The 111,802-nt window shown below is 66.4% G+C and carries 119 protein-coding genes, 2 tRNA genes and 2 pseudogenes (2 of these 123 cut by a window edge); 61 read left to right on the top strand and 62 right to left on the bottom strand.

Annotated features, from left to right (window positions below; translation table 11 throughout):
- The 3 genes from EV645_RS20000 to EV645_RS19990 all read left to right on the top strand — a co-directional run.
- On the top strand, positions 1–353 hold the end of the coding sequence (locus EV645_RS20000) for an NAD-dependent formate dehydrogenase (RefSeq protein WP_130445378.1). It extends 808 nt beyond the left edge of the window; only the last 353 of its 1,161 coding nucleotides appear in the window; its start codon lies beyond the left edge, outside the window; it ends in the stop codon at positions 351–353.
- An 84-nt stretch (positions 354–437) separates the two neighbouring features.
- Positions 438–638 carry a hypothetical protein gene (locus EV645_RS19995; protein ID WP_130445377.1) on the top strand — a complete coding sequence of 67 codons (201 nt, stop codon included), beginning with the start codon at positions 438–440 and terminating at the stop codon, positions 636–638.
- 76 nt (positions 639–714) lie between these two features.
- Positions 715–1,470 (top strand): GntR family transcriptional regulator, encoded by a 756-nt coding sequence (locus EV645_RS19990; protein WP_130445376.1) that lies wholly within the window; start codon positions 715–717, stop codon positions 1,468–1,470.
- Positions 1,471–1,476: 6 nt separating this feature from the next.
- Here EV645_RS19990 and EV645_RS19985 read toward each other — a convergent pair whose 3' ends face one another.
- From EV645_RS19985 to EV645_RS19950, 8 genes are all read right to left on the bottom strand, one after another.
- Entirely contained in the window at positions 1,477–1,788 is a 312-nt protein-coding gene (locus tag EV645_RS19985; protein ID WP_130445375.1) for a DUF1048 domain-containing protein, read from the bottom strand.
- A 1-nt stretch (position 1,789) separates the two neighbouring features.
- Positions 1,790–2,146 (bottom strand): DUF1048 domain-containing protein, encoded by a 357-nt coding sequence (locus EV645_RS19980; protein WP_130445374.1) that lies wholly within the window; start codon positions 2,144–2,146, stop codon positions 1,790–1,792.
- Positions 2,143–2,469: a PadR family transcriptional regulator gene (locus EV645_RS19975; RefSeq protein ID WP_130445373.1), complete on the bottom strand. Its 327-nt coding sequence runs from the start codon at positions 2,467–2,469 to the stop codon at positions 2,143–2,145. Before EV645_RS19975 ends, EV645_RS19980 begins: the two co-directional genes overlap by 4 nt.
- Before the next feature lie 127 nt (positions 2,470–2,596).
- Positions 2,597–3,145, bottom strand: coding sequence for a hypothetical protein (locus EV645_RS19970; protein WP_130445372.1), 549 nt, complete (start codon positions 3,143–3,145; stop codon positions 2,597–2,599).
- A gap of 2 nt (positions 3,146–3,147) precedes the next feature.
- Positions 3,148–4,647: an Nramp family divalent metal transporter gene (locus EV645_RS19965; RefSeq protein WP_130445371.1), complete on the bottom strand. Its 1,500-nt coding sequence runs from the start codon at positions 4,645–4,647 to the stop codon at positions 3,148–3,150.
- 67 nt (positions 4,648–4,714) lie between these two features.
- Positions 4,715–6,856 (bottom strand): acetate--CoA ligase family protein, encoded by a 2,142-nt coding sequence (locus EV645_RS19960; protein WP_130445370.1) that lies wholly within the window; start codon positions 6,854–6,856, stop codon positions 4,715–4,717.
- Between the two features lie 82 nt (positions 6,857–6,938).
- Complete coding sequence (gene frc / locus EV645_RS19955; RefSeq protein WP_130445369.1) at positions 6,939–8,165, bottom strand: formyl-CoA transferase; 1,227 nt, start codon at positions 8,163–8,165, stop codon at positions 6,939–6,941.
- Between the two features lie 11 nt (positions 8,166–8,176).
- A complete protein-coding gene (locus EV645_RS19950; protein WP_130445368.1) occupies positions 8,177–9,886 on the bottom strand; it encodes a thiamine pyrophosphate-binding protein in 1,710 nt (569 codons plus the stop codon).
- 131 nt (positions 9,887–10,017) lie between these two features.
- On the opposite strand from EV645_RS19950, the gene EV645_RS19945 reads away from it, so the two are divergent.
- Complete coding sequence (locus tag EV645_RS19945) at positions 10,018–10,275, top strand: hypothetical protein (protein ID WP_130445367.1); 258 nt, start codon at positions 10,018–10,020, stop codon at positions 10,273–10,275.
- On the opposite strand, the gene EV645_RS19940 is transcribed toward EV645_RS19945, so the two are convergent.
- Positions 10,227–10,679: a hypothetical protein gene (locus tag EV645_RS19940; RefSeq protein ID WP_130445366.1), complete on the bottom strand. Its 453-nt coding sequence runs from the start codon at positions 10,677–10,679 to the stop codon at positions 10,227–10,229. The genes EV645_RS19945 and EV645_RS19940 overlap by 49 nt on opposite strands.
- 101 nt (positions 10,680–10,780) lie before the next feature.
- A complete protein-coding gene (locus tag EV645_RS19935; protein WP_242000523.1) occupies positions 10,781–12,145 on the bottom strand; it encodes an MFS transporter in 1,365 nt (454 codons plus the stop codon).
- Between the two features lie 174 nt (positions 12,146–12,319).
- Here EV645_RS19935 and sucC point away from each other — a divergent pair, with 174 nt between their 5' ends.
- Both sucC and sucD read left to right on the top strand, forming a co-directional pair.
- Complete coding sequence (gene sucC, locus EV645_RS19930) at positions 12,320–13,486, top strand: ADP-forming succinate--CoA ligase subunit beta (RefSeq protein WP_130445365.1); 1,167 nt, start codon at positions 12,320–12,322, stop codon at positions 13,484–13,486.
- 2 nt (positions 13,487–13,488) lie between these two features.
- Positions 13,489–14,376, top strand: coding sequence for a succinate--CoA ligase subunit alpha (gene sucD, locus EV645_RS19925; protein WP_130445364.1), 888 nt, complete (start codon positions 13,489–13,491; stop codon positions 14,374–14,376).
- A gap of 83 nt (positions 14,377–14,459) precedes the next feature.
- Here sucD and EV645_RS19920 read toward each other — a convergent pair whose 3' ends face one another.
- A complete protein-coding gene (locus tag EV645_RS19920; RefSeq protein ID WP_130445363.1) occupies positions 14,460–15,494 on the bottom strand; it encodes a LacI family DNA-binding transcriptional regulator in 1,035 nt (344 codons plus the stop codon).
- A gap of 138 nt (positions 15,495–15,632) precedes the next feature.
- Here EV645_RS19920 and EV645_RS19915 point away from each other — a divergent pair, with 138 nt between their 5' ends.
- The 4 genes from EV645_RS19915 to EV645_RS19900 are packed head-to-tail and all read left to right on the top strand — an operon-like array spanning position 15,633 to position 20,528.
- Positions 15,633–16,574: a carbohydrate ABC transporter permease gene (locus EV645_RS19915; RefSeq protein ID WP_242000522.1), complete on the top strand. Its 942-nt coding sequence runs from the start codon at positions 15,633–15,635 to the stop codon at positions 16,572–16,574.
- Positions 16,571–17,434 carry a carbohydrate ABC transporter permease gene (locus EV645_RS19910; protein ID WP_198681722.1) on the top strand — a complete coding sequence of 288 codons (864 nt, stop codon included), beginning with the start codon at positions 16,571–16,573 and terminating at the stop codon, positions 17,432–17,434. Before EV645_RS19915 ends, EV645_RS19910 begins: the two co-directional genes overlap by 4 nt.
- Before the next feature lie 11 nt (positions 17,435–17,445).
- The gene (locus tag EV645_RS19905; RefSeq protein WP_130445362.1) at positions 17,446–18,798 is read left to right on the top strand and encodes an ABC transporter substrate-binding protein; all 1,353 of its coding nucleotides are present in this window, start codon (positions 17,446–17,448) and stop codon (positions 18,796–18,798) included.
- A gap of 2 nt (positions 18,799–18,800) precedes the next feature.
- Complete coding sequence (locus EV645_RS19900; RefSeq protein ID WP_242000521.1) at positions 18,801–20,528, top strand: glycoside hydrolase family 35 protein; 1,728 nt, start codon at positions 18,801–18,803, stop codon at positions 20,526–20,528.
- A 165-nt stretch (positions 20,529–20,693) separates the two neighbouring features.
- Here the strand turns inward: EV645_RS19900 and EV645_RS19895 are convergent, their stop codons facing one another.
- Complete coding sequence (locus EV645_RS19895; protein ID WP_130445361.1) at positions 20,694–21,665, bottom strand: 2-dehydropantoate 2-reductase; 972 nt, start codon at positions 21,663–21,665, stop codon at positions 20,694–20,696.
- A 175-nt stretch (positions 21,666–21,840) separates the two neighbouring features.
- Between EV645_RS19895 and EV645_RS19890 the strand changes: the two genes are divergently transcribed.
- The 3 genes from EV645_RS19890 (at position 21,841) to EV645_RS19880 (ending at position 23,498) form a co-directional block, all read left to right on the top strand.
- A complete protein-coding gene (locus EV645_RS19890) occupies positions 21,841–22,392 on the top strand; it encodes a dihydrofolate reductase family protein (protein ID WP_130445360.1) in 552 nt (183 codons plus the stop codon).
- 27 nt (positions 22,393–22,419) lie between these two features.
- Positions 22,420–23,199: a P-loop NTPase family protein gene (locus EV645_RS19885; protein ID WP_130445489.1), complete on the top strand. Its 780-nt coding sequence runs from the start codon at positions 22,420–22,422 to the stop codon at positions 23,197–23,199.
- A 95-nt stretch (positions 23,200–23,294) separates the two neighbouring features.
- Positions 23,295–23,498, top strand: a complete 204-nt coding sequence (locus EV645_RS19880; RefSeq protein WP_130445359.1) for a cold-shock protein — start codon at positions 23,295–23,297, stop codon at positions 23,496–23,498.
- Positions 23,499–23,520: 22 nt separating this feature from the next.
- Here the strand turns inward: EV645_RS19880 and EV645_RS19875 are convergent, their stop codons facing one another.
- Positions 23,521–24,003 carry a GNAT family N-acetyltransferase gene (locus EV645_RS19875; RefSeq protein WP_130445358.1) on the bottom strand — a complete coding sequence of 161 codons (483 nt, stop codon included), beginning with the start codon at positions 24,001–24,003 and terminating at the stop codon, positions 23,521–23,523.
- Positions 24,004–24,080: 77 nt separating this feature from the next.
- Here EV645_RS19875 and EV645_RS19870 point away from each other — a divergent pair, with 77 nt between their 5' ends.
- The 5 genes from EV645_RS19870 (at position 24,081) to EV645_RS19850 (ending at position 27,465) form a co-directional block, all read left to right on the top strand.
- A complete protein-coding gene (locus tag EV645_RS19870; protein WP_130445357.1) occupies positions 24,081–24,986 on the top strand; it encodes a class I SAM-dependent methyltransferase in 906 nt (301 codons plus the stop codon).
- Positions 24,987–25,037: 51 nt separating this feature from the next.
- A complete protein-coding gene (gene orn / locus EV645_RS19865; RefSeq protein WP_130445356.1) occupies positions 25,038–25,658 on the top strand; it encodes an oligoribonuclease in 621 nt (206 codons plus the stop codon).
- Between the two features lie 68 nt (positions 25,659–25,726).
- Positions 25,727–25,799, top strand: a tRNA-His gene (locus tag EV645_RS19860).
- A 383-nt stretch (positions 25,800–26,182) separates the two neighbouring features.
- On the top strand, positions 26,183–26,671 hold the full coding sequence (locus EV645_RS19855; protein ID WP_130445355.1) for a SigE family RNA polymerase sigma factor: 489 nt from the start codon (positions 26,183–26,185) through the stop codon (positions 26,669–26,671).
- Between the two features lie 14 nt (positions 26,672–26,685).
- Positions 26,686–27,465, top strand: a complete 780-nt coding sequence (locus EV645_RS19850) for a hypothetical protein (RefSeq protein ID WP_130445354.1) — start codon at positions 26,686–26,688, stop codon at positions 27,463–27,465.
- Here the strand turns inward: EV645_RS19850 and EV645_RS19845 are convergent.
- From EV645_RS19845 to EV645_RS19835, 3 genes are read right to left on the bottom strand one after another with little or no spacing between them, the layout of a single operon-like run.
- A complete protein-coding gene (locus EV645_RS19845) occupies positions 27,452–28,327 on the bottom strand; it encodes a dihydrodipicolinate synthase family protein (protein ID WP_130445353.1) in 876 nt (291 codons plus the stop codon). The two genes, EV645_RS19850 and EV645_RS19845, sit on opposite strands and share 14 nt — an antisense overlap.
- Positions 28,324–30,144: an MGH1-like glycoside hydrolase domain-containing protein gene (locus EV645_RS19840; protein WP_130445352.1), complete on the bottom strand. Its 1,821-nt coding sequence runs from the start codon at positions 30,142–30,144 to the stop codon at positions 28,324–28,326. The genes EV645_RS19845 and EV645_RS19840 overlap by 4 nt, the downstream gene beginning before the upstream one ends.
- A 37-nt stretch (positions 30,145–30,181) precedes the next feature.
- The gene (locus EV645_RS19835; RefSeq protein ID WP_130445351.1) at positions 30,182–30,793 is read right to left on the bottom strand and encodes a MarC family protein; all 612 of its coding nucleotides are present in this window, start codon (positions 30,791–30,793) and stop codon (positions 30,182–30,184) included.
- A gap of 47 nt (positions 30,794–30,840) precedes the next feature.
- Between EV645_RS19835 and EV645_RS19830 the strand changes: the two genes are divergently transcribed.
- On the top strand, positions 30,841–31,191 hold the full coding sequence (locus tag EV645_RS19830; protein ID WP_130445350.1) for a thioesterase family protein: 351 nt from the start codon (positions 30,841–30,843) through the stop codon (positions 31,189–31,191).
- On the opposite strand, the gene EV645_RS19825 is transcribed toward EV645_RS19830, so the two are convergent.
- The 3 genes from EV645_RS19825 to EV645_RS19815 all read right to left on the bottom strand — a co-directional run bounded on the left by EV645_RS19825 (position 31,188) and on the right by EV645_RS19815 (position 34,660).
- Complete coding sequence (locus EV645_RS19825) at positions 31,188–32,174, bottom strand: cation diffusion facilitator family transporter (RefSeq protein ID WP_198681720.1); 987 nt, start codon at positions 32,172–32,174, stop codon at positions 31,188–31,190. The two genes, EV645_RS19830 and EV645_RS19825, sit on opposite strands and share 4 nt — an antisense overlap.
- Before the next feature lie 103 nt (positions 32,175–32,277).
- A complete protein-coding gene (locus EV645_RS19820; protein ID WP_130445349.1) occupies positions 32,278–32,958 on the bottom strand; it encodes a DUF429 domain-containing protein in 681 nt (226 codons plus the stop codon).
- Entirely contained in the window at positions 32,951–34,660 is a 1,710-nt protein-coding gene (locus EV645_RS19815; protein WP_130445348.1) for an aminotransferase class V-fold PLP-dependent enzyme, read from the bottom strand. The genes EV645_RS19820 and EV645_RS19815 overlap by 8 nt, the downstream gene beginning before the upstream one ends.
- Before the next feature lie 92 nt (positions 34,661–34,752).
- On the opposite strand from EV645_RS19815, the gene tenA reads away from it, so the two are divergent.
- The 3 genes from tenA (at position 34,753) to EV645_RS19800 (ending at position 37,094) form a co-directional block, all read left to right on the top strand.
- A complete protein-coding gene (tenA, locus tag EV645_RS19810; protein ID WP_130445347.1) occupies positions 34,753–35,415 on the top strand; it encodes a thiaminase II in 663 nt (220 codons plus the stop codon).
- Entirely contained in the window at positions 35,412–36,959 is a 1,548-nt protein-coding gene (locus EV645_RS19805) for a phytoene desaturase family protein (RefSeq protein WP_130445346.1), read from the top strand. The genes tenA and EV645_RS19805 overlap by 4 nt, the downstream gene beginning before the upstream one ends.
- Positions 36,960–37,018: 59 nt before the next feature.
- Positions 37,019–37,094, top strand: a tRNA-Lys gene (locus EV645_RS19800).
- A gap of 203 nt (positions 37,095–37,297) precedes the next feature.
- Here EV645_RS19800 and EV645_RS43385 read toward each other — a convergent pair.
- Both EV645_RS43385 and EV645_RS19785 read right to left on the bottom strand, forming a co-directional pair.
- A pseudogene (locus EV645_RS43385) lies at positions 37,298–38,455 on the bottom strand (site-specific integrase); the annotation flags it as partial.
- Position 38,456: 1 nt separating this feature from the next.
- Positions 38,457–39,089 carry a hypothetical protein gene (locus EV645_RS19785; protein ID WP_130445345.1) on the bottom strand — a complete coding sequence of 211 codons (633 nt, stop codon included), beginning with the start codon at positions 39,087–39,089 and terminating at the stop codon, positions 38,457–38,459.
- Positions 39,090–39,195: 106 nt separating this feature from the next.
- On the opposite strand from EV645_RS19785, the gene EV645_RS19780 reads away from it, so the two are divergent.
- The 8 genes from EV645_RS19780 (at position 39,196) to EV645_RS19745 (ending at position 43,574) form a co-directional block, all read left to right on the top strand.
- Positions 39,196–39,441, top strand: a complete 246-nt coding sequence (locus tag EV645_RS19780) for a helix-turn-helix transcriptional regulator (protein WP_130445344.1) — start codon at positions 39,196–39,198, stop codon at positions 39,439–39,441.
- On the top strand, positions 39,438–39,734 hold the full coding sequence (locus EV645_RS42290) for a hypothetical protein (protein ID WP_198681719.1): 297 nt from the start codon (positions 39,438–39,440) through the stop codon (positions 39,732–39,734). Before EV645_RS19780 ends, EV645_RS42290 begins: the two co-directional genes overlap by 4 nt.
- Before the next feature lie 37 nt (positions 39,735–39,771).
- The gene (locus EV645_RS19770; protein WP_130445343.1) at positions 39,772–40,032 is read left to right on the top strand and encodes a hypothetical protein; all 261 of its coding nucleotides are present in this window, start codon (positions 39,772–39,774) and stop codon (positions 40,030–40,032) included.
- 199 nt (positions 40,033–40,231) lie between these two features.
- Positions 40,232–41,293, top strand: coding sequence for an AAA family ATPase (locus EV645_RS19765; RefSeq protein ID WP_198681718.1), 1,062 nt, complete (start codon positions 40,232–40,234; stop codon positions 41,291–41,293).
- 562 nt (positions 41,294–41,855) lie between these two features.
- Positions 41,856–42,389 carry a hypothetical protein gene (locus EV645_RS19760; protein WP_130445342.1) on the top strand — a complete coding sequence of 178 codons (534 nt, stop codon included), beginning with the start codon at positions 41,856–41,858 and terminating at the stop codon, positions 42,387–42,389.
- Positions 42,386–42,730, top strand: coding sequence for a hypothetical protein (locus EV645_RS19755; protein ID WP_130445341.1), 345 nt, complete (start codon positions 42,386–42,388; stop codon positions 42,728–42,730). Before EV645_RS19760 ends, EV645_RS19755 begins: the two co-directional genes overlap by 4 nt.
- Entirely contained in the window at positions 42,727–43,089 is a 363-nt protein-coding gene (locus EV645_RS19750; protein WP_130445340.1) for a hypothetical protein, read from the top strand. Before EV645_RS19755 ends, EV645_RS19750 begins: the two co-directional genes overlap by 4 nt.
- Positions 43,086–43,574 (top strand): hypothetical protein, encoded by a 489-nt coding sequence (locus EV645_RS19745; RefSeq protein WP_130445339.1) that lies wholly within the window; start codon positions 43,086–43,088, stop codon positions 43,572–43,574. The genes EV645_RS19750 and EV645_RS19745 overlap by 4 nt, the downstream gene beginning before the upstream one ends.
- Before the next feature lie 16 nt (positions 43,575–43,590).
- Here the strand turns inward: EV645_RS19745 and EV645_RS19740 are convergent, their stop codons facing one another.
- A complete protein-coding gene (locus EV645_RS19740) occupies positions 43,591–44,025 on the bottom strand; it encodes a hypothetical protein (RefSeq protein ID WP_130445338.1) in 435 nt (144 codons plus the stop codon).
- 210 nt (positions 44,026–44,235) lie between these two features.
- Here EV645_RS19740 and EV645_RS19735 point away from each other — a divergent pair, with 210 nt between their 5' ends.
- The 5 genes from EV645_RS19735 (at position 44,236) to EV645_RS19715 (ending at position 49,752) form a co-directional block, all read left to right on the top strand.
- Positions 44,236–44,532 (top strand): helix-turn-helix domain-containing protein, encoded by a 297-nt coding sequence (locus EV645_RS19735; protein WP_130445337.1) that lies wholly within the window; start codon positions 44,236–44,238, stop codon positions 44,530–44,532.
- The gene (locus EV645_RS19730; RefSeq protein WP_130445336.1) at positions 44,529–44,984 is read left to right on the top strand and encodes a hypothetical protein; all 456 of its coding nucleotides are present in this window, start codon (positions 44,529–44,531) and stop codon (positions 44,982–44,984) included. Before EV645_RS19735 ends, EV645_RS19730 begins: the two co-directional genes overlap by 4 nt.
- Positions 44,981–45,730, top strand: coding sequence for a hypothetical protein (locus EV645_RS19725; protein WP_130445335.1), 750 nt, complete (start codon positions 44,981–44,983; stop codon positions 45,728–45,730). Before EV645_RS19730 ends, EV645_RS19725 begins: the two co-directional genes overlap by 4 nt.
- Positions 45,731–45,910: 180 nt before the next feature.
- The gene (locus EV645_RS19720; protein ID WP_130445334.1) at positions 45,911–49,456 is read left to right on the top strand and encodes a hypothetical protein; all 3,546 of its coding nucleotides are present in this window, start codon (positions 45,911–45,913) and stop codon (positions 49,454–49,456) included.
- Between the two features lie 2 nt (positions 49,457–49,458).
- Positions 49,459–49,752, top strand: coding sequence for a hypothetical protein (locus EV645_RS19715; RefSeq protein WP_130445333.1), 294 nt, complete (start codon positions 49,459–49,461; stop codon positions 49,750–49,752).
- A gap of 129 nt (positions 49,753–49,881) precedes the next feature.
- Here the strand turns inward: EV645_RS19715 and EV645_RS19710 are convergent, their stop codons facing one another.
- Positions 49,882–50,379: a hypothetical protein gene (locus tag EV645_RS19710; protein WP_130445332.1), complete on the bottom strand. Its 498-nt coding sequence runs from the start codon at positions 50,377–50,379 to the stop codon at positions 49,882–49,884.
- Between the two features lie 184 nt (positions 50,380–50,563).
- Here EV645_RS19710 and EV645_RS19705 point away from each other — a divergent pair, with 184 nt between their 5' ends.
- Positions 50,564–51,079: a phosphoribosylamine--glycine ligase gene (locus EV645_RS19705; protein WP_130445331.1), complete on the top strand. Its 516-nt coding sequence runs from the start codon at positions 50,564–50,566 to the stop codon at positions 51,077–51,079.
- A gap of 267 nt (positions 51,080–51,346) precedes the next feature.
- Positions 51,347–51,526: a helix-turn-helix domain-containing protein gene (locus EV645_RS19700; protein ID WP_130445330.1), complete on the top strand. Its 180-nt coding sequence runs from the start codon at positions 51,347–51,349 to the stop codon at positions 51,524–51,526.
- Here EV645_RS19700 and EV645_RS19695 read toward each other — a convergent pair.
- Positions 51,485–51,751 carry a hypothetical protein gene (locus EV645_RS19695; protein WP_130445329.1) on the bottom strand — a complete coding sequence of 89 codons (267 nt, stop codon included), beginning with the start codon at positions 51,749–51,751 and terminating at the stop codon, positions 51,485–51,487. The genes EV645_RS19700 and EV645_RS19695 overlap by 42 nt on opposite strands.
- Before the next feature lie 190 nt (positions 51,752–51,941).
- Here EV645_RS19695 and EV645_RS19690 point away from each other — a divergent pair, with 190 nt between their 5' ends.
- Entirely contained in the window at positions 51,942–52,196 is a 255-nt protein-coding gene (locus EV645_RS19690; protein WP_130445328.1) for a hypothetical protein, read from the top strand.
- Positions 52,197–52,513: 317 nt separating this feature from the next.
- Here the strand turns inward: EV645_RS19690 and EV645_RS19685 are convergent, their stop codons facing one another.
- From EV645_RS19685 to EV645_RS19670, 4 genes are all read right to left on the bottom strand, one after another.
- Positions 52,514–53,008: a hypothetical protein gene (locus EV645_RS19685; protein ID WP_130445327.1), complete on the bottom strand. Its 495-nt coding sequence runs from the start codon at positions 53,006–53,008 to the stop codon at positions 52,514–52,516.
- Positions 53,005–53,457, bottom strand: a complete 453-nt coding sequence (locus tag EV645_RS19680; RefSeq protein WP_130445326.1) for a hypothetical protein — start codon at positions 53,455–53,457, stop codon at positions 53,005–53,007. Before EV645_RS19680 ends, EV645_RS19685 begins: the two co-directional genes overlap by 4 nt.
- Positions 53,454–53,984, bottom strand: coding sequence for a hypothetical protein (locus EV645_RS19675; protein WP_130445325.1), 531 nt, complete (start codon positions 53,982–53,984; stop codon positions 53,454–53,456). The genes EV645_RS19680 and EV645_RS19675 overlap by 4 nt, the downstream gene beginning before the upstream one ends.
- Positions 53,985–54,247: 263 nt before the next feature.
- Positions 54,248–54,478: a hypothetical protein gene (locus tag EV645_RS19670; protein WP_130445324.1), complete on the bottom strand. Its 231-nt coding sequence runs from the start codon at positions 54,476–54,478 to the stop codon at positions 54,248–54,250.
- Positions 54,479–55,443: 965 nt separating this feature from the next.
- On the opposite strand from EV645_RS19670, the gene EV645_RS43190 reads away from it, so the two are divergent.
- Positions 55,444–55,926 carry a tyrosine-type recombinase/integrase gene (locus EV645_RS43190; protein ID WP_130445323.1) on the top strand — a complete coding sequence of 161 codons (483 nt, stop codon included), beginning with the start codon at positions 55,444–55,446 and terminating at the stop codon, positions 55,924–55,926.
- A gap of 90 nt (positions 55,927–56,016) precedes the next feature.
- Positions 56,017–56,202, top strand: coding sequence for a hypothetical protein (locus tag EV645_RS19660; RefSeq protein WP_130445322.1), 186 nt, complete (start codon positions 56,017–56,019; stop codon positions 56,200–56,202).
- 893 nt (positions 56,203–57,095) lie between these two features.
- Here the strand turns inward: EV645_RS19660 and EV645_RS19655 are convergent.
- The gene (locus tag EV645_RS19655) at positions 57,096–57,662 is read right to left on the bottom strand and encodes a suppressor of fused domain protein (protein ID WP_130445321.1); all 567 of its coding nucleotides are present in this window, start codon (positions 57,660–57,662) and stop codon (positions 57,096–57,098) included.
- Between the two features lie 47 nt (positions 57,663–57,709).
- Between EV645_RS19655 and EV645_RS19650 the strand changes: the two genes are divergently transcribed.
- Positions 57,710–57,961 (top strand): hypothetical protein, encoded by a 252-nt coding sequence (locus EV645_RS19650; RefSeq protein WP_130445320.1) that lies wholly within the window; start codon positions 57,710–57,712, stop codon positions 57,959–57,961.
- Positions 57,962–58,194: 233 nt separating this feature from the next.
- On the opposite strand, the gene EV645_RS19645 is transcribed toward EV645_RS19650, so the two are convergent.
- The 11 genes from EV645_RS19645 to EV645_RS43380 all read right to left on the bottom strand — a co-directional run bounded on the left by EV645_RS19645 (position 58,195) and on the right by EV645_RS43380 (position 75,757).
- Positions 58,195–58,470 (bottom strand): hypothetical protein, encoded by a 276-nt coding sequence (locus tag EV645_RS19645; protein ID WP_130445319.1) that lies wholly within the window; start codon positions 58,468–58,470, stop codon positions 58,195–58,197.
- A 2-nt stretch (positions 58,471–58,472) separates the two neighbouring features.
- On the bottom strand, positions 58,473–65,216 hold the full coding sequence (locus EV645_RS19640) for a polymorphic toxin-type HINT domain-containing protein (protein ID WP_130445318.1): 6,744 nt from the start codon (positions 65,214–65,216) through the stop codon (positions 58,473–58,475).
- Positions 65,217–65,230: 14 nt separating this feature from the next.
- The gene (locus tag EV645_RS19635; RefSeq protein WP_130445317.1) at positions 65,231–68,689 is read right to left on the bottom strand and encodes a LamG-like jellyroll fold domain-containing protein; all 3,459 of its coding nucleotides are present in this window, start codon (positions 68,687–68,689) and stop codon (positions 65,231–65,233) included.
- A gap of 1,166 nt (positions 68,690–69,855) precedes the next feature.
- Positions 69,856–70,203 (bottom strand): TraR/DksA family transcriptional regulator, encoded by a 348-nt coding sequence (locus EV645_RS19630; protein WP_130445316.1) that lies wholly within the window; start codon positions 70,201–70,203, stop codon positions 69,856–69,858.
- 251 nt (positions 70,204–70,454) lie between these two features.
- Positions 70,455–71,273, bottom strand: coding sequence for a YrhK family protein (locus EV645_RS19625; protein WP_130445315.1), 819 nt, complete (start codon positions 71,271–71,273; stop codon positions 70,455–70,457).
- Between the two features lie 9 nt (positions 71,274–71,282).
- Positions 71,283–72,662: a glutamate decarboxylase gene (gad, locus tag EV645_RS19620; protein ID WP_198681717.1), complete on the bottom strand. Its 1,380-nt coding sequence runs from the start codon at positions 72,660–72,662 to the stop codon at positions 71,283–71,285.
- A 135-nt stretch (positions 72,663–72,797) separates the two neighbouring features.
- Positions 72,798–73,265, bottom strand: a complete 468-nt coding sequence (locus EV645_RS19615; protein WP_130445313.1) for a hypothetical protein — start codon at positions 73,263–73,265, stop codon at positions 72,798–72,800.
- A 287-nt stretch (positions 73,266–73,552) separates the two neighbouring features.
- The gene (locus EV645_RS19610; RefSeq protein ID WP_130445312.1) at positions 73,553–74,101 is read right to left on the bottom strand and encodes a SigE family RNA polymerase sigma factor; all 549 of its coding nucleotides are present in this window, start codon (positions 74,099–74,101) and stop codon (positions 73,553–73,555) included.
- Positions 74,102–74,128: 27 nt separating this feature from the next.
- A complete protein-coding gene (locus EV645_RS19605; protein ID WP_130445311.1) occupies positions 74,129–74,788 on the bottom strand; it encodes a hypothetical protein in 660 nt (219 codons plus the stop codon).
- A 245-nt stretch (positions 74,789–75,033) separates the two neighbouring features.
- Positions 75,034–75,555, bottom strand: a complete 522-nt coding sequence (locus tag EV645_RS42285; RefSeq protein ID WP_198681716.1) for a cation:dicarboxylate symporter family transporter — start codon at positions 75,553–75,555, stop codon at positions 75,034–75,036.
- Positions 75,556–75,604: 49 nt separating this feature from the next.
- Positions 75,605–75,757 (bottom strand): hypothetical protein, encoded by a 153-nt coding sequence (locus EV645_RS43380; RefSeq protein WP_157997111.1) that lies wholly within the window; start codon positions 75,755–75,757, stop codon positions 75,605–75,607.
- Between EV645_RS43380 and EV645_RS43375 the strand changes: the two genes are divergently transcribed.
- Positions 75,686–76,021: an ATP-binding protein gene (locus EV645_RS43375; protein ID WP_422386633.1), complete on the top strand. Its 336-nt coding sequence runs from the start codon at positions 75,686–75,688 to the stop codon at positions 76,019–76,021. The genes EV645_RS43380 and EV645_RS43375 overlap by 72 nt on opposite strands.
- Here the strand turns inward: EV645_RS43375 and EV645_RS19585 are convergent.
- On the bottom strand, positions 75,915–76,793 hold the full coding sequence (locus EV645_RS19585; protein ID WP_130445310.1) for a helix-turn-helix transcriptional regulator: 879 nt from the start codon (positions 76,791–76,793) through the stop codon (positions 75,915–75,917). The genes EV645_RS43375 and EV645_RS19585 overlap by 107 nt on opposite strands.
- A gap of 134 nt (positions 76,794–76,927) precedes the next feature.
- Here EV645_RS19585 and EV645_RS19580 point away from each other — a divergent pair, with 134 nt between their 5' ends.
- Entirely contained in the window at positions 76,928–77,950 is a 1,023-nt protein-coding gene (locus tag EV645_RS19580; RefSeq protein ID WP_130445309.1) for a zinc-dependent alcohol dehydrogenase family protein, read from the top strand.
- A complete protein-coding gene (locus EV645_RS19575) occupies positions 77,947–79,158 on the top strand; it encodes a multidrug effflux MFS transporter (RefSeq protein WP_242000520.1) in 1,212 nt (403 codons plus the stop codon). The genes EV645_RS19580 and EV645_RS19575 overlap by 4 nt, the downstream gene beginning before the upstream one ends.
- Positions 79,159–79,177: 19 nt before the next feature.
- On the opposite strand, the gene EV645_RS19570 is transcribed toward EV645_RS19575, so the two are convergent.
- Positions 79,178–79,450, bottom strand: a complete 273-nt coding sequence (locus EV645_RS19570; protein ID WP_130445308.1) for a hypothetical protein — start codon at positions 79,448–79,450, stop codon at positions 79,178–79,180.
- 97 nt (positions 79,451–79,547) lie between these two features.
- Here EV645_RS19570 and EV645_RS19565 point away from each other — a divergent pair, with 97 nt between their 5' ends.
- From EV645_RS19565 to EV645_RS19555, 3 genes are all read left to right on the top strand, one after another.
- Positions 79,548–80,012 (top strand): Hsp20/alpha crystallin family protein, encoded by a 465-nt coding sequence (locus tag EV645_RS19565; RefSeq protein ID WP_338419147.1) that lies wholly within the window; start codon positions 79,548–79,550, stop codon positions 80,010–80,012.
- A 46-nt stretch (positions 80,013–80,058) separates the two neighbouring features.
- Positions 80,059–80,331 (top strand): hypothetical protein, encoded by a 273-nt coding sequence (locus EV645_RS19560; RefSeq protein WP_130445307.1) that lies wholly within the window; start codon positions 80,059–80,061, stop codon positions 80,329–80,331.
- A gap of 292 nt (positions 80,332–80,623) precedes the next feature.
- The gene (locus EV645_RS19555; RefSeq protein ID WP_130445306.1) at positions 80,624–80,848 is read left to right on the top strand and encodes a DUF2188 domain-containing protein; all 225 of its coding nucleotides are present in this window, start codon (positions 80,624–80,626) and stop codon (positions 80,846–80,848) included.
- Positions 80,849–80,954: 106 nt separating this feature from the next.
- Here the strand turns inward: EV645_RS19555 and EV645_RS19550 are convergent, their stop codons facing one another.
- The 5 genes from EV645_RS19550 to EV645_RS42275 all read right to left on the bottom strand — a co-directional run bounded on the left by EV645_RS19550 (position 80,955) and on the right by EV645_RS42275 (position 83,391).
- A complete protein-coding gene (locus EV645_RS19550; RefSeq protein WP_130445305.1) occupies positions 80,955–81,227 on the bottom strand; it encodes a GlsB/YeaQ/YmgE family stress response membrane protein in 273 nt (90 codons plus the stop codon).
- An 85-nt stretch (positions 81,228–81,312) separates the two neighbouring features.
- The gene (locus EV645_RS19545; RefSeq protein WP_130445304.1) at positions 81,313–81,996 is read right to left on the bottom strand and encodes a DUF6766 family protein; all 684 of its coding nucleotides are present in this window, start codon (positions 81,994–81,996) and stop codon (positions 81,313–81,315) included.
- 87 nt (positions 81,997–82,083) lie between these two features.
- Positions 82,084–82,452, bottom strand: coding sequence for a hypothetical protein (locus EV645_RS19540; RefSeq protein WP_130445303.1), 369 nt, complete (start codon positions 82,450–82,452; stop codon positions 82,084–82,086).
- Between the two features lie 174 nt (positions 82,453–82,626).
- Positions 82,627–83,079, bottom strand: a complete 453-nt coding sequence (locus EV645_RS42280; RefSeq protein WP_198681715.1) for an iron-containing redox enzyme family protein — start codon at positions 83,077–83,079, stop codon at positions 82,627–82,629.
- A 153-nt stretch (positions 83,080–83,232) separates the two neighbouring features.
- Positions 83,233–83,391 (bottom strand): hypothetical protein, encoded by a 159-nt coding sequence (locus EV645_RS42275; protein WP_198681714.1) that lies wholly within the window; start codon positions 83,389–83,391, stop codon positions 83,233–83,235.
- Positions 83,392–83,467: 76 nt separating this feature from the next.
- Between EV645_RS42275 and EV645_RS19530 the strand changes: the two genes are divergently transcribed.
- Positions 83,468–83,674, top strand: a complete 207-nt coding sequence (locus EV645_RS19530; protein ID WP_130445302.1) for a CDGSH iron-sulfur domain-containing protein — start codon at positions 83,468–83,470, stop codon at positions 83,672–83,674.
- Between the two features lie 9 nt (positions 83,675–83,683).
- On the opposite strand, the gene EV645_RS19525 is transcribed toward EV645_RS19530, so the two are convergent.
- Positions 83,684–84,793, bottom strand: a complete 1,110-nt coding sequence (locus EV645_RS19525) for a carboxylate-amine ligase (protein ID WP_130445301.1) — start codon at positions 84,791–84,793, stop codon at positions 83,684–83,686.
- A gap of 202 nt (positions 84,794–84,995) precedes the next feature.
- On the opposite strand from EV645_RS19525, the gene EV645_RS19520 reads away from it, so the two are divergent.
- The 3 genes and pseudogenes from EV645_RS19520 (at position 84,996) to EV645_RS19510 (ending at position 87,573) form a co-directional block, all read left to right on the top strand.
- Positions 84,996–86,498, top strand: coding sequence for an FAD-dependent oxidoreductase (locus tag EV645_RS19520; RefSeq protein ID WP_242000519.1), 1,503 nt, complete (start codon positions 84,996–84,998; stop codon positions 86,496–86,498).
- Positions 86,499–86,576: 78 nt separating this feature from the next.
- Positions 86,577–86,963, top strand: a pseudogene (locus EV645_RS19515) (flavodoxin family protein); the annotation flags it as partial.
- A 232-nt stretch (positions 86,964–87,195) separates the two neighbouring features.
- On the top strand, positions 87,196–87,573 hold the full coding sequence (locus tag EV645_RS19510) for a VOC family protein (protein WP_130445299.1): 378 nt from the start codon (positions 87,196–87,198) through the stop codon (positions 87,571–87,573).
- Here EV645_RS19510 and EV645_RS19505 read toward each other — a convergent pair.
- From EV645_RS19505 to EV645_RS19490, 4 genes are read right to left on the bottom strand one after another with little or no spacing between them, the layout of a single operon-like run.
- Positions 87,570–87,785, bottom strand: a complete 216-nt coding sequence (locus tag EV645_RS19505) for a hypothetical protein (protein WP_130445298.1) — start codon at positions 87,783–87,785, stop codon at positions 87,570–87,572. The two genes, EV645_RS19510 and EV645_RS19505, sit on opposite strands and share 4 nt — an antisense overlap.
- 22 nt (positions 87,786–87,807) lie before the next feature.
- On the bottom strand, positions 87,808–88,281 hold the full coding sequence (locus tag EV645_RS19500; RefSeq protein ID WP_242000518.1) for a CinA family protein: 474 nt from the start codon (positions 88,279–88,281) through the stop codon (positions 87,808–87,810).
- Entirely contained in the window at positions 88,278–88,760 is a 483-nt protein-coding gene (locus EV645_RS19495; protein WP_130445296.1) for a hypothetical protein, read from the bottom strand. The genes EV645_RS19500 and EV645_RS19495 overlap by 4 nt, the downstream gene beginning before the upstream one ends.
- 3 nt (positions 88,761–88,763) lie before the next feature.
- A complete protein-coding gene (locus EV645_RS19490) occupies positions 88,764–91,208 on the bottom strand; it encodes a molybdopterin oxidoreductase family protein (protein WP_130445295.1) in 2,445 nt (814 codons plus the stop codon).
- A gap of 337 nt (positions 91,209–91,545) precedes the next feature.
- Between EV645_RS19490 and EV645_RS19485 the strand changes: the two genes are divergently transcribed.
- On the top strand, positions 91,546–91,935 hold the full coding sequence (locus tag EV645_RS19485; RefSeq protein ID WP_157997110.1) for an SRPBCC domain-containing protein: 390 nt from the start codon (positions 91,546–91,548) through the stop codon (positions 91,933–91,935).
- Between the two features lie 80 nt (positions 91,936–92,015).
- Here the strand turns inward: EV645_RS19485 and EV645_RS19480 are convergent, their stop codons facing one another.
- The 3 genes from EV645_RS19480 to EV645_RS19475 form a co-directional block, all read right to left on the bottom strand.
- Positions 92,016–93,188, bottom strand: coding sequence for an alcohol dehydrogenase catalytic domain-containing protein (locus EV645_RS19480; RefSeq protein ID WP_130445293.1), 1,173 nt, complete (start codon positions 93,186–93,188; stop codon positions 92,016–92,018).
- A complete protein-coding gene (locus EV645_RS41905) occupies positions 93,185–93,343 on the bottom strand; it encodes a hypothetical protein (RefSeq protein ID WP_157997109.1) in 159 nt (52 codons plus the stop codon). The genes EV645_RS19480 and EV645_RS41905 overlap by 4 nt, the downstream gene beginning before the upstream one ends.
- A gap of 65 nt (positions 93,344–93,408) precedes the next feature.
- The gene (locus EV645_RS19475; protein ID WP_130445292.1) at positions 93,409–94,995 is read right to left on the bottom strand and encodes an alpha-amylase family protein; all 1,587 of its coding nucleotides are present in this window, start codon (positions 94,993–94,995) and stop codon (positions 93,409–93,411) included.
- A 95-nt stretch (positions 94,996–95,090) separates the two neighbouring features.
- On the opposite strand from EV645_RS19475, the gene EV645_RS19470 reads away from it, so the two are divergent.
- The 3 genes from EV645_RS19470 to EV645_RS19460 are packed head-to-tail and all read left to right on the top strand — an operon-like array spanning position 95,091 to position 96,873.
- Complete coding sequence (locus tag EV645_RS19470; RefSeq protein ID WP_130445291.1) at positions 95,091–95,969, top strand: SDR family oxidoreductase; 879 nt, start codon at positions 95,091–95,093, stop codon at positions 95,967–95,969.
- Positions 95,970–95,999: 30 nt separating this feature from the next.
- Positions 96,000–96,539: a DUF6328 family protein gene (locus EV645_RS19465; protein ID WP_198681713.1), complete on the top strand. Its 540-nt coding sequence runs from the start codon at positions 96,000–96,002 to the stop codon at positions 96,537–96,539.
- On the top strand, positions 96,520–96,873 hold the full coding sequence (locus EV645_RS19460; protein WP_130445290.1) for a hypothetical protein: 354 nt from the start codon (positions 96,520–96,522) through the stop codon (positions 96,871–96,873). Before EV645_RS19465 ends, EV645_RS19460 begins: the two co-directional genes overlap by 20 nt.
- 6 nt (positions 96,874–96,879) lie before the next feature.
- On the opposite strand, the gene EV645_RS19455 is transcribed toward EV645_RS19460, so the two are convergent.
- The gene (locus EV645_RS19455) at positions 96,880–97,275 is read right to left on the bottom strand and encodes an LLM class oxidoreductase (protein ID WP_198681712.1); all 396 of its coding nucleotides are present in this window, start codon (positions 97,273–97,275) and stop codon (positions 96,880–96,882) included.
- 226 nt (positions 97,276–97,501) lie between these two features.
- Positions 97,502–98,404: a helix-turn-helix transcriptional regulator gene (locus EV645_RS19450; protein ID WP_198681711.1), complete on the bottom strand. Its 903-nt coding sequence runs from the start codon at positions 98,402–98,404 to the stop codon at positions 97,502–97,504.
- A 100-nt stretch (positions 98,405–98,504) separates the two neighbouring features.
- Between EV645_RS19450 and EV645_RS19445 the strand changes: the two genes are divergently transcribed.
- The 3 genes from EV645_RS19445 to EV645_RS19435 all read left to right on the top strand — a co-directional run bounded on the left by EV645_RS19445 (position 98,505) and on the right by EV645_RS19435 (position 100,955).
- The gene (locus EV645_RS19445; protein WP_130445289.1) at positions 98,505–99,287 is read left to right on the top strand and encodes an SDR family NAD(P)-dependent oxidoreductase; all 783 of its coding nucleotides are present in this window, start codon (positions 98,505–98,507) and stop codon (positions 99,285–99,287) included.
- Between the two features lie 135 nt (positions 99,288–99,422).
- Complete coding sequence (locus tag EV645_RS19440) at positions 99,423–100,028, top strand: LysE family translocator (RefSeq protein ID WP_157997108.1); 606 nt, start codon at positions 99,423–99,425, stop codon at positions 100,026–100,028.
- Between the two features lie 51 nt (positions 100,029–100,079).
- A complete protein-coding gene (locus EV645_RS19435; protein ID WP_277877058.1) occupies positions 100,080–100,955 on the top strand; it encodes a UbiD family decarboxylase in 876 nt (291 codons plus the stop codon).
- A gap of 360 nt (positions 100,956–101,315) precedes the next feature.
- On the opposite strand, the gene EV645_RS19430 is transcribed toward EV645_RS19435, so the two are convergent.
- Positions 101,316–102,341: a sigma-70 family RNA polymerase sigma factor gene (locus EV645_RS19430; protein WP_242000517.1), complete on the bottom strand. Its 1,026-nt coding sequence runs from the start codon at positions 102,339–102,341 to the stop codon at positions 101,316–101,318.
- A gap of 136 nt (positions 102,342–102,477) precedes the next feature.
- Here EV645_RS19430 and EV645_RS19425 point away from each other — a divergent pair, with 136 nt between their 5' ends.
- Positions 102,478–103,086, top strand: coding sequence for a dihydrofolate reductase family protein (locus EV645_RS19425; protein WP_130445287.1), 609 nt, complete (start codon positions 102,478–102,480; stop codon positions 103,084–103,086).
- Positions 103,087–103,329: 243 nt separating this feature from the next.
- Here the strand turns inward: EV645_RS19425 and EV645_RS19420 are convergent, their stop codons facing one another.
- Entirely contained in the window at positions 103,330–103,983 is a 654-nt protein-coding gene (locus tag EV645_RS19420; RefSeq protein ID WP_130445286.1) for a Rid family hydrolase, read from the bottom strand.
- Positions 103,980–105,563 carry a flavin monoamine oxidase family protein gene (locus tag EV645_RS19415; protein WP_130445285.1) on the bottom strand — a complete coding sequence of 528 codons (1,584 nt, stop codon included), beginning with the start codon at positions 105,561–105,563 and terminating at the stop codon, positions 103,980–103,982. Before EV645_RS19415 ends, EV645_RS19420 begins: the two co-directional genes overlap by 4 nt.
- A 1,616-nt stretch (positions 105,564–107,179) precedes the next feature.
- On the opposite strand from EV645_RS19415, the gene EV645_RS19410 reads away from it, so the two are divergent.
- Positions 107,180–110,110, top strand: coding sequence for a hypothetical protein (locus EV645_RS19410; RefSeq protein WP_130445284.1), 2,931 nt, complete (start codon positions 107,180–107,182; stop codon positions 110,108–110,110).
- A gap of 250 nt (positions 110,111–110,360) precedes the next feature.
- Positions 110,361–111,047 carry a hypothetical protein gene (locus EV645_RS19405; protein ID WP_130445283.1) on the top strand — a complete coding sequence of 229 codons (687 nt, stop codon included), beginning with the start codon at positions 110,361–110,363 and terminating at the stop codon, positions 111,045–111,047.
- On the opposite strand, the gene EV645_RS19400 is transcribed toward EV645_RS19405, so the two are convergent.
- On the bottom strand, positions 110,958–111,698 hold the full coding sequence (locus EV645_RS19400) for a DUF4386 domain-containing protein (protein ID WP_130445282.1): 741 nt from the start codon (positions 111,696–111,698) through the stop codon (positions 110,958–110,960). The genes EV645_RS19405 and EV645_RS19400 overlap by 90 nt on opposite strands.
- Positions 111,699–111,754: 56 nt before the next feature.
- On the bottom strand, positions 111,755–111,802 hold the 3' end of the coding sequence (locus EV645_RS19395) for an alpha/beta fold hydrolase (RefSeq protein ID WP_130445281.1). It continues 1,311 nt past the right edge of the window; 48 of the gene's 1,359 nt are visible here — the last part of the coding sequence; its start codon lies off the right edge, out of view — the gene reads right to left on this strand; it ends in the stop codon at positions 111,755–111,757.

The following is a 111,802-nucleotide window of genomic DNA, read 5'->3' as shown; positions in this document are numbered from 1 at the left end:
TGCTCGGGACGATGAAGCGCGGGACATACCTGATCAACACCGCGCGGGCTCGCATCACCGACCCCGACGCCATCGTCCGGGCCCTGGAAAGCGGTCAGCTGGCCGGGTACGCCGGTGACGTCTGGTACCCGCAGCCCGCGCCGGCCGACCACCCGTGGCGGACGATGCCGCACCACGGCATGACGCCGCACATCTCCGGCTCATCGCTGTCCGCGCAGACCCGGTACGCCGCGGGTACCCGGGAGATCCTTGAGTCATGGCTTACCGGTACGCCGATCCGCGACGAGTACCTGATCGTCGACGGCGGGCAATTGGCCGGTGCCGGAGCGCATTCGTACTCGACCCGGGTGTAAGCCGGATCACGTGAGACGCGGGCATAACCGGTCAGTACACCTGGTTGAATGTATACAGAAGCCAGAATTCAAGGAAGGGTAGAAATGATCTTCACACGTAGGTTCGGCGCTCTGGCGGCTCGCCCGCAGTTCCCGGATGCTCCGGAGCTGCAGCAGGAGTTGTCCAACCCGCTCGACCTGGACGCAGAGCTCGCCAAGCTGACCGGCGAGGTGACCGGCCAGTCCACCGGCGACGTCACTGCCGCGCGCGACGACGACCGTCGGGCCGACGAGTCGGCCGCCTGAGCGGCGGCAATATGTCAGGGCATGGCACTTGGTAGACTGTCTACCAAGTGCCGTGCTGTATTCGGGAAGGGACCTCATGACGACGATCAGCGCAGGGCCAGGGGCAGGTGCGGAACCGGCCGGGGTGCGGCACGTCAAGCGGCCGACGCCGTTGCGGGAGTCGGTGTACGAGGCCCTGACCGAGATGATCATCGACGGCACCCTCGAGCGCGGCCGCCACCTGGTCGAGGTCGAGCTCGCCGGTCTGCTGGGCGTCTCCCGGCAACCGGTGCGAGAGGCGTTGCAGCGCCTGAACAACGAGGGCTGGGTGGACCTGCGCCCCGGTTTCGGCGCGATGGTGCACGTTCCCGCCGAGGACGAGGTCGACCAGTTGCTCGCGGCCCGCGCGGCCCTGGAGTCCGAGTCCGCCCGCCTCGCCGCCCGCCACGCGACGAAGGAAGACGTCGCTCGTCTGCGCGAGCTCTGCAAGGTCGGCACGGCGTACCAGGAGTCCGGCGATATCGACGGCACCGTCCGCACCAACGGCGAGCTCCACAGCCTCATCACCGAGATGTCCGGCAACCGCTTCTTGGTCGACTTCGCCGCCCAGGTGGACCGGCGGGTCCGCTGGTACTACACGCCGGTCGCCCCGGTCCGCGGTGCGGCCTCCTGGCGCGAACACAACCGTCTGGTGAAGGCCATCAGTGAAGGCGACGAAGACAAAGCCGCCCAGATCATGCGGGAACACACCGAACACACCCGCAAGGCCTACCACGACCTCCAGTCCGGCGCAGAGCCCGCGGAAACCCCCGAGCCGGAAGCTGCTCCCCGCCGCCGACGCCGCACCACCTGACGACGGTCACTTCTTCTTGGCGACAGATTCCTGGTAGATGTCGGCGTAGGTGCGGGAGTCCTTGATCAGGTCGTCGCAGAAGGCAGCGACATCCGGCCCGATCAGTTCGATGACTCCCTTACCGGCGGCGACGCCTTCCTCGAAGAAATCGACGATTCCGGAGAGCAGGTTTCCTTCGGTCAGGTCGGTCGGGCCGACCTTGAACAGGTACTTCTGGATCTCCTTGTAGACGATCTGGTAATTCGGCGGGAGCGCCTTGACTCGTGCCAGGTGGGCTCGCCACTGCTTCTTGCCTTCGATGATGTCTTGGATGCCCACGTCAGTCTCCTAGCCGGCCCAGTTTCCTTGCCACATTGCGGTTCAACTGCTCGCGCCAGCGGTCGCGATAGCTGCGAGCGCCTTCACCGCCGGCCAGCGCCGCACAGAAGCCGGCGATGTCATCACCCAGTACGTCGTCGATGCTCTGCCCATCGGCCGCCGTCTCTTCGAGCAAGCCCAGAGCTCCGTCGAGGATCGGCATCAGGTTGCGACCCGTGAAACCTGAGTACGGCGACAGGTGGGCCTTGATCTGCTCCCAGGCGGCCCGATAGTCGGCCGGCAACGCCGCGGCCCGGACCTCGAACGCCTTGTATTCCCTGGTGAGGTCGTTGCCGGTGATCGTGTCCCAGAAACTCATCTCCCACCCTCCTTGAGTTTGTCGATTCGCGATGAGAGGTACTCCCATTTCGCCCAGAACTTCCCGAGCTCCGCGCGCCCCGCGGCGTTCAGCGAATAGAACTTGCGCGGCGGCCCCATCCCGGACGGCCGTTTCGTCACTTGCACCAGCCCGTTCCGCTCCAGCCGCAACAAGATCGTGTAGACGGTCCCCTCGATGACATCGGCGAACCCGAGCTCGTTGAGCTGACGCGTGATGACGTACCCGTAGGTCTCCTCGCGGCCGATGATCTCGAGCACACAACCCTCCAGCGTGCCCTTCAACATCTCCGTCAGGTCGTCCATCCCGAGCCAGTCCTCTCAGTACTCCGTATCACCGAGTACCACTATACGGTATCACCGAGTACCGCACCACCAACGCAAACAGTCGCCCGCAACCCCCAAGAAGGGTTGCGGGCGACTGGCAGGGGAATCAGGCAGTGCGTTTGTTGCGGACCCGACCCCGCCCGGTGGCGGCCTTACGGGCCTCCAGTGCCGCGGCCAGGTGGACATACTGTTCGACCACCCGGCGCGCGTACTGGTTGCGGTCGAGGATGCGCGGCCACCAGTGGCGGCCGAGTTGTTCGTGCATCCAGAGGAAGCCGATCGCGAAGCCCATGCTGATCAAGGCACGGAAGGCGAGGAACTTCCACGGATCGGGCGGTACGCCGGGGGTGCCGGTCACCGCCCACTCCGTGACGATCGCGTGGACGAACAGGGAGAGCGGGAACCCGATCACCCAGTAGACCGCCGCCGGCGCGAACACCCCGGCGGGGACCTTGCCCAGGGCGAGCAGTACGGCGTACCCGGCGCCGAACAGCATCAGCGGTACGCCGAGTCCGAGCCCGGTGACCACCGCCCAGCCGGCGGGCTGGCCGACGAACGCTGCCAGCCCTCCGGCGATCAACCCCGCAGCGGCGCCGACCGACAGGGCCGGGACGCTGAACTCCGCCAACTGCTTCACGTCGGCTGTCTGAGTCATGGTCAGCCCACTGCCACGCCGAAGCGGAAGAGGCAGTAGAACAGCATGCCCAGGTAGAACACCGCGCCGAAGCCGATGATCACGTTCCGGACCGGACCCGGCCGGATCTTCTTCGGCAGCAGCATGTTGTTCGTGAGCAGCAGCACGATGCAGTACGCACCCATCGCGAACGTGGACAGGAACGCCAGCGTGTCCAGGATCCCGGCCGGACCGTCGGCCGGACCGAACAGCAGGATCAGGATCCCGAACAGGATCACGCCCCACAGGAACCCGGCGTACAGCCGCGACATGCTGAACCGCTTCGCACCGGGCACGAAGTAGTACGTCATGTCCGCCTGGCCGCGCGAGAACGAGTCGAACAGACCCAGCGTCGCGTTCAGGCCGATCAAGGCGATGAAGGCGAAGAACAACGTGCCCAGGATCGGCGAACCCGCGGCGGCGAACGCGTCGGACATCGCCTTCAGCGCCGCTTCCCGGTCACCGCCCTGGATCAGCTCGGCCACGTTCGGGTTCTCCCGCGCCGCCGCCATCGCGAGCACGGTGAACGAGATCGTGACCAGCATCGTGATCCCCCAGAAGAGCAGGATCGCGTCGAACGTGACCCACTTGCGCCAGCCCTTCCATTTGGCCATCTCGGCCGGATCCTCGGTGTCGAACATGAAGCCGCGCGACGGCATCGACTCGGCCTCCCCCGCGGTCCGCAGTCCGCGGATCTTCGGGATGTGCGCACCCATACCGGCGCCGCTGTCCCGCAGTTGCAGCGTGTACCACATCTGCTGCATCCCGGACGGCCCGGCGAAGGCACACGCGCCGACCACGACCGGGAACCAGGTCGAGTTCATCGCGTCGTGCGGGAAGTACCCGACGGCGAACATGCCGCCGAGCGTCTTCGCCACGTCGTCCCAGCTGCCGACGATCGCCGCGATCACCGACGTACCGACGACGAGCAGGCCGATCAGCAGACCGAGCAGCTTCTCGAGGAAGTTGTAGATCACCGACAGCATGCTGAACAGGACGCCGACGAGCACCAGAGCCACGCACGCGGAGACCTGCCAGGGTATGCCGGTGATCTCCTCGAACGCGCCCGCGCCGGCGGACAGGTGACCCGGCCACATGTAGATGAGGATCGCCGCCGCGTAGAAGAACCACATCAGCGGTTTGAAGATGCGGGCAGCGCCGAAGAAGATGCTCTCCCCCGTCGCCATCGCATACCGGGCCATCTCCAGCAGGATGAAGGCCTGCAGCGTGACACCGATCATGAACAACCAGCGGATGTCCGGCCCGAACACCAGGACGAGCCGGGGCCACATGTACGACTCGCCGATGCCCACTCCCAGCGCGACCAGGAACACGGTCGGGCCGAGGATGTGCATGGACGGTGGTGCGTCCGGAAGCTTCCGGATCGGCATCGGTTCGAGCCTGCCCGCTTTCCAGACCTTCTCGGTCACAGCTGCCGCGGCCGGCTCTTCGGGAACTTCTGAGGTCTTGCTCGTGACGTCCAAGGCGGACTCCTTACATCGACGCCAACTAGCGGATCAAACTCCTCCCCCGCGCGCGCATTTCCTCCAATCAGCCGAGCGGACCGGCGTTGCGGGCCCAGCGGTACTTGGCACCGAGGACCTGGACCGGCGTCTCGGTGGTGTACGGGTACGCGACCACACCGTGGTCGAACAGGTACTGACTCGCTTCCTCGACCTCGACGTCGCCGGACAGTGAGGCCACCACCGGCTTGTCGATGCCTTTGGCCCGGAACTCCTCGACCACCTCGGCGACCAGCTTCGCGAACACCATCGGCGGCGTCACGATCGTGTGCCAGTAGCCCAGGATCAGGGCGTGGATGCGCTCGTCGGACAGCCCGAGCGCGACCGCGTTCCGGTACGTCGACGGCGGCTCGCCGCCCGTGATGTCCACCGGGTTGCCGGCGGCACCGAACGGCGGGATGAACGTCCGGAACGCCGCGTCCAGATCGGCCGGGATGTCCATCAGCGTGAGCCCGTTGTCGACGCAGGCGTCCGACAGCAGTACGCCGGAACCGCCCGCGCCGGTGATGATGACGACGTTCTCGCCCTTCGGCGTCGGCAGCAGCGGGATACCGCGGGCGTACTGGAGCATCTCGTTCAGCCCCGGCGCCCGCACCACCCCGCTCTGCCGCAGGATGTCGTCGTACACCTTGTCGTCGCCGGCCAGGGCGCCGGTGTGCGAACTGGCCGCACGCGCGCCCATGGACGTGCGGCCGGCCTTCAGCACGACGACCGGCTTCTTCTTGGACACCCGGGCCGCCGTCTCGGCGAACGCCCGGCCGTCCTTCAAGTCCTCAAGATGCATGGCGATCAGGTTGGTGTTGTCATCGCTCTCGAAGAAGGTCAGGAGGTCATCCTCGTCGATGTCGGCCTTGTTGCCTACCCCAACGATCGCGGAAACCCCCATCCGGCTGGACCGGCTGAAGCCGAGGATCGCCATCCCGATCCCGCCCGATTGCGACGACAGGGCAACGGATCCGCGGACGTCGTACGGCGTACAGAAGGTGGCGCACAGACTCTCGGGCAGATAGTAATAGCCGTAGATGTTCGGCCCGAGGATTCGGACATTGTGTTCACGGGCGATCGCGACGACCTCGTCCTGGAGCTCCTGCTCGCCCGTCTCGGCGAACCCGGACGGGATCAGGATCGCGCCGGCGACACCCTTCTGCCCGCACTGCTCGAGCGCGCCGGCGACGAACTTGGCCGGTACGGCGAACACCGCGACATCCACGTCACCCGGTACGTCCAAGATGCTGGGGAAGGCCTTCCGCCCGAGAACCTCGCCGCCCTTGGGGTTGATCGGGTAGATGTCCCCGGCGTACCCGCCGTTGACCAGGTTCTTCATCACCGAGTTGCCGATCTTGCCGTCCTCGTTGGACGCACCGATCACAGCCACCGCACGCGGCCGCATGATCCGGGTCATCGCGGTCAGGATCTCCTCCTGGCTGAACCGCTCGACCGGCTTGCCGGCCTCGGCGTCCACGATGATCCGGAAGTCCACCGCGGTGGCGCCGTCCGGCCCGGCCAGCACCGGGTTCAGGTCCACCTCGGCGAACTGCGGGAAGTCCGTGACCAGATCCGACAACCGCTTGATCAGCTCCCCGACAGCCTCCTTGTCGACCGGCTGCGCACCGCGAACACCCTCGAGCATCTCGTGTGCGCCGATCCCGTCGACCATCGCCCGCGCTTCGCCCGACGTCAGCGGAGCAAGCCGGAAGGTCACGTCCTTCAGGACCTCGACCAGTACGCCGCCCAGCCCGAACGCGACCACCTTGCCGAACGTCGGATCGGTGACCGCGCCGACGATGACCTCCTGCACGTCACCGCCGGTGACCAGCATCTTCTGGACCTGTACGCCGGTGATCGCCGCGTCGGCCTGGTAGGCGCGAGCATTGGCGAGGATCTTGTCGAACGCATCCCGCGCGGCGTCCTCGCTGTCGACGCCGACCACCACGCCGCCGGCCTCGGTCTTGTGCAGGATGTCCGGCGAGACGATCTTCAGTACGACGGGGAACCCGATCTCGGCGGCGAGACCGGCGGCTCCCTCGGCAGTCGTGGCCAATCCCTCGCCCGGCGTCGGGATGCCGTACGCGTCGGCGACCTGCTTGGCCTCGGGTGCGCTCAGCGAGGTGCGGCCGTCCGCCAGAGCCTGGTCGAGGATGGTCCGGACTGCTGCCTTGTCATAGGTCATTGCGCTGAAGCTCCTTCTTCTGCTGACGTCCGAAGAATCGTGGGCTATGACCCTCAGTTCTTCGGACGTTAGGACGATGAGGTCAGATGACGCCGGCGGCTTTGAGTTCGGAGAGCTCGGCGGTGTCGATGCCGAGCGAGCCGTAGATTGCGGAGTTGTGCTCGCCCAGACCGGGTGAGGTCTGCACCTCGACCGGCGAGTCGGACAGCTTGATCGGGCAGCCGACGGTCTTGAACGTGCCGCGCTGCGGGTGCTCCACCTCGACCACCGCGCCCAGGTCGGCGAGCGTCTCGTCCGCGATCAGCTCGGAGGTGGACATGATCGGCCCGCACGGCACGTTCAGTGCGTTGAGCTTGTCCATCACCTCGAACTTCGTGTGCTGCTCGGTCCACTGCTCGATCAGCGCGAACATCTTGTCGAGCTTGTCCAGCCGCGCGGCCGGCGTCGACCAGTCGGGATCCTCGGCCAGCTCGGGCTTGCCGATCAGGTTGGCGATCGGGGCCCAGCCGGGCGGCTGGACGATCACGTAGATGTAGTCGTTCGGCCCGCCCGGCGCAGTCCGGACCGCCCAGCCGGGCTGCCCGCCGCCGGAAGCGTTCCCCGAGCGCGGCACCTCGTCGCCGAAGTTGTCGTTCGGGTACTCCTTCAGCGGTCCATGCGTCAGCCGCTGCTGGTCACGGAGCTTCACCCGCGTCAGGTTGAGCACGGCCTCCTGCATGGCCACGGTCACCCGCTGGCCCTTGCCGGAGTGGGTCCGCTGGAACAGAGCGGCGAGGATGCCGGCGACCAGGTGGATCCCGGTCCCCGAGTCACCGATCTGGGCACCGGTCGCGGTCGGCGGTCCGTCCTCGAACCCCGTCGTACTCATCGCGCCGCCCATCGCCTGGGCGACCACCTCGTACGCCTTGAAGTTCTCGTACCGGCCCGGGCCGAAGCCCTTGATCGACGCGAAGATCAGGCCGGGGTTCAGCTCCTGCAGGCGCTCCCAGGTGAAGCCCATCCGGTCGATCGCGCCCGGGGCGAAGTTCTCCACCAGGATGTCGGAGTTCTTCACCAGGTCGGAGAAGATCTCCTTGCCCCGGTCGGACTTCATGTTCAGCGTGATGCTGCGCTTGTTGCAGTTGAGCATCGTGAAGTAGAGGCTGTCGACGTCCGGGAGGTCGCGCAGCTGCTGGCGGGTGATGTCGCCGGTCGGTGCCTCGAGCTTGATCACGTCGGCGCCGAGCCAAGCGAGGATCTGGGTGCAGGACGGTCCGGACTGGACATGCGTCATGTCGAGTACACGGACACCCTCGAGGGCCTTGGTCATGACGGGTCCCCTTACTTGTACATGGTCTGGTTCATGGTTCCGGGCGCGTACGCGTCTGGGTCGACCCAGACGTTGATCAGCGACGGCAGCCCGGACTCGCGGGCGCGCTGCATGGCCGGCCCGATGTCCTTCGGGTCGCGGACCTCCTCGCCGTACCCGCCGAGCATCCGGGCGAACTCGTCGTACTTGACGTCGCCAAGGGTGTTGCCGATCCGGCCGCGGTCATGGCCGTACTTCGCTTCCTGGCCGTAGCGGATCTGGTTCATCGAGGAGTTGTTGCCGACGACACCGACGAACGGGAGGTTGAAGCGCACCAGCGTCTCGAAATCCCAACCGGTCAAGGAGAAGGCGCCGTCGCCGAACAGCGCGACGACCTCCTTGTCCGGTCGCGCGTACTTCGCCGCGAGCACGAACGGGATGCCGACGCCGAGCGTGCCGAGCGGTCCCGGGTCCATCCAGTGGCCGGGTGACTTGGGCTGGACGACGCCGCCGGAGAACGTCACGATGTCGCCGCCGTCGCCGATGTAGATCGAGTCTTCGGTGAGGAACTCGTTGATCTCGTGCGCCAGCCGCAGCGGGTGGATCGGGTTCGCGTCGGACAGCTGGCGCGGCAGCCGCTTCTGGTACGCCGCGTCCTCCTCGGCGCGCAGCTCCGCGAACCATCCCTTGCGATCGGTCTTGTGCAGCCGGCCCGATGCCGCCTGCGTGACCGCGGCGAGGATCGCACCGGGATCGCCGACCAGGCCGAGATCGATGTCGCGGTTCTTGCCGACCGTGCGGTAGTCCATGTCGATCTGGACGACGGTCGCGCTCTTCGGCAGGCGACGCCCGTACCCCATCCGGAAGTCGAACGGCGTACCGACGATCAGGATCAGGTCGGCGTTGTTGAACCCGTACCGACGGGACAGGTGGAAGTGGTGCGGGTCGCCGGGCGGCAGGGTTCCGCGGGCGGCGCCGTTCATGAAGGCCGGTACGTCGAGGGTCCGCACGAACTCGGTCGCCGCGTCGCTGCCGCGAGCGGTCCACACCTGAGTGCCGAGCAGTACGACGGGCTTCTCGGCCCGCACCAGCAGATCGGCCAGCGCTTCGATGCTCGCCGGGTCGCCGATGCTCTTGGTGGATGCGCGGTAGTGGCCGGCCTCGGGAACCGTCGCGGACTCGACCGGGACCGAGTTGTCCAGGATGTCGCGCGGGATCTCCAGGAAGGACGGGCCGGGCGCGCCGTTGTAGCACTCGCGGAACGCCATCGACACCATGTCGGCGGCGCGCGCGGTGTGCGGCACGGTCGCGGCGAACTTGGTGATCGGCGTCATCAGGTCGACGTGCGGCAGATCCTGCAGGGACCCCATCTTGTGCTGGTTGAGTGCGCCCTGGCCGCCGATCAGCAACATCGGGCTCTCGGCGCGGAACGCGTTCGCGACGCCGGTCACCGCGTCCGTCGTACCAGGGCCGGCGGTGACGACCGCGCACCCGGGTTTACCTGTCACCCGTGCGTATCCGTCCGCGGCGTGCGCGGCGACCTGCTCGTGCCGAACGTCGACCACCGCGATGCCTTCGTCCACGCAGCCGTCGTAGATATCGATGATGTGTCCGCCGCAGAGCGTGAAGATCACGTCGATCCCCTCGGCCTTCAGCGCCTTGGCGACCAGGTGACCACCTGAGATGGTCTCCGGCTCCTTCACTTCGGCGACGGGCTGGGTCTCCGACACTGTCTGCGCCATCTGCAGTCCTCTCCTCGGAAGGGGCCGAGCTTCGTTCGTCGGCTTGAATGTAGATTGCATACCGTATGGTGTAGTCGTAGTCTTATCCCACGCGATGGTGGTTGTCCAGAGTTCGCGTCGAGGAGGCTGAGATGATCATTTCCGAGGAACTCGAACGGACCCGCGCCGCACTCCTCACCCTGGAGAAATCCCTTATGGCGTTGAGGAATCGGATCGGCCCGCATCTCGACGTACTGCGGTTGCTGGACGATCTGGAGCGGTGCACAGCGGACCTACGCCGACTCGAGCAGCAGGTCCGCGCGCCACATCAAGGCGAGCTCGTGGCGATCCCTGACGGCGACTACGACCCGGAGTTCTGGGCCGACGCCGAGCACGAGGGGCTGGGCTGAGCCGCGAGGCACAGCTTCAGGAGGCTCTTGAGTCGCACGTCGTTCGCCGTCCTCGCGGCGACCGCCACCGCCTCGGCCGCATGTTCCGTCGCGACGAAGGTGCGGTAGAAGGCCTCGCTCCGATGGCCCAGAACCGGCAACCACCAGCGGGCCGACCCGGCGGGATGTTCCTCCGTACCGAGGAGGTGCAGCGCGGTCCGATGCGCAGCACCGAGACGCCTGCGCTCATCGCCGGCGAGTTCGCCGCCCGCCAGCGCGGTGGACACGCAGAGCGCCACCAGGCGGGCGGACGGTTCAAAGCCGGGAGAGGCAGTGTCGAGGAAGAGCGGAGCGAGCGGCAGCAGCTCCCGACGACCGGCGGAGCTGCTGTGGTCATGGACCGCGCGCGCCACTGCGCTCAGCACTGGGTGTACGCACGCAGGACGATCGGTCCAGGGCTCTCGCGCCAGGCGGGAGACAAGCTCCATCACGCAGGGATCCGACCGATGGACCACTCCGTATCCGTTCACTCGCCCGCCACCGGCGTACCGAGCTGCTGACGGACCGACAGCGCCGGCCTGCCTGGCTGTTTGAGCAGGCGCACGCTCAGTGCGGTCAGTAGGCCGAGCAGCCCGGCGCCAAGGAACAGCGGTCGGTAGCCGACGCTCGCAATCAGCGAGGCGGCGACACCGATGCCGATGAGGCCGCCGACGGCCTTGGCGGAGTACAGGATGGCCTGGTTCTGCAGGAGGCTGTTCTCGCCGAAGAACTCGAGGACGAGGTTGGCCATGATCGCGTAGAACGCACCACCGCCCAGCCCGGCGAACATCGCGCAGACCACGAAGGCCCAGCCACTGCCGGCAATCACCAGGCCGACATGCGCGAAGCCTTCGATCATCAGTACGGCGGCCAGCACTCGCCGGCGGCCGAACCTGTCGGACAAGTGTCCTGCTGATGAGCGTCCGAGACCGTTGACGGCGGCAAGCATTCCGGCGGCCGCACCTGCGATCGCGAGGCCGAAGTCAGACGTCACCGCGTAGCCGGCAACGAACGCGATACCGAGCAGCGACAACGCAGTACTGATTGCCAGCAGCAACCACATCAACGGCAGCGCGCCGGTCCTCATCGCCTCCGCCGGCCGATAGTGGCGGACGGCGGGCGCATTGTTCGGGATGCTGCGGTTCAGCTTCCGATCGACCGCCCACGCCTGCGCGTCGAGGTCTGCGGGCCACCAGTATCTCGGCGGATCCTTCAGCAGACCGCCCGCGACGAGCACGATCAGCAGCGTGACCAGCGCGGTCACATCGAAGACAACCCGTTGACTCGACTCGAAGATCGCCAGCAGCGCGATACTCGGTACGGCGCCGACGGCGAAGCCACCAGTGACGAAACCGATCGTCGCGGTACGCCGCTCCGGAAACCAGCGCGCCGACGTGGTGATGCAGGCGGAGTACACCAGACCTGCACCGATGCCGCCGACGAGCGCGTAGCCGAAGACGGCCGCGACATAGCTGTTCGCATGGGCGAAGGTCGCGAGACCGATGGCGGCCAACGCACCGCCGAAGACGACGAGCTGCGTCGGTGTGGCCCGGCGGACCCGCTGGATCCAGGCGGCGGGGATCGCGACCAGCGCCTGGCAGGCGACAAAGATCGCCAGCAGCCACAGGGTTTGCGTCGTACCCCAGCCGCGGTCGAAGCCTAGTGCGGCCGTGCCGAACGAGTATTGCAACGGGCTGATCGCGACCATGCAGGCCCAGGCCGCCCAGAGTTGCCAGCGTCTGGAGTGCCCGGTCAGCTCGCGGGCATCCTCGCCGATCCGGTACCGCCGGCCGTAGACATCACGTACATCGTGGGGCGCCACGTGATTCATCTCGCCTCCTGACAGTGTCATGCCGCGCTCCGCGCGGTCGTCATCGGACCTGGATTTCCATGACTACTGCATACCGTATGAAGTCTGTGGTACTCCCCCGGAACCGCAGCTGTCCAGACCTGGGGTGTTGCGACCTGGCTCTTGTGACCAGATTGCATACCGCATACAGTCGTCCGCACACACTGAGGAGGCGACGTGGACCTGATGGAGTACCAAGCCAAGGAACTCTTCGCCCGGCACGGCGTCCCCGTGACGCTCGGCCGGGTGATCGAGGATCCGGCCGAGGCGGCGGACGCGGCTACGGAGCTCGGCGGCCGGGTGGTGGTGAAGGCCCAGGTGAAGACCGGCGGCCGCGGCAAGGCCGGCGGCGTGAAACTCGCCGCGACGCCCGAGGAGGCGGTGGCCAAGGCGGGCGAGATCCTCGGGATGGACATCAAGGGGCACACCGTGCACCGCGTGCTGCTCGCCCCGGCCGCGGACATCGCCGACGAGTACTACTTCTCTTTCCTGGTCGACCGCGCCAGCCGCGAGTACCTGTGCATCGCGAGTACAGAGGGCGGCGTCGAGATCGAGGAGGTCGCGCACACCAACCCCGACGCGATCGCGAAGGTGTCGATCGATCCGGTGGTCGGGGTCGACGACGAGAAGGCGGCCGAGATCGTCGCAGCAGCCGGGTTCCCGATCGGCGCACAGGACGTCGTACGGAAGTTGTGGGACGTGTTCGTCGCGGAGGATGCGTCGCTGGTCGAGGTGAATCCGCTCGTGAAGCTGGCCGATGGTTCGCTCGAGGCGCTCGACGGCAAGGTGACGCTCGACGACAACGCGGCGTACCGGCACGCGGATCATGCCGCCTTCGCGGATCACGCCTCGGCCGATCCGTTGGAGGCCGCGGCTGTCGAGAAGGGCCTGAACTACGTCAAGCTCGACGGCTCGGTCGGCATCATCGGCAACGGCGCCGGACTCGTCATGTCCACGCTCGACGTGGTCGCGTACGCGGGTTCGCAGTACGGCGTGAAGCCGGCGAACTTTCTGGACATCGGCGGCGGCGCCTCGGCCGAGGTGATGGCGAACGGGTTGGGGATCATCCTGTCCGACCAGCAGGTCCGCAGCGTGTTCGTGAACGTGTTCGGCGGGATCACCGCCTGCGACGCGGTCTCGAACGGCATCGTGCAGGCGCTCGAGCTGCTCGGTGACCAGGCCGACAAGCCGCTGGTCGTGCGACTGGACGGCAACAACGTCGACGAGGGCCGCAAGATCCTTGCCAAGGCCAACCATCCGCTGGTGACCGTGGTCGACACGATGGACGGCGCGGCGGCGCGAGCAGCCGAGCTCGCCGGGCCGGGCGCAGAGAAGGGACAGTAGAGATGGCGATCTTCCTGACCGAGAAGAGCCGGGTCGTCGTACAGGGAATGACCGGGTCCGAGGGACAGAAGCACACCAGCCGGATGCTTGCTGCCGGCACCGACATCGTCGGCGGCGTGACACCCGGCAAGGGCGGCCTGTCGGTCGACTTCGCGAAGCGGTCGATCCCCGTGTACGGATCGTGCGCCGACGCGGTGAAGGCGACCGACGCGGATGTGTCGGTGGTCTTCGTGCCGCCGCGTTTCACCAAGGGCGCTGTGATCGAGGCGGTCGATGCCGGCGTACCGCTGGTCGTGGTGATCACCGAAGGCGTGCCGGTGCAGGACACGGCCGCGTTCTTCGCCCACGCGCAAGCCAACGGGACGCTGGTGATCGGCCCGAACTGTCCGGGGATCATCAGCCCGGGGCGCGCGAACGCCGGGATCATTCCCGCGGACATCGCGGGACCCGGACGGATCGGTCTGGTCAGCAAGTCCGGCACGCTGACGTACCAGATGATGTACGAGCTGCGGGACTTCGGGTTCTCGTCGGCGATCGGTATCGGCGGTGACCCGATCATCGGGACCACGCACATCGATGCGCTGAAGGCGTTCCAGGACGACCCGGACACCGACGCGATCGTGATGATCGGTGAGATCGGCGGCGACGCCGAGGAGCGGGCGGCTGCGTTCATCAAGGAGAACGTGACCAAGCCGGTCGTCGGCTACGTGGCCGGCTTCACCGCGCCGGAGGGCAAGACGATGGGCCACGCAGGCGCCATCGTGTCCGGCTCGTCCGGTACGGCGGCCGCAAAACAAGATGCACTTGAGGCTGCCGGCGTACGCGTCGGCAAGACCCCCACCGAGACCGCCAACCTGCTCCGCACCGTCCTCACCCCCGCCGCTCTCTGACCGTCTGAGGGGTCAACCCCCGAGGCGGTCGGTTGCGGAGGCAGATTCTGGTTCCGCAACCGACCCGCTCGGGGGTTGACCCCTCAGACGGACCGGGGTGGGGCGGTGCTGCGGCGGATGATGAGCTCGGTCGGGACGGCGACGGGCGCGTTGTGGTGCTCGCCGGAGTGAATCTCGGCGATCAGCGCGTCGACGCTCTGCCGGCCGACCTCGGTGAAGGTCTGACGGACGGTGGTGAGAGGCGGCCAGAAATGGGCCGCCTCTTCCATGTCGTCGAAGCCGACCACGCTGACGTCGTCCGGCACCGCAAGACCCCGCTCGTACAGCGCACGCAGTAGACCGAGAGCCATCTGGTCGTTGGCGACGAACACCGCCGTCACCTGATCGTCTTCCGCGAGCCGACAGCCGGCCTCGTACCCGGACGTCGCCGACCAATCGCCGTCGTACACCGGCGGCACCTCGCGCCCATGGTCGATCAGCGTCTGCTCCCACGAGCGCCGGCGCCGATCCGCGGCGAACGAGGTCGGCGGACCGCCGAGATGCCACACGGTCTTGTGCCCCAGGTCGAGCAGGTGCTCAGTCGCGAGCCGGGCACCCTGTCGCTGGTCGGTGTCGACGATCGGGTAGTCGTAGTGCGCGCTCGAGTCGACGACCACGACGGACAGTCCCTCCGGCAGCCGTACGCCGGCCGCGTCGAGTGTGTGCGCCTCGATCAGGATGATCACGCCGTCGACCGCCTGCTCCCCCAGTCGCCCGAACGCATTGGTCACCGCGCTCTGGGTCACGTCGAGCACGGGGACGAGGTTGATCGAGTACCCGCGGATCGTGGCCGCGATCGCGATCGCGTCGAGCGTGCGCGTCGTACCGAAGCTGTGGAGTTCGAAGACGATCACCCCGATGCTGCGGTACTCGCCGTTCCGCAGCGCGCGGGCCGCACTGTTCGGCCGGTAGCCGAGCTGGTTCATCGCGGCCCGGACCCGGTCGCGGGTCTCCGCGTCGACGTTGTGGCGATCGTTCGCAACCCTCGAGACGGTCTGCCCGGACACGCCGGCCAGCCGGGCGACGTCAGCCATCGACGGACCGCGCCGCCGCTTCCCCGGTGATACCTCCGCTGACATCCCCGCCTCCTCGGTCGTGTCCGCAGTGTAGACATGTTGACGTAAACACGTTACCGTCGCCGCGTCGATGTTGACGTCAACATGCGCGCGTCGCAGCGCGACCGGGGACGTCGTGAGGGCGAAAGGAGGTCGGCGGACATGGCGGAGTCCATGGCTCATCAGTCGGCCGAGCAAGTGCGGCCTGTGTCCGCGGCCGGCCGGAGACGGCGGCGAGCGTCCCAGGACGGCAAGGGATGGATCTTCGTCGGTCCGTTCCTGGCGGTCTTCGCGCTGACGTTCCTGGCCCCGATCGGGTACGCGATCTATCTCAGCCTGTACCGCAACCAGGCCTTCTTCGGCGGCAAGGTGTTCGTCGGGATCGACAACTACACCGAGGCGCTCCAGGACCCGAAGTTCTGGGAGGCGTTCGGCCGGGTCGCGGCGTTCCTGGTCGTGCAGGTGCCGATCATGCTGATCCTCGCCCTGCTCGCCGCGCTCGCGATCGACAGCGCCCGGCTGCACGCGTCCGGCTTCTTCCGGATCGTGATCTTCCTGCCGTACGCCGTACCGGGCGTCGTCGCGGTGCTGATGTGGGGCTATATCTACGGCGACAACTTCGGGCTGGCCGCGAACCTCAACGACCTGTTCGGCACGACCGCGATCCAGCCGCTCAGCGCGCACTGGATGCTGCCGTCGATCGCCAACATCGTCACCTGGGAGTTCGTCGGCTACAACATGCTGATCTTCTACTCGGCGCTGCGCACGGTCCCCGGTGAGCTGTACGAGGCGGCGGCGATCGACGGGGCCGGCACGTTCCGGACGATCCGCGCGGTCAAGCTGCCGGCGCTGCGCGGGGCGATCGTGATCGCGACGATCTTCTCGATCATCGGCAGCTTCCAGCTGTTCAACGAGCCGAACATCCTGCGCACGCTCGCGCCGAACGTGATCACGACGTACTACACGCCCAACATGTACGCCTACAACCTGTCCTTCGCCGGCCAGCAGTTCAACTACTCGGCCACGATCGCGATCGTGATGGGCGTTATCACCGCGATCATCGCGTACGTCGTCCAGCTCCGCGGATCCCGGGAGTCCTTGTGAGTACCCTGACCTCTCCCCTGCGTCCGAAGCGCTCGAAGCTGCTGACCGGCGCGATGGTGCTGTACCTGATCTACACGCTCGTCCCGCTGCTCTGGTTGTTGCTGAGCGCAACGAAGACGCAGGACGACCTGCTGTCGACGCCGGGCCTGTGGTTCGGCAAGAGCTTCGCGTTCTTCAGCAACATCAAGGACACGCTGACCTACAACGACGGCATCTTCCTGCGCTGGCTCGGCAACACTGTTCTTTACGTGGTCGTCGGTGCGGGTGGTGCGACACTGCTCGCCACGGCCGCCGGGTACGGGTTGGCGAAGTACAAGTTCGCCGGCCGTCGTGCGGTCTTCGCCGTGCTGCTCGGGGCGGTCGCAGTCCCCGGTACAGCGCTCGCCGTACCGACGTTCCTGATGTTCTCGAACCTCGGACTGACGAACACCGTGTGGGCGATCATCATCCCGTCGCTGGTCAGCCCGTTCGGGTTGTACCTGATGTGGGTGTACGCGACCGACGCCGTACCTCATGAGCTGCTCGAGGCGGCGCGGATCGACGGCGCCGGCGAGGTCCGGACGTTCTTCACCGTGGCGCTGCGATTGCTTGCCCCGGGCATCGTTACGACGCTGCTGTTCGCGGTGGTGTCGACCTGGAACAACTACTTCCTGCCGCTGATCATGCTCAGCAAACCCAACCTGTACCCGCTCACCGTCGGCCTCACCCAGTGGAGCAATCAGGCGACCGGCGTGGGTGCCCGCCCCATCTACAACCTGGTGATCACGGGGTCGTTGCTGACCATCGTGCCTCTGGTGATCGCCTTCCTTCTACTCCAGCGGTTCTGGCAGTCCGGCCTGTCCGCAGGCTCGGTCAAGTGAAAGGCAACAAGATGAAGGTACATCGGCGCGGCATCCGGCGGCTGGTGGTCGCCGGGGCCGCAGTCATCGCCCTCGCGGCCGTGGCGGCCTGCGGCGGCGGGTCGTCCAACGACAGCGCGAGCGGCGGCGCGACCACGGGTTCGTCCGACGCCGTCGACGCGGCGCTCAAGGCGGGCGGCGAGATCACGTACTGGAGCTGGACGCCGTCGGCGGAGGCCCAGGTCAAGGCGTTCATGGCGCAGTACCCGAACGTCAAGGTGAACTACGTCAACGCCGGGACCGGCAACGACCACTACACCAAGCTGCAGAACGCGATCAAGGCCGGCTCCGGTGCGCCGGACGTGGCCCAGATCGAGTACCAGGCGCTCCCCCAGTTCGCACTGCCCGGCTCGCTGGCCGACCTGAACCAGTACGGCTTCAGCCAGTACGAGTCGGCGTACACCGCCTCTACCTGGGCGGCCGTGCACGCGGGCAGCGGTCTGTACGGTCTGCCGCAGGACTCCGGCCCGATGGCGCTGTTCTACAACAAGGAGGTCTTCGACAAGTACGGCATCGCCGTACCGAAGACCTGGGACGAGTACGTCGCCGCCGCGAAGAAGCTGCACGCGGCGAACCCCAAGGCCTACATCACCAACGACTCCGGTGACGCGGGCTTCACCACCAGCATGATCTGGCAGGCGGGCGGCCAGCCGTTCAAGACCGACGGCAAGAACATCAGCATCAACCTGGCCGACGACGGCTCGAAGAAGTGGACCGGCACCTGGAACAACCTCGTCGAGGGCGGTCTGGTGTCGCAGATCCCGGGCTGGACCGACGAGTGGTTCAAGGCGCTCGGCGACGGCACGATCGCGACGCTGCCGACCGGTGCGTGGATGCCCGGTGTAATGGAGTCCTCGGTGAAGGCCGGCGCCGGCAAGTGGCGGGTCGCCCCGATGCCGACGTACGACGGCCAGCCGGCGACCGCGGAGAACGGCGGTAGCACCGAGTCCGTGCTCAAGCAGAGCAAGAACCCGGCGCTGGCGGCAGCGTTCGTGCGGTGGCTGAACCACGACGAGGGCGTGAAGCCGTTCCTGGCCAGCGGTGGCTTCCCGGCGACCACGGCCGACCTGAAGGACAGTGCGTTCGTGGACAAGGCGAGTGCGTACTTCGGCGGGCAGAAGATCAACCAGGTGCTGACCGCCGCGGCCGGCAACGTGGTGAAGGGCTGGAGCTACCTGCCGTACGAGCTGTACGCCAACAGCATCTACGGCGACACCGTGGGCAAGGCGTACCAGTCGAAGTCCGATCTGAACGCCGGACTGAAGTCCTGGCAGGACGCTCTGGTCACGTATGGCAACCAGCAGGGCTTCCAGGTCAACCCCTGATCATGTTCGAGATTGGTGACTCCGACTTTCTTCTCGACGGCCGGCCCTTCCGGATCCTGTCCGGTGCACTGCACTACTTCCGCGTGCACCCGGACAGCTGGGCCGACCGGATCGAGAAGGCCCGCCTGATGGGGCTCAACACCATCGAGACGTACGTGCCGTGGAACGCGCACAGCCCGCGGCCGGGCACCTTCGACACCTCCGGGATGCTCGACCTCGAGCGCTTCCTGCGGGAGGTGGCCGCCGCCGGCCTGTACGCGATCGTCCGCCCCGGCCCGTACATCTGCGCGGAGTGGGACAACGGCGGACTCCCTGCCTGGCTCTTCCGGGAGCCTGGCCTGGGGGTCCGCCGGTACGAGCCGCGGTTCATGGCCGCGGTGCAGGAGTACTTGAACGACGTACTGCGCATCGTGGAGCCGTTGCAGGTCTCCGCGGGCGGTCCGGTGCTGCTGGTGCAGGTGGAGAACGAGTACGGCGCCTTCGGCGACGACCCGACGTACCTGAAAGCAGTGGCCGAGATCATTCGCTCAGCGGGGATCACGGTGCCGCTGGTGACAGTGGACCAGCCTGTCGACGCGATGCTCGCGGCCGGCGGGCTGGACGGCGTACTGCGGACCGGGTCGTTCGGCTCGCGCGTTGCCGAACGGCTCGAGACGCTGCGGAGGCACCAACCGACCGGACCTTTGATGTGTATGGAGTTCTGGGACGGGTGGTTCGATCATTGGGGCGGACCACACCATACGACCAGCGTGGCCGAGGCAGCTGCCGAACTGGACGCACTGCTCGCTGCCGGCGCTTCGGTGAACATCTACATGCTGCACGGCGGTACGAACTTCGGACTGACCAGTGGGGCCAACGACAAGGGCGTCTACCGTCCGACCATCACGTCGTACGACTATGACGCTCCGCTGGACGAGGCTGGGCATCCGACGCTGAAGTACCACGCGTTTCGAGAAGTGATCTCCCGGTACGCGACCGTTCCCGACGATGTCCCGGCGTCGGGAGCGGCCGCACCGGAGACATCTGCGGCGCTGGGCTCACCACTCCGGTTGCTGGCTGATCCATGGGGCACGTGGAGCGAGCACGCCGAGCTGCCGACGCTGGATGAGCTGGACGCGCGGCTGGTGCTGTTCCGGACCGAGGTACCGGCCGAGGGCCCGGTGCTGCTGAGCATCGGTGAGGTGCGGGACCGCGCGTACGTGTTCCTGAACAGCGCTCCGGTCGGAGTGCTCGACCGGGAGCGGCACGACCGGGCGCTGATGCTCCCGCACGGCGGGCACCTGGAGATCTTGGTCGAGGACCAGGGCCGGGTGAACTACGGACAGCGGATCGGTGAGCCCAAGGGCTTGATCGGTCCGGTTCAGCTCGACGGGGTAGAGCTGACCGAGTGGTCCGCGTGCGTGATCGATCTCGATGCCGTCCCTGCCCTGTGGGACTCGGTGGGTCCAGTGGCTCCTGGTGTCGGCCCCACGGCCTGGCGGGCCTCGTTCGAGGTCGAGACGCCGGTGGATCACTTCCTCTCGACCGTTGCTTGGGGCAAGGGATTCGCCTGGGTCAACGGCTTCAACCTCGGCCGCTACTGGCGCCGCGGCCCACAGCAGACTTTGTACGTACCGGGTCCGCTGCTTCGACCCGGCCGCAACGAGCTCGTCGTACTCGAGCTCGACGTCATGGCCGATCCGGTGGCCCACTTCGTCGCCGGCCCGTTGCTCGGACCGCTGGAGCTCTAGCTGGAACAGGTGGGTCCGGCGTCGCTGTGGCCGGACCCACCCGGTCATGGGGCCTCCCGCCCTGGACTGAGGAGCGGAGGGAGCGCAGCGACCAGAGCGACGAGGGAAGGGCGGGAGTTACCGCCCCATGACCCGCCGCGCCGGAGGCGTGGCCGTTAGTACTGCTCAAACGCCGACCTTGCTGGCCAACAGGTCGGCGACGGCGTGTACGGCGCGCAGCGTGGGCGCCTTGATGCCGGTGAGGTCTGCCAGCTCGACGACCGCGGCGAGGATGACGTCCAGCTCGAGCGGCTTGTCCTTCTCGAGGTCCTGCAGCATCGACGTCTTGTGCTCACCGACGCGTTCGGCGCCGTCGAGGCGTTTGTCGACGGAGATCTCTGGGTGACAGCCGAGGGCGCCGGCGATCTCCAGCGATTCCTCCATCATCATCCGGACCATCTGCCGGGTGCCCTGATGCGTGGCGATCTCCACCATCGTCGCCCGCGCGAGCGCGCTGATCGGGTTGAACGCCGCGTTGCCGAGCAGCTTGATCCAGATGTCGTTGCGGATGTCCGCCTCGACCGGGCACTTCAGTCCGCCCGCGATCATCGCCGTACTGAACTCCTCACACCGCTGCGACGATCCGCCGGCAGGTTCACCGATCGAGAACCGGGTGCCTTCCAGATGCTGTACGACGCCTGGACCGGCCAGCTCGGTGGAGCAGTAGACGACGCAGCCGACCGCCCGATCGAGATCCAGGACCCGGGTGACGGAGCCACCGGGGTCGACCGATTCGATCCGGCGGCCTTCGTACGGTCCTTTCAGGCCGTGGAAGTACCACCACGGGATGCCGTTCTGCGCGGCCACGACGACCGTGCGGTCGTGCAGGAGCGGCTGGAGCAGCGGGCCGGCGCTCGCGTACGAGTTCGCCTTGAGCCCGAGAAAGACATAGTCGACCGGACCGATCTCGGCCGGATCGTCGGTGGCCGGTGTCCTCGCCTCGAAGTCACCGCGTGGACTGAGCACCTGTACGCCGTGCGAGCGGATCGCTTCCAGATGCGCGCCGCGGGCCACCAGGTGGACCTCGGTCCCGCCACGGTGCAGCGCCGCACCGACGTATGCACCGATCGCGCCGGCGCCGAGAACCGCAACTCTCATAGGGGTCCCTGCCTTCCGGGTTTTGTATACGGCATACAGTAGGCCGAGCGAGGAATGCGGTCAAGATCACATTCGGTGGCAAGCGCTCGCCAAAAAGTTCTGCCGGTAGCGATGAATCGGGGTCGGCCGGTCGGTAAGTACGGGTGTGAATCACTCGACAGAAGGAGCAGGGACCATGGGCCACGTCATCGTCACCGGATTCGTCAGCCTCGACGGCATCGTCACCGACCCCGACGGCTCCGGCGGCACGCCGGCCGGCGGCTGGGCCTTCCGGCACGGTCCGGAGACGCACAGCGGAGACAAGTTCCGGCTGGGTGAGCTGATGGACACCGGTGTGCTGCTGCTCGGCAAGAACACCTGGCAACTGTTCAGCGAACTCTGGCCAAACCGCACCGACGACTTCTCCACCCGGATGAACAAGATGGCCAAAGTCGTCGCATCGCACACGCTGACCGACGTGTCGGCCTTCCCCAACTCGACGCTGATGCAGGGCTCGCTGGCCGACTACGTGCGGTCCGAGCCGCGGACGATCGCGGTCACCGGCAGTGTGAGCGTGATCCGGGCTCTGCAGGCCGCGGACCTGGTCGACGAGTACCGCTTGATGACTCTGCCGTCGGTCGTCGGCAGCGGCGAGAGGATGTTCGGTCCGTCCGACCACCCCGTCCACCTGCGGCTCGAGTCGGTCGTGCCGGCCGGCGCTGCCTCACTGGCGACGTACGTGCGTTGACCCTGTGGTTGGCAGGATGGCCGGGTGATGGTGTGGATCGGTGGCGCGCCAGGCGCGGGGAAGTCGACGATTGCTCGGGAGTTGGCGCGGCGGGGTGACCTGCCGCTGCACCCGATCGATCTGTGGACCTACGCCCACCTGGACCGGATGCCGCCGATTCGGCCGCTCGCGGAGGACCTGGCCGAGGGTCCGGAGTACGCCGCCGATGCCTTCGTGCGGATCGCGCGGTTGCGGCTGGAGCTCGTCGCCGAGGATGTGCGGGAGCGTGAGCTGGGCGACGTTTCTGCGCTGGTCGAGGGTCCGCAGCTCTTCCCTTCGATGGCTGACGACGTCGCGGCGGCGGTCTGGTTGGTGCCGGACGCGGAGCAGACCCGGCGTGCGCGGGAGGAGCGGCTGGCCCGAGCGGACGATCCAGCTGGTCGGGCGCGGTTGGAGAGTCTGCTGGCGCGGGACGCAGTACTGGCGGACCGGGTACGGCGCGAGGCTGCGGCGCGCGGGCGCGCCGTCATTGAGATTCCGGCCACACCGGACTGGTCAACTATCTCGGCCGCCGTGGAGTCGGCGCTGGGTCCTCTGCCGCGGCTGGCGGCTGGTGAAGAGCTCTCCCGCCAGCGGCGGTACGAGAACCTGGCGGCGTGCCGGCAGGGGCGATTGTGGCAGGCGGACATCGGGCTCGCCGAGCTGCCGCCGTACCCGTTCGCGTGCGAGTGCGGCACGTCCGGTTGCACTGAGGTCTGGTCCGGTACGCCGGACGAGTACGACGCGCGTCACAGTCAGGGATGGCTGATGACTCACCCAGCGTGCTAGGGTCTATCCGGTTGATGTTTTGCAGTTCCACGTTCGTTTCGAAGCGCCCGCGGATTTGTGATCCGCCGGGCGTTTTGTCGTATCAGGAGAAAATCATGGCTTTGGGAACAGTGAAGTGGTTCAACGGCGAGAAGGGCTTCGGCTTCATCTCCCAGGAGGACGGCGGCGCTGACGTGTTCGTCCACTACTCGGCGATCCAGACGCAGGGCTTCCGCTCGCTGGACGAGAACCAGAAGGTTGAGTTCGAGATCGCACAGGGCCCGAAGGGCCTGCAGGCGGAGAACGTCCGCCCGGTCTGAAGTGCTTGACGGCAGGCCCGGGTCACCGGGCCTGCCGTTCTGTACTCCACAGGTACTCGCCGTCTTCCACCACGTCGGTGCGCGCGAGACCTACGGCCGCTGCCACAGTGGCCGACGCAGTGTGATCCGGATGGACGTGCGCGATGATCCGGTCGATGTTCTGTGCTCGTAGCCAGGTGACGAGTCCCTGGGCTGCCTCTTTCGCGTAACCCCGGCCCTGCCACGCGGTGCCGATGACCCACGCGATCTCCGCCGTACCGCTCGTGATCGTCGCTTGCACGAAGCCGATCAGGTCGTCATCGTGCTGGATCACCCAGTTGAGCCATTGCTCGTCTTCACGGCCCGGGCCTTCGAGCTGCCGGGCGTATCGAGCTTCCAGTACGTCGACGGTCGGCGGCTCGCCACCGGTGAACGTGTAGAGGCTCGGGTCGGCAAGGACCTTGGCCATCGCTCCGGCGTACTCGACCTTGAGCGGCAGCATGGTCAGGCGGTCCGTCGCGATCATCGCGCCACCGTAGCGCCATTTGCCGGTCCGGCAACATGAGGCTTGATGCGCTCGGTGATGGGACCAGACTTGTCGGCATGATCGAGATCGATTGGGCTGAAGAGGCCGGGCGGCTGCGTGCCTCCGCCGAGGGCGAAGGCGACTGGAACGCGGCGGTGGCCCGCAGTCTGGTGCGGGACGGCGACAAGGTCGTGGCAGATATCGGCTGTGGCGGCGGCGGGATGGCCAAGGCACTGGCGGAGGCGCTTCCTGGTGCGACGGTGGTCGCTGTGGACGCGGATCCCGACGTACTGGAGCAGGCGCGGCAGCACACTGCCGGACTGGTCCGGTGCGAGCTGGCGTCGATGGACGAGGGGGCAGAGCCGTTGCGTCGGGCAATCGACGCGCCGGCCGACCTGATTTGGGCGTCGGCCTCGGTGCACCACGCCGCCGACCAGCAGGCCGCTGTGGACGCGCTGGCCTCACTGCTCGCGCCGGGCGGGCGGCTGGCGCTCGCCGAAGGCGGACTGCCTGCTCGGTACCTGCCATGGGACCTCGGGGTCGGCGAGCCCGGGCTGGAGCTGCGGCTGGACCTGGCGCAGGACAGGTGGTTCAAGGTGATGCGGGAATCGCTACCGGGGTCGGTGCCGATGCCGTACGGGTGGACCGAGGCGCTGACTCGGGCTGGGCTGACTGATGCGACTACGCGGAGCGTGCTCACCGAGACGCCGGCACCGCTGACGCCGGAGCGGCTGGAGGGGCTCGTACAAGCGTTCCGGACGCGGATCGCGCGGATGGCCGGTGAGGGGCACGGTTCAGGGCATGGCCACGGGCATGGTCACGGGCATGGGCACGTTGTCGCGGACGAGGAATGGCTCGAACCGGAGGACCTGGCCGTCTGGAAGCAGTTGCTGGACGCCGACGGGCCGTACTACCTCGGACGGCGCCGCGACCTCGCCGTACTGTCCGTCCGCAGCATCCACGTGGGGTACGCGCCGCGCTGACAGGGCACGCCGTCGCAGGAGTGTCGGCGGCTCGCCGTAAGGTGGGTGCCCATGAACGACCGGCTGGTGTGGATCGACTGCGAGATGACCGGCCTCGACCTGGCGGAAGACGCCCTGATCGAGGTCGCTGTGCTCGTCACCGATTACGAACTGAACGTGCTCGGTGACGGGATCGACCTGGTGATCGCTCCACCACCGGCCGCGCTCGAGCAGATGGGCGACTTCGTCCGCGACATGCACACCGCGTCCGGACTGCTCGAAGAGCTCGCCAACGGCATCCCGCTCGCCGACGCCGAACAACAGGTGCTCGACTTCATCACGTCGTACGTGAAAGAGCCCCGCAAGGCCGCCCTCGCCGGCAACTCCGTCGGCACCGACCGGACCTTCCTCGTCCGCGACATGCCCCGGGTCGAGTCGCACCTGCACTATCGCAACGTCGACGTCAGCTCGATCAAAGAGCTCGTCCGCCGGTGGTACCCGCGCGTGTACTACGCGACGCCCGCCAAGAACGGCAACCACCGCGCCCTCGCCGACATCAGCGAAAGCATCGACGAACTGCGCTACTACCGGCAGACCGTGTTCGTCCCGCAGCCCGGACCCGACTCCAACGCCGCCCGGGCCGCCGCCAGCCTCATCGCCGCCCCCGTCCAGGACACCCAAACCGGCTCCTGACACCTCGATTTCAGCTCCGGACAGTTCGTCGCTATGATTGCTCAGCCGTCGCGGTTCAGACGGCAATGGTGGGTGTAGCTCAGCTGGTAGAGCACCTGGTTGTGGTCCAGGTGGTCGCGGGTTCGAGTCCCGTCACTCACCCGATGGCCGGCCATGCCTGCGGATTGCGCAGGCTTGGTCGGCTTCGTCATTTTGTGCGGCTGCGCTTCGCTTGCCGCGGGCGGGGGCTTCGCCACCCGCACCCCCTTTGCCTTCGCTGCGCTCGGCTGCTTGGGTCGGGCTTTGCCTTCGCTGCGCTCGGCTGCTGGGGCTGGGTTTGTCGTTCGGGCGCTGCTGGGGGATGGGAGGATGCGGGGGTGAAGGGTTCTCTGTGGTTCGGTTATGGGGTCGTGGTGCTCGTGACCTTCGTGGTGGGGTTTCTCGGCTTTGCTGTTTGGGTGCTCTCTAAAGTCTTCTGACTTGGGTGTGATCTGAGCCTGTGGTTGATGCGTCTTTAGGGGTGAGGCATCGACGAGAGGGTGTGGATGAGATCGACCGAGGAGTTTGAGGAGTTCGCTCGGGCACGGATACCTCAGTTGTATCGGACTGCCTGGTTGCTGTGTGGGGATCGGCATCACGCCGAGGACCTGGTTCAGGACACGCTTGCGAATCTGTTGAAAGCCTGGCACCGGATCGACAGTCCAGGGGCGTATGCGCGGACGTCACTCGTGCGGACGTATATCTCTCAGCGGCGCCGTAAGAGTTGGTCTGAGCGGCCTACTGAGAGTGTGCCTGAGGTGGTTGAGCGGGCGGGGGATGTGGACTTGCGGTTGGCGTTGCAGGGTGCACTGGGGGAGCTGGCGCCGTTGGATCGCGCTGTGCTGGTGCTGCGGTTCTTCGAAGATCGCAGCGTCGAGCAGGTGGCGCTTGATCTTGGCAAGAACGCCAGTGCGATCAGCACTCGCACCGCTCGCGCCCTGGATCGCCTACGGGCGGTTCTTGGTGACGAGGCCGTCCAGCTGATCGCGCATTGAACCGAGGAGAACACATGAACACCCAACTCACTGACCTGATGAACCGGGCCACCGAGAACCTCGAGCCGGTTACTGCCGACCTGCTGGAGCGGTCTGTCGCGCAGGGGCTGCGGCAGCGGAGGCGGCGTACGGCGATGCTCACTGCGAGTGGCGCTGGTGCCGTGCTGGCCACTGCCGGACTGATCGGGGGCGGGATCCAACTGCTCAGCTCCCCTGCTGATGCTGGAGTCGCTGCTCCGCTGACCAAGCCGTCCGTGAAGTCGTCCACCAAGACTCCGCCTGCGTCGGTGACGCCGAAGGAGACGCTCGCCACGCTGCGGTCGCTGCTGGCGGCGCGTGGGCTGCAGCTCAGCCGGCCTGAGACCTGGGGCGGCGGGGACTTCGCCGGTGCTGCGTACGTCGTCGACGACGGCAAGGGGGCTGCCCGGGTCGACGTGATGGTGTCCGGCGGCGGTGAGGGCAACCCGTGCGTGGCCGTCCGTTCGGGCTGCACCACCCTGGCCGACGGCTCGGTGCTGTACGCCTCGCCGGTCGCCCCCGAGTACTCCGACGGCCGCCAAGCGCAGTACGGCGTCGTCAGCCGCTTCGTGACGCTGTTCCGCAAGGACGGCCGCAACATCAACGTCACCAGCTACAACGGCCCGGCAGAGAAGGGCCAGCGCCACACTCGGCCGAACCCGATCCTGTCCGCGGCCGAGCTCTCCGATCTGGCCAAGAGCAAGTCCTGGAAGCTCCCGCCGGTCAACACGGTCAAGCCATCGGGCAAGGAATCGCTGAAGGTCAAGACGAAGTAGCTCGCGGGATCAGATGCTCTTCCAGTGCAGCGATGAGGTCCGTCAGGTGGCGGACCTCATCGGCCGTGCAGGGGGCGAGCGGCGGCGCGCAGTGGGGTGGGCACAGGCCGCGCGTGTTCAGCAGCGCCTTGACCGTTGGTACGCCAGGGCGCACCGTGTGGATCTTGGTCAGCGCAGTGGACAGGTCCTGCAGATGATCGAGATCAGCGCCCGGGGCAACCATCTGGAGCGCTAGCCCCGGCGCGAGGTTGGCGATGCCCGGTGTGATGCCGTGCGCACCAGCCCGTACGGCGTCCGCCAGGCCCTGCTCGTCGCCCTGGCTGACCTCGATCCCGAGCGACAGCAGGTACCGCAGCATGTCCGGGTCGCCGGACGAGTCTTTGACGCCGGCCAGGTACGGCTGCGCGGCGCTTGCAGACTCCTGGGTGAGCAGCGTCGAGCGGGGCGTGTTGTAGGCGATGACCGGCAGACCGTGCCGGCTCAGTGCCTCGAAGTGGGCGACCACCTCGTCGGCACGATGCTTGAAGAAGGTCGGCGGGCTCGACACGACCGCATCCGCACCCGCCGCGGCAGCGTCATCAGTTCGCCGCTCGGCCTCCGCCGTACCGGGTGCTGTGACGTTGACCAGGATCGTCCCGTCCGGAACCAGGTCCCGCCAGCGCTTCACCACACCGGCTGTGAAGTCGCCCGATACCTCGGCCGGGATCAGCGGTCCTTCCCCATTACTCCCGAGCAGCATCAAGCGGCGTACGCCGACCGAAGCCATTGCCGTGAGCAACTTCTCTGCAGCTTCGGCGGACGGCACACCGGACTCTGACATCGGCGTCACCAACGGCACGACCACGCCGCTCAGCAGACTCATCCCTGCCACCTCTCGTCGTCGAACAGCGTGACCTCGCCGCGCTCCATCAGCACGATCAGGCTGAGCAGCGCGCCCCAGGTCTGGAACGGCTCGCTGTTCGGCTTGTCGCAGGCAGCGCCGTGCACGCTCGAGTAGTTCTCGTGGATGTGCCGGTGCTCACGCCACTCCTTCAGCACGAGTCGTTCGCTGCCCTCTGCCAGCCAGGCCGCAGCGTCCTTCTCCCCCGCCCGCCGCAGGCCCAGGTACACAAGGAAATTCACCGGCGGCCACGCGCGCAGCTCCCAGTACGACGTGTCCTTGAGCTCGATCTTCTCGTTCCGCGGCGAGGTCGGCAGGATCCACTCGCCGCCGAAGCCGTCGTCGGCGAGCAGGTGTTCGGCCAGCATTCGGCCTCGGCGCTCAGCTCCCACACCGGCCAGCAACGGGTAGAAGCTCATCGTCGACAACCGCTCCGTGAGCTGGCCGGTGTCGGTTCGCCGGCTGCGATAGATGCCGGCGGTCTCGTCCCACAAGGTCTCCATCGCGTCAACGACGGAGCCGTGCCTCGCGCGCAGTTCCGACGCGGCATCCGTTTGACCGAGGATGTCTGCGATCTCCGCGAGCGATTCGCAATCCACGGCGTACAGGCTGTTGAGACCGACGTCGTGCGCGGCGAGCAGGCTCTTGGTCTGGTCGAACGGCACGTCGTCGAAGACCGGATGCCCGTCCCAGCCGCTCTCGCAGGTCGCACCGAAGTGCTGGTGGATCCGCGGGATGTCCTGCGGCGACGGATACTCGGGGTCGAAGTACGTCGAGCCCGCGCAGAGCAACTCGCCGTCGCGGCGGACGCGCCACCACCAGCGGTTCCAGGACAGCAGCGTGTCGAAGCACTCCTCCAGGAACCAGCGGTCGTCGAACCGCCGGTACAGCTCGAGGACGGTCATCGAGCCGACCGGTGGCTGCGAGCCGTCGTACGTCTTGCGGCCGGTGCCCTGTTCGACGTTCGGGACGAAGCCTTCCGGGGTGACGGCGCGGAGCATCTCGACGACGTTGAGGTAGGCAACGGCCTTGCTGTTCGGCGCCGCGAGCAGGGCGTTGAAGAACGCGTCCCAGCAGAACAGCGCGTAGCCGCCGCGCTTGCCGACGTTCCACAGGCGGCTGACGCCGGTGATCACGCGCGACTTGGACGGCTCGTAGATGGTGTTCCACGAGATCGAGTCGCGGACGATCTCCTGATGCTCCACGCTCGCTGTGGCTGGCGTTGCGGCTGCTATGAAGTCGGCGACCTCGGCCAGGGTCCGCGGCCGGCCTGTGCTGACGCCGACAGCTTGTGCGAGGTCCAGGGCGAGGTACGGGCCGTCGATGTCGCAGTACGGGTCGTCGACGTGCGGTGTGGTCGCGTAGACCTCGACCGTACGATCTGCGGTGGCACGGATGTGGTCTGGCTCGCGGACGACCGTGCCGGGGCGGTTCCACAGGTAGCTGACACCGACCGTGAGCAGTGCGCTCTTCGGCTGGTTGGCCGTTGGCGTCACCAGCACCACCAGGTCCTCGCCGGCGTGTGCGGTCTGGACGCGGATCGTGATGCCGGCCCAGGTCAGCGTGGTCTCGGTGTAGCTGCCGTCGTACGCGTGCGGGCCGAGCGTCACGGTCTCGGCGCCCTCGGCCCGACGGCCGATCTGCGTCGTACGCAACGACGTACCGCGGTAGTACTCCTTCAATCCGAAGGAGAGGCCGAGCGCGTCCGGGAGCAGGACCTGGGTGAGCACACTGCGGGTGTCCCAGGTGTTCCAGCCACGCGCCACATCGTCCTGAAGCCGGTCGTACTCGATCGTCATGCCACCAGCCTCGCACCGAAATCGATGCTAATGCGAATTACTTCACGGCGAGTACGCCGTGTGTCACGAGCTCGACGCCGATCGCGAGGGTGAGGAAGCCGATGATCCGGCTGAGTGCGCCCAGTCCCGTCGGCCCGAGCTTGTCGACCAACGGCGTACCGAAACGCAGCAGGACGGCGACGAGACCTGCCAGGACGACGCCCGCGACGATCACGCTCAGCCGGCTCTCGATCCCGGGGTGCCGCGCGGTCAGTGCGATCACCACGCCGATCGCGCCCGGCCCGGCGATCAACGGCAGCGCCATCGGCGAGAACGACACATCGGGCTTCGCCACCCCGTGCGTCTTCTCGTCGTCGGTCAGCGTCTCGCGGGAGACGATCATCCCGAAGCCGGAGTGCGCGACGACGAGGCCGCCGGCGATCTGCAGCGCGGGCAGGCCGATGCCGAGCCCTTCCAGGACAAGCGTGCCGAGCAGCGCGAACACGGTGAGGATGCCGAGCACGTAGACGCCGGTCATCACCGCCTGGCGTCTCATCGCGGCGCGGTCGACGCCCCCCGTCAGCCCCGCGAAGGTGGCCAGCGCGCCGATCGGATTCGTGATCGGCAACAATGCAGCCAACGCTGAAATTGCCACGTGTACGGGCTCCACGGGCGGGAGCGTACACCCGCCGACGGGCCGAGAAGGGGCAGCTTGCCGTGCGCCATGAAGTGACACCCGCGGACACCGCGCTTGCCGTCGGCAGTGGGGACGTCGAGGTCCTCGCCACGCCGCGCCTGCTGACCTGGCTCGAGTACGCGACCGCTCAGCTCGCCCTGCGCGTGCTCGATCCCGGTCAGACCTCGGTCGGTACGGCGGTTCGCATCCGCCACCGGCTGCCGACCCGCGTCGGCGACACCGTGGACATCGTGGCGGACGATCCTGCCGTGGATGGTCGCCAGTTGCTCTTCCGGGTCCGCGCTACGAACTCGGCTGGTCAGCTGATCGCGGACGGCGAGCTGGAACGCGTCGTGGTCGATCGCTCGCGGTTCCTCGCGAACGTGCCCTAGGACGGTTCGACGTACCAGGCCGGTAGCTGGCTCGGCTGCAGGCTGGTGGCGTCGCCGGGGCGCGAGAGCGTGAGGATCGCCTGCTGGATCTCCTTGCGGGCGTTGAGCGCGTCCTCGATCGCATACAGCCGGGCGGCCACCTCGGACTCGGACTCGTTCCCGGTGACGTCGACCGCGGCGACCATGAAGATCCGGTCGGCGCCGACCCACTCCATGTGCAGGAACGTGATCCGCTCGATGTCCTTGTGCTCGAGCAGCGCGCGGAGCACCCGGTTCCGCGCGAGCGGCGTCACCGCCTCGCCGGTCAGGAAGTCCATGTTCCGGCTGATCAGGAACAGCGCGACCGCGCCGAGCAGGATGCCGACCACGATCGACCCCACCGCGTCCCAGGCCGCGTTGCCAGTGAGCTGGTGCATGAGGATCGCGAGCGCAGCGATCAGGATGCCGATCAGCGCGGACAGGTCCTCGACGAACACCGCCCGCAGGACCGGGTTCGACGTGAGCCGCACGTACCGCCACGGTCTGAGCATCCGCTCCAGCGCACCGGCCTTCGTCTGCCGCATCGCCTGCGTGAACGAGATCCCCTCGAGCACGAACGACACCCCGAGTACGGCGTACGCCCAGCCGTACGACGTACTGTCCGCCTCGCCGTGCTGGAGCGACTGGACGCCGTGCCAGACCGAGACCGCGGCGCCGACCGTGAACAGGCCGAAGGCGGCGAACATCGACCAGATGTAGCCGACCCGCCCGTACCCGAGCGGGTGCGTCCGATCGGCCGGCTTCTGCGCCCGCCGCTCCCCGACCAGCAGGAAGATCTCGTTACCGGTGTCGGCCCAGGAGTGCGCCGCCTCGGCCGTCATCGAGGCGGACCCGGTGATCACGGCGACGACCGTCTTCGCGGCCGCGATCAACAGGTTCGCGCACAATGCGACCAGCACTGTCAGGAGGCTCTCGCTCCCGTCCGCCTCGTCCTCGGTGCTCACACGACGACACTAATGCCCCGCCGGCGGTCTATCCGACTGCCGCGACGACCTCGAACAGGAGTGGCGCGCTCGGGCCGGGTCCGCCCAGCGGCGGATCGCAAGGTCAGGCCCAGATGGCGGCTGATGAGCCGTCCGCGAATGTCTCCGGTGGGTTCGGGTACGCGCGGGCTCGCCCGGCCGCGTACCGTCCGGCCGACCACGCAGCCGCGGCCGCGTCGAGTACGTCGTCGACGCCCGCCACCTCACCCGCCAACCCGATATCTCCAACCACACTCATCCCGACCCCCGCAAGCAACCGCCGTCGCTCCTCCCCGCCCGCCCAAGTGGACTTCGCATGCGACAACGGCCGACCCGCCATCGTCGCGAAGCACACCTCCGGATGTACCTCGATCACCGCACAGCGCGCACCCGGCACCCACGCATCGACCTCAAGGATCCGTTTGGCCAACGCGAACGCCTGCTGACTCACGCCCTTCCCCGTCGCCTCGACATTCAACGCCGTCGCCTCCGCATGCGTCGGGGCCTCCAACGCCGCCCGCACAGGCGTCGCGAACACCGACGACGCCCGCCTCCCCACCACCCGCCGCGCCAACACGTCCGCTTCCCGCGCCGCGCTCACAGGAAACCCGATCGGAATGTCGATCCCCACCACCGCCAGCGACCCATCGACCTCGGCCCGCTCAACCAGTTCGCCGATCGTCACAGCGAAGTACGCCCGCAGATCTCCCGCGATGCCGATCCAACCCTTCTTGCACGCATCGACCCCGAGCACCCGACTAGTCACGGATCAGGCAACGCGACGGGAGATCAAACCAACGGAGGTGATCGAAGTCGGTATTCACCTGGCCTTCCGGATCGCTGACCTGCTTACACGTAGAGAGCAGGTCCCGAGCCTCAGCAAGGTAGTCGTCGAGAGCAGACTCGGGCGCGGTGTGATCGTGGCGCGGGTACCTGAGCGTGCCGTCGGCGTCGTACCCGACCTGCGACAGCCGCATCGGCGGCTCGACCGGCCCTCGATGATGCCGCCACAGACCGTTCGACGGGTCGAAGCGGTAGTCCCCAAGCAGCCGCCACCCGTCACGGGCGACCAGCTTCACCGCCTCGACGACGTACGTGAAAACAGCCTCCGAGATGAAGTAGTTGAAGTTGACCCGCACCCAGCCCGGCTTGATCCCCTCACAACCATGCAGGATCTCCTCCTCGAACAGATGCGAGCGGTCGATGTCGATCCCGAGCAGCGTGTGACCGTACGGGCCGGCGCACGAGCACCCGCCGCGCGACTGGATGCCGAAGAGGTCATTGAGCAGCGCGACCACGAAGTTGTGGTGCAGGTACCGCCCGGACGGAGCCTTCACCACGAACGACACGATCGACAGCCGCTCGGAGTCGAGGTTGCCGAGGATTTGCAGGCCAGGCTCGGCCTTCCACGCCTCGACCGCCCGCCGCAGGTACGCATCCTCGTGTGCGCGGATCACGTCGATCCCGACCGCCTGTTTCAGCTGGAATGCCAGCCCGGCCCGGATCGACCCGATGATCGCCGGCGTCCCGCCCTCCTCGCGGTGCACCGGGTCGTCGAGGTACTTATGCTCGAGCGGGTTCACGTAGGCGACAGTCCCGCCACCCGGCACATCCGGCACCCGGTTGCGAAGCAGTTCCCGCCGAGCGACCAGTACGCCGGGAGTCCCCGGCCCGCCGATCAGCTTGTGCGGACTGAGGAAGATCGCGTCCTTGTACGACAACGGGTCCTGGTCACGTCCGCCGTACATGTCGATCTCGACGTACGGCGCGGCCGCGGCGCAGTCCCAGAACGACAGGGCGCCGTACCGATGCAGGAGCGCCGAGACGCGCTGCGTGTTGCTGACGATGCCGGTGACGTTGCTGGCCGCGGAGAACGATCCGATCTTCACCGGCCGATCGACGTACTCCTGCAGCCTCGACTCCAGCTGGTCGATGTCGATGTGGCCGTCGGTGTCCTGACTGATCACGACCACATCAGCGATCGACTCGCGCCAAGGTAGCTCGTTCGAATGGTGCTCGTAGGGCCCGATGAAGACGACCGGCCGCTGATCGGGCGGTATCTGATCGGTCAGGTGGTACGTGTCGTCGAGCTCGGCCGGGATCCGCAGACCCATGATCCCGATCAGCTTGTCGATCGCCCCGGTCGCACCGGATCCGCAGAAGATCAGGGCGGTCTCGTCGTCACCCCCGACGCCGTTGTGGATGATCCGGCGGGCGTCCTCGCGTAGGCGGGTGGTCTGCAGACCGGTCCCGCTCGACTCGGTGTGCGTGTTCGCGTACCGCGGCAGGACCTCGTCGCGGATGAAGTCCTCGAGGAAGGTCAGCGCGCGCCCGGAGGCGGTGTAATCGGCGTACGTCACCCGTCGCGGACCGTACGGTCCAGGCATCACCTGGTCGTCGCCGATCACCGACGCGCGGATCCGCCGCAACAGCGGCGAGTCCGGCGGCATCTCCCCCTGGCTACTCATGCCTCAGAGTAGGGCGCACGAGTGACGTTCGTCTCGTACCCGGCGCCGCGTCTGTGGATAAGGTCGGTCGGAGTCAACGGCGAGGAGTTGGGATGACGTTTTCCGGCGAGCTGTGGGACCGCGGTGCCGCCTCCGTGTACGACGACATAGTCCGGCATCCGTTCATCACCGGCCTGACCGACGGGACCCTCGACCACGACGCGTTCCGGTACTTCATCATCCAGGACAGTCACTACCTCCGCGCGTACTCGCGGGCGCTCAGCCTGGTCGCGGGGCGCGCTCCGGACGACGATGCCGTCAGCATGTTCGCGCTGCACGCCGCTAACGCCATCGCGGTCGAGCGGGAGCTGCACACGTCCCTGCTGGAGTCACTGGGCATCACCGCCGACGACGTCGACGCAGCCGGTTCCGGTCCGACCACAACGGCGTACATGTCCTATCTGACAGCTGTGTGTGCCACCGGCACTTACGCCGAGGCCGTGGCCGCCGTACTGCCTTGCTACTGGATCTACCGCGACGTCGGGCGGGAGCTGCTCAAGCGGTCCTCACCGGACCCGCTGTACCGCAAGTGGATCGAGACGTACGGCTCGGAGGAGTTCGACGCGGTCGTCGAGGACGTGCTCGCTGTGACAGACGGACTGGACGTGGGAGCCGCAGAGCGGGACCGTTGTCATCAGCACTTCGCGATGACGTGCCGCTACGAATGGATGTTCTGGGACGCCGCTTATCACGAGCTCGATTGGCCGGTGGGATGAAGGACTTCTACGACGTCGTCATAGTCGGCGGTGGGCACAATGGCCTCGTCGCCGCCACGTATCTGGCCCAGTCCGGGCTGTCCACGCTGATCCTGGAGCAACAGGCGCACACCGGTGGCGCAGCAGTCAGCGAGCGCGTGTTCCGTGGTGTGGACGCCCGCCTGTCCCGGTACTCATATCTGGTCAGCCTGCTGCCCGACAAGGTCGTCGCCGACCTCGGCCTGAGTCTGGACCTCCGCTCGCGCGCGGTCGCGTCGTACACCCCGGTACGCCGGTCCGGCCGCGACGTCGGCCTCATGGTCGAGCGACCAGAGGGGGCGGTCACGCGCGAGTCGTTTCAGGCCCTGACCGGCGGTGACGCGGAGTACGCGGCCTGGGCGGACTTCTATGGCTCGGTCAGCTCGCTGGCCGAGGCCGTGGCGCCCACTCTGCTCGAGCCACTCCAGACCGCCGCTGACATGCGTGCCCGTGTCGACGGTGCGCTCTGGGACGAGCTGGTGGAGCGGCCGCTCGGCGAGACCATCGAGCGGCGCTTCACCGACGACACTGTCCGTGGAGTCGTCGCGACGGACGGCGTCATCGGTACGTTCGCCGGACTGCACGACAAGTCCCTGATCCAGAACCGCTGCTTCCTCTACCACCTCATCGGCAACGGCACCGGTGAGTGGCGGGTGCCTGTGGGTGGCATGGGAGCGGTCACCGATGCACTGGCCGCTGCAGCTCGGCGTGCAGGCGCCGTACTCGTCACCAACTCGGCAGTGACCGCTGTCGAGGTGGACGGGGTCCGCGGTTCGGTCACCTGGCTCGGCGGCGACGGTGAGCGGTCAGTGGACTGCTCCTGGGTGCTCTCGAACGTCGCACCGTCCACCCTGGCTGCGCTGCGTGGTCAGAGCGGCGCGGAGAAGCCGGAGGGGTCGCAGCTGAAGATCAACCTCCTGCTGCGTCGTCTGCCGGCCCTGAAGACCGGTGACGATCCGGCGCGGGCGTTCGCCGGTACGTTCCACATCGACGAGGACTACAGCCAGCTCGAGACGGCGTACCAGTCCGCCCTGCGCGGTGAGCTGCCCGCCGTGCCGCCGTCCGAGGTGTACTGCCACTCGCTGACCGATCCGACGATCCTGTCCCCCGAGCTGATTGCCTCCGGCCACCAGACCCTGACGGTCTTCGGCGTCCACTTCCCGGCCCGATTGTTTGCCTCAGACAACGATTCCGTCCGCACCGAAGCCACCCGCCGCGTGCTGGCCGGTCTCGAGTCGTACCTGGCCGAGCCGCTCGAGGACTGCATCGCCCGCGACGCCGACGGCAACCTCTGCATCGAGGCCAAAACGCCGTACGACATCGAGGCATCCGTCGGCATGCCCGGCGGCCACATCTTCCACGGCGACCTCCAATGGCCCTGGGTCACCGACCCCTCCGAAGCCGGCCGTTGGGGCACCGAAACCGACGTCGCCAACCTCCTGATCTGCGGCTCCGGCGCCCGCCGCGGCGGCGCCGTCTCCGGCCTGGGAGGCCACAACGCAGCCATGACCATCCTCACCCGCTAACCGATTTCGCATCTCCACGATCCCCCTGCTACGATCCTCTTCGTTCGAAAGCAAGAAATGCGCCGCTAGCTCAATTGGCAGAGCAGCTGACTCTTAATCAGCGGGTTCGGGGTTCGAGTCCCTGGCGGCGCACCAGCATCACCGCTGGTCAGAGGCTCCTTCCGCACATCAGCGGATGGAGCCTCACTCACGTTCAAGGGGCCAGTGGTCACCGATTGGTCACGCAGCCGCTCCGATGCGGTCACAGACGCCGCAGGCTGATCACGGTCGGCCCGCGGCACCATCGCGACTGCCCCCTCGGCCGCTGCCCGACCGACGCCACCCAGTAGATGGGTGTAGGTGTCGGCAGTGATCGCATGCGACGAGTGCCGCAGCACTTTGCTGACGACGGCAAGCGATGCGCCCGATCCGATCATCAGCGACGCCGTGCCGTGACGAAGATCATGCAGACGAACCGGCCGCAGACCTGCCTCGATAGCGAGCGCCTTGAAGGTCTTCGTGATGTAGGTCGGCTCGTACGGCGCCCCGTTCTCCCGAGCGAACACCAGGTCATGCCCGGCGTACCCGGTGCCCCACTCCGAGCGCTCGAGGTCCTGCTGCAGCCGGTGCGCCATCAGCGCGCCGATGGTCGCCTGTGAAAGCTCGATCACGACGTCGTCGCCGCTGTCCGATTTCGGCGGGGCGAAGATCGGCTCGCCATTCTTCACGCCGGCCAACTGCTCGGGTACGACGAGAATGCCGGCGGACATGTCGACGTCGCGCCACCGCAGGCCGAGGGCCTCGCCGCGGCGGAGCCCACAGAACGCGATGACCTCGAACAGCGATCCGAGCCGGTGCGCAGCGACGTGGTCGAGGAATGCTCCGAGCTCGGCCGGGCTCCACGGGTTCACCTTCGGCCGCGTCGCGTCCGGAAGGGTCACATAGGCGGCAGGATTTCTGCTGATCCGCTGCGCCTTCACGGCTGCGTTCAGCGCCGACGACAGGCAGGCATGGATCCGCTTGAGCGTGGTCGGCCCGAACTTGCGCCCCTTCGTCTTCAGGGCGTTGTCGGCGAGGATCGCGTCGTATCCCTTGGTGATGTGCTCTGCCGTAAGTTTCGCCAACGCGACCCGGCCGAGCTGCGGCAGAAGGTAGTCGTCGACGTGCTGCCGGTAGACCTGGGCGGTCGCCGGGCGAATCTTCTTCCCCGCGGCGGATGCGCCGGTCGGCTTGGTCTTCTCGGCCAGCCAGAACGCCAGCCACTCCCCCACGGTCATCCGGTCATCGATCGGCTCGTGGCGTCGCACCTTTCCGATCACCGCGTCGAGCGCCTTCTGCGCCTCGTCCTGGGTGCGGAACCCTCCTCGGCGGACCTGCCGACGATTGCCGGTCTTCGGATCCGCGCCTACGTCGACGACGAACGACCAGCTGCCGTGACGCTTGTTGCACGCCTTCCGCCGGCCGCGGGTGTCGTACTCGACCAGGCAACTACATCTCTTGAACGTCGAGCCTTTCATCTCACTCTCCTCCCTGCCCGGGCATCTTCAGCAATCCCCGATTGCGCGCTTCCTTCAGCCAGCGGTGGGCCGTCGAGACCGGGACAGCGTTCGCCTCGGCAAGATCCCGAGCCGCCTGGTCGCTGATGCTTGCCTGGGCCAGATAGGCCTCAGCGACCTGTCGATAGAAGTCGTCCGGCCGCCGACGGGTTCCGGGATCCTTGATCTTCAACTTCGGCCGCAGCGTCGCCCGCGACCGCGGAGGTAGCGCGTAGACCCACTGACCTGAACCGGGGAAGTCATCTGCCTGGATTTCATTCGTCGGCGCCAAGAGCGGTCGAAGTTGTTCAGCGATTGCCGGCCGGTTGATGGCAGCCGTGATCCGCGCCACTGGAATGGTCCGCAGGAACGCGCTGTTGAACGCCGCTCCACTCTGGGCGGCCACGCGGAGCTCACGCATCTCGATTGGTGCGTCCGGATCGTCAGTCTCGGGACCGACTCGCAGCTGCACCAGGAGCTGTCGCTCTTCCGTCTCGGGCGAGTGATAGCCCGCCCATCCCGAGATCCCTCCAACGTCGAAGGTCAACGACTCGTGGCCGTCCTTACTGAGGGGGACGACCAAGGGCTCGGGCTGGTCGTCTCGCACGTTCGCCATGATCTTGAATCTAGTGCCCTTGTTACCTCTGGTCAACAACTGCAGTCGCATACGTCTACAACTGCAACTGTTGACTTTGTTGCATTCGGATGACTAGCGTGTGGACATGGAGTCTACGACTGCCACCGCTGACGGTGGCCTGGTTGAGCGTCTCCGCGCCGCGCGCCTTCCAGCGCCGGCATCGCGGAAGAGCATTCGTGAAGAAGCTGGTGCAACGCTCCGCGACATCGCGGACGAACTCGCAGTCAGCCCTGTGACGGTCCTGCGCTGGGAGCAGGGCAAGTCCGAACCCCGCCTCGAGCACGCGATCCGCTACCGGCGTCTTCTCGACGAGCTCCGGGAGATCGCATGACCCGCGATGAACTGTTGGCACTCCCCGCGACCGTCGACCTGCCCACCGCGGGACGGGCTATCGGCATCGGCCGCAACCAGGCCTACGAGCTCGCTGCCCGCGGCGAATTCCCCTGCAGGGTTCTCCGACTCGGAGCTCGATACAAGGTCGTCACCGCCGACCTGCTCGAACTGCTCGGGCTCTCCCCTGACAAGCAGCGGGGCTCCGTCGCCACAACGGAGCCCACAGCCGCCACTCTCAACACCGACGAAGAGGTTCAGCGTGTCCACGGTAGCCCACCACCGGCAGCCTGATGCCCAAACGAGTCGCACGGAACAGCTCCGGGGGCCGATGGAGCAGGACCGCGACCGCATCATCACGAGCATCCGCACCGATGCGGCAGAGCACGACGGGCGGATCAGCGTCAACCGAGTCCGCCGGGCATTGACGGGCCAGGTCGGCCTGCCCCAGATGATCGGCGCCACGTACTCAAGCCTCGCCCGATCAGGTGTCATCAAGGTCGCCGGCTGGGAAGTCAGCGACGACGCCTCAGGCCACCACCGTGGCGCCGTAATCCGGACGTGGCGTCTCACCGAAAGGCGGTCACGATGATCGAGATCGTCTACGTCGATACGCATGCTCACCGACAGGTCGTCTCCGCGACCGCTGAACACGCCGACGGGAAGCGATACCGCATTGGGCATCTGCCCGGCGAAGGGTGGTTCTGCCTGTGCCGCAGCCGAGCCTGCAGCCAGCTCGCGGAACTGCAGTCCCTCGTCCCGCGTATCCCTGCCAGGCGGGACGGTGCACGATGAATAGTCACGCTGCATCGGAGAGCGACGACACACCAGTGCTGACCCGATCCTGGCGTCCAGTCGACCTCGGCTCCGTCCTCGACGGCTCCTGGGAACCACCAATCCCCACAGTCGGTCAGCGCACCGACGGCCGCGGACTGTTCTACCTCGGCAAGTGCCACACGGTCGTCTCCGAGACCGAAGGCGGCAAGACCTGGTTCGCGCTCGCCGCCACGAAGGACGAGATCAGCTCAGGCAACCACGTCGTCTACATCGACTTCGAGGACGACGAGTCAACCGCCGTCCGGCGCCTCCTCGCACTCGGCGTCGACCGCGACCCGATGCTGAAGCAGCTGCACTACTTGCGGCCGACCGACCAGCTCGGCGCCGGCGTCCACCGCGACGATCTGATGATGCTGCTGGCAATCCACACGCCGACGCTCGTCGTCCTGGACGGCATCACCGAGGCGATGGTGCTCCACGGCATGAACCCACTCGACAACGCCGACGTCGCCAGGTTCGGCCGGATGCTCCCGCGCAGGATCGCCGACCGCGGACCAGCCGTCGTATCCCTCGACCACGTCGTCAAGGACAAGGATGGCCGCGGCCGCTACGCCCTCGGAGGCGTCCACAAGCTAAACGCGCTCGACGGCGTGGGATTCATCCTCGAGAACCGTCAGGCCTTCGGCATCGGTCTCACCGGCCGGTCCACGGTCAAGATCTCCAAGGACCGCCCCGGGCAACTGCGGCACCACGCGCTGCCAAGCAGCGGCGGGCTCCACTGGTACGCCGACCTAGTCCTCGACAGCCGCAGCGACCACAGCGCAACCATCGCCATCGAGCCACCCGGCGATACCCAGCCCCGGTCCGACTGGCGCCCGACAGTCCTTATGCAGCGCATCTCGGACCTGCTCCAGGAGAAGGGCCCGCTCGCCCAGCGCGCCATCCTCACAGCCGCCACCGGCAACCGCACCAAGCTCAAGGAAGCCCTCGACTTCCTGATCGTCGACGGCTTCGTCGCGGATCAGACCCCACACGCCCTCATCCGCCCATTCGCGCCGGCACAGGAGTCGAAGTGAAGCCCGTTCCCACCGTTCCCATGCCGTTCCCTGCCGTTCCCAGGAAACGCACGGCGTACCCGTTCCCCCGTTCCCCGCTCTATAAGGAACGGGGAACGGGGAACGCCCCCACGAACACCTCCCCGGCTGTCCCCGATCTTGGACTTGATGATCCAAATCCAAATCATCATCCAGTCACCCCGGCCTCCGTGACCGTCAACGGGACAGCACCACGCACCCTCCCCTTCACCCTCGCCACCGCATCACCGCAGGAACGATGCAAGCAACATCGGCACGATCTCGAAGGACTCAGGAGACGCGCGGCAGCCGCCGGCGGATGCGGCTGGCGGCCGGACCTCATGTCACTCGACACCCCATGTCCCTGGCCGGCCGAGCTGCGGCAGGAGGGGGCAGCCACCTCGGCCTCTGGCCATGCCCGCCGCCGCGCCACCAGCCGCGGCCACTCGGAAGCGTGTGACCACCGTGTGACCAGGTGGCCCGTGACCTGCGGGTTTGCACCTCCCATCGGATTCGTAATCAGCGGGTTCGATCACCCGCGTCGCACGAGAAAGGCCCACCACGCATGAGCAGGAGCAACCCTCTCTCCTCCCGATGCACGGCGACGTCGAAGGCAACCAAGCTGCAGTGCACCCAATGGGTAGTCGGTGGCGGAGTCTGCTTCCACCACGGCGGCGCAGCTCCGCAGGTCGCGGCGAGTCGTGAGGCGCGAGTAGCGGTGTGGGAAGCGGCCAACCGCGGCGACCCCATCGAGGTCCGCGACCCAGGTGAGGCCCTGCTAGCTGCCGCAACGACAGCTGACGGCCTCGTGCAGCGGTTGCAGCACGAGCTCGCGGAAGCGGAGCGCCTGGCCCCCGCGACGCTGATGGCCCTCGGCGAGTGGCTGGATCGGGTCGGCCGGCTGTCCAAGACGGTGCTCGATGCGCGGATCGACGAGCGGCGCACCAGGGTCTCCGAGGCGCAGGGGCAACGGATCTTCACTGTGCTGCGCGATGTCTTGGTCGAACTCGGCCACGACGTGACCCCGGGCTCTCCCACTGCGCAGGTCGTGGTGCGGCACCTGCGGGCGATGGCCGAACCGCCGGCGGTGACGTCGTGAAGGGCTCACAGATGGCCACCGAGGACGTGTACGCCGTCGCGCTCAACGTCCTGTCCGCGGTGGTCGATGCTCCCGGCAAGGAAGACGCGATCCTCGACGTGCACAACCTGCTCCGCGATCTCGACGAGGTCGCGCTGCGCAGAGTCGCCGGATGCATCGCGATCGAGCTGGTCTGGTCGCGGCTGCCTGTCGCTCTCGCGCACAGCCTTCCAGGTCGTGAGCGTGACGCCGGGCTGGTGCAGGCCGCGTGGCAGCCCGCGGTACGCCGGTGGGTCGACCAGCTGCGCCTCGAGGTCGCCTGGCAAGCACCGGACCGATCGAGCGAGGAGGCAACGTCATGATCGCCAATGTCCTGGCAACAGCGAGGTGGCACGTACGGCGCCGGTGGCGTCGGCTGCGAAGCGGCGCCCGGCATCGCGCGCAGCGCCGCGCGGCCGGCATGGCCGGGCACATGACGTGGTTCGAGTGCTACAGCATGGCTCTCGACGCGTTCGACCTCGCGCTCGGGCCGAGCGGCGGGGAAGCGGAACGCCTGCTGCTACGTCTCTTCCTGCCACTGAACGCCTCCGAGATGACACAGGTCGCCGTCGCGATGGCGATGCTCGGCCGCCCCGGCCTCATGGACTCGCATCAGCACGAAGACCTCGAGCTGATGAAGCTGCAGTTGGCGTGGATCTGGACTCCGGAGATGGAGCGGTGAGCCGCCGGGAGTTCGCTGCTGCCCGGTCGGCCGGCCTGCTGGTGCGCAACGAGGTACGGCTGGTGCGTGCGCTCGAGACGTCGGCGGTGACGCTGCTGGTGCGGTACCTGCAGGCGCACGGCTTCCCGTACGTCGAGCGTCAGCCGTCATCGTCGAACCGGGCGTTGGATGCGATCGCGGGTACGCCGGGCGTGGTGTGGTCGGTGCGGTCGACGCGGGATCCGTCCGGCGTTCCGGATGTGCGGCAGGTCGACGGGTGGCTGGTCGCGTTGGAGGCCTACGTCCGCCGTGTGGGCGCCGACGTGGCGGTGCTGGTGGTCGCTGTGCCGGGCGCGCAACTGTCGGAGGTCGCCGGCTGGCGGGCGGTCGTCTCGCATGGTCCTGGACGGCGCTGGCGGCTGCTGGTGGGCGCTGTGCCGCCGTTGCTCGCGGCAATGGGGTACGGCGGCGCCCCGTGCCCGGACGATCCGCCGGAGGCCGCGTGATGGCGGCCTGTGTGTGTCAGGTCGGTATCTGCCCGGTGACGACGGCCGTCGCGGTTGCGATCGCGATCTGCTTGCCGGCGCCGCCGAATCCCTCGAGGATCTTGCGGGCTCGCGATCGGGTGTCGTCGTCGCTGGCGTTCGCGGCGATGGCCTCGAGTGCGGCGATCATGCGTTCGAGGCCGGTTTCAGGAGTGGGCCAGAGGCCAACTGCCCGCGCGGCGCTCTCGCTGATCCCGGTGATGTCCTCGAACTGGTCGAGGTGTTGGACCTCGATGTATCCAGCAGAGATGAGGCGCGCCGTCGCTGCTTGGTGCTGTTGCTCGCTGAGGCCTACTGCGGCAGCGGCCTCGTGGCCCCAGATGGGTCCGTGGGGATTCGCTTCTAGCCGCTGCGCGATCTCGATGAGGAATGGCAGGTCACGGCTGTTCCAGGTGTCGTCGAGCTTCTCCATGGTTGCGTCCCTCGCCGAGCTTGCGGTGTCGTGGGCCGCCACGCTATCCGCGCAGTTGCGTTCTGTCTGCAGCTCGGCAGAGGCCGCCTGATGGCGCGTGCTCTGCTGTCAGCCTCGGTGCCTCCGCTGGCCGCTGCATGGTTGCTCCGTGAGGTGGGCGGCCAGATGCGGCAGGCGGCCGAGGACTGCGCTCGGCTTGGAGTTCTAGACGTGGCACGTGACCTGTTCCGGGCTCATGCGCAGTTGCGTGCCGCTGCCGCTCAGCTGTCGGACGAGGAGGTCGCCGCTGCAATTTCCGCTGACGGAAGTGCGGAAACGGAAGTCGCGTCCGACTCGGCAGGGTTGGAGATATCCACCGCGGATGCCGCGATGCGGCTCGGACTGACCCGGGAGCGGGTGTGCCAGCTGCTTAACGCCGGCGACCTGCTCGGCCGTAAGTCGGGGAAGGCCTGGAGGGTGCACGCGCCCTCGGTGGATGACCTGATCGAGAGCCGGAGGGCCGCATGACGAGCAAGGAACCATCAGAGGCGGAGGTGGCGATCGCCATCGCTGAGGCGTTCAGCAGGAAGCCACCTCAGTGGGCGGTGGAGGCGCGGCAGCGTGAACTGCGTGAGGCCGGGGAGCCGACGATGTCGGTGAACGAGGCGCTGAACGTGAAGATCGCGGAGGCCTTCGGCTCGGTCGACCCGGCGCGGCTGGCTGAGGCCGACCGCGTTTTCGCCACGCCTCGGTCAAGCACGGCGACCGCTGGCGACCTGCAGGGTCGGATGACGGCGCTGATTGGTGAGGTGGCTGCGGAGGCGCAGCGGACGATGGGGCTGTCGCCCGAGCGGGCGAAGCTTGAGGCGCAGAGTCAGGCCATGTTGTGCCGCGAGAACTCGAAGAGCGTCGCGGCAGCGGTGACGGCGCTGGAGCGGCATCGGGATGCGATGCGGCAGAGTCCGGGGGTGCGCCGATGACCGCCAAGCAGACGCCGCGTGAGGCAGCCGCGGCAGAGGTCGAAGCGCACAGGGCTGTCGTTGCCCGGTGGGAGGCCGAGGAGGCTGCTGCGACCGCTGAGTTGAAGTCCCTGCAGGAGCGGGCCGGCGAGGAGGTCCTGGCTGACGAGTCGGCGGCTGTGCGGCTGTCGAAGTCGATGGCGGAGCTCCGGGACCGGATCGACATCGCGTCGCGCGCTGTTGCCGCGGCGACGCCCAGGCTCGAAGCTGCGGCGCGAGCTGTGGTACTGGCGGAGGCTGATGAGGTCGACGCTGAGCAGGCTCGTGCGCAGGCCAGGCTGGACGGGTTCGACGCCCGGCAGCAGGAGTTGCTGACGGCTCTGGAGGAGTTCAGCGGCCTGCCGTGGATGGTGGATCGTGGCGATGAGCCGGGCAGCAGCGTGGTGATCGTCTCGAACGCCGGCGGTCCTCGCGAGATCGCGCAGAGCCCGCGGGAGTCGTTGTGGCGGGCCGTTGAGTCCGCGAAGCGGAAGGCCTGGGCTTTGCGAGAGATCGCAGACGGCCGCGACCCGCACAACGAGCTGGCCGTCCCGTTCGAGGGCAAGCGTTTCGAGGGGATCATCAACGGCCCTGATCCGCGGGAGTTCTACGGCTCGTCGACCTGGGGTCCGGAAGCGGTCCTTCCTGCGCCGGCTTACCTGCGCGCGATGGACGCCGGGATGGCGGACGAGCCTGTGGTCGGCCCGACCGTGGCTGCGCGGGCCTGAGGCTTACCCATGATCTCGGACGCCGGCAGCCCCGGCGGGCATTCGCTCCCTGGTGCCCGCTGGTGGACCGGGTTGACGTCGGGGTTGTCCTCCTGCCCGACGTTCGCCAGCGTCCGTGGCGCGTCCTGGCCTTTCTCCGTAGGGGCCAGGACGCGCAGTACTTCGAGAAGGGGCTGACCCATGGCCGACCGCACCGTGAAGGTCCGCCTCGAAGCCGACATCTCCGACTTCGTCGGCGACATCGGCGTCAAGGCACCCGCCGCCGTCAAACGGCTCGAAGCCGCCGCCGACAGCGCCAACAAGAAGCTCGCCACCGTCGGCAAGAAGACCGGCTTCGACGACCTCGGCACCAAAGCTGACACCGCCAGCACCAAGGTCACCAAGGCCGGGGTCGAGGCCGAGACCGCAGGTAAGAAGATCAGCACCTCCGCCAAGGGCGCGAGCGTCGAGCTCGACAAGCTGGGCAAGTCGTCGGAGAACGTCGGCAAATCCACCGACAGCATGTCGAAGACCCTGGCGAAGGCATCCAAGATCACCGACGCCCACGCGAACGCCCTCGGACGTCTGCGGGTCGCTCAGCTGCGGCTCGCCGAGGCCCAGAAGTCAGGCAAGGGCGGATCGTCGCTGGCCGGCGCCGAGGAGTCCGCCGCGTCCGCTGAGCGGGCCGTGAAGAAGTTCGAGGACGCAGGCAACCGATCCGGCAAGGGCTTCATCACGGGTCTGCGGAAGTGGCTCACCGGCAAGGGCGGTGCCGCTGACGTCGGCAAGGCGGGCGGCACCGTGTTCGGCTCCGGGTTCCTCGGTGTGCTGAAGACCCCGATCCTCGGCCCGGCCGTGATCGCGATCCTGACCGCGGCCGTGCTGACCGCTATGCCCGCTGCTGGCGCGGTTGCGGGCGGCGCGTTCGTGGCCGCGTTCGGCGCCGGGCTCGCCGCGCTGCCGATCATCTTCGCGGCGAAGAGCCAGGAAGTCGGCCACATCTGGTCGACGACCCTGTCCGGGCTCGGCACCGAAATGCAGCTGCTGTCGAAGCCGTTCGAATCCGTGCTGATCAACATCGCCGGCTATTTCAAGCGGACCGTCGACGATTTCAGCCCCACCCTCTCGAAGGCATTCTCCGACCTGGCGCACCCAGTCGACTCGTTCGTCAACAACTTCTCCGTCGCCCTCGAGGGTCTGATCCCGGCGATCGGCCCGATCAGCGACGCCTTCTCGAAGGTCCTCGACGACCTCGGCCAGGGCGGTGCGCTGAAGGACGCGATCAAGTCGATCTCGGACGGCCTCATCGACCTGTCGAACAGTGTCGCCGCGAACCCGCAGGCGCTCGGCGATTTCGTGCGCGGCCTCGGCAACATCGTGAAGTCGGCGCTCGAGCTGATCAAGATCCTCAACGACGCCAACACGGCGTTCGAGCAGTTCACGCACGGGCTTTCCCTGGTCGACGTCACGATGGCCGGGATCGGTTCGACGCTGGAGCCGCTGAAGTTCTTGTTCTCCGGTCTCGGTGGCGGCATCGGCATCCTCAAGTCGCTGACGAGTTCGACGGACGCGACTGCTGCCGCCACGAGGGCCGCTTCTATGGGTACCGCCAACTTCGCGGACTCCCTGAACAAGACCGGCGCGAGCATGGCTGTCGCGACGGCTTCGGCGCTGCACAACGCCCACGCGACCCACGAGGCGAACGTCGCGGCCACGTTGCTTGCCGGTGCGTACGACCGCCAGTGGGCCGCGACCCAGAAGGCGAACGACGCACTTACCCGCAACGCGAACATCCTGCTGCAGCTTTCCGGAGCCGAGATCGGCTATCAGGCCGCGGTCGATGCCGCGACAGAGTCGGTCAAGGAAAACGGCCACACGCATGACCTCAACACCGCCAAAGGTCGCGCGAACCAGCAGTCCCTGGACGATCTGGCCCGCAGTGCGAACGAGCAGACCGTCGCGATGCGCAACGCCAACGACGGCAACGTGAAGGCGGCCAAGGCCGCGGAGACCGGCCGTGCCGCGTACATCAAGCTCGCTCAGCAGATGGGCTACAACAAGGCTGAGGCCGTCGCGATGGCAGCACAGTTCATCGCGATCCCCAACGTCACTCGCACGGCGCGGCTGCAGGCGAACATCACCGACCTCGAGTCCAAGCTCGCGACCGCGAAGGCGAAGCTGAAGGACCCGCACCTGACCGCGACCCAGAAGGCCACGCTCAAGGCGGAGATCTCGAACCTCGAGGCGAATATCGCCAAGGCGAAGGGCGAGCTCAACTCACTCCCGTCGTCCAAGACGGTCACGATCACCACGAACTTCTACAAGAACATGGTCGAGACCACCACGCACAAGGACGTCGGCGTCCGGGTCCCGCCGAACGCGAACGGCGGCTACTACCCGCACGGCGTCATCCCCTCCTACGCCAACGGGAAGCTCCCGTCGCAGGCCACGATCGCGCCCGGCAAGGGCGCAGGCATGGTGCAGTGGGCCGAGCAGGAGACCGGCGGCGAAGCGTTCATCCCGCTCGCCCCGTCGAAGCGGGACCGGTCGGAGAAGATCCTCGGCCAGGTCGCCGGCAAGTTCGGCATGGGCCTCGTCAAGTCGTTCGCCGACGGCGGGTTCACGCTGCCTGGTGGACGGCTCGTCGACATCGCGTTCCTGCTCAAGCAGCTCGGGGTCCCGTTCGACCCGGCCGCAGGCGTGAACTACACGTCCACGTTGGCAGCTGCCAACAGGGCGAACCGGGCCGCAGCACCGGCGAAGGACGCGGCACTCAAGGCGGACCGGGCCGAGCAGGCAGCCAAGGCGCAGCAGGCCGCGATCCAGCGGGCGATCACGTTGCAGCAGCGCGCCGTCGCGGCAGCCCGTGCACCGAAGCAGACCACCAAGGCAGGGCAGGCCGCCGAGGGCAAGCGGGTCGCAGCCGAGCAGAAGAAGCTCATCGCGCTGCAGGACCAGCTGTACAAGGCAAAGATCCGGACGACGGCCGCGACCAAGGCATCGAACGCGGCCGACGCGGTCTACAAGATCCGGGCCGAAGCGGCAGCGAAAGCGACCGAGGCGCACAAGGCCGCGATCGAGAAGCTCATCGCGCAGCAGAAGGCCGCGGTCGACCTCGCCAACCAGGTCGCGACCGGGCTGACGTCCGGCGCGAACATCGGCGACCTGTTCTCCAAGTCGCTCACCGGCAAGGGGCTGCTCGCCGACCTGCAAGGCAAAGGCGCAGACCTCGGCAAGTTCGGTGCGCTCATCGCGACGCTGCGGAAGCGTGGCGTCGACGAGACCCTCATCGAGCAGATCGTCGCCAAAGGCCCCGACCAGGGCATGGGGATCGCGCAGGCCATCCTCGACGGCGGCCTCGCGCTGATCAACGCGCTGAACAAGGCGCAGTGGGCGCTCGAGGCGCAGGCGAACGCGATCGGCGCCGGTGTCGCGACGGCACAGTACGGCGTCAAGGTCGCCGGCGCGCGCGCGAGCGGCGGCGGGGTCACGGCAGGGATGACGTACCGGGTCAACGAACTCGGCCAGGAGTTCTTCACGGCCCCGATCAACGGCGACGTGGTCCCGGCCGGCCAGGATCCGCGCCGCTACATCCAGGGCATGTCGGGCAGCTGGGGCGGTTCGTCGTCGTCGCGTGAGGTGCACCTGCACCAGACGATCGTGAACAACGGGGTGTCGATGGCCGAGGCGGACCTGATCGCTCAGCGAGCGAACGCGAAGATGGAGCTCCTGGCGAGGGGGTACTGACAGTGGACGCTGACCAGGCCGCTGCCCAGGGCTACATCGCCGTCATGGAGATCAGGGTCCCGAATGACGGCGAGCCGGTCCAAACCGTCTATCCGCTCGGCGGCCGGACGGTCGAGGATCTCCTTGAGGACGCGATCATCCACTTCAACCGGTTCTGGGAACACGGGCCCGAGCTGGACGACTGGGGCGTGTGGCGCGTTCCTGATTTCGACGGAACGTGCTACCAGCTCATGACCCGTGAGGTCGTGCTACCCGACCTGGACTTCCTCGACTCTGTGGATAACTCGCACGGCTGACAGCGGGTTCCCGGCAGACTGGATCCGTCGCCAGCCCCGATCCGAGGTCACCGCGGGAGCCGGCGCTCCGCAGGGCGTCGAGGCGTCTGGCACTCCCGCAGGCAGATCCGGGCCGGCGGCACCTTCTACTCAGCGCAGACGCTTGGCGACCTCAAGGGCAAACGTCTCATGCTCCTGGTGCCCGTCCCCGTTCGTCGCAGACCATGGGATCGGACGGCTGTCGCCCGAGCGAAGCTGCAATTGCCACCGAGTGAACCAGTACTCCGTCTCCATGCACTCAACGCTGAGCAGTCGGCATCCGACGACCTCCGACAACGGATCCAAGGTCCCGAACACCGCGGCCAACTCATCGCCCGCCTTCCAGCCTGGGCTCGCCCAATACCACTCCTGCGCGGGACGGGTGCCGTGGACGCTGATCAATGCCTCCCCTGCCAGCGCCATGCAGTCCCAGGTCACCCTCGGGGCGGCGGCGACGTTCTTGGCCTGCGTTGTAGCGGCTATGGCATGCGTGATCTGCACGCTGTTGGCGAGTGTGGCGAGCGCCTGGACCACCTCGGCTGGAGGCCTAAGGTCGCTCGCCCTGAACTGCCCTGCCAGCGTCGTCAGCTCGTTGATGCTCGACTGCATCGAATCCCCTTCTGTTGCAGGTCCAGGGCAACAGCATGGCGGAACGCCGTCCTCGATGCGTCCGGACTCGCGCGGTTGCCGCCCTTAGGGCCGACGTCATCCACCGCCAGCGACTGGGAACCGTCTGCGAGACTGCTGCGTCCAACGCCAGTTCCAGAACCTCCCGGAGTCGAGGTAACACCGCATGGATGTTGCGGCACTGATCGTGGCCATTGTCGGCCTGCTGGTCGCCGGCCTCTCCGCTGGCTGGCAGGTCGCAACGTGGTTCTGGTCGAACGGCAGACCGAAGGCACGGCTCATGCACGGTGTGGTGTCTGGCGCCGCCGCGATCACTGGTCCGGTCAAGCGAGACGGGCTGCCACTCGAGCTCAAATCGATCCGGGAGCAGGGATACGACGGGACAGAGGTGCTCGGTGTGCAGGTCGTGAACCACGGACGTGCGCAGGTGACCGTGACCAGGTACAGCATCGCTCTCGCCGGCACGGGGATGAGTTACCACCTCATCGGTGATGCGATGGGGCCGCCGCTGCCACACCGAATCCAGCCGGGAGAGGCGGAGACCTGGTACGCCGACATGGACACGGTGCACCGCTTCGTCTACGCAGCGCAGGCCATCAAGGAGGGTGCGCGCGAGGTGTTCATCGAGGTCACCCTTGGCACCGGAAGAACCATCCGAACCCGGCAGACCGTCCGCATCTGAGCGCAGGCCGCTCGGCGACCCTTTCGCGCTCCGGACTCCGGTCCGGGCCATTGACAGGTCGCTCCAGCCTCGCGTACGCGCGCGTGCGCGCGGCCGCGCCTTGAAGGGTTCAGAACGGATTCTCGTCCGACCGGACTCCACCGGACCGGACTTCACCGGACTCCCGGCTCCTGTGACCTGATTGCCGCCTGGCCGACACGAGACTGGAAGGCCGAGCGCGAGGCGCGGTTCCAGACCGTCGACGGACGTCTGTATTGGGATGCAGAGATGTCCTGGCTGACCGTTCCCGAGGTCGCGGCCGAGCTCCGCGTATCCGTCGAGCATGTCCGTCGAAGCATCCGCCGCGGCGATCTGCTGGCGGTGAATCTCGCGACCTCGGGCCGCCCGACATACCGGATCTCGCAATCAGCCCTCGACGGTTTCCTCGAGGCCCGGCGCACGTCGTAGCCGGCGCGCCTCAGCGGACTTCAGGGCCAGGCGCAGGTAGTACGCCTTGCGCTTCGCCTCGACGGCTCTGGCCCTGGTCTGCGGGTCCATGAGCCCTTCCGGGTCGACTTCTCGCTCGAACTTCGCTTCCAGGCCTTGGCGGGCGGGTCGGGTCCGCGCGGTGCGGTCGACCGTCGTCGCCCACGACTCGAGGGCTGCGATCTGGTGTAGCACGCTCTTCGTCATCGCTGAATCAAGCTCAGGAGCACGCGAAGGCGCCGCATCTGCTGATCGGTCAGCGGCTGCTCCTCGGCGGCCTTCCGGCCCGCTTCCCGTCCGAGCTCAAACGGATCATTCGCCACCACAACACTCCTTGAACGACGCGGACACCGAGGCGGGCGGTGGATGATGCACAGACAACGACCGAAGGGCAGCTATGGCACACCAGCAGCGTCTGCGGCTCACACTCAGAAACCGAACGAACGATCGCGAATGGAAGCACCAACCGGTAGAGGTCACCGAGGACCCGGACGACCACGACGCACTCCTGCAACACCTCGAAGCCATGGCCCGAGACCTTGACCGGCGCGGCAGCGGCCAGGCCTGGTGGCTCGACCAGTACGAGTTGCGGGTCCAGGGCATCGACCAGGCCTGGCGTGACTTCCGAGTAGTCGGCCGGCCCGGCAGGTGACCTGCCCTGCCCTTGCCCTAACCGGAGGCGTGCCTCGTCCTGACCTGGAGGCATGCCCTGACCTCTTGACCTGACCTTGCCCTGAGGTCAGGACCTGCCCCGGATCTCTGACCTGTCCGGGGCAGAGGTCAGGGCAGGTCCGGGACCGTCCTGTCCTCAGTCGGACGACGACGTGCAAGTCGTGCCCGACTCGTCCTGAGGTCGGGTACGACTCGGTCCCGCTGTCCCGGAACGACCCGAGGACGGTTCCCGTCCCGGTTACCGTCCTGCGGGTACGACCAGGTCCGGTACGCCGACCTGAGTCGTACCCCACACACTCAGTCGCCGGGCGTACGACCCGACCGCTCGACTTTGGCCGCAAGACCGTACAGGCCCGCGGCGACTGCCCGGGCCTGCTCAGGCGTTAAACACAGCTGGACGAGGCTGTCCTGCGTGCCGGCGTCGACCTCAATCTGGACGTACCCGCGTCGCTCGACCGTCGCAGCGTCCCAGGACCGATACACACCATGCAGGTACGGGACGGCGAGCGACCCGAGGACGGTCCCAGTACCGGTCCCCGTCCTGGTGACGACGTCCCGCAGGACGAGGTCCGGGGACGACTCACAGGCAGGACCGTGGTCCTCAACCGTCTCGTCCCGTCCCGGTCCCTCGTCCCCGCAGAACGGCGCGCACCGTCCTCGGAGTCGGCTGACCGTCCTGTCCCCGTCCTCCCAGGACGGGGAGGCCGGGTCGGACGACAGCGGGGACGGGAACCACGAGGACGGGTCCCAGTCGGAGGACGACAAAGGCGGGGACCAGACCGAGGTGCTCATGCCTGCACGTCCCGCCTGAGAGCGACGCCGGCCTCGACCTCACGGACGACCCGCAGTAGATCCAGAGCCAGCACGCGAGCTTCCTCCAAGTCGAGCTCCAGCGCCGTCGAGACGGAAGTGGACCCGTCCTTCGGAGAGGCGAACCACCCGACTGACCGCTGCATGAGAGCCCCCACAATCCGCGGCTCGGCGCTCTCGTCGGCACCGATCGGCAGCACTGCACTGAGATACCAGCTCGACTCACTGACATCCCGCGCGGGGTTGTCCAGCCACGCTTTCGCGTGAGTCCCTCGGCACCCCTCGGCCGGTCGACTGCACCACGCCGGGTGGGCTCCGTCCTGCGGGACGAACCGCGACCGCCACGCGGCGGCGACGATCCATCCCAGGGCTCGGGACACGCTGCTCGACAGGGAGGCGCGGACGACGCCACGCGCAGCCGTCGTGCTCATGCCTGGACCTCCTCACCGCTGTGGTCCCGGTTCTCGCGGCGCTCGCGCTCGGTGCGGAGCAGCTCGTCCTGCCACTCGAGCACGTTAGCCATGCGGGTCAGGCCAGCGCCCAGCGTGCGAGCGTCCGCTGCGCTCAGGTAGAAGTTCTTCTCCACCCAGCCGTCTGCCGTCGGAATATCGGCCGACAGTTCCACGAAGCCGCTCTGCTCGACCGCGGCAGCATCGACGCTGGAGTAGGTGCCATGCAGGTAAGGACGAGCGAGGAAGGCGACCAGGTGCGCAAGCCGACCGGATTCGAGCACGGGCGACACGCTTGCTCCGACAGCCGACAGGCACTTCGCGTCATGGTCAGCGACCGAGGCTCCCGCCGTGGGGCCTTCGGTGGCGCAGAACGGGGCACAGCGGCCATGGATGCGCGTCACGCTGACGTCGCGCGCGCCGTCGTCCACGGAACTCGGGAAGTCCGGGTCGTCCGGGTCGGAGGACAGTGGGGACGGGAAGAGGTGTGCTGCGGTTGTGGTGGTCATCGCACGACCTCCAGGACGGGACGGCGGGCAGGACGGTCCTCGGGACGGTCCCGCTCCAGCTGAGCGAGCCTCCTCTTGAGTTCGTCGGCCGCTTCGATCCCGACCTGAATCCTGTGCCGCAACTCCACTTCATGCAGTGACTGCAGCAGGGTCAAGCTGCGGTGGTCAGACACCGTTAAGGTATTGCTCATGTCAGGTCCCTCCTAGATAGGGGTTCTGGCTAGCCCCTCGCGTGCTGTTCGCGCAGCTGCGGGGGGCGCTTTTCAGTTGTGGTCCGGATGCGGATCCCGGGTCAGGTACTGCTCGACTTCGTCGAGCGTTGCTCCGGTCCGGCTGTCCCCGTAGACGATCTCGTCGTCTTGGCGGAGCCAATACCGTCCGTAGTCGATGGCGCGAGGGTCGCGCCGGCGCGACTTCTCCAGCTGAAGGCCCTGACGTTCAGCGGCTCGGCGGACACGGTTCTCGCGAACCTTGTCGGCTGCGTCGGGGGACATCGTTGCCTCCTCGGCTGATGCTTGACGTGATGCTGGAGACGATACGGCTAGTGATGCCAGAAGACAAGCCTGAAGATATGCTGGAATCACACGCGGATCACGGAGCGGTGGTGAAGCCGGGGGCCGCATCGGTAGCGACCAACATCAAGTAGGGCTCTGACCTGCGGAAACGGTAGGCGCGGGGACTAGCTACCATCGTCAGGGACGTCCGTCAGGTCACTCTTAATCAGCGGGTTCGGGGTTCGAGTCCCTGGCGGCGCACCAAAAGCCCAGGTCACGCAGGTGGCCTGGGTTTCTTCATGCCTACAGGTCACCTCTTACTCGACGCTTTCAGCCGCCACGTCTCTCTCGCCGACCGGAAGTGCTGACTCATCTCGCCGTGACTGTGCGTCACATCACATGCATGCCCGACATGTCCCGACTCGCCGATCCTCCACACCGGCAACGCGTTGAACAGGCAACGCTCACACCGGTTGGAGACACATGCCGGGGCCACCACTGCCCATCGGAACCTGGGGAGAGATCTCCACCAGGACCCTGAAGCCCAACGAGAACGGCAAGCCCATCAGGCACCTGGCTCACGCCAGGTTCCGCGACCACGACGGCAAAATCCGCGCCGTCACCGCCACCGGCACAACCAAGACCGCCGGCCCGAAGCGCGCTGCTCCTCAAGGTCCGGAACCGCGCAAAGACCAACCACTCCGGCGAACTCACCGCGGCCCACAAGGTCAACCACCTCCTCGAACTCTGGGAACGAAGGTTCGAGCGCCTGATCGCCGACGGCACACGCTCAACTACCTCGTTGGACACCTACCGGCGAGCCCTCAAGAACCACGTCCATCCCACCATCGGCGAACTCGACATTGCCGAAGCCACCACTCAGAGCCTCGCCCGTTCTGTCCGCGATCAAGGACCGTGCCAGCTCCGCCACCGCCAGGACCTGCCGTGCTGTCATCTCAGGTGCGATGAAACTCGCTGTCCGCTACGGGGCCATCACCGTCAACCCCGCCCGCGAAGTCGACACCATCGAAGCCAAACCCAAGAACCCACCCAGAGCACTCGCGACCGAAGAAGTCACCCTCCTGCAGAAGACGCTGACCACCGACGAACACGCCACAGCGGCTGACCTTCCGGACCTGGTCACGTTCATGCTCGGCACCGGCGTCCGCATCGGCGAAGCCCTCGCCGTCCTCTGGAACCAAGCCGACCTCGAATCCGGCACCGTCAAAATCACCCACACCATCGCCCGCCCACCCGGCCAAGGCCTCATCCGCAAGACCATCAAATCCCGAACCGGCGAACGCACCCTCACCCTCCCCAACTGGGCCGCAGCCATGCTCCGTGACCGCCACACCGCCAGCACCCGCCCCGACGACCCCGTCTTCCCCGACACCACCAGCGGCTACAGCGGCCCCCCAACACCCGCCGCTCCCTCCGCACCGCCCTGACCCCCGTCAGCAGCACTGCCCGCCGCGAACTCGGGCGGCCCCTTCCAAACCCTCGAGGCGCCGATGATCGGCTCGCGCCCTCAGATCGCGGTGAGATCCCTGATCCACCTCATCGGTGGCCCCGCGAGCACCACTCCCGACGTACTACGGACAGCTCCTGGTCAGCACCCGTCGCCCGGCCGGGCGCCGTTCCTGCTCGAAGGAACGTCCGCCGCAGCCGTGTCGACCTACGCGGTCCGCGAAACCGACGGCAGTCTCGCGATATTGCTGGTCTAGCTCGCCAGCACACCGGCCGACGTCCGGCCGGCGATCGACGGCTACCCCACTCATGGCCTCGCTAGAGACCAGCGCAGCACCGGGACCGGGATCTTGCAGGACCTGATCTGCCCCACCAGCACAATCCACACCTGCCCAGATTGGCCGTGGTGACCATTAACTGCACCGCTGACCGCCGGATCGACCTTGGTGACGTGCCGACGAGCACCACAGTTGATCTTGCAACACGCCAGGTCCCTATCCAATGAGCCATCTGCCGCGACCATTCGGGAAACCCTCGTAATTCTCGGCTGAAGCTGCAATGGAATGCAGATCTATTCCCTCCGGGACAAGAATCGAAACAGCGTTCTATGAGAACACCACAACGTGGATCTCTGCAGGTTCACGATCGTCGCTTGCCCATACCTCAACCAAGACATTCGGGGCAACACTCAACGACAGGAGTTCAGTTCCCAGGACATCCGAGATCGTGAGGATGCCGCTCTCCACCGCCAAGGTTCCGGACCGGACCTTCGTCAGACCCGCAAGGTCGCCCTGCGCACCTCGGCGAGAGAGACTCACGGCTGTCTCTCCGTCGACCGGCGACTGAGTGCCGACAGCCAAGCAAGATGCGGTAGCTGCAACCAAGGAGGATCTCATTGAGTCCGGCACATCGACGGAATCTCGGTCTGCCACCAGCAGCAACGAATTCATTGGTGCTATCGATACCGATTCGGACACTATTTATTCTCCTTTGCCCTTTCACGAGCTAGCTTTGCCAACTGCAAACCTTGCTCTCGACTGCAGTCCAAGCAATGGAGGTAAAGCCTCTGCGCTAGACCTAATACGATGCGACCTCGCACTCGTGGCGGACCGCCACGCCGCGGCCGACCCAGGAGTGGCCGGCGGGCCCATCAGACAACGACTGATTTGCGGCTGAAATCCATCAGGTTCGGATCTTGCTCGATCAGGCGATCTTCAAATGCCTCCCAACCAGCAGAATCGATGTAGCGCGCCTCGGCGAGGCTCACGGGCACTAACCAGGCGATCACGATTGGGCCATCAGGGCTGTCGCATGTCGCGAAATCATCAGGGAAATACACGGGCATCGTCACATAGAGCGCTTCGAGGTGCGATTCGGAAATCAGCGGCCCTCGAGGCCCGAGCAAATCTCCCCGAAGTAGTGCCCGGTCGTCTCGGATCGCCTCCTCGCCGATTTCTTGCAGCAAGGACGGGAACGGTTCGTTGACCAATTCCTCGGATACCAGCAACAGCAATTCGTGCCGGATTGTGCGACCGGTGGCAGCCGAGATCAGCGGGTATCGACCCAATCCGAGCGTCGCGAATGCCACTGTCCGATCACCCGAACCCTGAGCAAATCGTACGATCTGGAAGGGCATCTCGTTGCTGTCAGGGTCGCCGCTCCAACCGTCCTGTATCGGTCCGAGTTGCCGCTCAAAATGTTTGATCATACTGGTCATCTATCCAGCCTCGCACCATCACGTTACACTTCGGGCATTCCGCTTTCTTGCCGATCTCGACCTTCCGGTCGCCGCGTGGCGATCTTGACGCCTATGGCATTCGCACGATCTACAAGCTCGAATGGACGCCCTCACGACCGGTCGCCGTGGTGAGGATGGAGGTCGAGTTTTGGCGTCAAGGGCCGAAGCTTCAGCAGAATGCCGATCAGCTCACCAAGTCGCGTCGCGTGGCGGCCTCGATGAGTGCGAACGGCCCAGAGGAACTCCGCGAACTTGCGAGCAATCGCTGTCACTGGTGACTGCTGCGAACAGGAGACCTTGTACATGCAGGTGCTACCGACCCCAGCATCGCCTACTGGCGCACTGGAGCCGGCACCGAGGTGATTCCGGCACAGACGACAGCCCTAAGATCGCATACAGCTTGGGTGTGCATCAGGAGCGCGACCAGACAGCCGACCAGGATGGAGAAGTAGTGCCGGTCAGCAGCATCGGATTCGAATCGACATCTGGGCTCCCAGCATTTCCGAGCGCATCAGTTGCGCTCCGATCGCCATTCGTTCAGAATATCAAGAACTCCCCTTACGGTAGATTCAGCGGATCTCCCGATTGCCTCCACATCCGCCAGCGCAACTATCAATGACTCGACCGTGTCGCGGTCGAGGTGCAGGGTTAAATAGTCATCGGGATCAGCAACGATGCCGCCGCTCGCCAACCCAAGTTGCTCGGCAGAATCGACGATAGCCTGAGCACGAGCACCGTCAATCCCTGGGAAGTCGATGGACCAGTACACGTCGTCCGCCGCCACCATTTTTATTCTCCTATGACATTGAGCAGAGCGTCCGTCGTCGCAGTCCGGGTAGTCTTGCTCTGCAGAGACTTGACAGAATTGGCAATCTTCCACACGCCACCGCTATGCGCGGTAGTGTCGTGAACGATGTACGAGTTTCCTCTCCGAAACACTCGCTCACCTTGCACGAGGAAGTTGGTCCGCGCATACCCGAGATATTTTGCTAGGTCTCCGGCCTGCGATGTCGTCAACGGCGCCGTCTTGCCTTTCACCTGGCTCGGCAAGGGTACCTTGCACTCGTTGTGAACGAGAACGCCGATCCGGCCGACGTGGTAAGTATGGATGCCTTCGACTGTCAGGTTGTAGGCCACATCGCGACGAGCGCTCGCCAGGTCCAGCCCTGAAACTCGGCCCGACTTGCCATCGGCCCTCAGCACCAGCTCGCCAGCTGCAAGCTCGTCGGCACGCTCAAATCTGCCGTCGGTGACGGACCAAAACGGATGGTCTTCGGTGGTGGTTATCGACTCACCATCGACACTGACGTTCATCACGGTATCCCCGTGGACCCAGACCTGAGTGACCCACCGTGCCACTTGTTCGCCGGTCTCAGGGTCTGTGGCGAGCACTTTGTCGCCAGGGCGGACTTCCGCGATGGGCTTGTGCACGCCGTCAGCCATCAGCACCGGTGTCGCACCGGCGAAACTGCAAGCCTTCGCCGCTGTCTCGGCCGCGGCCTCCGTTGCCTTCGCGCCGACGCCCTCGCCGGCTCGCGTAGCCGCTACGCGAGTGGCTGCCGATGCGACGGAAGCGGCTCGGCCGGCGCCTTTGGTGCCGGCTATGGTTTCGACGACCATGAAGGTGACTCGGCCGGCGGCTTTGGTTTGTTCGCCGTTGGTCCAGTCTTGCTTGACTGGTTCGACCATTGCGTTCCAGACCGAGCCCGGGTTGCGGACGATGGTGGAGACCATGTCGATCTGGGACTGGCAGTCGTGGATCGCGATGCACTTGCCCTGCTGGTAGGCGCCGACAACGAGGCCCTTTGCGGTGTCCGCGGCCTGCGCGGCGATGCCGTCGGTGTAGTCGCTCCAGGCCTTGTTGCCGAGATCGATCGCGTGGGCCGTGTGGTGCACAGCCTTCTTGAAGAGACCGCGGACGCTGCCTCCGCCGCCGGAGTTGTCGTGGTCGCCGCCGCCTCCGCCGTTGCTGCCGCCGTCGTCCCCACCGGGAGAACCCCCGTTGGTGCCACCGTCATGGCCGCCACCGCCGTCGTCACCCGTATCGACCGGGGTCCGGACGTCTTCTTGGGTGCCGCCGCCGCTGTTCTCTCCGCCCGCGTAATTCTTGAGGCCGGTGGGGTCCGACATGCTCGTCGGGTTGTTGTTGCCGTATGTGTAGCCCAGCATCTGCTGCGGGTCGGCAGTGTCCATCAGCGGGTCAACGCTGAGGAAGCGACCGATCGTTGGGTCGTACTCACGGGCACCGACCTGGGTGAGGCCGGTCATCTTGTCCTGTGGCTTGTCCAGGAAGCCGTGGTCGTCTGGCCAGCTGGCCGGGTCGTTGCCGCGAATCTCGCCGAACGGGGTTGTGAAGCGCGTTGTGACGGCCAGAGTCTTGGAGTCCACTGCGACACTCGTGGTCTCGTGATGATCGGGGACCAGCCACTTGAGATCGGTAATGCTTGAACGGGTCGCGACTGCCTGTCCGTTGATCGAGTACTCGCGCTTCGAGGTCACCGCGCGAGTGGTTGTGTCGAGAGTCAGCTCCAGCGATCCGACGTACAGGGTCGTTTTGCCTGGACTCTTCCGCAGCAGGATGTTGCCGTCGGCGTCATATATGTATGACGTGTCGCCGGCAGAGTTGGTGAGCTTCTGGAGTCTGTTCTCCGCATCCCATCCGAGTGTCTGACTGGTGCCGGTTGGGTCGGGTCGCGACGTCGTGTTCCCTGCGGAGTCATAGGTATATGAGGCGGTCGGTTTCGGAGCCGCTCCGGTCGTCGCGATGGACTTGACAGTGTGCGGTTGGGCGGCGTCGTAGGTGTAGGTCTCCGTCGTATTGCCGACCGTCGCGTGGTCAGTTTGTGTCTTCCGCAGTCCGTCAGCCGTGTAGGTCCAGGACTGCCAATACGGTGCAGGACTTCCGAGGCCAGCTACGGACGGCGCTGTTGCGCAGTTCGCATCTGATGGCGTCCAGGCTGCGGTCAGACGACGGTGGGTGTCGTAGTCGTAGCACTGGGAGTCGTTCCCGATCAGGTTGTTGTCCTGTAGGAGGTTGCCGGCTGGATCGTACGAGTAGTGGTGGTTAGCGACGACGGTGACGTCACCGGCAACCGTGGTCGCCAACCGTCGAGTGCCTGCCTCGAAGGTGTTGATGATATCCATGTTGTGGCTGTCGCCGAGCTCGTAACGCTCCGGGTCCCCGAGGGCCGTGTACTTGACGTCATTCGCATAGACGGCGTCGCCGCTCTTCATCGACGTCGGGTGCCCAAGTTCGTCGTAGGTGTACCTCACGACTTCGGTGCCGAGGGCGCCGCCGCCTGGCACGTCTGTGAACTCGATGGTTTCCGCGTCGGGCAGGTAGCCGATCCTGGTCTCGTAGGTGCCCGCTAGCTCTGTGCCCTCGGCCGAGGGGATGACCACGCTGGTAGCGGTCGGTTCGTACAGGACGTTCCGGGCAGTGATCTTCGACTTGTACGCCGGACCGGTCTTTCCTGCCGGGTAACGGACAGACTGGTAAAGCTGTCCCAGGTTCCCGCTCGCGTCGTAGTCCCAGCTGAGGCGTAGGTTGGCATCGGTCTTCGACCCCTCGTGGACCGTCATCTTGCGGTCGAGGTTGTCGTAGGTGTTGATCAGCTTCTTCTGTGTAGCATTTGTGGTCCCGATGACGCGGTCGGCGTCGTCGTACTCATATGTCGTGGTTCCCGAGTCGGGGTCGTCCGCGCTGATCTTGCGCCCGAGCAGGTCGTAGCCGTAGCCCCAGGTCGAGCCGGCTGTCGTCAACTGTGTGAGCCGCCCGCCGGCGTCGTAGGTGTATGTGCTGTCGATGAAGCCAGGAGTGACGGTTGGACCGTCATACTCGCGGCGCTCGATCACCTGTCCGCGCGCATCCTTCACCTCGGCTGTTGCGGGAGCTCCGTTCGGAGGCAGAGTCGTCACGGTGTCGCCGCCGTAGACGGTGCGGGTTGACCACTGAGGCTGCGCTGAGATCGCGAAGGTCGACACGGTCGGCCGACCGGCGCCGTCGTAAGTGAGCTGTGTCTCGTTGGGAACAGATGCGTCCAAGACCTTGGCAAGGGCGCCTGAAGGTGCCCCGGAGTCCCACAGATCCGCGTTCTGAATAATCGGCAAACCACGCGAGTTGTACTTCGTCTCGCTGATCAGGCGACCGCCGCCGGCCGCGATCTGCTGGGACTGTCGGGGTCGCAGCAGCGAGTCGTAGATCGCGAACGCGGACAGATAGCCGTTCGCGTTGATATTCAACTCGTCCGTGCGGACGTAGGACGGCGCAGCCGAGGACACGCTGTACGTGTACTTCGTGTTCGGGATCTTGCCGCCGGCCTTCGACTGGTTCGGCAACCAGACGGCTGTCAGCCGACCGAGGACGTCGTAGTCGAGGTCAGTGACCTTCCCGTTCGGGTCGGTGACCTGCGAGCTGCTCCCCCATTCGGGCAGATAGGTCGTCTTGGTCTGGAGGCGCTTGCTGTTCGGATCGCCGGGCACGATCGGGGGTGACGTCTCGATCGTCTGAACCAAGGCTCCGGCGCCAGCCGGTGTGTAGGCCGTGGTTGCTGTTCGGCCCAGCGTGTCGGTGCTCGCCGTCGCACGGCCCAAGGCGTCATACGTCGTGGTCGCCGTCGTCTGATAGATGGGCGCGCCCGCGGAGGTGTACCCGTTCGCGCGCTGCGTCGAGGTGACATCACCCTTCGTCGGAGCAGCACCGAAGGCACCGCCGTCGTACAGCGTTCGGACGTCACCAAGGAGCCGACTCGCCGGCGGGTTCGCCGATGCGGTGTCGCACTGGCCTATCGAGGTGACGACGCGCGACGGGTAGCCACGCAGTCCAGCGGTGGCGTTCTTCGCGTACGACGTGACGGTGCACGTCTCGTCGGTCTTGCCAGGGTCGCCGTCGTCCTCCGACGATGTCGGCAGACCTGTGTCCGGGTCGTAGGTCGTCTTCGCGATATGTACTAGATCTGCACGGCCGGCATCGCGTGTGATCCTCGCCGCGACGGCCGACGGCTTCACCAGGTTGGCTTTGCGAACGATTCCTGTCTCGATCGTCTGGGCGGCGGTCTCCTGGACCCAATAGTCGGTGAGCGAGCCGGACACCTCGGTATTGCTATCGATCGCCGCGTAGGTGATCGCCTCACGGACGAGGCCGGTGAGAGCTTCTTCATCGGCTCGCGTACCACCGAGTGTGTCTGCGACGACCGCCGACTTGGTGCCCCCGGACAGGAGACGGTCGCCGTTCATCCCCCGGAAATAGGACGTGACGGTGCGCGATCTGGGACCAGGCTGGAACGGATCTCCTGAACTCGTGGTTACCGTGCGATAGCCGCGCCAGATCGACCAGTGCCGGTCCTTCGCCGGGATCAGAGCGTTGTCGTCGTAATGCCAGGCGGCACCACCGGAATAGGTGTAGTTCGTGACCACGGCGTCGGCACCGCCGGTCACGTCGTTGACTCGAACCTGGGCGACGACGTAGCGGTGAAACCAGTCGTCTCTTTCGATCTCGAGCGGCGGCTGCCAGCGCACCGGGTAGCAACGCATCGCGTTCGTGTCTTCAGAAGCCGGCATGTTGCTGCCGGCAACGCACTCGGGCGCGGCGTAGTTCACCGTGATCCGCGCGCCGGTCTCGGTCCAGATCGTGCCGACTCGGAGCTTGGTCATCGGCGAAATGCCGTCGTTGTCCGAGTCGACCCGGTTGGGTAGCGCGACCTGGTCGAAGCTCACCGTCAGGGGGGTCGCCGGGGTGGCAGTGGCAGCCTTGCCGGTGTGGGTGATGCTGTCGAGCCACAACGCGCGGCCGGACATGTTGTCCCCGGGGTCGGGAAAGTCCTGCGCCAGCAGCCAGTTGTCGACACTCTGATAGGTCGCGCCCTTCAGCACCTGCGTGGTGATCTGCTCCAGACGACGACGAGAGAAGAAGGTCGGGACGATCTTCGAACACGTTGCTCCCGCGGCGCAGATCTGGTCGAACGGTACGTCCGGCCACCGGCTCTTGGTCGCACTGGTCAGGGATCCGCAGTCCGCCAGGCATCGCTCCTGCGTCGTGAAGACAACCTGCATCGGCGCGGTTGCGGACATTGCGTCCGAGCGCTGGCCGTACAGGATCTTCGTCAGGTATCCACCACGGTCGTAGGCCTTGGTGGCTGTGGTGGCGCCGTTCTTCGCGTAGTAGTTGGTCTCCTTCGCATACCACAGCGACATCGCGTTGCCGTGTGGATCGACGACGTAGTCCAGGTTCCATCGCCATGCCTGGTCACAGAACGACGTCGCGAACGTCGCGCCGTTGCACGGTTCCGTAGCGTCGTCGCCGGCAACCGGCACTGTCCAGACCGAGTTGGTCGAGGTCGGCGACGTCCCGGGCAACACGTACTGGCGGCCGAAGTAGTACTGGGTCCCGTCGAGTGTCGTCACCTTCCAGGCTTCACGGTCGTTGTCGTCGTTGGCGACGGAGTTGACAATCTTCTCGACCCGGGAACCGTCGTCGTTCTTCAAGCGCCAGCCTGTGCCGTCCTTGACAAGCTCGCTCGCTTGGCCGTTAAGTACCACCGTCGCGTTGTCGTACTTCCAGCAAAGGTCGTACTTGCCGGCCTGTCCGTCGTCGTTACACGACGCATACTTGCGCTCGACGTACGACTCGCTCAGCGCGAAGCCTTCGCCGATCCATGACGGCTGGTTGTTGGAAGCCGCAGTACGACCATCCACCGACTGCGCCGAGTAGTCGATGGACAGTTGCGGTGACGGTCCTGCCGGCGCCGGCGGCACCCGAAGTGGATAGTTCCAGGTGAAGTCGCCACTCGACCGGCCCGCCGACCACGAGGATGCCGGCGAGAGCGAGGTCGCGCTGTAGTCGCCGTTGCTCGAGGCCGACGCCGACGTCACAGCCATGACTCGTTCTTCGCTGCCCACAGTCACGGGCGCCGTCAAGGTCTGCTGCTCGGCGTTGTTCACCGAGCCGACCTCGGTGGGAGACACGCATCCCAGTTTCGTCGGTGTCGTCAGCACACACTTCGGCAACAACACAACCTTCAGCCGACTCGCCCAGTCTCCGCCGTACGCTGCAGCGAAGCTCGAATAGTCCACAGTCAGCTGAGCTGGCGCGTCACCGAGTCCGCCATCCGCTCTCGCGACCGTCAGGATGAAGCCTGAAACATCAGCCGCCTCAGCCTTCGCGCGATCCAGGATGCGCAATCGGGCCGTCAAGGCTTTGCCAGCGGTCGACTTGGCAGCCATCGGAGGATTGAGCAACCGAACAAACTTCTGACCGGCGTCTGCCGATAGGGCAACAACCTCCTCTGTCGCGGCTGGCCAGGCCGCGGGCTTCGGCAGCGCGGTCGGCCGCATCGCCACAGCCCGCGCATCGGCCGATACCTTCGCCGCCGCCGCGTCGAAGGGCTGGACCTTGGCGTCCTTTCGCACCGGCAGCGGAGGTAACTTTGATGCTGGCTTCGGCGTAGCCGCGTCGCTGTCCAGGGCCGGCACTCCGGCGGCCAGCAGAACTGATGCGAACAGGCCCGCGAGGGCGCCCGTGATTCTCTTCGACATCGTGTGCTCTCCTGTCAGCCGGCCGGAGTCGGGCAGGTTCCGCTGCCGAGATCGGGGAACTCTCTGCAGACCGCGTCGTCGACCAGCGGGCCGACATACAACCGGAAGTCGTCGATCTCACCGGCGAACTCGGCACCCGCCACACGGCCCTTGCCGACGACGGTGCTACCCAGCCGGTACGGCGACGAGTGGCGCGCGGTGCCGAGGTCGTCCGCTCGTTTGTTCACCGTGATGCCGATGCCGCCGAGCGGACCCTGATTCGTTCCGTCAGGTGAGTTCGCGTCATAGGTCCCGATGACCAGCCGCCAACTGTTCGTGACGCTGTCGATGTCGTCGGGGAACATCGCGTGGTCCTCACCAGTCCCGTCGGCACGGGCCCGGGAGAAGATCCACTGGCCACCGAAGGAATCGATCGGCTTCCACTCCAGCCGCCACGCATCTCGGTCGGTGCCGGCCTGCCGTGCGATGACAGCTGGCTTGGTCGGGTCGGTCAGCTTCACCCAGGCTGCAGCGGAGAACGTCGTACCGGCGTCGACCACCGACCTCGGCAAGGACAGTGCTTCACTCGCTGCACCCGAGAACTGGAGGACCCTGCCCCGATCGGGATCCTCCACGAACGACATCGCCGGATCCGTGCTTCCGCCGAATCCGGAGATCGGCATGTTCGCGCCGAACACCGTGTCCGGTGTCCGCCAAACCTGGTCGCTCCCCAGGACGGCTGTATCCATCGGCCAGCGGGCCGCCTGGCTCACGACAGCTGCTCCGCCGCTGCGCGGATCGGTCAAGGCCATCGCCGCCGTGGCATCGAACGCACGTTGCCAGATCTGCACGCCGTCGATCGAACCGGGGAACCAGTACTGACGAACCCCGTTGTACTGGCCTCGGCCGACACTCAACGGACCGGACGCCTTCCAAGCACTGGTGGCAGGGAACGACGTGTTCCCTGCTGACTGCAGCCGTCCGTTGACATAGAGCTGGATCTTGTTTGCCACGTTGTCGTACACGGCGGTCAGGTGCGTCCACGATCCCAGCACGGCAGGCTCATCGGACAACGCTTTGACGATGCCGGGCGACATGGTGTCGGTGTTCATCCGCTGAAACACCCAACGATTGGACGACGCGGAGTAGTAGAGCTCGAACGCGCTGCCGACGCTGCCAGCTGCGCCGACAACAACCGCTTCCTTGGCAGTCGTCAGCCGGGCCCACGCCGAAACGGTGAAGCTCAATGACGTATCGACAACTGGACTCGAAGTCTCCGCATAGTCGTCCACACCGTCCATCAGGACAGACTTTCCATCACGACCCGCGTCATCGAAGGCGCCACCGCCGTAGACAATCAGTGGATGCGCGGGCGACGCGGAATCGCTCGCGATCGTTCCCGCCCCATCGTCGAACGACCAGCTGCCGATCGGCGGCCTGCCGCTGCCGACGTTCAGCATGAAGTCGGTTGGCTTGCTCGAATGCACCGCCGGGTCGTAGCTGACGACATGCAGAACGTTGTAGCCCTCCTGCGGGGGCTTGAGCGCCACAGTGACCGTATTCCCCGTAACACTGGTTCGCTGCTGTCCCTGGAACCAATATTCGTGCCGAGACACATCGCTGGCAGCACCCTTGAACGTGAACGACACCACGTCGCCGAACGACGCGATCTCCTCGCACGTTGACTCGCCCTGGCAGTTGGGAATGTTCGTCGCACCGAACTTCGCCGTGACGATAGGCGGGTCCGGCGCGAGGCGATCGACCCTGAAGTAGCACCAGACGGACCAATTCGAAACGAGCGTAACTCCACTGACGTCGTCCGGATACAGCGTGCGAGCCCGGAAGTGGTAGGTCACGCCGTCCGGCAACGCGGAACTTGGGATCGTGACGGTCATTGCCGTCCCGGGACTGTCCCGGCCGGTCAGCTTCGTCAGGAAGGGGTTCCCCGAAGAGCTGTAGATCCACAGCTCGCCCTGCACCCGAGCGTTCGGCTCGTTGACATTGTTCTTGAGTACCGGGGTCAGGCCGAACTGAATATTGGTCGAGCCTACGTTCACGGGCGCGGTCGCGTTGTCGCAGCCTTCGTTCGGATCAGTCAGGCCGACCCGCCGGGGCACGTCTGGAGGGGTCAGGTAGTGCAACTGCAGTTCGCCGAACGAGCTGAATTGCTTCCACGCGATGCCGTCGGTCTCGTCCGTTGCACTGAGCCTGAATGTCGAGGTGGTGTACCCCTTTGCTGCGGTGTCGACCATCGAGTTGGTCACCGGAAACTCGACATAGGCATCTGGACAGGACGAGTTGTAGCCATTGGCGAAGCTCTTGCTGGTCGCCGTGAGTTGGACGGCAGGCTGGTTGTTCCACGTCGTCGCAGCCGAAATCGCGCCCGTGCGGGCAACGGTTACCGACCGAGCTGCGCAGCTCGCCGAATGCACCTCGTAGGTACGCAGGGTCGAGTCGAGGATCTTCTTTCCCGCGAAAGCCGACGTGTCGAACTGGAAGAACGACCTCACGATCTTGTGCTGCTCGTAGTCCTCGAAGCCGACGCCGAGGCTGTGAGTGGTCTTGTAAAACGAAGTCGTCGGGTACAGCTGCCACGCAGCTGCCCACGCGGTGGCGCTGCGCGTTGCCGGGACCGGATCGAGAACCACCGGATAGACGGTCGACGTGGCCGTCAGGAGCTCCGAGTCGGGCACGAGTGTGAGACCGCTCTCGTCGCCGCGCACCTCGACCTCGGCGCTGTGCGCGCCAGAGGGACCATCGTCGACAATCTGAGCCGACGGCCGGGGAGGTCCGGAGAGCTTGGTCTGCGGGCCCGGCTGAGCCGAATCCCACATGACCCCGTCTCCCGCCGACAGCACCTCGCGTCCGTCGGCAGCGACGTACATCGGTCCACCCGCACGGCCGCTGCGCAGCGAAAGCCCGGACGTCGTCACCGGGAGGTGAAGCGAACGGAGTGCCGGACTGGTGGCGGCGGCCCGGTTCTTGACCACGACGTTGTAGCTAAAGCCTTCGGCCGTCGCCTCAACGACCACATCGACCCCTGCTATCACGTCGGAGTACGTGGCTGTCGAACCCGACAAAGTCGGCTGAGGCAATGACCAGGGGGACTTCAGCTCGAAAGTTCCGTCCTTCAAGCCGAGACGCGCTAACAGACCGCTCCCGCCACCCGACAACGTCACCTGAGCTACAGCAACCTTCGGACCAACGGTCCCGTCAGAGCGGAACTCAAGGTTTGTGTCGACGGCGCGCCAAGTATCGCCCTGGCGAGCTCGTACGGGCTGGTTCGACAACTTCGTCGTGAACGAGCCGTCGGCGTTCGCGAACGTTTGGGAGGTCTCCGTGGTGCGGTCGGCGATCTCGACCGGGTCGCCGCTCGCGGCGGCATACTTGGACGCTTCCTCGAGGGTGCGCCCGATCGCCGGAGGCGCCGGAGTCTTCGCCACGGCAGTTGTCGCATGCAGGCCGGCGCCCAGGACGGCCGCGGCTGTTGCCAATGCTACGAAGCCTCGTCCGCGCAGAAGGCGCGACGAAGCAGCACGAGATCCCCGCCTCACGATCCCCACCCCAACTCATCGATCCCCATCCCGAGGGGGCTAACTCTCGGGCTATGACCCGATCACCACCAGCGACAACCCATACAAATCACCCATACAAACTTGTATGGATGAGTGATGCGCATCACCCTTGACATCGCCAGGTGACCACTCCTGCAGCCGAAACGAGAGCGACCGCAGCCAGTGCCTCACGAAGGTCGCCATCGAGGCTCGCGACGGTGCGCACGCTGACCAGCCATTGCATGTCCTGCGCCCTGCTGTCGAACTGACGGCGACTTCTCCTGGATCTCGATTCCCGCCGAGATGTGGTGTGCCTGCTCGGCGGGAATCCGAGCCCTATGAAGATGGGCTGGGGTGTACAGACCTCGACCGCGTGTCTACACCTGATCCACGAAGGTGAGTGGTCACCACAGCCGCTCACAAACCGGTCGAAACGTCCTGTTCAAGCCCGCACCTCTGTCGCTAGACGAGGCCGCCGGCCTGGGCAGCAGAGGTCGAGACCGGATGACACCTCAATCCGGATACCAACTCCCCGTAGGCCGTCTGCCGTCGCGTCGGCAGCGAAGTATCCGGGTCTCACAAAGAGGACTACGGCACCGCGAACGATGCGGCCACACTAGTGAGGCGATAACACCGGCCGGACGTTCGTGCAGCCTCGGCAGGTGCGATTACACACCTCTTTACGCACCTCAATCAGCGCGACAGGACGAGTAACGATGCGAGCCAATGCGTCCATCGCGACCGTTCGATCCGTTACCTGCAAGAGATTTTGATTGTCGATGGGAACTGATGGGAATCCTCAGGTGGAATTCAGCGGGTTCGGGGTTCGAGTCCCTGGCGGCGCACAGCAGCCCAGGTCACGCAGGTGGCCTGGGCTTCTTGCTGCCCGCCGGTCACCTCTTACTCACCTCTTTGCTGCGGCAGTGGCTCACCCGGGCCGTACTTCACCGGTCGGAAACCTCTAGCGGAGGCTCAGGCTGATCGTGACTGTGTGTCACATCACATCGCTCGGCATCGTCACGGTCTCTGGGAGACCAGGCCCGTTCGATTCCGAAATCCACATCACCGCCGGGGGCACGCAGCTCGAGGTCTCCCTCGAGGTTCATTCACGTGGTCCTGAGCTGGGCACAGGTGACGCAGGTGCGGGCTGCGGGTCTGGCTCGAAGGCGGGCTGGGGTGATGGGCTGGGCGCAGTGTTCGCACGAGCCGTAGGTGCCGGCCGATAGTCGGTCGAATGCTGCCTCGATCTCCGCCAACTGCGTCTGGACCTGTTGCACTAGCGACGTGACCTGAGATCTCTCGAAGGCGATCGTCGCGCCCTCGGGATCATGCTCGTCATCAGCGTTCGAGTCTCGTGAGGCAGCGACCACCTCATGAAAGTCGCCCGTCAGGCTCGCCAGCCGTTGCAGTGCTTGTCGCCGTTGCGCCTCCAGCAGGTCGCGAGCTTCTTCCATCTATCCATCGTTGCACCGTCTGTGTATTAGCGGCGTACATCTCCTGGTGACCGTTGATCCGTCGACCAATCCCGCGGACATCAATCGCCCTCGCCAAGCTGCTCCGAAAGCTCGAGGACCTGGCTGACGCTGGCGGCGAAGATGTACGGCGAGAGCCTACCGGCGACCGCACCGCGCACCCTCGAGAGCATCCTTGTGCTGGTCGCGGACAGTGGCAGCGGCATCGCGGGAAGGCGTCATGCACCTGAGTCTTAACGCTCGCGATCACGAACTGCATCAGCTGAATCGGATGACGCCGCCGCGGCGCGGCCCTCGGGCATCATCAGCAGGGAGGCGATGAGGAAGCAGACAGCGCCGACGAAGGTGCCGCCGTTGGCGAGTTGGACGTTGGACAGCTCGCCGGCGGAGGTGACATGGGCGCCGATCGCGGACAGGCCGAAGAAGACCGATCCCCACAGGTTGAGTGCGGTGATGTGCCAGTCGCGTTGGTCGGGCCGCCACGACCACCAGCGGTGCCCAGCCTCCGCGAACGCGATCGCCGACGAGACCAGGAAGCACACCGAGCCGATCGCGTCCGGCCGCCAGACGATCCGGTTCGCCAGGTCGGACGGTACGTCGAACAGTCCGGCGAACGTGGTCACGTTGAAGTAGAGCGTGCCGACCAACTGGATCGCACACGCCCAGAATCCGGGACTCCGTGGCGCCCAGGCGAACCAGCGATGGCCGGCCTGCCGCACCACCTGCAGGTACGACAGGTACGCGCCCGACGTGAAGAGCAGCGAGCCCACGAAGTACGTGATCGCGTCGAGGTGCGGTCCGACGGCCCGCGCGTACGCCGGGATCGGTCCGGCGACGAAACACGCTGAACCGATCGCAAACAGCAGACCCGTCCACCACGTCGTACCGAATCCGCGTGCACCGGCCGCCTTGCGGCGTGCTCGCGCCTCCCACTGCACCAACCGGCCGTCGGCACGCCGGTACTGCACCCGGGTGACGAACGGGCGCGGCCCCTCGACCACCAGATCCGTCGCGTCCGGCGGCACCTCGATCGGCAGCCCTGACGTGCTCACTGTTCCGGCTCAGTGGCCGGAGCCGACCACCATCTTCTTTCGCTCCGACTCGTGTGCCCCGCCCTTCTTCTCGAGCGTCCGGCACGCATCCTCGATGTCCCGCGCGAGGGTGTCGACCTGCTCGCGGCTCAGGGTCTGCTTGACCAGGGCCCGCATGATCTTCACGTCCTGCGCGTCCGGCGGCATCGTGTACGCCGGAACCATCCAGCCGCGCTCGGCCGACAACTGCCAGGCGACGTCGAACTCGTCGTACGAATGCCCCTCGGTCAGTCTGAACGCGACCAGCGGAAGCTGCTCGAACTCGCGCCCGATCACACGGAAGTCGCCCATCTTCTCGAGTTTGTCGGCGAGCACCTCCGCGTTCCGCTGCATGTTCTCCATGATGTAGGTGTAGCCGGGACGGCCGTAGCGGACGAAGTTGTAGTACTGCGCGACCACCATCGCCGACCCGGTCGAGAAGTTCAGCGTGAACGTCGAGTCCGTCTTGCCGAGGTAGTTCTCCTTGAACACCAGGTCGGGGTTGAGGTCCTCCTTCGTCCGGAAGATCAGCCAGCCGATGCCGGGGTACACGAGGCCGAACTTGTGTCCGGACGTGTTGATCGACCGCACCTGCTCGAGCCGGAAGTCCCACTCGGAGTGCGGGTACAGGAACGGCCAGACGAAGGCGCCGCTGGCACCGTCCACGTGCAGCGGTACGTCGAGCTTCCGCTCCTTCTTGATCCGGACCAGCAGGTCGTTGATGCCGCCGATGTCGTCCTTGTGACCGGTGAACGTCGTACCGAGCACGGCCGCGACGCCGATCGTGTTCTCGTCAATGTGCGGCTCGACGTCCTCCGGGCCGATCGTGTACTTGCCGCGCTGGAGCGGGACGATCCGCGGCTCGACGTCGAAGTACCGGCAGAACTTCTCCCAGACCACGTGGACGTCTCCGCCGAACACCAGGTTCGGGTTGTCGGTCGGCAGGCCTGCGTCGCGGCGGCGCTGGCGCCAGTTCCATTTCAGCGACAGCGCGCCGAGCATGATCGCCTCGGACGAGCCTTGGGTCCGCGCGCCGGTCGTCTCGACCGGTGCGTGGAACAGGTCGGCCAGCATCCGGATGCAGCGCTGCTCGAGCTCGGCGGTCCGCGGATACTCAGCGTGGTCGATAAAGTTCCGGTGCAGGTTGAACGCGATCAGCTTCTGCGCCTCCGGCTCCATCCAGGTGGTGACGAACGTGGCCAGGTTGCGCGCCGGCAGCCCCTCGAGCGCCAGGTCCTCGGCCACCAGCCGCAGCGCATCGGTCGCTGTCATCCCCGCCGACGGAAAGTCGCGGGTCGGCACCTCCCGGGCCAGAAAACTGCTCCCGAACAACTCGGCGCTCTTCTCGTACGACCGCTCCGCGTCACTCACGACGACTCCTTTGCCGTGCCCACCTGCTGACGTGCCATCATCAGCACCTCGGCTCGGACCGAACATCCCCCCGGTGGGATGAGCACACGCCGCGGCACTGCCGGTGACGGAACCCGCTTTGCCGGTTCTACTCGGTCAGCGCCAACTCGTGTCGTGGGTCAGACGGCGGTGGCTGGTGTTGTAGGTGTCGACGCTCGTGATGGTCTTACCAGTGGTGATGGCAACCGCGAAGGCGCGGTAGCTGGTGCCGGGGACGGTAGTGGCGGTTGCTTTGAGCCGGCTGCCGTCGGACAGATTCACCATGCCGTAGGCAACACCAGCCTGGACGTTGGCTACGAACAACCGCGATCCAGCAGTTCCTTTGTCCCTCAGGCCCCACAGTCCGGCCCCGCCACTCTGGCTCGAATCGTGTGCGCCGTCAACCGGTTGACAGTCGGCCCATGGGCCGCCCTCATGGTCGACACGGACACCACCGATCACCATTCGCTGACACACCAACGACGACTCGCCCGCCGCCTTCTCGGCCTTCGCCGGGACCACGTATCCCTTCGGCAGCGTCGGATAGAACTCCAGTGCCACCAACCACCGCAGTCCATCCACCATGCCGTGCCCCACGGTGACGTCAACCGAAGTACTCCGCTGAGAAGGACTTGCGGCAGGAGCGATCTGGCCGGGCACACTGGCGTGTCCCATCCAGGACAGAGGAGCCCCGATGCCGACGATCGCCACGACTGCCGCAACAGCGGCGATCACGGTCGCGTTGCGACGCTTCCGGTGGGCTCGGCCGGCGGCCACGACCTGATCGAGAGGGACGGGCGAGGGTATATGCAGGTCCCGTGAACGCCTGAAGGCGGCACGCATCCAGTCGTCAGCCGGGTCATGGTCGGAACTCATCGCGGATCTCCAAGGCGAACTGAGTGGTGGACGAGGTCCGGGTGCACGCGGAGTTTTGCCAGGGCTCGTGATGACTGGCTTTTCACCGTGCCGACCGAACAACCGAGAATGTCGGCGACTTCTTCGACGGACAGGTCCTCGCAGTACCGCAGTACGACGACCGCGCGCTGGCGCTCGGGCAACTGGCCGAGCGCCAGCGCGAGAACATCGCGCTCGCCGACGCTCCCGACACCCGGCCCGTCCTCGTGGGCGGGCCGGGTGTCGGGCAGCACGGGCTGAAGGAACAGCGCAACCCTGCGACGTCGATGCCTGCTGCGGTTGGTGTTGACCAGCGCCTTCCGCACGTACTGCTCCACCGTGTCCATCCGCAGCCGCCGCCACCGCGGATAGATCTTGGCCAGCGTCGTCTGCACCAAGTCTTCGGCCTCGTGGAAGTCGCCCGTCAGCAGGTACGCCGTGTGCGTCAGAGACCGCCATCGGGCACCGACGAAACGAGTGAACGTGAGGTCCGGCTCCTCAGCGGAGTCGAAGGGCGGGTGCGGCACGGCAGGGCTGTCCGTTCCTGTGGTGGGTCAGCGCCAGTAGGTGTCGTGGGTGAGGCGGTGGTGCCGGCTGTTGTAGGTGTCGACGCTGGTGATGCTCCTGCCGTCACCGATGGCCGCCGCGTACGCGCGGTAGCTCGTACCCGGAACGGTCGTGGCGACTGCCTTGAGCTGACTGCCGTCGGACAGATTCACCACGCCGTAGGCGACATCGGCCCCGACATTCGCTACGAACAGACGCGATCCGCTAGTGCCCTTGTCGTGCAGACCCCACAGTCCTGCCCCACCGGCCTTGCCCGGGTCATGTGCACCCGCTATCGGCTGACAGTCGGCCCACGGACCGCCCTGGTGATCGATCCGGACACCACCGATCACCATCCGCTGGCAGAGCAGCGACGACTTGCCCGCCTCGGCCTTCAGGGCCTTTGCCGGCAGCGCATATCCCTTCGGCAAGGTGGGGTAGTACTCCAGTACCACGGACCATGCCCGACCATCGACCGTTCCCTTGCCGACCGTCTCCGAGGTGATCTTCGACGACGCCGTGGTCCGAGCTGTCAGACCGGTCGGCTGCACACCGGTGGCGACCGGCTGACCGCTTGCCGCGAACGCGGACGCCCCGAACGCAACACCACCGACGGCGGCGAACAGCGCGGCCGTCATCGCAGCCTTCTTCGGGAAACCGAGAGTCACGAGTATCTCCTTCAGGTTGTACCGCCCGGCACCGTGCCGGGCTGCGGGTCGGCCGGCGGCATCACCCGAAGGGATCTGCCGCATGGACGATGTCCGTCCGTAGGTACTCCCGATCCCCCATCACAGGTTGCCTGCGCTGCAGACAAGATCCGAAGGCAAAGCTGTCCATACTGGAGTACGACGCTGTCGTCAGCTGCCCGGTTGACCGGCAACTGGGGTTGACGTCCCGGCTCTGGCTCAGGTCCTCAGTCGCTCGCCGGCGTCGGGGTTGGGACCGCGAGGCGCCTGACAGGCTCGGCCGGTTGGGTGGCGGGGGCGAGTTCGTCGATCGGTGCGTCGCCGTTCAGGACGCAGTGCATTCTGGCGGTGTCGAGCCGGCCTTCCCATTTGGCGACGAAGGTAGCGAGGCAGTTGCCGAGGAGGTTCACGAAGACGCGCATCGAGTCCATGATCCGGTCGGCGCCGAGCAGTGCCGCCTCGGTGGACGCCGTACCGAGCGCGAGCACGAACTCCTCACGGGCGTAGCGGATGAACTTGAACAGGTTCATCCCGACGTACACGCGGGCGATCGCGGCCAGCACCAGGACGAACAACACCGCGGCCAGATAACAGCAGGCGATCAGCAGCAGCTCACACTGCCGCCGGTTACGACCCGAGGCCTGACGAACTTTGTCGCCACGTACCTCGAGGTACTCGACGCGGCGACCGACCACGGCGTACTCGATCCAGCGACCCACCGACTCGCCGTCGACGCCCTGGTCAACCACTGGTCCAACGACGACCCTCGCTGGTCCCTCCTGAACCACGCTGCCTGACTCACAAGTCTTCCGCGCGGATGATCTGCGTGACGGCGTGGATCAGGGCCAGATGGGTGAAGGCCTGCGGGAAGTTGCCGAGATGGCGGCCGCTGAGCGGATCGAGGCCCGCAACGTCGTCCTCCTCGGACCACCCGGCACCGGCAAAACCCACCTGGCCACCGCTTTGGGAGTCGCCGCCGCCCGGCACGGACACCGCGTCCTGTTCGCCACCGCGACCGACTGGGTCACCCGACTCCGGCGGTCCCGGTGGGATCACGGAGTTGCCTGGCCAGGATCGGCTTTCGTGAGGGCGCGGTGTCCGCAAGAGGTCAGGCGTCCGGATGGGTCAGCGTGGGCTGGGTTGTCCAAGATGCGAGGAGGTCGAGGGCGTGGGCGGTGGGTGAGCCGGGCTCGGCGGCGTACAGGGTCAGGGTGAGGCCCAGGTCGGAGATCATGTCGACGCTCTCGTAGGCGAGTTCGAGGTCGCCGACAACGCGGTGGTGGAAGTACTTCGTGCCCGCACCGTGTTGGCGGACGTCGTGGCTGCTCCAGCGGCGGCGGAAGTCCAGGCTCCGGGTGGACAGCTCACCGACCAAGTCGTGGAGATCCTTGTCGTGCGGGTCCCGGCCGGCCTCGGTGCGCAGGATTGCGACACAGATGTCGGCGGCGGTGTCCCAGTCCGGATAGAAGTCGTGAGCAGCATCGAGATCCAGGAAGGTGAACCGCGCGAAACTGGGCGGTTCCCCGACCGAGGCGTCGTACAGCGTCGCATGCATCGCCCGGCCGAGCTGGTTGCATGCCAGCAGATCCATTCGGCCGTTGCGGATGATCGCCGGGCCGTTGAAGTTGTCGAGCACCCACTGGAGGCTGGGTCGCGGGGTCCAGCGTTTGCCCGCACGGCGGCGTGGACGCATGCCGGCGCTGGTGCCGTCGGCGGCGTGCGCGAGGTGGAACAGATGGGTCCGTTCGGCGTCGTCGAGCTGCAGGGCGCGGGCGATCGAGTCCAGTACCGATGCGGAAACGCCGCCGAGGGCTCCGCGTTCGAGCTTGGCGTAGTACTCGATACTCACGCCTGCCAACGCCGCTACCTCACCTCGGCGCAGTCCAGGCACCCGGCGGCTGCCCACGTCCGGCAGCCCCACCGCCTGAGGAGTGATCTTGGCTCGCCGCGAGGTCAGGAACTCGCGGACCTCGGCACGGTTGTCCACAGCACTGACGGTACGACGTACCTCCTGTGGCTGGGATGCACTGTCAGTACACGTTTCGATGGAGACTCCCTCAGCACGTCTGCGCGTCGTTGACTGGAACCACGATTCACTTGATGCGAGGAGATGTTCCACCGATGCGTGGTGTTGTCATGTACGCCCCGGGCGATTTCAGGGTCGAGGACCGGCCGCAGCCGGCCATTCTGAAGCCGACGGACGCCGTCATCAGCCTCACTGCCACCTGTGTCTGCGGTTCTGACCTGTGGCCGTACCGCGGCGCCGAGCCGATCGACGGCCCGTCGCCCATCGGGCACGAGTACGTCGGCGTCGTGGAGGAGATCGGTGACGACGTCACCACCGTCAAGCCCGGTCAGTTCGTGGTCGGCGGCTTCTCGGCCTCGGACAATACGTGCGAGAACTGCCGCGCCGGTTATCAGACGTCCTGCGTCCAGCGCGAGTGGATGAACGCGATGGGTGCCCAGGCCGAGCGTCTGCGGGTGCCCCTCGCCGACGGCACGCTGGTTGCAGTGCCGGGCGCACCCGAGGAGGACCTCATCCCAAGCTTGCTGACTGCCTCGGACGTGCTGGGAACCGGATGGTTCGCGGCGGCTGCCGCTCAGGCCAGCCCCGGCAAGACAGTCGCGGTTGTCGGCGACGGGGCGGTCGGACTGATGGGTGTACTGGCGGCGAAGCAGCTCGGCGCGCAGCGGGTGATCGCAATGAGTAGACACAACTCCCGCCAGAAGCTCGCGCTCGACTTCGGGGCCACCGACATCGTCACCGAACGCGGTGACGAGGGAGTCGAGAAGATCATGGAGCTGACGAACGGCCTCGGTGCCCACTCGGTGATCGAGGCCGTCGGCACCCAGGAGTCGATGCTGCAGGCCATCCACTCGACGCGGCCCGGCGGTCACGTCGGGTACGTCGGTGTTTCCCACGACGTCACGCTGAAAGGCGACGAGCTGTTCTTCTCCCATGTCCACCTCCACGGCGGCCCTGCCCCGGTCCGGCAGTACCTGCCGCAGTTGATCAACCTGATCCTGAGCCGTCAGATCGACCCGGGAAAGGTCTTTGATCTCACGCTGCCGCTCGAGCAGGCCCCTGAGGCCTACCGGGCAATGGACGAGCGCCGCGCGATCAAGGTCCTACTCCGCCCGTGACCCTGAACTCAGCACCCGCAAGGACGACGGATCGCGGAGCACGCCTCACAGCCGGGCTGGTCACGACGGTCATCTTCCTGACCGCCATCGCGCCGCTCGCGACCGACATGTACGTGCCCGCGTTCCCGCGAGTAGCCGGCGATCTGGATGCGAGCGCAACAGACGTTCAGCTGACCTTGACCACATTCTTCGTCGGCATGGCCCTGGGCCAACTGGTGGGCGGCCCGGTCTCGGACCAGCGCGGCCGGCGCCGACCGCTGCTCGTCGCAATCCTGGCGATGGCCGCAGCGTCGGTCGTTTGTGCGCTCACGCCGACGATCGGCGTGATGACCGTGGCCCGCTTCGTGCAAGGTTTCGCCGGCGGCTGGGCAATGGTCATCGGCCGCGCGGTCATCGTCGACCTGGCTCGCGGCGCTCAGCTGGTGAGGGTGCTGAACCTGATCGCGGGCGTCGGCGGCATCGCACCGATCGTCGGCCCACTACTCGGCGCAGCCATCCTGCAGCTGTCCGACTGGCGCGTCTCGTTCTGGGCAGTGGCCGTCCTCGGTGTCGCCATGATGCTTGCCGTGTTGGTCGCCGTACCCGAATCGCTCCCTCCCGAACGCCGTCACGGCGGTGGTCTGCGGAGCTTCGTCGCAGCCGGCCGGGTCGTCCTCGGCAACCGCGAGTACGTCGGCTACGTCATCGTCGCCGGGGCCGCGATGGCCGCGCTGTTCGCGTACGTCGCCACGTCCGCTTTCGTACTGCAATCCATGAACGGGCTCTCCCCCGTCGCGTACTCGGTCGACTTCGCCGGGAACGCAGCCGGAATGACAATCGCAGCACTCGTCGCCGCACGGCTCGCCGGTCGAATTCCCACCCGCAGTCTCATCCTCGTCGGCCAGGTCGCAGCCCTGTCCGCGGGTGTTGTGATGCTGAGCGGTGCCCTGTGGTTCGATACCCCTCTGATCGTCGCCATCGTGTGCTTCTTCGTCCTGATGACCGCGCAAGGCCTGATGATCCCGAACGGCGGTGCGCTCGCGTCGGCCGCCGTACCGGATCATCCCGGCACCGGGTCCGCCGTACAGGGCTGTCTCCAATGGGTGGCAGCCGGCACCATCGCCCCCATCGCCGGCCTCGGCGGCGAACACACCGCGGTCCCGATGGCTACGCTCATGATCGCCGGCGCGGCAGTGTCTCTCATCGGCCTCCGTATCGCCGGACGCTAGCCGGACACCTGCCGGCTGGTTATTGCGTTCTGGTCTTGTGTTCGTCGCGTAGTTGGTCGGTGGTCGCGCTGATGTGGGCGACCTGCCCGGCCAAGGTGGGGTTGCTGTTCTCGAGCTCCTCGCCGGTCATGTCCGGCAGGTCGGCGCTGTGCGGGTTGAGCCGCAGATGGCGGCGCTCGGCCGCCTGCCGGCTGGCAACGCCGAGCGCGGGAGCGAGCTCCGCCCAGCTGACGCCCTGCTCTCGCGCTGCACCGATGAGCAGCGGCTCCCAGGCGGCGAGCCACTCCCTCACCTCATCATCGGCGTCAGCGATTGGATGACATCGACACTTGTCATCGTTTGGATGACATGTTATACCGGAGGTGCGTATTGACACCACAGTTGACTCGATGCCACAGGAGGTGCAGACGATGTTGATGCGCACAGACCCGTTCCGCGAGTTCGACCGGCTGGCCCAGCAGGTGTTCGGGAGCCAAGCGCCGGGCACGTGGTCCCGGCCGACCGCGATGCCGATGGACGCCTACCGCCAAGGCGATCAGTATGTCGTTTCCCTCGATCTTCCCGGTGTCGCACCGGACGCGATCGAACTCGACGTGGAACGCAACGTACTCACCGTGAAGGCCGAGCGCAGGCCGCTCGAGCTCGGTGACGATGTGGAGATGCAGGTTGCCGAGCGCCCGCTCGGGGTGTTCTCCCGGCAGCTGTTCCTCGGGGACACGCTGGACGCCGAGCGGATCGAGGCCCGCTACGAGGCCGGCGTACTCACACTGAGGATCCCGATCGCCGAACGAGCCAAGCCACGCAAGATCTCGATCGCGAGCACCGACAGCGATCGCAAGGAGATCAACTCCTGACCAGGCGCCGGCGAGACGGCAAGTTGTTGTCGATGGGGTGAGATCGATGACGGTGGACGCACAGCAACTCGACGAGGCCTTCCTCGACCTGACGCTCGCCGATGACGAGCTGCTGCAGATCGAGTTCGACGCTCTGATCGCTGCCTGCTGGGAATCGCCGTCCGAGCCGCCGCTCGACAAACCTTGCCCACCCAGCGGTGGACATTCCGCATGGCCGCGGTCGCGCCGGGCACGCCAGGGGACACATGCGCCCCGGTCGGTGTTGCCGCGTCGAACCCACGGCCGGGCTCGCGGGCCTCCGCGGGGCCGGAACAGCTGACGAACCTCGATTTCTCGTGTGAGAGGAGGTGAACCCAGCCGTTACTCGACACAAGTCCTGACCTGTGGTGCGGCCGCCCGCCGAGGCACCCCTCGACCAGGCGGGCCGCCGCACCCCAACCCCGGCGATCAAGCTTCATCCGTCAGAGGCAATGAGCACAACGCCGAAACCCGCGCGCCGGAACCGGAACCTGACGCCGACCAACGCCTGCAGAAAATCCTCACCGCCCACACGACACTGCGCGATCCCGTCCGTCGCGCCGCCTACGACCGCATCTTGACCGAGGATCATCATGTCCGTTGACGCCATCGAAACCTACTGCGAGAACGGCATCTGGAAGACCCGCTGGCGCAACAGCGACGAACCCTTCGCAACCGGCGGCGGAAAGCAGCACCAGGCCGGCCAAGGCGCGACCGTGGCCTGCTGGTACGGCGTCGACCACATCATCACCAACCCCGACGGAACGATCGCCGAACACAACTCCTACCGCTACCGCCGAGAGTACGAACCCAGCTGACAACACCGGGCTCTCGATGCCAGTGCCAGTTCCGGCCGAACATCGCGGCAATAAATGGGGCCATTGGCAACTTTCTCCCACCCGCGGAGATGAGCAGGCTTGTGGTTCAGCGTCGCGCCGTCGTGTTCCGACCGGTCACCGTGGATGCGATGACGACCAGAACTGCGGAGATCACGATGGCCACGAGCCAGCGCACCCAGTCGACGCCTGAGCTGCCGTTACCGCCGAACGCGGTGTAGACGAACCAGCCGATGATGACCCCGCCGATTCCGCACAGGATGGTCAGCCAGATCGGGATGTTGTCCTTGTTGCCCGGAGCGACGAACTTTCCGAGTAGGCCGATGATGATACCGGCGACGATGACTCCGATGATTTCCATGGTTCCGTCCCTCTTGTGTAGCCCCGAATCGCCGAGGTGATGTACCGCAGCGCCCCCACCGGTGCCCAAGCCACAAACCGGTTCATCACCCCTCGATGCCGGTGGCGTCGTGTGCGGTGCCGACCGGCTTGCTTTCAGGGGATCCGCGTTGACGTAGGTAGATGCTGAAGACCGCCATCGATCCGACGGCGAGCAACTCCGACTGCCAGTTCTGCAGGCTTCGACTCCAGAAGTCGGCCGAGCCGACGTAAGACAGCCACGATTGTGGATCTTGAAGCTGCTTCAGCCGCTGCTCGTTGTACGCCGACCAGCCCGCGACCGACTGCACCAGCCAGCAGGCCAGGAACACCGCGCCCATCACGAGACCGAGTGACGAGGAATAGATCCTGGTCCGCACGCCGCCCACCTTCGCCCAGTGCGGTGAGTCGGGTCCGGCGTACGCCCCGACCTTCTGGTCCTCGTCGGATTCCCGGCCGGCCTGATCGAGCGGCTTGGATTCCGGGGAACCGCGTTGCACCAGCCAGACGGTCAGGACGATGTAGAGCAGGAACTGCAGGTACTCGCTCTGCCAGTTCTCGGTGACGTCGACGGCGAAGTCTGCGGAGGTGACGTACCGGCCGAAAGAAATCGTCGCGAGACCGTCGGCGACCTGACCGTCGTTGAATTCTGCAAGGCCGGCGAAGGCTTGCCCGACCAAGGCACCCAGGAACAGCACTCCGAAGACGAGACTCAGAGAGTTGGTGCGTACGAAGCCACGCACCCGGGTCATCGGTTGATCACCCCCAGGGTGAGGAAGTACGCCAGGCCGACGAGGACGACGGCCAGGTAGACGATGAACATTACGCGCATCGGTCGTTCACCCTTTGACCTTGCAGTCATAAGGCAGCTGATCCTGCGAGGTACAGGCCGCGGCGACGATCTTCCAGCCGTCGCCGAACTCCGCCAGGAAGGCTGTGTCCCCGTTCATCCGCGCGTACGCGTGAGTGCCGTACTTCCGCAGCTCGACCACGCTGTCCGCCGCTGGGATGTCCTGGTCCAGGATCGCCGCAGCACACGACGCCTGCGCCGACTGTTCCACCTCGTGGCGCGTTTGGGGCCCCAACAACCCGCAGGCCGCGGCCGCGTCGTGGACTGCGATGGCGTGGTAGAACCGATCCGCAACTGCAGCAGGTGCCTCAGGCAACTTCGAGCCACAGGAACTGACTGCAAGTACGATCGCGCCCATCACTACACCGACAAACCACGGTCTCATATCTGAACAGGTTCCCAACCCGATGCGCCGTGACGCGTCAGAGGTCCCTTTGCCGGGGCGGTTGCGTCGCGATCCCGAACTCAGACAACACTCACATCACAGCGCCGGCACTCGTCCGGAGGTAGCGGGGCGAGGCCGCCCAGTCCGTCAGGAGGTGCTCGGCGACGAGGTTGTCGACGACGAGTGAGCAGCGTGCGCCGAACAGGACGTCATCTCGAGCGCCGCCAGGTGACCGATGAGGGCGGCGGTCCAGCGGCGGTGGATCGCGAACAGCGACATCACGTTCGACACGGCCAGCGTGACGGCCGGCACCTCCGCGACGTAGCGGCCGTGGCTGTCGTCGAGGCCGAGCCAGCGCATCGTCGTACGGAACAGCTCGGAATGCATGCGCTCCGGACGACCGCCGCCGTACTCGTCGGACTCGATCTCGACCAGCGCCGCCTTCGCAGCGCCCTCCAGCCGGGGAATGCCGAAGCTATGCGGGTCGGCCTCCTTGAGCCGGTACACAGACCGATTCAGAACGAACTCGCGAAACTGCTCTCGCGTCGCATGCCGACGCAGGTACGGCGCCAACCGCTGTCCGTCATCGGCGTCGATCATCGACCGGAGCTGGACTGCGACCGGCTCGTAGGTCGGATCAACCCGGCAGTTGGATTCCAGCCAATAGATCCACGGACGCTCCAGTTGGTTGCGGAGCGCAATGATGTCCGGATCCCACTGCGCCTCGGGGTCGACGTCGTCGAAGCCGCGGTACTACAGCTCGTACGCGATCCAAAGCGCAAGCTGCAGATCCTCATCAGCGAACGGCTGGCCGGACCGGGCGATCTCGATGGACCGCTGTGTACCGCGGACGCCGGTGACCTGGTCGCTCAACCAGGCACTGAGCGGCTCACGCGGCGGTGGTAGTTGCATGTTCTCTCCTCGACACATTGGCAGCCGACCAGTACCCGCGCTGGAAACCGTTACGGAGCTGGGTACCGGCGGTTCCATGGCCACCGAGGACGACGGCGCGGCACAGATCCGCTTCTACCCGGATGGCCCGATCCTCGTACGCGGCGACTTCGAACTGCTGGACGAGAACGGCGATCCGCTGCCCGCGGCCCGCCGTACCATCGCGCTCTGCCGCTGCGGGCGCACCGCGATCCCTCCGTTCTGCGACGGAACGCACACTCTCCCGCACCGGACCAGCTCCTGACCTGCTCATTCATGTGGTGAAGACCTCCGCCAACCATGGGACCGCGCGCTTGGGACCCAGGGCTCGTAGCACGTCCACGAGAGGGTGTTCGATCATCGCTCGCACCTCGTCCAGACCGTCCCTCGCGTATGGCTCGGCGACGTCCACGAGGTCGTGAAGGCAGCTCCGGGTGGGCAGGGATTCACCGGTCCGCAGATCGAGGAGCCGTCCCCCCACGCCGTCGCGAAGCGCAGACCACCGGTTCTCCGCGATCCTCCATGTCGGAGCCGGTGGCTGAAGATCGCCGAGACGATGCAGGTCGGCGAGCCCGGCCGCGAGCGCATGTACGAACCGGGCAATAGCGCTGGTCCCTTCCACGGTTGCCTGTACGTCGAGGACCCGCAGCTCCAGCGTGCCGTATCCGACGTGCGGTCGAAGCTCCCACCACCACTCCGACGCGTCAGCCACGGCGCCTCCTCGGACAGCCCAGGCCAGGTCATCGGCGTACTGCTCCCACGAGGCGATGATCGGCGGCACGCCCTGTCTAGGCAGCTGGGAGGCGATCACCGGACGCACCGAACACAGCCCGGTGTCACGTCCCGCAGCGAACGGCGAGGCCGCGGCCAGTGCAGCCAGCTCCGGCAGTCGATCCCGCAGCGCGTGGTACACGCCCAGCGTGCAATCGGCGTCGCCGAACGCCAGGTGCACCTGCAACGAGGAGACCAACTGCCGCCCGATCACCTCGCGGTAGCGAGTCCCGAGCCTAGCGGCCCGCGCAGTGCCCGACAGCGCGGTGGGTCCGTCGACGAGGGGGTGGACCGGCGCCGCGATCGCGGCCACGTCCTTATCGCAGACATCAGCGACGAGCAGGCGGCAACTGCGCAGTTCCTCAACCGCGTCAGTCACTTCAGCGTGCACGGACGTCGCAATCTCCAGCTGGCAGGCCGGCAGCTCACGCTTCACCCGTGAGTCCCCGGCTCCCGCAACCACCGCGCCGGCATCCGCGGGCAACCAACTATCCCGACGTACCACCAGCAGCTCTTCCTCGAGCCCCACCGTCCCGGCCGCTGTGCCCGAGAACAACGCGCGAAGGCGACCGGCGTCAGGCGGCGCCGTGGCGAGGGACTTGGCATTGGTCACGCGATCCTGTTACCTCCCGTGCGCAAGCGAATCCTCGTCCAGCGCACAGACGCATGGACGAATACGAGGTGGGTACCCGGATCGAACACAGACGGGGTCTGGGCGGGTGGCTCCGTGTGGCAGTTCCATGATGTTCATACGGCGCAGGTGATGGAGTGCGGCCAGTACGGCGGGCCGGGTCTCCACCACCGCCCGGAGGCGGATGATGATGACGACGAACCGCTCGGTCTGGCATGCGACCGCGACCAGCCCGGAGTACGACGCGATCGGTCGCGACCAGCATTGCGACGTACTCGTCGTAGGTGGCGGCGTGATCGGGCTGACGACCGCGCTGTACCTGCAGCAAGAGGGAACGGATGTCGTCCTGCTCGAAGCCGCGCGGATCGGCGCCCGGACCAGCGGCAACACCACAGGCAAGGTCACCTCGCAGCACGGTGCCATCTACGCGTCCCTGGTCGACCGGCACGGACGCCACAAGGCCGGGCAGTACGCCTCTGCGAACCAAGGCGCGGTCGAGCAGATCGCGCTGTTGGTTGACCGGCTCGGTATCGAATGCGAACTGACCAGAGGGCCGTCGTTCGTCTACTCGGCGAGCAATCTGCAGCGTGAAGCAGATGTCGCATGGGATCTCGGTCTGCCGGCGCAGCTCGCGGGACCTGATGAGACCGGCCTGCCGGGGCAGGGCACGTCGGCCGTGCGCTTCGACGACCAGGTGATGCTCCATCCGGTGCGCTACCTCGCCGGCCTGGCCCGCGCCTTCATCGAGGCAGGCGGCCGGATCTACGAGCACAGCCGAGTCACAGACCTCGATCCCACCGACGACCGCGTCGAGGCGCTGACCGCCGTCGGGCCTCGAGTCAGCGCAGCGCACGCAGTGGTCGCCACGCTGCTGCCGATCGGCACTCTCGGCGGGTACTTCGCCCGTACCAGGCCGAATCAATCGCACGGGATCGCCGTACGGCTACCGGTCGAGGCACCAGCCGGCATGACCATCTCCGCCGACGCACCGGTGCGGTCTACGCGACCGTGGCCGGGTGGCGGACCCAACGGACTCATCGTGGTCGGCGGCGGCCACGAAACCGGCGCGGAGCAGGACACAGACGCGGCGTACCGGTCTCTCATCGAGTGGGTCGGCTCGCTCTGGAACACCGACGTTCAGCCCGACTATCGCTGGTCCGCCGAGGACTACAGCACCCCGGACCTGCTGCCGTACGTCGGCAAGTCGCCCGGCTCGCCGATCCTGATCGCGACCGGCATGAACAAATGGGGCCTCACCAACGGAACCGTTGCCGCCGGCATCCTGCGCGACACCGTCCTTGGCCGGAACAACCCCTGGAGCGAGCTGTACGACGCCAGTCGCATCGGCGATGCACACGCTGTCGCGGAACTCATCAAGGACAACCTCAAGGTCGGCAAGGAATTCACCGCCGGACACCTCCGCCGCATCCTCGGCCGCGGGCTCGACCACGTGGAGGTCGGCGAAGGCGGCCTGTACGACCTCGACGGCAAGACGGTCGGCGCGTACTGCGACCACGACGGCCGCCTGCACACCGTCGTACCCGTCTGCACACACCTCGGTTGTCCCCTGCGCTGGAACCAAGGCGACACCACCTGGGACTGCAACTGCCACGGCTCTCGCTTCGCACCCGACGGCTCCGTCCTCGACGGCCCGGCGACAACCCCGCTGGCCAAGCCCGACGAGTGAGCGGTTGCCCGGCAGACGGTTTCCGACCGTCTCTCGATGGCAACCGGGTGATTCGAGAGCGTCGAAGGGAGATTGCGGATGGCAACGTTGCGGGCGTTGGTGCTGAGTTGTTCGCTGAAGAAGTCACCGGCGAAGTCGAGTTCGGAGCTGATCGGGCGCGAATTGCTGACCGCCTTGGCCGATCATGACGTCGACGGCGAGCTGGTCCGGGTGGCCGATCACGACGTCCGGTTCGGGGTCAGCGTCGACGAGGGCGATGGCGACGAGTGGCCTGCGCTGCGGGAGAAGATGCTTGCCGCGGACATCTTGATCATCGCGACCCCGATCTGGATGGGGCAGCCGGCCAGCGTCTGCAAGATGGTCCTGGAGCGGCTAGACGCCGAGCTGTCCGAGAAGGACGAGCAGGGCCGTCCGTCGGTGTACGGGAAGGTCGCCGTGGTCGGTGTCGTGGGCAACGAAGATGGCGCACATCACGTCACCACCGAGGTACTCCAGCCGTTGAACGATGTTGGATTCACGATCCCGGCGGCCGGCGCGACGTACTGGGTGGGTGAGGCGATGGGCTCGGTCGACTACAACGACGCCGGCCCGAAACCCGACACCACACCGGCCTCACCACCAAGACCGCCGCCGCGAACGCCGCCCACCTGGCCCGCCTCCTCCGCGACCAGCAATACCCAGCAATCGAAGGCGACTGATGACTGCACAACTTGCTGCCACTGTCCTAGGAACCCCCGATCCGCCCGCGTTGGCCGACTTCTATCGCGAACTGCTGGGCTGGGTGGAGATGAGCCGGGAGCCGGGATGGGTCCGGTTGCGGCATCCCGAGCACGAGAGGCCGGGGCTGAGTTTCCAACTCGAATCCGACCACGTTCCACCGGTCTGGCCGCAGCACCCCGGCGTCCAGCAGATGCAGGCGCATCTCGACGTCCAGGTCGACGACCTGGACCGCGAGGTGGAGCGCGCCGTCAGCCTCGGCGCGACCGTCGAGTCACATCAGCCACAACCCGACGGCGTGCGCGTCATCCGCGACCCCCACGGCCACCTCGTCTGCCTGTTCCTGCCCGGCTACTAGCCTCCAAGAAACGCGGACAAGCTGTTGGCCAGGTCTTCCGGCTCCTGCTCCGCCATGTGATGACCCGACTTGATGCCGTGCCCTTCCACCTGCCCGCACCAAGGCCGCCAGACCTCGACCGGATTCCCGTAGAGCCTCTCGAGGTCGTCGTCGGTCGACCACAGGGCCAGCGTCGGGCACTCGATCCGCCGGCCGGCGGCCGCTGTACCCAACCCACAGGCACAACCGGTCGCACTAAGGCTCAACAGCGCTCAGTAGCATCTGCAAGGCTGTGAAGGTGGCCTGGTCGACTACCTGTGATGGGTCGCCTTCGAAGACGTTGTGGCTGACATGCTGCTCGGACAGGTGACATACGGCTGTGTAGACCGTGCCGGCGGGGTGACCTTCGTCAGGGTCCGGGCCGCCGACGCCGGTCACTGCGACGGCGATGTCGGCTCCGAGCAGCCGGGCGGCGCCTCTGGCCAATTGGACGGCGCAGCGTGCCGTGACCACGGGGCCAGGATCGACATCGAGGACCTTGAACTTGACGTCCGCGGCATACGCGACAACTCCCCCGGTGAACCACGAACTCGCCTCAGGTGCAGCTCCGAGCTGACTTGCGATGGCTCCGCTGGTCAGTGACTCGGCAACGGCGACCCGCAGCCCGGTCGCGAGCGCTCTCCGACCGATGCGCTCCGCGATCTCAGCTGTCTCGTCGTCCGAGTTCACGGCGTGACCATGATCTGCGCCGCGTTCGTCTTGAGCGAGGCGTTGGCCCACCGCAGTTGCCGGAGCGTCTGCGGGTGGCATTCCTGGCTCAGCCGGAGCAGCCCCTCGTCCTTGAGGGCCTGAGCGGTTTGGGCGAGGATCTCCCAGTCCAGCGAGACCCCGGCCGCCTGCCGGTGGATCTCACGAAGGTCCTTGAGGAGCAGCAGTCCCGGATCGTGTCGCCGGCCGGCCAGTTCGGCGCCTCGCCGGCGGATCGTTGCCATCAGCCCCGAATCGTCCGCGTCGAGGTCCAGGCCGTAGTTCCGGCCGTGCTCGGCAAGTTTGTGGACGTGCTGCTCTGACCACCTGGCCAGGTCGTGCCCGAGGTAGAAGATGTCGTGGCCGACCTTGTGCCGGTCCGAGGCCCGGAGGAGTTCTGCGGCGAGGTCACTCTCCGCGCGGTGCAGTTCCTCGATCGCCAGTCCTACCTTGTTCTTCATCCGTCACTCCAGCCTTTCCAGTACGGCCGCCGCTGCCCCGCCTCTGGTCTCCGGCACAGACGCGCCGGCAACCGGACGTGAGGCGGTCGTCGTGGGCGCGCGAGACGGGCCGTCAGCGACGCTGATGCGCTCGACCCGCGCCGCCGCGGACTTGAACAAGGGCTGTTTCGAGCACGGGTCCCAATCGGTGATGGTCAGCTCGTTCGCAGCCCGGCCGCGTTCAGCCGGTCCGGACCCGCCCGGCGTGTCCCAATACCCGTAGTGGAACGGCAGGAACAGCGTCGAGCGCCGAATACCACTCACCCGCAACCGAGCCTCGACCCCTCCCCGCGCGGTCGACACCCGCAGCAGATCACCTTCGTCCCACCCGTGCACAGCGGAATCCTCGGCAGACATCTCGATCCATACATCCGGTGCGGCCGCCTGCAACTGCGGCACCCGCCCGGTCTTGGTTCGCGTGTGGAAGTGGTACAGCGTGCGCCCGGTCGTCAACAGATACGGGAACTCCGCCGACGGAGGCTCGTGCGGCGGCAGGTACTCCGCAGCTTTGATCACGGCCTTCCCGTCGGGATTCATCGCCTTGTACTCGACCGGCTCCACCGGCGCGCCGGTGACCAGGTCCTTCCCATAGCTCTCGCAGTACGACGGCGCGCTCCAGAACTCGCCGTCGACGTAGATGCGCTCGGTACCGTCCGGATGCTCGTCGTTGCACGGCCACTGGATCCCGCTCCCACCACGGAGCTTGCTGTACGTCAGCCCGCTGTAATCGCACGGACGGCCGGCGCTACACGCCTTCCACCCCTCGAACGCACCCTCAGGGTCGCTCCACGTGACCAGCGGTTCGCCATCCTTGTCCCGCAGATCCAGCCGCCGTGCGTAGTCGAGGAAGATGTCGAGATCGGGCCGTGCCTGGCCCGGCGGATCCACGGCCTTCTCCGACAGGTGCACGGTGCGGTCCGCGTTCGTGAACGTGCCGGTCTTCTCACCCCAGGTCGCCGCCGGAAGGACGACGTCGGCGAGTTGAGCGGTCTCGGACAAGAAGATGTCCTGCACAACGAGGAACAACCGCTCCTGGGAGAGTACGTCGCGGATGCGGCCGAGTTCCGGGAGCGAGACGGCCGGGTTCGTCCCGCTCACGTACAGGAAGCGGATCGACCCGTCCTCGACGTACCGCATCATCTGCATCAGGTGCGTCGGCTCCGAGTAGTGCGGGATCTGGGCTGGCTCGACATTCCAGACCCGGGCCAGATCCTTCACCTGCTCGTCGTTCGCCCAGTTGCGGAATCCGGGTAGGTCGCCATCGGCTCCACACTCCCGGGTGTTCTGGGCTGTGGGCTGGCCGTTCATCTGCAGGATCCCGCAGCCGGGCTTGCCGAGCATCCCGCGGAGCAGGTTGACGTTGTTGACCTGCACCGCCGCCGCAGTTGCCTGATGTGATTGATAGAACCCTTGCAACACGGTCGACAGCAGCCGCTCTGCCTGTCCGAGCAGCCGCGCGGCCGCACGCAGATCGTCAGCGGGTACGTCGCAGATCTCGGCCGCCCAGTCCACGTCACAGGAAGCGACCTGCTTCGCCAGCTCGTCGAACCCGACAGCGTGCTGGTCGACGTACGCGTGGTCGACCCAGTCGTTGGCGACGATCTCGTGCAGGAGCGCATTCATCAGCGCCACGTTCGTACCGGGTCTCGGTGCCAGATGAACGGTCGCAGCCTCGGCCACCGGCGTACGGCGTGGGTCGACGCAGAGGATCCGCGGCGGGTTCGGGCCGGCCAATCGGTCGAGGATCCGGCTCCACAGCACCGTCTGCGTCTCGGCGACGTTGTGGCCGTACAAAGCGATGACATCGGCGTGATCGACGTCGGTGTAGGAACCCGGCTGGCCGTCACTGCCGAACGACTCCTTCAGCGCCGCCGCGGCCGTTGCCGTGCACAACCTTGTGTTGCCGTCGACATGGTTGGTACCGATCCCGCCGTGAGCGATCAGCGCGAGAGTGTAGTACTCCTCGAGAAACAGCTGCCCGGTCGTGTAGAAGCCGATCGAACTCGGACCGCGTTCCTTGAGCAACTCCTCGGTTCGATCGGCGACCATCGACATCGCCGTCTCCCAACCCGTCTCGACCAAGCGTCCGTCACGACGGACCAAAGGCGAGGTCAACCGGTCCGCGGAGTTGTTGGCCTGGTAGCCGAACAAGTCCTTCGGGCCGAGCCGGCCATGGTTGACCCGATCCGTCGCACGCCCGCGTACTCCGACGATCCGGCCGTCCTTCACCGCGATGTCCAGCCCGTCGCCGTTCGAATGCAAGATCGTCGCCGACTGGAACCAAGCGTCCACGTCGGCTTCGGTCAGCCCGTCGTCGAGGCGGGTATCGACCCGGACCGGCCACGGTTCACCCGTGCCGTACGGCGTACGCGTACCCCACGGCTCCGCTATCCGATCAATCGTTCCCATGATCCGCGAGTTCCCCGCCGCCGAGGCCGGGAAACAGCGCCGCTCGCGAGGCCTCGCGACGTGCACGGGAGCGCTCGCAGGTAGTCACAGTCGGGTGGTCGATATCGCGGCCAGCCGATGGACAGGGATCGGGGCGACGGCAAAGTTCGCAAGTGCCGAAGGTTCCTCTGGAGGGGCGGAAGCGGGACCAGCCGCCGCGGCCGTTCCCTGAGCGGCCCTATGCGCCGTTTGAATGAGTTGTAACGCGATCCATGGGCACCGGTTGTCCATGGCTCGTACATCGAATACACGACGGGCGTCACGCGCGGATCGGGCGCCGCAGTTGAGGTACGTACGCATGTTGGGATGTGATGCAGAGCGCCTCTGGAAACTGATCACCAGGCCCGAGAATCTCAGTCGCTGGCTCGGGCCGACCGTCCTGAGCGACACGCAGTACGGCGGGTTCGTGGTCGTCACGCCGGCCCGAACCGAACAGACCGGGATCGTCACGACCTGCGAACCTCCGCACTACTTCCAGGCCGCCTTCGACCGGCCGCCGCACCCCGCAAGCACGGTCCTGGTGGACGTAGTGCCCGGACGCGGGGGTGCGCACCTGATCCTCACCCACGCCGGCATCCACGACACGCTACTGGCCCAGTACGACAAACTCTGGACGACTGCTCTCGACCGCCTCAGGCAGTTGATTGAGGGACAGATGCTCCCGGAACTGTCGCCGATCGAGCCCTGACGTTGACCGTGCGAGTACATCGAAATCGCATGCGGGGCGAATTGCGGACGGCGTACGTCTCGGAATGCTTGAAACAGGCGTCAAGGGGTGAGGAGCACCTTGACGGCGCCGTCCGCCTTCTGCTGGAACATGCGGTACGCCGCGGGACCGTCCGACAGCGGCAGATGATGGGTGGCGAAGCTGTCGACGTTCAACGGGTCGTCATCGGTCAGCAGCGGAAGGATCTGACCGCTCCACCGGCGGACGTTCGCTTGCCCCATCCGCAGTTGAATCTGCTTGTCGAACATCGTCAGCATCGGCAGCGGGTCAGCCATCCCGCCGTACACCCCGACCAGCGAGATCGTGCCGCCCCGACGCACGATGTCGATCGCGAGCAGCAACGCCGCCATCCGGTCCACGCCGGCCCTCTGCATGAACGTGCGCTGGATTGCGCCCGGCAACAACCCCGCCACCTGCTGCACACGCCGCGCGACCGGCGAACCGTGGGCTTCCATGCCGACGGCATCAATCACCGCATCCGGCCCACGACCCTCGGTGCGATCCCGGATCACGTCCGCCACGTCGTCGGAGTACGTCAGCGTCTCCACGCCATACGCCCGTGCACGCTTCAACCGATCGGCGACCAGGTCGACGCCGATCACCCGGTGACCGCGGTGCAGCGCAATCCGGCCGGCCATGTCGCCGATCGGGCCCAGTCCGAGTACGACGACCGTGCCATCAGCCGGGATCCCGGCGTACTCGACCGCCTGCCAGGCCGTCGGAAGCACATCGGACAGATAGACGAACCGATCGTCCAGCGGGCCATCGGGCACCTTGATCGGCCCGTACTGCGCCTGCGGGACACGCACGTACTCCGCCTGCCCACCCGGCACGTGCCCGTACAGCTTGGTGTAACCAAACAGCGCCGCACCCATCCCCCGCTCGCGAACCTGCGTCGTCTCACACTGCGTCTGCAAACCCTGCACACACATGAAGCACGACCCACACGCGATCTGAAACGGTACGACGACCCGATCACCGGCCCGCAGCCCGCCCACCTCGGACCCGGTCTCCTCCACGATCCCGATCACCTCATGACCGAGCACGTCACCGGCATCCAGGAACGGACCCATCACCTCGTACAGATGCAAATCCGATCCACAGATCCCGCTCGACGTCACCTTCACGATCGCGTCCGTCGGCTCCTGGATCCGCGGATCCGGCACGTCGCCGTACCCGACCTCCCGTTTCCCCTGCCAGGTCAGCGCCTTCATACGCCCTCAGGCCTCGGCAGCTGCTCGTCGGGATCCTCGTCCGGCTGCGGCTCAGGATCCGGGTACGGCGTCGTGTCCGGATCGTCCCGCCCCGGGCGATCCGGGTCCGTGGGATCAGGCAACGGCGGAACCGGCGGCACAGGCGTCGTACTCATGATGACCTCCAGACGAAGGAACGTGATTTCCTGTGCCCGCCCGGCAAGCCATCCATGCAGGGCATTCAGCTGGCATTGTGGACGCGTAACCACCGGTAGCCGTAGCCGGTGAGGACCAGGTCGTCGGTCGCCGGCTGATAGTTGCTGTCCGCAAGCAGATCGGCGCGCACGTCGTACGGCAGGTGCACCCGGACTTCGTCCGGTGACAGGTTGGCGAGCATCAGTACAGCGTCGTCGCGGCGGCGGTGCAGCACGCCGAACACCGAGCGCGGCTCAACCGCGACGCCCTCGCAACTGCCGGACGGGAGAACGCCGAGACTGCGCCGCGTCGTGGCGAGTTGCGAGACGCGGCTGAGCAGCGAACCGGGGCGCAGCTCCTGCTCGGCGACGTTGACGCTCGTGAAAGCGTAGGGACCAGCGGCGATCGGACCAGGCTCGACAACACCGGGTGGCGCCTTGCTGAAGCCGGCGTTGTCCGCGGCCGACCACTGCATCGGAGTCCGCACCGAGGCACGATCAGGCAGCGAGAGATCCTCACTCATGCCGATCTCCTCGCCGTACCGGATAACCGGTGCCCCGGGCAACGATTGCGCGATCGCATGCGCCATCGCGATCCGCCGCTCGTCACCGAGCATCGGCGCCAGCCGACGACGGATCCCCCGCCCGAAGGCACGCATGTTCTCCTCGGGAGCGAAGGCATCGAACACCTCGTGACGCTCGGCCTCGGTGAGTCGATCGAGGTCCAGCTCGTCGTGGTTGCGCAGCCAGTTGACATACGTACACCCATCCGGTGGCGCAGGTTGCGCCCGCAGCCCCCGGAGCAGCGGCTCGGCATCGCAGCGGGCCAGCGCAAGAAAGAGCAGGTTGTTCGTCCAGAAGTCCAGCACGGCGTGCAGCCTGTCGGCGTCACCGAAGTACGGGCCGTACTGGTCCGGCGCCACGTCCACCTCGCCCATCAGCGGTACGCCGTCAGCTGCGGCCGCCAACTCGGACAGGAACCAGTAGCCGTCGTCGCGACCGTCTGCCAGCGCCGCCTGCCGGACCATGTACGGCACCGCGTCGACGCGGAACCCGTCCACACCGCGGTCCAGCCAATGCCGGATGATCCCGGCGATCTCGGCACGGACGGCGGGATGGCCGACGTCCAGGTCAGCTTCGTGCCGGTAGAACGCATGCCGGTAGTACTTCCCCACCTGATCGTCGTACGCCCAGATCGAGTCCTCGACCCCCGGGAACACCGGCTTCTCCACCGCCGGATCATCCCGCGCCTCCGACGCCCAGACGTAGTAGTCCCGGTACGGCGAATCCGCGTCCACGCGGGCCGCGCGGAACCACGGATGATCCACCGACGTGTGCTGGACGACCAGCTCGATCATCACCTTCAGATCCACCTGGTGGCACCGCGCGACCAGCGTCTCGAAGTCGGCCATCGTGCCGAACCGGGACGACACATCGCGATGGTCCACGATGTCGTACCCGGCATCGCGGTACGGCGAGACATAGAACGGTTGCAGCCACAACGTGTCGGCCCCGACCGCGCGGATGTGGTCCAGCTTGCGGACCACGCCTTCCAGATCACCGGCGCCGTCACCGTCGGAGTCGAAGAACGTCGCCGGATCCAGCTGATAGATCACCCTTCCGTCGAGCCGCATGGCCGGCCGGTACCCGCGCTCGCCAGGCAGAAAACGCGCGTGCGTCGGGCGAGCAGCGGGTACCGCGAAGGCGACGCGACGACGAAAGGCGGACGATGAGCAGCGATCCGACGACCAGGTATGCCGGCCCGGAACAGCAGGAGCCGCACACCCAGGAGCATCCCGGGCACAGTGGCGCGATGACCCCGGAGCCGGACTACGGCGAGCAGACCTATCGCGGCAGCGGGAAGCTGACCGGCAAGCGGGCGTTGATCACCGGGGGCGACTCGGGGATCGGACGTGCGGTTGCTCTCGCGTTCGCGCGTGAGGGCGCGGACGTGATGATCTCCCACCTCGAGGCCGAGGAGCAGGACGCCCGAGAGACCTGCCGTCTGGTCCGCGAATCGGGGCGTACGGCGGCCGCGTTGGCCGGCGACATCCAGGACGAGCAGCACTGCGGGCGACTCGTCGACGAGTGCGTGCAGGAGCTCGGCGGGATCGACATCCTGGTCAACAACGCGGCGTACCAGATGTCGCAGGAGGGGATCGCGGATATCTCTACCGAGCAGTTCGACCGCGTGCTGAAGACGAACGTCTACGCGATGTTCTGGCTGTGCAAGGCCGCACTGCCGCACCTGTCGGAGGGGTCGGCGATCATCAACACCACTTCGATCCAGGCCTACGAGCCGTCGCCGAATCTGCTCGACTACGCCACCAGCAAAGCGGCGATCCTCAACTTCACCAAGGGACTGGCTCAAGAACTGGCTCCGAAGGGCATCCGGGTGAACGCCGTCGCGCCGGGGCCGATCTGGACACCGCTCATCCCCGCGACGATGCCCGCCGACAAGGTCGGCGACTTCGGCGCCGACACCCCGCTAGGCCGAGCCGGCCAGCCCGCCGAACTCGCACCCTTGTATGTCTTCCTCGCCTCCGACGACTCCACCTACGTCACCGGCGAACGCATCGGCGCCACCGGCGGCCGCCCACTTCCCTGACGATCAGACCTGGCGGCGGAAGGTAGCCCGATGAGTTCCAAGCGGTTGACCTACCAGCGTGACGACGAGACCTCCGGCGAGCGGCTCGATCGACACTGGGACGAGCTCCTCCAAGAGCTTCGGCTCGTTCAGACCGGGACGCAGATCCTGTTCGCGTTCCTGCTGGGAATCGCGTTCCAGAACCAGTTCCACACCGCTGACCAGTTCACCCACACCGTCTACGCGTGCACACTCCTGGCCGCGGCGCTCGCCGTCGCGCTGTTCCTCGCACCCGTCTCCGTCCACCGGCTGCTCTACCGGAAAGGGCTGCGCGACCAGCTCGTCACCGTGACCGACCGGCTCGCCAGGGGCGGCATGACCTTCCTGGTCGCTGCGATCTGCGGTGGAGTGCTGATCGCGCTCGACGTGGTCCTCCCCCGGCCGGCCGCGATCGCGCTGGTTGTCGGCGTGCTGGTTTGGTTCGTCGTGTTCTGGCTGGCGATCCCGGCGTACCTCAGGCACCGGCACGCGGCGTCTGATTCGTCTCCGGGCGGGCGGGAACCGGGGCGCTATGACTGTGAAGCTGAATGAGAAGGCGTTCGAGCACGCCAAGTACCTGATCAACAAGGGGCAGACGGTCAAGGACGTGCGGGACGACTGGAGCGAGCACGCCCCGACCGCGGCCGAGCAGAACGCGTACCTGGACAAGCATGGCTGGAGCGACTACAGCCTTTGGTTCCTCGGCATCCACAGCGACATGGACGAAGAGACCAAAGGACACTACGAGTTTCCGTACGGCGACTTCCGCCGCGTGCACCGTTGCGGCGTGATCAGCGCCGAGTCACGGGCCGCGCAGTACGACCATCCCGATATCCAGAATGCCCTGGAGAAGCTCCACGAGTTGCTCGACGGCGAACACGCCTGAGGATCGTCAGAGGGCACGGCGCGCGGGGGAGAAGTTCGGTGCGGGCGAAGTCGAAGAAGCCGTCCATGTCGGGCCGGCGTTGATCAGGGCCAACTGGTCGAAGCCGGCGTCGGCGAACTGTTGCGCGACCTCGACATGGCGCTTCACGTCCGGACCGCAGCCGAACTGCTGTCGCATGTGATCTGCCGTGACCAGCTCGGTCGCGGCGTCGAAAGTTGACCGGGTTCGGAGCTCGACCTGCACCTTCCAACCAGTCACACCGAACCTGAACAGCCGCCGCGCCGACTCCGCCGCATCCTCCACCGAGGCAGCCCACGGCAACGGAACCTCCGCGTACCGCGGCCCGTCTCCTCCTGCCGACGCCGAGGACATCGACGAGCGCATGCCCTTGGCTGCGGCCACCCGATGGCTCCCTGCGCCTTTCCAACCTGATCACCGAGCGACGTACGCCGAGTTCAAGGTACCGGTGTACACCTCCGCCACCTATTGCTCCGAAATGGTCGGCGGTCTCCTCAGACGACAGTCCGGTCAAGAGTTCTACGACACCGCAATGAACCGTGGTGTACCGGCTCGCCCAGAAGCACAAGGTAGTCGCGGGACCCGTGCCGGAATCTGGCCGACAAGAAGCCTACGTCGGACGCTGCTCGGCACGGGAAACCATGCTCGTCTGGATGTTTTCCTGCAGGAGCATCATCTTCGACCAGGTTTCGTCGTCCACCGGGGTGTAGGTGGCGAGCTTGATCGCCGAACGCTCCCCGAACGACAGCTGCGTGTAGTCCATGCTCAGCAGGCCGACCTCAGGGTGCAGGAAACGCTTCGTGAAATTCTCCGGGCCACGTACCTCGTGCTGCTCCCACAAGCGCTCGAAATCCGGCGACTCCTCCCGCAACCGCCTGACCAGCCACTTCCACTCGGACTCGGCGGCGTGTTCCGCCATGCCGGACCGGAGCCGACCGACCAGACGCGCGGCGGCGTCCTCCCAATCGAGCAACGTGGTCCGCCACCTCGGCGAGGTGAACATCAGCACCAACAAATTGCGATCCTCGAACGGCAGATCGGCCACGTCCCCGACCAGCCGCTCGTAGGTGCGGTTGAAGGCGAGCAGGTCGAAGCGGGCGTTGATCAGCACGGCCGGAATCGGCTCGAGCTGACGCATCATCGCCAGCAGCGCACTCGGGATGTCCGCGGAATCGCGCCCCCTCAGCGGCGCAGGATGCCCAGCCAACGCGTAAAGGTGGGCCCGCTCGTACGAATCGAGCCGCAACGTCCCCGCGACCGCTGCGAGCACCTGCTCGGAGACCTTGATGTCCCGGCCCTGCTCCAGCCACGTGTACCAGGTCACCCCCATACCGGCGAGGTGCGCGACCTCTTCCCGGCGCAATCCCGGCGTCCGACGGCGACCCGTGAGAGGCAGCCCGGCCTGCTCCGGAGAGATCCGTTCGCGCCTGCTGCGCAGGAACGACGCAAGTTCTCGCCGCCTGGACTGCTCATCGATCAGCTGCGCCGACCGCGCCGCCAGGGGCATCGTCATACCTCCACTGTGCCACTGCGCCCAGCCTATTACCAGGTGGCACTTATACCTGCATAAACAGACCCTGGTACCCCCATAAACCCCGTCTCACAGTGGAGTCATGGAGATCATCCCGGAAGGAACCACCACCACTTTGACCACGACGGTCGCCCTGATCACGGGCGCCAGCAGCGGCATCGGCGAGGCCACTGCCCGCCAGTTCGCCGCCCAAGGCGCCACCGTCGTGCTCGTCGCCCGCCGCCAAGACCGCCTCGAGACACTGGCCAAGGAAATCGCCGCGGCAGGCGGCCAGGCGGTCGCGCTGGCCGCCGACCTGACCGATGCCGACGCAGCGACTGACGCCGTCGCCACCACCATCGATCGGCTCGGCCGACTGGACACCCTCGTCAACGCCGCCGGCGTCATGCTCACCGGCGACTCCGCCGCGTCCCCGCTGACCGAATGGCAGCAAATGGTCGACATCAACCTCAACGGGCTGCTCTACCTCACCAAAGCCGCCCTGCCCCACCTCGTCGAAGCCGCCGCCACCAGCCCACGCCAGGTCGCCGACGTAGTCAACATCAGCTCCATCGCCGGCCGCTGGGTCATCCCCAACGCCGCCGTCTACAACGCCACCAAGTTCGGCGTCACCGCCGCCACCGAAGCCTGGCGCCAGGAATACGCCCGCCGCAACGTCCGCTTCTCCGTCGTCGAACCAGGCCTCGTACAAACCGAACTCCTCAGCCACCAGCAAGCCGCCGTCCACGAGCGCATGACGGCCAGGTTCGCCGATGTCGAACAGTTGCACGCCGACGACATCGCCGAAGCCGTCGCCTACATCGTCACCAGCCCCCGCCGCCGAGCCGTGGCCGAAATCGTCATCCGCCCCACCGACCAGGTCTGAGCCAGGAAGTGTTCCTGCGAGCAAGGTCCGTCGCCATCGCGTAGCCCTCGGAGCCTTGCCGGTCGGCGGCTCGCCGGACTATCGGTTCACTGCCAGGATCTGGTCGCGGAACTGATCAGACAGCGAGGCGCAGGTGTGTGCGGCCGATGGGTCGACAAGCGCGGGCTTCCGGTCGCTGCAGGAAGTCTTGGTGCGCTTCTGCGCGGCCGTCGGCAGGCGTTGCTGTCAGCACTGGGCGTGTTGACAGCCGACTTCGTGTGGGTTGCCGGATCCGTCCTTGGCCTGACCGCAGTCCTGGTCGCCTCCCAGACGGCCTTCACAATCGTCCGGTACGTCGCGGCCCACCTGATCTACCTGGGCCTCAGGCTCTTGCTCGGGCGCCATCACGCCGGGCTGGAAGCATCAGACGGAATCGCTCAACGCATCCCGCGGCCGCGGAGCTCGTGGAATGCTTTCCGCGAAGGCCTGCTCTGCGACCTGTCGAATCCGAAGACCATGATTGTCTTCGCGAGCGTGATCCCGCAATTCCTCGGCACGCAGACCGATTCGCTGCAAGCCCTGGTTCTTGGTGTCGTCTTTGCCGTCATCGGGTTCGCGTCGCTCCTGTGCTACGCCCTCCTGTTCGGTGCCGCCGGCAACGTACTCCGCAACCGCCGGATCACGACTCTCGTCATGCGCACGGGCGCGGCCATTCTCACCGTCTTCGGCGTGGGTCTCGTTCTAGACCGACAGCCAGCCTGAGTTCGCCGGATACCCCTCGCAGACAAAGGTGAACTGGGCAACAATGCGCCGATGATCGGACACCTGACGTTGATCGACGGCCCCGCACATAGCACCGGCGCGGGGTGCCTCGACGACAGACCGCCATGCTCCGGCCGTGTCGGTCAGGACCCGGATGGACTCGCTACACCTCGCGGTATCCAGCGCGATCCAGTTGGCCGCGTACCCTGCCTTACGGCGGGGCGATGCCGCTGCCCGAAGGCGCGGACGAGAGCCACCTGCTGGGTGCCCTGTTCGGGGGAGGGAATCGAGGTGGTTCCGGCCGAGACCGTTGACCTGCCCGTGCCCGCCACCGCCAAGATCGTCATCGAAGGACACATCGCTTTCGACCAGGACGTGATGGAGGGGCCGATGAACGAGTACCCCGGCTACAACGCCATCGACGCGTCGCCCAAACCGCTGTTCACGGTCACCGCCATCACCCACCGCGACGGTGCGATCCTGCCGGTCGTCGCGGCCGGACCACCGGTGGAAGAGGACCACACCGGAACTGGGACCATGCACGCCGCCGAGATCCTCTACAACCTCACCACAGCGGGCCTGCCGGTCACCTCGACCTGGTTCTCCTACGAGTCTGCCATCCACTGGCTGATCGTCTCGGTCCGGCGGGACTGGTTCGAGACGCTGAGCATCAGCGCCGACGAGCTCGCCCGGCGGATCGGCGGCATCGTCTTCGCGGGCAAGGCCGGTTTCGGCGTACCCAAGATCCTGCTGGACACACACCTACCGGGCCGGCAAGGTCATCTACTGCTGCCTGCTCGCCGATCGCTTCGCCCGGACCGAACGCCCCGTGAAGGGCAGCTTCGAACACGGCTGGCCGGCCGACGTCCAGCAACGCGTCCTGGCGCGATGGTCAGACGTCTACGGCTACCGATGAACCACCGCTGACCCCGCAACCCCAACGGCAGAAGGAATCGACTGCCGGCTAACGCGACCTGCGCGGCGGCTGACGAACCAGTCACGGATCAGGGACAGGCTGTCCGACGGCGGGAATCCTGCCGACCTCGCTGTCATCGTCGCCTAATCGGCCCTGATCGGGCTGGGCTTCATTGACAGAACCATTGACATGCACCCTCCGCAGGAGCTGTCCGCGCTCTCGGAGTCGAGCCCATCTCATCGATGACCTGCTGTTCGCATTCGCCGCCGCCACCAGCGGACTGCTGTGGGCCGGACGCCTCGTCTGATACTGCAACGCTACTTAGTGAGTGGGTGTCCTCGTCGTTCGTAGTGGGTGAGGCGGGCTGGCGTCTACTGCGCACTCGGGAGGGAGTGCGGCAGGCCGAATGTGGAGAGGACGGTCTCTTCGAAGCGGGTCATGGCGCCGATTCGGTCGCCGGTGAGGGTGATGGCGAAGAGGCCGACTCCGTGGGTGCCGGTGGGGGTGGGTCGGTAGACCCCGAATGCCGGCTGACCGTTGGCTCGCGTCGGTACCAGTTCGAATCTCTGTACCGTGCCGAAAATGAATGCGAAGAAGCGGGTCACGCTGTCCCGGCCCCGGTATTCCAGCGGCATCGGCGGCATCGACATGAAGACGTCGTCGGTCAACAGAGCCACCAATGCGTCGATGTCGGCAGATTCGTAGGCGCTGACGAACTTCGCCACGATCGCCTCCTCGGCAGGAGAATCGCTGGCAGGCGGTCGCTCTCGAGCAGTAATCAACGGCAGTCGGCGCTGCATTCCTGCACGCGCGCGTTTGAGGGCACTTTTGACCGATTCGACGGTCGTGTCCAGCATGTCGGCTACCTCGTTCGCGCGGAATCCGAGGACGTCGCGCAGGATGAGGACGGCGAGCTGGCGAGGCGGCAAGATCTGCAGTGCGGTCACAAAGGCCAGGGAAATGGATTCGGTTTGCTCGTAGCGCGCCTCCGGACCGAGCGGCACAGTGATCGCACCGTCCAGTAGGGCGTCGGGATAGGGCTCGAGCCAGTGGATTTCGCCGAGTCCAGTGGGTTCTGGTGGTTCGGTTCCCGGGATGTCCCACTGCTTAGCAGGACGTCGGCGAGCAGAGCGCAGCGTGTCGAGGCAGCGGTTGGTGGCGATGCGGTAGAGCCAGGTGCGAAGTGAGGCGCGTCCGTCGAATCGTTCGAGACCTCGCCAAGCGGAGAGCATCGTGTCCTGGAGAGCGTCTTCGGCATCCTGAAACGATCCGAGCATCCGGTAGCAGTGCACCTGGAGCTCGCGGCGGTGCGGCTCGGTCAGTGCTCGGAACGCCTCTCCGTCGCCGGCCTGCGCCCTCGACATCAGGTCCGTTCTCGCCAACTCCACTCCCGCCACCGCCCTCCTTGTGTGCAGTCCCATCCTGTATCGACGCCGGCCAAGCCGCGAACGGGGCGGTCGCACAGCGCCTCCTTTCTGATGCCGCGGCGTCTAGACGAGTGATAGCCGACAACATCGTCGAAGGAGCACGGAGATGGGAAAGATCGTCATCAGCTCAAACGTCACCCTCGATGGAGTGGTGCAAGACCCGGATGGTTCGGAGGGCTTCGAGCGGGGTGGCTGGTTCCACCAGTTCGTGGGGAGCAAGGACCTCGAGGACTGGCAGGCCCGCGAGACGCAGGAAGCGCTGGGTGTCGAGGCGCTGCTGCTGGGCGGGCGGAGCAGTGAGTGGTTCGCGTCCCGGATGGTGTCGGGCGTTGGCGCGGCTGTCCGCGTCAGCCCGGAGTGGGCCGACAGAATCAACAGTCTCCCCAAGTACGTCGTGTCGTCGACTCTCGACGAGCCTCAGTGGACGAATGCCACGGTTCTGGGCGGCGATGCGGTGAAGGAGATTTCGGAGCTGAAGCGGAAGGTGGACGGGGAAATCCTGGTCTACGGCAGCTATCAGCTGCTGCGCACGCTGATCGAACAGAACCTGGCCGATGAACTACGGCTGGTAGTTTTTCCGGTCATGTTGGGAACCGGCCGGCGTCTCTTCGACGAGACCAGCGACAAGAAGCCGCTGCACCTGGTCAACACACGCAGGATTGGTGACAGCCTGGTGTTCTACACCTACGAGTTCGTGCAAGGCCAACGGTTGTAGACGGCGACGAACGCGAGTTCGTCGCCGTCGAAGTAGCGTCCCCGTCTGACGGAATTCGGAAGAAGGTTGGTGGCGGGCGGGTTGGTGGGCCGCGGCAACCGGTCCGTCCGCCGACGGATTCGGCTCGCTGGCGATCCGGGTACTGGCCCTCGGCGGAGGCCTCGCGGGTGAGGTGCCACCCGACGAGGTCCCCTACGCCTGGCCCGACATCGCGACGCTCCTCTGATCCAGCTCCTCACCCGCTCAGTGTTGCGGGTAGGCCGCGTCGACCTCCACCTCGACGAGCCAGCCGGAGACCGGCAGGTTCTCGATTTCCAGTGCGAAGCGGGACGGACGCGACTTGTTGATCACGAACGGCTTGGCGGGTGGCGCCGTACCGAGCGGGACCGGGACGAAGGCGCCGGTGGTGAGATCGGTGTTCGCGAAGTATTGCCGGTACGCGCGGTTCCAGCCGGCGAAGTCGGCCGTCGCCGCACCGGCGGGATTCTGCAGGAAGACCCGCATCGTGTAGACGTCGGCGTAGGACAGTCCAACAGCCGCGAGGTTCTCCCCGATACGCCGGAGCACGTTGATGCCCTGGGCCTCGGTGATCGTCACCCCCGCGGGCAACGCCCCGCCGGGGAAGATCGCGGTGTCGACGTACGACGCCTCGGAGCCGGCCGGAGCGCCGGTGTTGAGAGCCGACGGCCCGATCCCGCTCGTCTTGTAGACCGGCGTGTTCGCGCCGATTCCGACGCCGGTCGCGATCATCGGGTTCGCCTGGCCTGCAGGCAACGCCGGCACGACGGTCCCGGGCTTCGGCGGTCTGGGCTTGTCCCACCATCCGGCTGCAGTACCGGCTCCCGCCGTGAACGACACCACCAACGCCACAGCTCCAACGAGCAGACGTGTCCTCATCGGCTCGCCACCACCCGGTCGTGCAGCGTGGTCACCGTCGCCCGAGCGGACGTGATCGCGCCGTGCTGCCAGGCGATGACGTGCGAGAGATGGTCCCCGGCGAAGTAGATGTTGCCGGTGGCATCGAGCAGCCGGGCGTAGATCCCGTCGGTCTGGGACGGCCAGCTGACCCAGGACGCCTCGGAGTACTTGGTGCCCAGCCAGTTCACCGAGAACGCCGCCTTCACGTCCTTGGTGTACACGTCACCGTGCATCTTGGCGCCTTGCATCAGCGCGCGCTCCAGTCGCGCCGCCGGCGTCAGAGCGCCGTACGCGTTCGCGTTCGAGCCGGTGTTGTAGTAGCCGATCACGGTCCCGCGCTCGCCGTGGAAGTTGTACGACGGGTACCAGGTGTTGACCGTGTCGAGGCTGCTGTTGGTGATGCCGCCGTAAATCTTGTGGTCTTCCTCCCACCAGCGCCGGCCGTACTCGATGCCGATCTTGCCGGCGTTCGTCGGTCGTGCGTACTTGAGGGCCTCGATGATCGGCGCGGGCAGGTTGGACGGGACCTTCGCGGCCAGGTGCGGTGGCAGGGTGCAGATGGCGTAGTCCGCGGTGATCATCCGGGTCCGCGTCCCGTTCTTGTACGTGACCTCGACGCCGGAACCAGTGTTCTTCAACCCGGTCACCTCCGCGCCGTACCGGATCTTGTCCTTGCCGATCGCGCGCTCGAACGCGTACGGGATCCGGTCCATGCCGCCGACCGGCTGGAACATCATCATCGCCTGGTCCCAGCCGAACTCGAACGAGAAGTAGTTCCCCACGCCGCTGGCGAACACGTCGCTCAGCGCGTACGGCGGGGCCGTCGTACCGCCCTCCAACCCGGCGCCCGGCTCGACCGTGTAGCCGCGGCGGCCGTCGGTCCCGGTGTATGCGAAACCGGCCGCCTTGTTCCCGATCGAGCCGAAGCTGCCGAGGAACCCGATCAGCGCCTCCTTGTCGGCCGCGGTCAGCCGGCCGTCGAGCGCACCCTGGTCGGTGGCGGTGGCGAGCAGCTCGGCGACGTAGCCGTAGACGTCCGCCTTGGCGGTGCGATGCCGGATCGCCTTGTTCGACAGGGCAGTCGAGCCCTCGCGGTACAGGTACGCGTCGGCGTTCTGGTTGACGAACGGCTCGATCGCGACACCCAGCTCGCGGCAGTACTCCAGCGTCACGTGGTGCTGCGGCAGCCGCGCCGGCCCCGCGTTCATGTACTGACCGGGCGAGAACGTCGCACGCTGGGTGTTGCCGGCCAGATCGGTCTCCACGGTTCCGCCCCGGACGGTCCAGTTGCGGCCGCCCGGACGATTGCGGGCCTCCAGCAGGGTGACCTTGTAACCGGCCTTCAGGAGCTCGTACGCCGAGGTCAGCCCAGCGATCCCGGCGCCTAGGACGACGACATGCTTGGCGCCGCGGCCGGTCAGGTCGGCCCGCGACGGAGCCGCGTACGCGGGAGTCTCGGCGACACTCGTGAGGCCGAGCGCCGACATCGTGGAGTACAGAACCCCCGCCCCACCGGTGATCCCGACCTGCTGCAGGAACTGACGTCTGGTCTGCGCCATACCTTCTCCTCACTGGGCAACTCACTGGGCATTTGAGATTGCTGACCAGAAAGCTAAGGAGACGGTGTTGTCACGGCATGTCAGGAGCGTAACGAGTTAACGCTCGTACCGACAGGTATGTTTCGACTTAACGAACATGTCAAAACCTCGGGTCCCCAGCTCGCTGATCCAGCAATCCGGCTGGGCACGATGACAACGGCGCGGGAGCCGGGTTTGGCCGAACTTCAACCCTCAGCACGGACCATCGACTACCGACTTGATGTGGACCCGTCCCCGACACGGACCCGCACCGTACGGTCAGGGCTACTTCTCCAGCGACGGCGAAGGCGCCAGTTTTATCCCGCTGTCCGGCTTCGACGGCCAATCAGGCGGTCACGGTGCCTGGGGCGACAGCTGGGGCGGTCCAGATCTGAAGGGCCCCAATTGTGACGACTGATGCCGGCGCGAACTTTGCAGTCCAGTGTGACGGCCCCGTGCGTACGAGGCGGGGATGGCCAAATGCCCAGGCGAAGTGAGTACTTGCGGCCGAGAGGGCTACTCCGCCCGCTCTCCGGATGGTCACCCATTCGCGCTCGTATAGGGCCCGTACAAGCGAAAATGGCGCGAGTACGGCGCCCGAGGATCTTCCGTCACCGAACCGAGCGGCGTCGCCATCGATGAAGCACAACAAGACGTGCGTCTTGATCGCCCAGCTTCGGAGGATGAGTTCACGATCTCCACCCAGCGGTTCTGCGGCACTTCCGGTCAACCAGGCGGCGATAGAACCCATGCTGTGCTCGAGCTGGTTCATCCAGCCGCTGTTGCAGTCGCCGCACACTCCCTTTCGCGCCACGCCGTTGACGGTCGTCCATCGGGCGTCGCCTAAGTCTCCGTCAGAGCGTAGGAGTGGTGCGCTGCGGTCGATTCCGAACGCGCTCGCCAGAGGCCGACTGACCAGGTGTTCTCGCGTAATTTTGGGAACTCCGCGCCGTCCGCGAAGCAGAAAATGCATCGGACGTTGCTCCGCTGCGGGGTCGACGAGTGCGACGTCGAGGGTTTCGGTCAGTCTCTCGGAGGTCTACGCGGTGATCGCCGCCCCGGCCCGGAGATCGCCGCCAGTGCGTGCGGTGCTGGACGAATCGCGTCCCTTGACATCTTTGCTCTGCCCGAGTGCGGGAGCTCTGTCGATGGTTGGGCCGCCCAACGAGCAGCCGCGCGTGCACCTGAGGCCGGCCGAGAACCGGGGCGAAGGGGCTGGCGCCGCTGATCTTCGGGCGCTGGACTTGATTTGGAGCGGGTTGTGTTGATGCGGGTAGGTCGGCTGACGAGCTGCGGGAAGCTGTGTCGCAGGAATTTAATTCTTGGTGAGTAACAAACGACGGTTCTGCTCGCATCTCAAGGAACGAGGCATCGGGCAATTAAACACTTGTCTACCCGGACACTTGTCGCGGTAATTCCAATTGACACGGCGAGGGTGGCAGGAGCACTCTCGACGCAATACGGCACGAGGGGGGAACCAAATGCCGAACAGTACTGGCATTTCCGCGCCGATCGGGGTGGGCGAACCAACGCCGGACCTCAAGCGGGGTAGAGCTTTCGCACGCGCAGCGGCTCTCTTGCTCTGCAGTGCGATCGCGATGAGCGAGACCGATCGGTTGATCACGGGCGCGGTCAACAACGCGGGCTTGAGCCACTCCATCACCGAGATCGTCGGGGTACGGGCGATGTCGACCGGTCAGACCGCCTGGAGTGATTGGGCGGGTCTCCCAACGGACAGCCTGCACCGGGTCTGCCTCTGGATCGCTCTGCACGCGCTGTTCGACATCGGCCTGTACGTCGGATATCTCAGGATCCTCAGCTTGTTCGGTGGCCACGCGGTGGCTCACGACCCAAGCACGCCGAATCCCAAGCCCGAGAACCGCCGTCAGAGGTTCTTCCGCTGGATCGCCGGTCCGCCTGGTCTGGCCGGCACGTTCCTGCGGATGTTGTTCATGCTTGAGGTCGTCGAGACCGTACTGCTCTGGATCGGCGCCGCGCTACTGTGGTCTCAGCATCATCCGAGGGGCTTCGTCTGGCTGGCGCTGGGCGTCACAGCGGCCAAGTGGGTCGTTGCCGTCGGTGCTGTGCTGGTCACCGTCGTCCGGTACCGGACCTTCGTGCGAGCGGGCCTCGGGCGGGTTTTCCGGGCGTTGCTCGTGCAGCGCTTGTCGTTCGCCGTGGTCATTCTGGTCGCGGTGCTGTCGGTCATTCCCGGGCGCAACATCTGGGATCAATTGCCCGACGTCCAGCGATCGTGGTTCGTCTGGGACGACGTTCCGTTGCTGCACTTTATCTGGGCGTTTGTCGCAGCCGTAGTGGTCGGCTTGTATCTGTTCGTCCTTGGCCGGCAACGGACCGAGCGCATCTGGTCGACGTACGTCCTGAATCGGACAGCGGAAGCCGACCCGGAGCCGTCGAAAGGCGTCTGGTTCGGCTGGATCGTCGCGGCCTTGCTGCCGTTCGTCGCCGCCATCGTGCTCAGTTGGCTGTCGGACGAACCCGCCGTCGACTGGTGGCTGGTACTGGCAGCGACCGTCGCGCCGCTTCTGGTCCTTCTCCTCACGCAAGTCGTCTGTTGTGTCGCGCCCAAGGAGGGGGCCTGGTGGGATCCGTCGAAGCGGGTGCCGAGGCCGACCACCTACGCCCGCGACGTCTGGGTTGCCGGCGACGTTCTTGCGGTTTCGCTGGTTCTGCTCGCCGGACTCGGATTGATCCGGTCGCTGATCGCGCCGATCCTGCTCGGCCCGGAGGGCCATCCGTGGGTCTGGTCCTTGCGACTCGTCGCGACCGTCGTCGGAGTCGTTCTGGCGTTCGGCGCCTTCCCTGTGCTGGCCTGTGTGGCAGCCAAACTGAAGGCCCGGAAGTCCAACTGGTTCCATAAACTCGTCGATCCGACGACTCAGGCAGATCCCAGCCCTACGGCGTACATCCCACTCACTGCGGCGGTCCTGTGGCTTGTCTGCCTGATCGCGTTCCCGCTCAATCTCGCGCCGTTCGCCGGTGTGGTCGCCACTGTTTTGCTGACGCTCGGCAGTTGGGCGTTCATTCTCGGGTTCGTGATCGTGCGCTTGCAGCGCTATCGGCCGTTGCCGGTCTTCCGCGCGCTCCGGCTCCGGGCGACTCCGCTGTTGTCGCTGTTGCTCGTGTTCGTGTTGTTCCAGGCGCGTTCCGGTGGGGATCCGGCCCTGCATCGGCTGCGTCCCGACGCAACGGCCGCGAACCTGAGCGCCGTACGTCGCGTGTCTCTGGAGGACGCGTTCGACACGTGGTCCAAGAACGCCTGCGTGCAAAAGCTTGCTGAGCAGAGCGTTCAGCCGATGGTGCTGGTCGCGGCCAGTGGCGGTGGGGTACGGGCGATGGCGTGGACGGCCGGCGTGCTGGACAAGCTGCGCACCGGCAGGTCGTGCTCGCCCGTGTTCCTGTCCAGTGGCGTCAGTGGCGGTTCGATCGGACTCGCCTTGTCCCGCGGTGGGAACGCCATGGGCGACGCGGAGACGATCGCGGGCGAGAGTGCACTGTCGTCGGCCGTTGCCGGGTTGTTCGTCGGTGATCTGGTTGCGTCGGCCACTGGAGTACGGCCGCTGTCGTACGCACGAAGTACGCCGCAACCGTGGAGCTGGCGCGATCGGGCCGGTTTGATGGAGACGTACTGGGAGAAGCACGTCGACGCCCTGAAGGAGTCGTACGGTTCGGCAACGTCCGGTACCGGCGGCGTACTCGTGCTGAACTCGGTGGCCGCGGCCTCGGGATGTCGCGTACTGGTGAGCCAGGTCGATCTGCGCACCGGCAGCTCGCCCGACGAGGCGTCCGCGAACTGTGGTGGCCGCATCGACGAACCGCCCGCGTCGCTGGATCTCGAGGACCTGTACGGCGCCTGCCAACACCAATTCACGTGGGCAACCGCAGCCATGCTCTCGGCGCGTTTCCCCACTGTCACGCCGGCCGGCCGAGTCGGCAGCTGTAGCACGCACGAGGACCTGCAGCTGATCGACGGCGGATATGCCGAGCCGTCGGGTCTCGGAACGCTCTCCGACATCGCCCCCGGACTGCTCCGCATCGTCGAACGCCATAACGAGAAGGTCCCAACCAAGGGACCATACGTCGTGCCGATCGTGCTGTTCCTCGAGGATGAGGCGCGCACCGACATCGTCCGCCCGCCACGCGGACTGTCGACGGAGGCGTTCGTGCCACTGGCCGGCCTCAACGCCAAAGCCGTCCAGACCTCGTCGGGTACCTGGCTGCAACGGCTGTCGACGGCGATCGCCGACCCGTGCGCACAGGCCGATGCAGGGAAGAACTGCCGGGCCGCTGTCCACGCCGTACAGGAACGCATGCCGAACGGTGTCGTCGTCGTGACGCCGGCCACGAAGCCGAGTGTCGAAGCACCGCTCGGCTGGACGCTCTCGCCGGACAGCATCAACCAGCTGCAGAACGCCATCGACAAGCAGGTCTCCGGCTGTAAGTCCGAGCTCCCCGGAAAGTACGCCTGCCTGAACCGCCTGCTCGACGTCCTGAACTCCACGCCTTAGCGGCAGAAGACGAGTCTCTCGTCCCGTTCATCGTGAATTCAGATATCTCGCTGAGGAGTCATGCCATGGCCGAGATTGGTCGCTTCACCCTGGTGCGTGACGTCGAACAGCGCGAGCCGCTGACCGGATCCACGCTGCCCTTGTTGCCTCCGGCATCCGATGGGTCGGTCCTCGTCGACGACCTCGCCCGGCAGGGCACGTCCGTCAACGTGCAGCCGTCTGTTTCGGCTATCTCGAGAACGGACAGTTCGTGGCGCCCGACAGCGTCGCCGACCATTCGCTCGGGCGGCTCTCGTCCTGGTTCCGGGTCCATCAGGACCGGGTCACGCTCCGCGAACTGCTCGAGGAGTCTCCGCTCGCCCCGATCCTCGAAGAGATCGGATACGTGTCCACCCATGGCGATGAGCCGGACCTCTGGCTGGAGGCGTTCGCCGGCTTTGGACTTGGCGGCTTTGCGGATGAGGCTCTCGCCTGTGAGGCGGGCGATTGTGTGGGTGACTTCGACGGTGCCGGCTTCGAAGTCGACTTGGTGCCAGAGGTCGGCGAGGGACTCGCCGATGCGGACGCCGGTGCCGAGCATAAAGGTGGTGAGGTCGGGGAGGTCGGCTTCGTTGGCTCGTTCGTCTGCGGCGAGGCTTTTGCGGAGGAGGGTGACTTCTTCGCGGGTGAGGGCGCGGGGTGGGTTCTTGGTTGGGGCTTCGATGGCGTCGACTTCGCGGACGGGGTTGACGGTGAGTGCGCCGTAGCGGACGGCGAGTTCCTGGCCGGACGATCCTCGACCCCACGCTCCCGCCGGAAGGGGTATTGGGTAACGATCGATGAAGGCCGTCAGGTCTACGGCCGGTCACTAGCTCGCGCGGACGACGGGTTCGCCACCTGGCCCCGCCAGAATCGGGGACGGCTTGAATCCCTTGACGATGAGGTAGATGCCGAATGACAGCTCCCAGAAGAACTCCGGGATCGTCGCGACGCCCTGGACCGCGCCTCCACGGTCGATGACGTTGAACATGACGCCGATCCCCGAAATGACGATCAGCGGACCTCCGATGAGCCCCAGCATCGCCATGCCTCGTGGCACCAGACCGGACCGATACATCAGGTAGCCCAGGATGATTCCGTTCGCGAAGCCGGCGCAGAAGCCTGGCCCGATCAGGAACGCACGGTCATAGACCGCGACGAAAACCTGGCCGAGAGCAGCGTCTGTGCCGGCAGTTCCTTCCTGCCGCATCAAGAGGAAGGTGAGAAGGCTGACGATGCCGATAGCAATGAAGGTCGCCTCGACCAGGCGCGCAGCGACGTAGCCCAAGGCGAGGCTCTCGCTGAATCGCCGGTAGATCGCGTACGGCACGACGGCGGTGCCGATGTTGGCGATGATGACAACGAGTTCGAGGGTGGCGCCCAAAGCCACGCTTGCGGTGGGGTCTGCGCCCGCTCCGGTGATGTAGTCGGGATGATCCCGCACCGGTGCGTACAGGATGAAGTACGCCGGGATCGAGGCGACGAAGGTGACCACCATCAACCACCCTGTCAGAGTGGCGACCTTCCTTGCGTTGATCGTGCTGCTCCGCTGATCTCTGTCGCTGTCCATCTAAAACCCACCTCCCGAGCGGACGCCACGGCAACCGCGACATGTCCCGCTCTGGCCTATTTGCTCAGTGGCTCTGAGCTCCGAATTGCGGAGACGACATCGAG

Source organism: Kribbella rubisoli, assembly GCF_004217145.1.
Taxonomy (GTDB): Bacteria; Actinomycetota; Actinomycetes; order Propionibacteriales; family Kribbellaceae; genus Kribbella; species Kribbella rubisoli.
This window is presented reverse-complemented; position numbering and strand designations above follow the sequence as displayed.

Coding starts and splice junctions, on each gene's coding strand:
- EV645_RS19995 (WP_130445377.1), top strand. CDS start 438: ATGATCTTCACACGTAGGTTCGGCGCTCTGGCGGCTCGCCCGCAGTTC.
- EV645_RS19990 (WP_130445376.1), top strand. CDS start 715: ATGACGACGATCAGCGCAGGGCCAGGGGCAGGTGCGGAACCGGCCGGG.
- EV645_RS19980 (WP_130445374.1), bottom strand. CDS start 2,146: ATGAGTTTCTGGGACACGATCACCGGCAACGACCTCACCAGGGAATAC.
- EV645_RS19975 (WP_130445373.1), bottom strand. CDS start 2,469: ATGGACGACCTGACGGAGATGTTGAAGGGCACGCTGGAGGGTTGTGTG.
- EV645_RS19970 (WP_130445372.1), bottom strand. CDS start 3,145: ATGACTCAGACAGCCGACGTGAAGCAGTTGGCGGAGTTCAGCGTCCCG.
- EV645_RS19960 (WP_130445370.1), bottom strand. CDS start 6,856: ATGACCTATGACAAGGCAGCAGTCCGGACCATCCTCGACCAGGCTCTG.
- frc (WP_130445369.1), bottom strand. CDS start 8,165: ATGACCAAGGCCCTCGAGGGTGTCCGTGTACTCGACATGACGCATGTC.
- EV645_RS19950 (WP_130445368.1), bottom strand. CDS start 9,886: ATGGCGCAGACAGTGTCGGAGACCCAGCCCGTCGCCGAAGTGAAGGAG.
- EV645_RS19945 (WP_130445367.1), top strand. CDS start 10,018: ATGATCATTTCCGAGGAACTCGAACGGACCCGCGCCGCACTCCTCACC.
- EV645_RS19935 (WP_242000523.1), bottom strand. CDS start 12,145: ATGACACTGTCAGGAGGCGAGATGAATCACGTGGCGCCCCACGATGTA.
- sucD (WP_130445364.1), top strand. CDS start 13,489: ATGGCGATCTTCCTGACCGAGAAGAGCCGGGTCGTCGTACAGGGAATG.
- EV645_RS19920 (WP_130445363.1), bottom strand. CDS start 15,494: ATGTCAGCGGAGGTATCACCGGGGAAGCGGCGGCGCGGTCCGTCGATG.
- EV645_RS19915 (WP_242000522.1), top strand. CDS start 15,633: ATGGCGGAGTCCATGGCTCATCAGTCGGCCGAGCAAGTGCGGCCTGTG.
- EV645_RS19905 (WP_130445362.1), top strand. CDS start 17,446: ATGAAGGTACATCGGCGCGGCATCCGGCGGCTGGTGGTCGCCGGGGCC.
- EV645_RS19900 (WP_242000521.1), top strand. CDS start 18,801: ATGTTCGAGATTGGTGACTCCGACTTTCTTCTCGACGGCCGGCCCTTC.
- EV645_RS19895 (WP_130445361.1), bottom strand. CDS start 21,665: ATGAGAGTTGCGGTTCTCGGCGCCGGCGCGATCGGTGCATACGTCGGT.
- EV645_RS19890 (WP_130445360.1), top strand. CDS start 21,841: ATGGGCCACGTCATCGTCACCGGATTCGTCAGCCTCGACGGCATCGTC.
- EV645_RS19885 (WP_130445489.1), top strand. CDS start 22,420: ATGGTGTGGATCGGTGGCGCGCCAGGCGCGGGGAAGTCGACGATTGCT.
- EV645_RS19880 (WP_130445359.1), top strand. CDS start 23,295: ATGGCTTTGGGAACAGTGAAGTGGTTCAACGGCGAGAAGGGCTTCGGC.
- EV645_RS19875 (WP_130445358.1), bottom strand. CDS start 24,003: ATGATCGCGACGGACCGCCTGACCATGCTGCCGCTCAAGGTCGAGTAC.
- EV645_RS19870 (WP_130445357.1), top strand. CDS start 24,081: ATGATCGAGATCGATTGGGCTGAAGAGGCCGGGCGGCTGCGTGCCTCC.
- orn (WP_130445356.1), top strand. CDS start 25,038: ATGAACGACCGGCTGGTGTGGATCGACTGCGAGATGACCGGCCTCGAC.
- EV645_RS19855 (WP_130445355.1), top strand. CDS start 26,183: ATGAGATCGACCGAGGAGTTTGAGGAGTTCGCTCGGGCACGGATACCT.
- EV645_RS19850 (WP_130445354.1), top strand. CDS start 26,686: ATGAACACCCAACTCACTGACCTGATGAACCGGGCCACCGAGAACCTC.
- EV645_RS19845 (WP_130445353.1), bottom strand. CDS start 28,327: ATGAGTCTGCTGAGCGGCGTGGTCGTGCCGTTGGTGACGCCGATGTCA.
- EV645_RS19840 (WP_130445352.1), bottom strand. CDS start 30,144: ATGACGATCGAGTACGACCGGCTTCAGGACGATGTGGCGCGTGGCTGG.
- EV645_RS19815 (WP_130445348.1), bottom strand. CDS start 34,660: ATGAGTAGCCAGGGGGAGATGCCGCCGGACTCGCCGCTGTTGCGGCGG.
- tenA (WP_130445347.1), top strand. CDS start 34,753: ATGACGTTTTCCGGCGAGCTGTGGGACCGCGGTGCCGCCTCCGTGTAC.
- EV645_RS19805 (WP_130445346.1), top strand. CDS start 35,412: ATGAAGGACTTCTACGACGTCGTCATAGTCGGCGGTGGGCACAATGGC.
- EV645_RS19785 (WP_130445345.1), bottom strand. CDS start 39,089: ATGGCGAACGTGCGAGACGACCAGCCCGAGCCCTTGGTCGTCCCCCTC.
- EV645_RS19780 (WP_130445344.1), top strand. CDS start 39,196: ATGGAGTCTACGACTGCCACCGCTGACGGTGGCCTGGTTGAGCGTCTC.
- EV645_RS42290 (WP_198681719.1), top strand. CDS start 39,438: ATGACCCGCGATGAACTGTTGGCACTCCCCGCGACCGTCGACCTGCCC.
- EV645_RS19770 (WP_130445343.1), top strand. CDS start 39,772: ATGGAGCAGGACCGCGACCGCATCATCACGAGCATCCGCACCGATGCG.
- EV645_RS19765 (WP_198681718.1), top strand. CDS start 40,232: ATGAATAGTCACGCTGCATCGGAGAGCGACGACACACCAGTGCTGACC.
- EV645_RS19760 (WP_130445342.1), top strand. CDS start 41,856: ATGAGCAGGAGCAACCCTCTCTCCTCCCGATGCACGGCGACGTCGAAG.
- EV645_RS19750 (WP_130445340.1), top strand. CDS start 42,727: ATGATCGCCAATGTCCTGGCAACAGCGAGGTGGCACGTACGGCGCCGG.
- EV645_RS19740 (WP_130445338.1), bottom strand. CDS start 44,025: ATGGAGAAGCTCGACGACACCTGGAACAGCCGTGACCTGCCATTCCTC.
- EV645_RS19730 (WP_130445336.1), top strand. CDS start 44,529: ATGACGAGCAAGGAACCATCAGAGGCGGAGGTGGCGATCGCCATCGCT.
- EV645_RS19725 (WP_130445335.1), top strand. CDS start 44,981: ATGACCGCCAAGCAGACGCCGCGTGAGGCAGCCGCGGCAGAGGTCGAA.
- EV645_RS19720 (WP_130445334.1), top strand. CDS start 45,911: ATGGCCGACCGCACCGTGAAGGTCCGCCTCGAAGCCGACATCTCCGAC.
- EV645_RS19710 (WP_130445332.1), bottom strand. CDS start 50,379: ATGCAGTCGAGCATCAACGAGCTGACGACGCTGGCAGGGCAGTTCAGG.
- EV645_RS19705 (WP_130445331.1), top strand. CDS start 50,564: ATGGATGTTGCGGCACTGATCGTGGCCATTGTCGGCCTGCTGGTCGCC.
- EV645_RS19700 (WP_130445330.1), top strand. CDS start 51,347: ATGTCCTGGCTGACCGTTCCCGAGGTCGCGGCCGAGCTCCGCGTATCC.
- EV645_RS19695 (WP_130445329.1), bottom strand. CDS start 51,751: ATGACGAAGAGCGTGCTACACCAGATCGCAGCCCTCGAGTCGTGGGCG.
- EV645_RS19690 (WP_130445328.1), top strand. CDS start 51,942: ATGGCACACCAGCAGCGTCTGCGGCTCACACTCAGAAACCGAACGAAC.
- EV645_RS19685 (WP_130445327.1), bottom strand. CDS start 53,008: ATGAGCACCTCGGTCTGGTCCCCGCCTTTGTCGTCCTCCGACTGGGAC.
- EV645_RS19680 (WP_130445326.1), bottom strand. CDS start 53,457: ATGAGCACGACGGCTGCGCGTGGCGTCGTCCGCGCCTCCCTGTCGAGC.
- EV645_RS19675 (WP_130445325.1), bottom strand. CDS start 53,984: ATGACCACCACAACCGCAGCACACCTCTTCCCGTCCCCACTGTCCTCC.
- EV645_RS19670 (WP_130445324.1), bottom strand. CDS start 54,478: ATGTCCCCCGACGCAGCCGACAAGGTTCGCGAGAACCGTGTCCGCCGA.
- EV645_RS43190 (WP_130445323.1), top strand. CDS start 55,444: ATGAAACTCGCTGTCCGCTACGGGGCCATCACCGTCAACCCCGCCCGC.
- EV645_RS19655 (WP_130445321.1), bottom strand. CDS start 57,662: ATGACCAGTATGATCAAACATTTTGAGCGGCAACTCGGACCGATACAG.
- EV645_RS19645 (WP_130445319.1), bottom strand. CDS start 58,470: ATGGTGGCGGCGGACGACGTGTACTGGTCCATCGACTTCCCAGGGATT.
- EV645_RS19640 (WP_130445318.1), bottom strand. CDS start 65,216: ATGTCGAAGAGAATCACGGGCGCCCTCGCGGGCCTGTTCGCATCAGTT.
- EV645_RS19630 (WP_130445316.1), bottom strand. CDS start 70,203: ATGGAAGAAGCTCGCGACCTGCTGGAGGCGCAACGGCGACAAGCACTG.
- EV645_RS19615 (WP_130445313.1), bottom strand. CDS start 73,265: ATGGTGGATGGACTGCGGTGGTTGGTGGCACTGGAGTTCTATCCGACG.
- EV645_RS43375 (WP_422386633.1), top strand. CDS start 75,686: ATGGCGGCCGCTGAGCGGATCGAGGCCCGCAACGTCGTCCTCCTCGGA.
- EV645_RS19580 (WP_130445309.1), top strand. CDS start 76,928: ATGCGTGGTGTTGTCATGTACGCCCCGGGCGATTTCAGGGTCGAGGAC.
- EV645_RS19565 (WP_338419147.1), top strand. CDS start 79,548: ATGCCACAGGAGGTGCAGACGATGTTGATGCGCACAGACCCGTTCCGC.
- EV645_RS19560 (WP_130445307.1), top strand. CDS start 80,059: ATGACGGTGGACGCACAGCAACTCGACGAGGCCTTCCTCGACCTGACG.
- EV645_RS19555 (WP_130445306.1), top strand. CDS start 80,624: ATGTCCGTTGACGCCATCGAAACCTACTGCGAGAACGGCATCTGGAAG.
- EV645_RS19550 (WP_130445305.1), bottom strand. CDS start 81,227: ATGGAAATCATCGGAGTCATCGTCGCCGGTATCATCATCGGCCTACTC.
- EV645_RS19545 (WP_130445304.1), bottom strand. CDS start 81,996: ATGACCCGGGTGCGTGGCTTCGTACGCACCAACTCTCTGAGTCTCGTC.
- EV645_RS19540 (WP_130445303.1), bottom strand. CDS start 82,452: ATGGGCGCGATCGTACTTGCAGTCAGTTCCTGTGGCTCGAAGTTGCCT.
- EV645_RS42280 (WP_198681715.1), bottom strand. CDS start 83,079: ATGATCGACGCCGATGACGGACAGCGGTTGGCGCCGTACCTGCGTCGG.
- EV645_RS42275 (WP_198681714.1), bottom strand. CDS start 83,391: ATGCAACTACCACCGCCGCGTGAGCCGCTCAGTGCCTGGTTGAGCGAC.
- EV645_RS19530 (WP_130445302.1), top strand. CDS start 83,468: ATGGCCACCGAGGACGACGGCGCGGCACAGATCCGCTTCTACCCGGAT.
- EV645_RS19520 (WP_242000519.1), top strand. CDS start 84,996: ATGATGATGACGACGAACCGCTCGGTCTGGCATGCGACCGCGACCAGC.
- EV645_RS19510 (WP_130445299.1), top strand. CDS start 87,196: ATGACTGCACAACTTGCTGCCACTGTCCTAGGAACCCCCGATCCGCCC.
- EV645_RS19495 (WP_130445296.1), bottom strand. CDS start 88,760: ATGAAGAACAAGGTAGGACTGGCGATCGAGGAACTGCACCGCGCGGAG.
- EV645_RS19490 (WP_130445295.1), bottom strand. CDS start 91,208: ATGGGAACGATTGATCGGATAGCGGAGCCGTGGGGTACGCGTACGCCG.
- EV645_RS19485 (WP_157997110.1), top strand. CDS start 91,546: ATGTTGGGATGTGATGCAGAGCGCCTCTGGAAACTGATCACCAGGCCC.
- EV645_RS19480 (WP_130445293.1), bottom strand. CDS start 93,188: ATGAAGGCGCTGACCTGGCAGGGGAAACGGGAGGTCGGGTACGGCGAC.
- EV645_RS41905 (WP_157997109.1), bottom strand. CDS start 93,343: ATGAGTACGACGCCTGTGCCGCCGGTTCCGCCGTTGCCTGATCCCACG.
- EV645_RS19475 (WP_130445292.1), bottom strand. CDS start 94,995: ATGCGGCTCGACGGAAGGGTGATCTATCAGCTGGATCCGGCGACGTTC.
- EV645_RS19470 (WP_130445291.1), top strand. CDS start 95,091: ATGAGCAGCGATCCGACGACCAGGTATGCCGGCCCGGAACAGCAGGAG.
- EV645_RS19465 (WP_198681713.1), top strand. CDS start 96,000: ATGAGTTCCAAGCGGTTGACCTACCAGCGTGACGACGAGACCTCCGGC.
- EV645_RS19460 (WP_130445290.1), top strand. CDS start 96,520: ATGACTGTGAAGCTGAATGAGAAGGCGTTCGAGCACGCCAAGTACCTG.
- EV645_RS19450 (WP_198681711.1), bottom strand. CDS start 98,404: ATGACGATGCCCCTGGCGGCGCGGTCGGCGCAGCTGATCGATGAGCAG.
- EV645_RS19445 (WP_130445289.1), top strand. CDS start 98,505: ATGGAGATCATCCCGGAAGGAACCACCACCACTTTGACCACGACGGTC.
- EV645_RS19435 (WP_277877058.1), top strand. CDS start 100,080: ATGATCGGACACCTGACGTTGATCGACGGCCCCGCACATAGCACCGGC.
- EV645_RS19425 (WP_130445287.1), top strand. CDS start 102,478: ATGGGAAAGATCGTCATCAGCTCAAACGTCACCCTCGATGGAGTGGTG.
- EV645_RS19420 (WP_130445286.1), bottom strand. CDS start 103,983: ATGAGGACACGTCTGCTCGTTGGAGCTGTGGCGTTGGTGGTGTCGTTC.
- EV645_RS19415 (WP_130445285.1), bottom strand. CDS start 105,563: ATGGCGCAGACCAGACGTCAGTTCCTGCAGCAGGTCGGGATCACCGGT.
- EV645_RS19410 (WP_130445284.1), top strand. CDS start 107,180: ATGAGCGAGACCGATCGGTTGATCACGGGCGCGGTCAACAACGCGGGC.
- EV645_RS19400 (WP_130445282.1), bottom strand. CDS start 111,698: ATGGACAGCGACAGAGATCAGCGGAGCAGCACGATCAACGCAAGGAAG.